Source organism: Microbacterium sp. SS28 (assembly GCF_022761035.1).
In the GTDB taxonomy this organism is placed as follows: Bacteria; Actinomycetota; Actinomycetes; order Actinomycetales; family Microbacteriaceae; genus Microbacterium.
Genome location: NZ_JAKWJP010000003.1, coordinates 227,223 through 340,592, shown reverse-complemented (window position 1 = coordinate 340,592; position 113,370 = coordinate 227,223). Strand labels below are relative to the sequence as shown.

The following is a 113,370-nucleotide window of genomic DNA, read 5'->3' as shown; positions in this document are numbered from 1 at the left end:
CCTCGCCGCGATGACCCCCCGCTGACCCTCAGCGCAGGCGTCAGGCGGCGGTGAAGGCTCCGTGCCGCAGGACCGGCACCGCGGTCGAGGCGTCGACCGCGGCCGCGGCGTGCAGGAGGTCGACGCGGCCTTGGAGCGCCCGGCCCGAGCCGCTCGCCGTGAGCAGGTGGCGGGTCGCGCGGCGGAGGCCGCGGAACGACTCGCCCGTGACGGCGGCCTCGGGCGACGAGTGGTCGATCCCGCGGTCCGAGAGTGCGTCGATGACGGCTCCCGCCCCCAGGAGATCCTCGACCGCGAAGCGGGTTCCGCCCTCGGCAGGCTTGCCCGCCGCGATCACCGCGACGCTGGCTCGCGCGGCGCGGCGCTCCTGCGCGGCGAGCACTTCCGCCGCGACGGCGCCCGCGTTGCGGAGCCCTCCGACCACCACGACGGCACCGGACTGCGCGGCCGCCTCGACCAGCGCGGCGGCCGCGGGAGCGGCATCCGTCGCCGTCTGCTCGCCCTTCTCGACCGCCTCGATCGCCGCCGCCGAGAGCCCCAGCACGTCGACGAGCACGACGACATCGGCATGAGCGAGGCGCGCGAGTCCGTCGACGCCCCAGTCGAAGCGCACCTGGTACGTGGACTGGTCGAAGGGCGAGGACGTCTCGGGCATCCCGACAGCCTAGGCGAGCGCGCTGTCAAGCCCCGCCCCCGCATCCGCCGGGAGGCGGGCGCGGTGCAAGACTGGGGCATGCGCGTTCTGCTGAAGCTCGTGATCGACTGTGACGCGGATGCCGCGTGGCGGGCCGTCCACTCGCCCCGCGCCGTTGCGGAGCTCTACGGACCGCTGCTCGACCTCGATCCGCTCGTGCCCGGTTCCCTTCCGACGTCGTGGCAGCCGGGCGACGACGTCCCCGTGCAATTGAGCGCCCTGGGCATCGTGCCCATGGGGCGGCAGCTCATCCACATGAGCGAGTGGTTCGCCAAGGGGCCGCAGGGTCCTGTGCGGGTGTTCCGCGACAGCGGCATCCCGCTCACGGGCCCGCTCGCGAGTCTCGATGTGTGGGACCACCAGATGGCGATCTCGCCCGCCCCGGGTGATCCCGGCAAGACGCTGTGGCGCGACCGGCTCGTCATCGGAGGCCCGACGGCGCCCGCCCTCTGGCCTCTCCTGTGGGGAGTGTGGCAGTGGCGCGGCGCGCGCATCCGGGCACTCGCCCCGACATGGGCGCACGACGTCGAGCCGGCCGACCCCGCCTGATCCAGGCTGACCCGACCTGATCCCGTCGGGTTGCCGGAAGACACGGCAGCTCGACGATCGCTTGCGCGGACGAGTGGCACGTCGACGCGGAGCGACTGCGAGAGGGAGGGATGCCGCGGCCGAAGCCGGGCCGCGGCATCCCGAATCGCACGCGCACCGCCCCGAGCGGCGCGCGTGCCGTCTACTCGGCGAGCGCCTCGACCGGCGCGACGCGCGTCGCGAGCCGCGTCGGGACGACCGCCGCGACGAGGGTGAGCACGGCGGTCGCGATCACGACGACCACGACAGGCCAGAACGGCACGGCGGGCCACACGAACGTCGGCGAGTGCGTCGTGGCGGTCGGGTCCATCGGGACCGATCCGAGGAGGGACTGCGCACCCGCCCAGCCGTACGCGATGCCGAGCACGAGCCCCGTCGCGAGGGCCGCGATCGTGATGTGCGCGGCCTCGAGCAGCACGACGCGACGCACCTGGGCGTTGGCGAGGCCGAGAGCCCGCAGGAGCCCGAGCTCGCGCCGGCGCTGCACGACGCCGAGGGTCAGCAGGTTGACGAGCCCCACGCCCGCGATGACGGCGGACACCGCGACGAGCCCGATCATGATCGCCGAGAACGAGTCGATGACCGCCGCCATCTCCCCCGGCAGCTCGCCGCCCGCCGCCTTCGCGAGCACGGCTTTGACCGACTCGAGCGCGACGGCGAACATCGTGACGAGCGTCACTCCCATGACGACCCCGATGGCCATGCGGCTCGAGCGCTCGGGATATCGCAGCGCATTCTCGGCGGCGAGACGCGCGGGCGCCGACGTGCCGAAGGCGCGGCCCACGAGCCGGAGGACGGGCGGCATGACGATCGTCGCGCCGAGCGCGAGCCCCGTGAACGACAGGATGCCGCCCATGAACGCGACGAGCACCCCCAGCGGCGTGAAGAGCCCCGCGAAGATGCCGAGCGCGAGCAGTCCGCCGCCGATCGCGAACAGCGCGATCGCGGCGGCGTTGCGCGCGCTGCGGCGGACGAGCGTCTCGCGCGAGGCCTCGACGGACCCGCCGAGCGCCTGCAGCGGCGTCACGCTCAGAACGCGCCGCGAGCCCGCCCACGCGGCGGCCCACGTCGTGAGCGCCACGACGGCGGCCGGGATCAGCAGCGCAGGCTGAACGACGGCGTACGAGACGCCCTGCAGGTCGAGCAGCTCGATCGTGAGCCACACGCCGACCGCGGCGAGGATCGTGCCGGCGATGAGGCCGAGGAACGCGCCGACGACTCCGACGAGAAGTCCCTGACGGGCGACCTCGCCGCGCTGCGCTCGTGCTGACGCACCGATGAGTCGCAGGAGGGCGATCTGCCGCGTGCGCCCCGCGACGACGGTCGCGAAGGTGTTGGCCGTCACGATCGACGCGACGTACACCGCGACGCCGACCAGCAGCACCGTCATGATGCTGAGCACGGCGGCCAGGGTCTCGCTGTCGCCGATGTACGGGTCGGCCGACAGCATCGCCGCGATGAACCCCGTCGCCGAGATGAGCACGACGCCGAAGGCGCTCGACAGCGCAGCGACGAGGACGCTCGCCCCCATGCCCCGTTCGCGGAGCCACGCGAGCGGGACGGCGGCCGCTGCCCGCGGCATCCCGATGTCTGCTGTGGCGGTGCTCACGCCGAAACCTCCGAGGCTTCGATCCCCGCGGCGCCGAGCTCGGCCGCGAGCATGAACGCCGAGATCTCCTCGGCGCTCTGGCGCGGCTTGTCTGCCGTGATGCGGCCATCCCCGAGGAAGATGACCCGGTCGGCGTGGCTCGCTGCGATGGGATCGTGCGTCACCATCGCGATCGACTGGCCGTGCGTGCGGCTCGCGGTCTGCAGCAGGCCGAGCACTTCGCGGCCCGATCGCGAGTCGAGGTTGCCCGTCGGCTCGTCGGCGAAGACCAGGTCGGGCGCCGTCGCGAGGGCGCGGGCGATCGCGACGCGCTGCTGCTGGCCGCCCGACAGTTGGTGCGGGCGGTGCCGCAGGCGCGCCCCGAGCCCCAGGGTCTCGACGAGCCCGTCGACGCGGGCGCGCTCGAGCGCCGTGGGGCGGCGACCGTCGAGGTCGAACGGCAGCAGGATGTTGCCGATCGCGTCGAGCGTCGGCACGAGGTTGAACGCTTGGAAGACGAACCCGACGCGGCGGCGCCGCAGGATCGTCAGCTCGAGGTCGCTGAGGCCCGTGATCTCGGTGTCGCCGATCCAGGCGCGACCGCTCGTCGGCGCGTCGAGGCCCGCCATGATGTGCATGAGCGTCGACTTGCCCGAGCCCGAGGGTCCCATGATCGCGGTGAACTCGCCGCGGCGGACGCCGACGGTCACGGCGTCGAGCGCCGTCACGCCGCCTTCGCCGGTGCCGTAGGTCTTGGTCAGCTGCTGCACCCGGGCGGCCAGGCCCAGGTCGGTGGAGGAGATGTGCATGCCTTCGACGGTACGAACGGCGGCCGGCTCGGCGCGTCGGCCGGGAGAGGCATCCGTGTACATCGGAAGGATGATGTGTGCGTCCATGACGGCACGCGGCCTTCCGCCTGTCGGCGGACGGCGATAGCGTCGGCGCGAACCCGACGAAGGAGCCCCCATGCCCGCGACACCTCTGCCGCCCAGCGGCGACGTCCCGAAGGCGAAGACGTGCGACGCGAGCGGCATGGCCGAGATCCATCGCATGTACAAGGCGGGGTTCGGCGAGGCCCCGCGGCTCGTGCGCGGCGTGGCACCGGGCGACACGGCTCACGCCGCCGTCGTCGCGGAGCAGCTCGACCTGCTGTCGGTCGCGCTGCACGCCCACCACGAGGGCGAGGACGCGCGCCTGTGGGGGCCGCTCGCCGAGCGCGCACCCGCGTGCGCCGTGCACGTCGAGCGCATGAAGGAGCAGCACGCGCAGCTGCTCGTGCACCTCTCGGCGATGGACGGGGCGCTTCCCGCGTGGCGAGGGTCGGCGACGGCGACGGATGCCGCTCCCCTGCTGACCGCCGTCGACGGGGTCAACGCGGCGCTGGCGATGCACCTGCCGGATGAGGAGACGAACATCGTGCCGGTCATGGAGACCGTCATCACGCAGCGCGAGGTCGAGTGGTTCTCGGAGCACGGGCGCAAGTCGACGCCGAAGGGCCAGACGTGGAACTCGCTCGGGCTCATCCTCGCGTCGCAGCCCGACGGCGGCGATGCGTGGATGCGCAAGAGCCTGCCCGGTCCGGTCCGCCTGCTGTGGCGCTGGGTCGGCAAGCCGCGCTACGCGAAGCACCGCGCGGCCCTCGAAGGCCGCTGACCCGCGCCGGACCTGGCCGTGCGCGGCCCGTCAGGCGAGGCCGTGCTCGAAGGCGAAGACGACGAGCTGCACGCGGTCGCGCAGGGCGAGCTTCGTGAGGATGCGGCTGATGTGGGTCTTCACGGTCGCCTCCGAGAGGAACTCCCGCGCCGCGATCTCGGCGTTCGAGAGCCCGCGCGCGGCGAGCGCGAAGATCTCGCGCTCGCGCTCCGTCAGGTCACGGAAGGCGGGCGGGACTGGCCGGGGAGCAGCATCCGTGAATCTCTCGAACAGCTCGCGAGTCGCGGATGCCGCGATGACGGCCGATCCCCCGTGCACCGTGCGGATCGCCGCGAGCAGGAACTCGGGGTCGGCGTCCTTCAGCAGGAATCCGCTCGCGCCCTGCCGGATCGCGCGCGCGGCGGACTCGTCGAGGTCGAACGTGGTGAGCATGACGATGCGCGGCGGATCGGCGTCGCGCAGCAGCTCGGCGGTCGCGGCGAGGCCGTCGAGGACGGGCATGCGGATGTCCATGAGCACGACGTCGGGTGCCGTGGCGCGCACGACCGTGATCGCCTCCCGCCCGTCGGCGGCCTCGCCGACGACCTGGAGGTCGGGCTGCGAGTCGACGAGCATCCGGATGCCGGCGCGGAACAGCGCCTGGTCGTCGACGAGCACGACCCGGATCGTCATGCCGTCGCCCCGATCGGGATCACCGAGCGCACGACGAACACGCCGTCCGCTGCCTCGGCCGTGAGCGAGCCGCCCGCGAGCTGCGCCCGCTCGCGCATGCCGATGACGCCGTGGCCTGCGCCGGGAGCGGCATCCGTCCCCATCGCGTTGCGGACCGAGAGCTCGACGCGATCGGCGAGCCAGGCGAGCCGCACCTCGACGGCTCCCCCGTCGCCGTGGCGGAGGGCGTTCGTGAGGGCTTCCTGCAGGATGCGGTAGACCGCGAGCTGGGCCGCGGCGGGCGGGCCGCCGGGCGGCGCGGGGTCGACGTCGACGCGCAGGTCGACACCGGCCGCGCGCACCTGCGCGTAGAGGCCCTCGAGATCGGCGAGCGTCGGCTGAGGCCCGTCGCCCTGACTATGGCGCAGCTGCGTCAGCAGCAGGCGGACATCGGCGAGCGCCGAGCGCGCCGTCGCCGAGATGGTCTCGAGGGCGGCGGGGACGGCCGCAGGATCGGCGGCCGAGGCGTACCGCGCCCCGTCGGCCTGCGCGATGACGACCGTGAGCGAGTGCGCCACGACGTCGTGCATGTCGCGGGCGATGCGCACGCGCTCCTGCTCCGCGACGGTCACCTGCTCGGCGCGCTGCTGCGCCGCGCGGTTCTCGCGGGCGCGTATGGCGGTGCGCACGAGGGCTCCGACGGTCCAGGCGAGCAGGAGGGCGAACAGTGCCGCGATGAGGACGGCCGCCGCCGTCGTGATCGTCGACCAGTCGAGACCCGTCACGACGACGGGGCCCGCGAACAGGTAGAGCGTGATGACGCCGGCGCCGACGATCGCGGACGAGAACCCGAGCCAGAAGACGAGACGTGAGCCGTAGGCGGCCGTCGCGAAGAGCACCGCGAAGATCGCGAGATCGACGGGGCCGGGGTTTCGCCCGAAGCCCATCTGCACGATCGCGCCGACCCACGCGATGCCCAGCGACAGGCCCGGCGACAGTCGCCGCACCGCCAGCGCGCCCGCGAAGAGCACGGTGATGAGCGCCGTGCCGAGGGCGTTCGTGTCGGCGGTGACCGCGAGGCTCAGCTCGACCGGCGCCACGATGAGCGCGAACAGCCCCGCGAGGACGACGTCGACGACGATCTGGTACGGCTTGAGCGGGCGGAACACCGTTTCACGCTACGGGAGAGCGGATGCCGCGGCATCCGTCCCGCGATGTATCCGCATCCGCCGCAGGGCGTACGCGGGTCCGGGATGCCGTGCCGAGCGGCATCCCGGACCGCGGCCGGCACGTGCGGGGTCGCGGCGGGAGCCGCGGCCGTGCCGGGTCGGGGAGCGGGGCGAGGCCCCGCAGGTCAGGCGACGAGGGACGGGGTGCTGCGCGTCTGCTCCGTGCGCGGCGCGCGCGCCCGAGTGACGACGAGCAGAGCGGTGCCGCCCACGGCGCATGCGAGCGCCAGAGCCATGAAGAACGGCTGCGGGTTCGACATTGCAGGACTCGCGCCGATCGCGGGGGCGACTGCGGCGACCCCGAGCAGCAGTGCACCGAGGACGGCGCCGGCACGCGGCAGGAAGCCCGTCGCACTGAGCCGTACGAGCTGGATGATCGCGCCGACGGCGATCGCGATGCCGAACGCCACGAGCGGCGGGGCCCACCAGGCGACGACGGTGACCAGACCCATCGGCGCGATCAGTGCCGCGCTCGTGCGCGGAGCCTTGTAGCTGCACGCGATGCCCGCGATGAGCACGGACATGTAGGCGAAGCATTGCGCCGCCGAGCCCGGGAGGGGCCCGTAGTCGGCGGTGAGGTTGTCGATGCCTGCGCCGAGGAAGATCGCGGCGAGCACGGCGGCTCCGGCGACCCACCACCAGCGCGACAGGGTGTGATCGAGGGGGTTCACGGGGATGGCCTTTCGTTCGGCCTGCAGACCCCGCATGGTCAGGCGTTGTGTTCGTACCCACAGCAGATCGTGCGGCACACCGCCGACGACCCGCGATGCGATCGAAACGGCCGCGGCCATCGGCCGCGCCCCTCTCTGTCGCGCATCGGCCCGCTGCTCCCACAGATCGGATTCGATCTCGGCACGGCGACGCTCGGACGCCTCCGCACCCACGAATCCGGAGTACCAGCGGACCCAGCCGCGGGCGATCGACGCGGCAGCCTCGGCCGCCCGCTCGTCCCGGACTGTCGTTCCCGGACCCCGCTGCGCGTTCACAGCGCCTCCCAGGCGGCGCGCCCGAGGGGAGCGCCGCGCGAGTTCTCGGCCCGGTGCGCGGCGAGGGCGAGCTGGCCCGTCCCCGTCACGCGGTAGAGGCGCCGGCGTGGACGGCCCTCCGCCTCGCCGGCGGCGGCATCCTCCCAATCGCTCTCGAGCAGGCCCGCTTGCTCGAGCCGGCCGAGCGCCTTGTACAGGGTGCCGTGCGCCGTGAGCGTCGTCCCTTCGCCCGCGAGCACCTTCGCGAGCGCGAAGCCGTGGAAGCTGTCTTCGCCGCTGCGCCGCATCTGGAGCGCGGCGTCGAGGATCTCGGCCTCCAGCGGCACGAGGGTTCCGGCACGACGTCTCATGCGAAAATTATTGGGCAGATATCTTCCTATTGTCAAGAGGGTGCCTCTGACCGGCCCGAAAGCGAGGATCGAGACTCAGTCCGCCGGCGGTGGGGCGTAGACCCGCACGGCATCCGGGACGACGCGGACGCGCAGCGTGTAGCCCTCCGGAGCCTGCTCCTCGAGCTCGCCGTCGTGCACGTACACCGAGACGGCGTCGGCCGCGGGACGCACCCGGACCTCGAAGTCGGTCGCCACGATGCGCTCGACATCCGAGTCGGGGGGCATGATGCGGACGGCCCGCAGCACCGCCGTCGTCTTTCGCCCGAAGGCGAGCGAGGCGAGGGCCCGCAGGCGCGTCCCGCGCGCGTGATGGAGGCGGATGTCGAGCACGTCGTCATCGAACGTCTGACGCTGCATCATCGCGACCTGGCCCGGGACGTTCGAGCCCACACTCACGAAGGCGGACCACACCTTCGCGCGGCGACCGTCGCGGACGATGACCGTCGGCGCCGCTGCCCGCAGCGCGCGCCATGCCGCGACGACACCGCCGATCCACTTGCCGAGATCGTCGCGCCGCTCCTCGCGCTCCGCGACCACCTGCGCATAGGTGCCGAACGAGACCGCGTTGAGGGCGAGGGCAGGCTCGCCGCCGTCGGCGGTGACCTCGGCCACCGTGACCGAGACGCCCGTGCCCGCCGCGAGCGCGTCGATCGCGGCGTCGACGCTGTCGACCCCGATGGCGCGGGCGAAGTGATTGAAGGTGCCGCCGGGAAGCGCGAGCAGCGGAAGCCCGTGGTGCCGGGCGAGCTGCGCCATGCGGGCTACCGAGCCGTCCCCGCCGAGCACGCCCAGCACTGTCGGCGGCTCCGAGCCGGCGAGCGCGGCCTCGACGACCTCGGCGAGCTCCTCCCCCTCGGCCAGCTCGTGCACTGTCGCGTCGGGAAGCCGCTCGGCGATGACGTCGGTCGGATCGCGACGCAGCACGTCCGCGCCCGAGGCGGGGTTGCGGACGATGAGCAGGCCGGCGCCGGTGGGTCGCGGCTGCAGCAGGATCTCCGGCGTCGCCATGGCCCGAGCGTACCCGCGGCACCGCGGGGCGGTCAGCCTCCGTCGGGGGCGGGCGCGATCGGCCGGCTCTCGTAGAAGGTCTGCAGGACGACGGTCGTCCGCGTGTTGACGGATGCCGCAGACCGGATGTCGCGGATCAGCGCCTCGAGATCACGCGGCGATGCGACCCGCACGAAGAGCATGTAGCTCGCGTCGCCGGCGATGGAGTGGCACGCCTCGATCGCGGCGAGGTGCTCGAGCAGCTCGGGCGCGTTGTCGGGCTGACCGGGGTCCAGCGGCGTGATCTCGATGAACGCCGACAGCGGACGGCCGACGGCCTCGGCGTCGAGCACCGCCCGGTAGCCGACGATGATCCCCTGCGTCTCGAGCCGGCGCACGCGCGCCTGCGTCGCCGAGACGGAGAGCCCCGCGACCTCCGAAAGCCGCGCGAGCGTCGCCCTTCCGTCGCGGGCGAGCTCGAGCGTGATGGCCTGGTCGACAGCATCCTCCATACATGGAAGAATATCGGCATCCGGTGCACAATACCGAACATTTTCCTGTCACCTCTCGATCGGAGGCCCGCATGACCCTGACGCAGACCCCCACCAGTTCGGCCACCGTCGAGCACAGCCCCGCCTGGCTGCGGCTCAAGGATGCGGCGACGGCGCTGCACCCCCTGCAGGCCCAGGACGGCTCGGTGCCCGACCCCGACGACCGCGCGGAGGCGCGGTCCCACGTCGAGGCGATCGTCGAGGCGATCCGCGAGCTGACGCCCGCCTTCCCGCACGACGTCGAGTATCTCTCGGCCTCGATGCACGACTTCGAGCGCTGGGCGGACGGAGGATTCGGCATCCCGGACTTCTTCGACTCGCTCGTCGCGTTCCAGCCGCAGCGGCACCGGATCGACGGCATCCGTCATCTCGTCGTGTTCCCGATGTACACGCAGAACGGATCGCGCGACCGGCACGTGGAGGCCCTCATCGTCGAGGGGATCTGGCCCGAGTTCATCGCGCAGCTCGAGGCGGGCGACTACTCGAACAAGCTCTTCGTGTCGCTGCGCCTCATCGACTTCACCCCCGGCTACGACACGAACTCGGCCGTGCTGTTCCCCGAGACCGTCGCGATGCGAGAGATCCCGACCTTCACGTGGGGCGCGATCTTCCAGGACCGCGAAGCGGCGCGCTACCGCCGCGTCGTGCGCGCTGCATGCGAGATCACGAAGCTCGACATGCCCGACGACGCCGCACGCATGCTCGACGATCAGGCGCTCACCGAGCAGACCTTCGTCATGTGGGACATCATCCACGACCGCACCCACATGCGCGGCGATCTGCCCTTCGACCCGTTCATGATCAAGCAGCGGATGCCGTACTTCCTGTATTCGCTCGAGGAGCTGCGGTGCGACCTCACGGCGTTCCGCGAGTGCGTCGCGATCGAGCAGCGGCTCTCGGCCCGCGACGCCCTGGGGCAGGAGGCGCTGAGCGAAGCCGAGCAGGCGATGCTCGAGCACGCGCGGCTCGTGCAGTACGCCGTGATCTTCGACCGGATCTTCCGCTTCGCGATCACGGGCTCGCGCGTCCGCAACTACGACGGGGTCGGGGGGCAGCTGCTCTTCGCGTGGCTGCACCAGCGCGGCGTGCTGCACTGGACCGACACGTCGCTCGCGTTCGACTGGGACGACGTCCCGGCCGCCGTCGTCGCGCTCGGCGATGCCATCGACGAGCTGTACTGGAAGTCCATCGACCGGCCGAAGACGGCGCACTGGCTCGCGGCCTACGAGCTCGTGCGCGGCACGCTGACGCCGAACCCCGCCTCGACGTGGGCGCGCGGCCTCCCGGACGAGGTCCTCGCGGGCACGCCGAAGGGCTACACCGACGCGGTCCTGGACGACGAGTTCCCGCTGTCGATGTTCTACGAGGCGCTCGAGAAGAAGATGCGCGCCGTCATCGACTCGACCGAGGGCATCCGCGGCACCGACTGACGGGTCAGTCGTTCGCCGCGTCGGCGGCGACGGGCACTCCGGTCTCGTACTCGGCAGACAGCGTGCGGTAGGCGCGCGTCGTGAAGGCCAGCAGCCCGAGCGCGATCATCACGAGCCCCGAGAAGAAGAACACGAGCGCGATGCCGCGCGCCTCGCCCTCGCCGAGCAGCCATCCCCATGTCTGCTGACCCTCTTCGGAATCCATGTAGGGGATGATCCAGAACTGCGCGAGCGGAGCGATGAGGAACGCCGTCACGGGCGCGGCGGATGCCTCGAACGCCTGCGCGAAGCCGAACACGCGACCCTGCGTCTCGTAGGGGACGACCTTCTGGATGACCGTCTGCTCGGATGCCTCGACGACCGGGATGATGCACATGTACAGCCAGATCCCGAGGGCGTAGAGCCACCACCAGTCGCGGATCGTGAAGAGGCTGCCGAGCACGCCCATCGCGATGACGAAGAGCAGCATCGTCTTGATCGGGTTGCGACCGAGGCCGAACTTGGCGATGAGCGCGCCGCCGATGATGAACCCCGTCGCCGTGATGCCCAGGACGACGCCCCACCATTCGACGGGGAAGAGCGTGAGGCCGTAGGGGTCCATGAGCGCCATGTAGACGCCGCCGATGAGGTTGTTGAGCGTCGAGAACAGGATCAGGGCGAACAGGCCCGACACCGCCGCGACGGCCTTGACGCTTCCGCGCAGGTCGATGAGCGGCAGCTTCTCGGCGGAGGCGGCGGGCACCGCCTCGGGGATGCGGATGAAGAGCAGGTGGATGAGCGCCGCCGCCGTCAGGAACAGCGCGATCGCGAGCGTCCACCCCATGCCGAGCAGGCCGATCGCGAGGCCGCTGAAGATGCTCGTCACCATGAACGCCGCGCCCTGCACTGTGCCGACGAGACCGTTCGCGTTGGCGTGCCGCTCGACCGGCACGAGCAGCGTGACGGTCGTCGAGAGGGCGATGTTGCGCAGGTTCTCGACGACGGCGCCGAGCAGGATGATGACAGAGAAGACCCAGAACCACGGTCCGCCGAGGTCGATGAGCACGGCCTCGCCGAGCGCGAGCCACAGCACCCCCGCGACGACGAACGCGATGAGCGTCGCGACGCCGGAGAAGATCATGACGCGGTGCTTGCGGTGCTTGTCGACGACCGTGCCGAACAGCATGCCGAACAGGGCGATCAGCAGCATGTACGCGCCGCCGATGAGCCCCGTCGCGAGCACCGACTGCGTCTCGAGGTACGCCCAGAACGTCAGCGCGAACCAGAGGAAGCTCGTCGTGATGTTCGCGACCGCCGTGTTGACGAGCACCTGGACGAAGACGCGCATGCCGCCCGGAGGGGCGAGCGTCACCTCACCGGGCACGCCGGACGGATCGGTGTCGTGGGCCACTCCTCGAGGCTAACCACCCCCACCGACATGCGGAACCCGGATGCCAGGATGAGGGCATGACCGCTTCACTGCAGGGCTGCACGCTCCTCCTCGCGGGAGGGACGAGCCTCGCCGGGACCGTCGCGGCCCGGGCCGCGCTCGAGCGTGGCGCGCACGTCGTCGTCGCGGGGCGCGACCCCGCGAAGCTCGCCGCCCTCGCGGAAGAGCTCCCGGCCGTCGAGACGGCGGCGGTCGATCTGACCGACGAGGCCGCCGTGCGCGCGCTCGCGGGCGGCCTGCGCAGCGTCGGCACGCGGGTCGACGGCATCCTGCACCTCGTGGGCGGATGGCGCGGCGGCGGCGGGCTCGCGGGCCAGAGCGATGAGGACTTCCGCTTCCTCGAGCGATCGCTCACGGCCCTGCGGCACGTCACCCGCGCCTTCGACGATGATCTGCGGGAGTCGGATGCCGCGCGCCTCGCCATCGTGTCCTCGACGGCGCTCGACCGCCCCCTCGCGGGCGGCGCGAACTACGCCGCCGTCAAGGCCGCGAGCGAGGCGTGGACGCGAGCGGTCGCGCAGGGCTTCGCCAAGGCGGCGCGGGATGCCGGGCGGCCGCTGGAAGCGGCATCCGTCATCTTCCGTGTGAAATCGCTCGACGGACTCGAGCAGATCCTCGCGGAGTCCTTCCTCGGCCTGTTCGATGCGGACGCCGCCGATGTCAACGACACGGTCGTCACTCTCGGCGCCGAAGTCGATCGCGCATAACTCCGGCGATCCGGCCGCGAGCGGGGCCGGGAAGCGCTTCCGAGGCCCGCTCGGCGCCGACTCTCCGGAGTTGTGGACGGGCGGCGATGTGAACCGGCGGCCTCACACCCGCGCCGAACTAGGCTGGATGCCCGTGACCCCCCTGCATGACCCGAACATCCGCGGCTTCGCTTCCGACAACTATTCCGGCATCCACCCCGAGGTGCTCGCGGCGATCGCCGCGGCCAACGCGGGCCATCAGGTCGCGTACGGCGAGGACGCCTACACGGAGCGGCTGCAGGAGGTCGCGCGCCGGCACTTCGGCGACGTCGCCCTGGCCTTCCCCGTCTTCAACGGCACGGGCGCGAACGTCACGGGCCTGCAGTCGATGCTCCCCCGCTGGGGCGCCGTCGTCGCGGCGTCGACGGCGCACATCAACGTCGACGAGGGCGGGGCGCCCGAGCGCGTCGCCGGCATCAAGATCCTGAGCGTCCCTACCGACGACGGCAAGCTGACCCCCGAGCTCATCGACCGCGAGGCCTGGGGCTGGGGCGACGAGCACCGCGCGCAGCCGCTCGTCGTGTCGATCACGCAGTCGACCGAGCTCGGCACGCTCTACACGCCCGACGAGATCCGCGCCATCGCCGACCACATCCACCCGCTCGGCATGCGGCTGCACCTCGACGGTGCGCGCATCGCGAACGCCGCAGCCTCGCTCGACCTGCCGCTGCGCGCCTTCACGCGCGACGCGGGCGTCGACGTGCTGAGTCTCGGCGGCACGAAGAACGGCGCGATGCTCGGCGAGGCCGTCGTCGTGCTCGACCCCGCGGCATCCACGGGGCTGACCTACCTGCGCAAGTTCAACATGCAGCTCTCGTCGAAGATGCGCTTCGTCTCGGCACAGCTCATCGCACTGCTCGAGGGCGATCTGTGGCTGCGCAACGCCCACCACTCCAACGCGATGGCGCAGCGACTGCGCGCGGGCGTCGAGGCCGGCCTTGCCGACGGCTCGATCAGGGGCGTCGCGTTCACGCAGCCGACGCAGGCGAACGGCGTCTTCGCGAGGCTGCCCGACGGCGTCGCCGACCGGCTGCGCGAGAGCTTCCGCTTCTATGACTGGGATGCCGCCAAGAACGAGGTCCGCTGGATGTGCAGCTTCGACACGCACGAGGACGACGTCGACGCGTTCATCGCGGCGATCGCCCGCGAGACCTCCGCGGCCTGACGGCCCTCGCCCGTTCCGTGCTCCGGCGCGGATCGCGGCCCTCGCGCGCCGCGCACCCTTGTGACGGCGGAGACGCAGGCGTACCGTGCGGTTCGAGCGGGCACCCACACACAGAAGTGAGGATGCACATGCACACCACAGTTCGCGCGGCGCTCGTCGTCGCGGCCGTCAGCGCGTTCCTGGTCGGGACGAGCGCGGCGGCACAGGCCGCTCCCGCGCTGCCGCTCAATCCGGGCCAAGAGGTCGCGGAGATCGACAGCGACGGTCACGGCTTCTTCACCTACGAGATCGACGGCGACCAGTTCTGCTGGACGCTCGACGTCTGGGGTCTCACGACGCCGGCCGCTGCGGCGCACGTCCATGAGGCGGCGCGGAACGTCAACGGCGGCATCAGGATCCACCTCGAGACGCTCCCCCGGACCTCGTTCGAGACCGCGGGGTGCGAGACCGTGTCGGACACGGCGCTGCTCATGCGGATTCAGGAGAATCCGCGCGGGTTCTACGTCAACGTGCACACGTCGACGTACCCCGGCGGCGAGATCCGCGGGCAGCTGAAGAAGTAGCGCGAACCACCGGGCGGGATCGCTCCCGCCCGGCGGCGTCGTGGTCATGAGGCCGGGCCGCGGCCCGATGCCTCAGCCGTGGTGCTCGTGCGCGGGCTGCTCGCCCTCGTGCGCGTCGCCCTGCGCGTCGTCCTGGGCGTCGGCGGCCTGCTCGACGAGCTCGGCGAGCTCGGCGTCGACGTCGTCGACCGAGACATCGCCGACCGAGATCTCGTCGACCGACGCCTCGTCGGTCGAGCCGGCGACGGGCGCGAGGGCGTCCGCGCCGAGGAACGGCTCAGTCGCCTGCTCGGCGCCCTCGAGGGTCATCTCGGGGCGGATGAGCTCCTTGACCTCGGCCATGAAGCTCATGAGCTGGTGCTGCTGCCAGCGCAGCTGACGCGTGCGGTCCTCGGCGTCGCGCAGCACCGACTGCGAGTGCGTCGTGACGGTGTCGATGATCTTCTGCGCCTTGACCCGCGCGCGGTCGAGCTGCTCGCGGGCGCGAATGTTGGCGTCCGCCTCGATCTGCTGCGCCTGCGCGCGCATCAGTCGGTCGAAGTCGTCGGCCTTGGCGCCGACGCGCTGTGCGTGCTCGAGCGACGCCGCGACCTGGTCGTTGGCGTCCTGAGTGATGCGCTCCGCGTGCGCGACGGCCTGGTTGTGCAGCACGAGGAACTCCTGCTGCGCGTCGTCCTGGCGGCGCGTGAGCGACTCCTCGAACTCGAGGGCGCGCACCCGCAGCTCGCGGACGGCCTCTTCGGCCTCGGAACGGGAGAGCCCCGTCTCGCGCGCGACGAGCGAGCGCAGCGCCGCGGCGCCCCTCTCGGCCTCGCTGCGGATCGCGGCGGCCTCCTGCTCGGCCTGCGAGACCTTCTCGGCCGCGTGCGCGGCCTCGCGCTCGAGACGCGCCTGGTGCGCCATGAGCTCGGTCTCGATCTTCAGGCGCGCCTGCTGCGCATCGTGCCCGGCCTGCGTGCGGATGGCCTCGGCCTCGGCCTGGACCTCCTTGCGGCGGTTCTCGATCTCGCTGCGCGACGCCTCCAGCAGCCGGTCGCCCTGGATGCTCGCGTTGCGGATGACCTGGCTCGCCTGCTCCTCGGCGACGCGGAGGATCTCCTCGAACTGCGGGCGGTTCCCGGTCTCGCCGCCGCCGTCGACGAGCTCGTCGGTCAGCGTCTTGACGCGCGACTCGGCCTTCGTGGCGCGCGCGGTGGCGGCCGTGAGCTCGGCCTCGAGGCGCTCGACGGTCTCGCGGCTCGTCTCGGTCGCCGCGGCCACCTCGGCCTGGATGCTCTGCTCGGCCTTCGCGATGCGCGTGTTGGCGGCCGTGAGCTTGGCCTGGAAGCGCTCGAGGTTCTCGCGGTTGCGGGTCTCGGCCGCCGCGAGCTTCGCGTCGGACTCGGCCTGCAGGCGCTCGAGTGCCTCGCGGCTCTGGTCGCCTGCCGTCTCGTTCACGCGGCGGTAGCGCTCCTCGAGGAACGCGATCTCGGCGCTGTCGGCGCGCATGCGCGAGGTCAGACGGGCGATCGCGGAGTCGACCTCGTCCTTGTCGTACCCCCGGAAGACCGTCGCGAACGACGACTCGGCGGGCGCGGCCGCGGCGCCGCCGAGCAGCTCCTCGAAGGGCGCGACCTCTTCGAGCCCGGGGTTCCGGGCGGGAATCTGCTGATCGGACATCTGTGTCTCCGCTTCTCGTGGGTCAGAGGATCACGGCGGGCAGGCCGGACGGACGGCCCTGCCGACGCACGGGCACCTCTGAGAGGGGGGACAGCGAGGAAGGCGAGGGACGTCGCGATCCGTCGCGACACCGGGGGGGTCGGCGCGTTTGCGCCTCGGGTAGCAGGAATCCTACCTGGCGAAACCGAGACGAATCCCCGCGCGCGGGGACACCGCGGGCACGGGCCGCTCACCCCTCGTCGCGACGACTCAGCGCAGTGCGCCGACGCTCGCGAGGGCGAGGCGCACGAGCGTCGCGCGGCCGCCCTCCATCTCGGCGGCGAGGGCGTCGGATGCCGCTTCCTCCGGCGTCATCCACGTCACCTCGAGCGCGTCCTGGCGCGGCTCGCACGTGCCCGTCACGGGCACGACGAACGCGAGCGACACGGCGTGCTGGCGGTCGTCGTGGAAGGGGCTGAGACCCGGCATCGGGAAGTACTCGGCGACCGTGAACGGCACGGGCTGCGGCGGGAGGAGGGGGAAGGCCATCGGCCCCAGGTCGTTCTCGAGGTGGCGGAAGAGCGCGTCGCGCACCGTCTCGCTGTACCGCACCCGCCCCGAGACGATCGACCGCGTGATCTCGCCGAGCGGGGTCGCGCGCAAGAGGATCCCGACCTGCGTCACGGCGCCCACGCCGTCGGTTCGGACCGGAATCGCCTCGACGTAGAGAATCGGCAGGCGGCGACGCGCCTCAGCGAGCTCGATGTCGGTGAGCCAGCCGGGGTTCGCGGCGTTGCCCGGCGCCGGCGAGCCGAACGACCCGTCGCCCACGGGGCGCCCCGAGACGCCGAAGCTCGCGCCGATGCCGCCGAGCGGATCGCGCGGCGTGCCCTGGTCGTCGCTCTCGTTCGGATCGGGATCAGGCGTGCGCACCGGCATGACTCCTGTATACCCCACACCCCGCGCGCGGGGCCGACTGGGAGGATGGAAGGCATGACGGATGCTTCGCCCACTCCAGACGCCGCCGGCGCGTCGCCCGGAGCCTCCGGGCGCGTGGACCCGGATTCGCCGCAGACCCCGCACCTCGATCACGGCATCGTCCTGTGGTCGGCACCGGAGACAGAGCGGGCGGGGCGCCCCCTCCTGGTCCTGCTGCACGGCTACGGCGCTGACGAGCGCGACCTCTTCGGCCTCGTCCCGTACCTGCCGCCCGAGTTCGTCGTCGCCGCCGTCCGGGCGCCGCTGAGCCCGCCGTGGCCCGCGCCCGGCTACTCCTGGTACCCGATCGAGGGGCTCGACGGGCGTGACGGAGACAAGACGACGGCGGCGGCATCCCGATTCCTGCACTGGCTCGACGTCGTCGCACCCGCGCCCGCGCCCGTCGGCATGCTGGGGTTCTCGCAGGGCGGCGCCGTCGCGCTGCAGGCGATGCGCCTCGAGCCGGAGCGCTTCGCGTTCGCCGTCAATCTGTCGGGCTATGCGACGCCGGGGGACCTGCCGGGCGACGCCTCGCTCGCCGAGCGCAAGCCGCCCGTCTTCTGGGGCCGCGGGACGAACGACGACGTCATCCCGGAGTTCCTCGTCGCGCACAGCGTCGACTGGCTGCCCGCGCACGTCGAGCTGAGCGGCCGCGTGTACGCGGGGCTCACGCACAGCGTGTCGGAGCAGGAGCTCACCGACGTGCGGACGTTCCTCGACAAGCAGCTCGAGGCGCTCGCCGGCTGAGCCGCTGAGCCGCGCGGGGACGTTGCCCGTTTCCTTCCCAGGATCGGTTCGCTATGCTGGCCCGGTCCTTGTCCCGAGTGTGAGGAAAGCCGTTGACGGAGATCGTCGCTTCCGCGCTGTGACCACGCGCTGATCCGTCGACCCTCGACGCGTCTGCGCCCCGATCCGCGCTGACCCGTCGAACTCCGCCGCCTTCCTGCCTCCGGCATTCTCGTCCGAGCGCTCCGCGGCTCCTCGGTGTCAGTGCATACACGACACCTCGGAGACCTGATGCCCGCTCATACCTTCACCCCTTCCGTCGTCCTCGACGACGTCACCTTCACCTGGCCCGACGGGACGACCGCGCTCGCGGGCGTCTCGGGAGCCTTCGGCTCCGGCCGTACGGGCCTCGTCGGCCGCAACGGCTCGGGCAAGTCCACACTGCTGCGCCTCGTCGCGGGCGAGCTCGCGCCGGACAGCGGCCGGGTTTCGCGGTCGACGGATGCCGCGTACCTCCCGCAGCGGCTGACGCTCGACGTCGACCGCCCCGTCGCCGACCTGCTCGGCGTCGGCTCGGCGCTGCGCGCCCTGCGCGCGATCGAGGCGGGCGATCCCGATCCTCGCCACTTCGACGCCGTCGGGGCCGACTGGGACATCGAGGCCCGCGCGCACACCGCGCTCGCCGAGGCGGGCCTGGCACCCGACATGCTCGAGCGACGCGTCGGCGCGCTGTCGGGCGGCGAGGCGATGCTCACGGCGATCGCGGGCATCCGGCTGCGCGGTGCTCCCGTCGTGCTGCTCGACGAGCCGACGAACAACCTCGACCGCGACGCCCGGGCACGGCTCTACTCGATGGTGCAGAACTGGCGCGGAGCGCTCATCGTCGTGAGCCACGACACGGCGCTGCTCGAGCTCGTGGACGACACGGCCGAGCTGTACGCGAACGAGCTGTCGGTGTTCGGCGGGCCGTACTCGGCCTGGCGCGCGTGGCTGGATGCCGAGCAGGGCGCCGCCCGGCAGGCCGAGCGGTCGGCGGCGCAGGCCGTCAAGCGCGAGAAGCGCGAGCGCATCGAGGCCGAGTCCAAGCTCGCAAAGCGCGCCGCGATGGGTCGCAAGGCCCAGTTCCAGAAGCGCGTGCCCCCGATCGTCGCGGGCAACCTCCAGCGCGCCGCGCAGGTATCGGCGGGCAAGATGCGGGGCGAGAAGGCCGATCGCGAGGCCTCCGCGCGGGCGGTGCTCGACGCAGCCGAGCGCCGCGTTCGCGACGACGACGCGCTGCGCATCGACCTGCCCGACCCCGACGTGCCGGCGGGGCGCCGCATCGCGACGGTCGGCGACGGCGTCCAATCGTGGACGGTGCAGGGCCCGGAGAGGGTCGCGCTGATCGGCCCCAACGGGTCGGGCAAGACGACCCTGCTCGAGAGGCTCGTCGGGCCGGTCGTGCACAACTCCGGAGATCCGGCGGAATCGACATGGGATAGCGCGCTGACGGACCGCGGCGCGCCGATCCTCCGGAGTTGTGCACGAGCGACGGCGCTCACCGACCGGATCGGCTACCTGCCGCAGCGTATGGACGGGCTCGACGAGGCGGCGTCCGCGCTCGAGAACATCGCGGCGGGCGCCCCCGAGATCCCGACGGGAGAGCTGCGCAATCGCCTCGCGCGGTTCCTCATCCGCGGCGACGCCGCGATGCGGCCCGTCGCGACGCTCTCGGGCGGCGAGCGGTTCCGCGTCGCGCTCGCGCGGCTGCTGCTGGCCGACCCGCCCCCGCAGCTGCTCGTGCTCGACGAGCCGACGAACAACCTCGACCTCGACACGGTCGACCGGCTCGTCGAGGCGCTCTCGGCCTACCGCGGCGCGGTGCTCGTCGTGAGCCACGACGACGCATTCCTCGAGCGACTCGGCGTGAACCTCGTGCTCGAGCTCTCGCAGGACGGCACGATCGCGGAGCAGTGACGTCTACCGGTGCGGGGAGGATGAGGGCAGGATGGGCGGCATGGCCCAACTCGTCCGACCCCGCGCCGGCCGCGTCATCGGCGGCGTCTGCCTCGCTATCGCGAACCGCTTCGAGATGAGCGTCACCGTCGTGCGCGTGCTCATGGTCGGGTCGGTCGTGTTCTTCGGGCTCTCCCTCTGGCTCTATCTGCTGCTCTGGCTGCTCATCCCCCTCGAGCGCTACTGACGCCCGCTGCTCGCAGCGCGGCCCGCATGTCGGAACCCGGGGCGAGGATAGAGGGATGAGCGACGCTTCGACAAGCTCAGCGCGGGCGACGCTCGAGCGGTTCAGCCCAGCCACGCAGGACTGGTTCCGCGGCGCGTTCGCGGCGCCCACCTCGGCGCAGATCGGCGCGTGGGACGCGATCTCGCACGGCAAGCACGCGCTGGTCGTCGCGCCGACGGGCTCGGGCAAGACGCTGTCGGCGTTCCTCTGGGCGATCGACCGCGTCTTCCGCGACAAGCCCGCGGCCGTGGCAGCCGGCAAGAAGCGAGCCCGGGAGTCCGCGGCATCCCCCACCCGCATCCTCTACATCTCTCCCCTCAAGGCGCTCGGCGTCGACGTCGAGCGCAATCTCCGCTCGCCGCTCGTCGGCATCGGCCAGTCGGCGCGCAGGCTGGGGCTGTCGGTTCCGGATGTCACGGTCGGAGTCCGCTCGGGAGACACGACCTCGAGCGACCGCCGCAAGCTCGTGACGGCTCCGCCCGACATCCTCATCACGACGCCCGAGTCGCTGTACCTCATGCTCACGAGCCAGGCTGGGCAGACGCTCGCGAACGTGCACACCGTGATCGTCGACGAGGTGCACGCCGTCGCGGCGACCAAACGCGGCGCGCACCTCGCCGTGAGCCTCGAGCGGCTCGACGCGCTGCGCGAGTCCCTCGCGCCGGGCTCGCCCCCGGCGCAGCGCATCGGCCTCTCGGCGACGGTGCGACCCATCGACGAGGTCGCGCGGTTCCTCGGCGGCGCGGCCCCCGTCGAGATCGTCGCGCCGAAGGCCTCGAAGACGTTCGACCTGAGCGTCGTCGTGCCGGTCGACGACATGCTCAACCCGCCGCCCCCGGCCGCCGAACCCGAGCCCGTCTCCGAGTCGGCGACCGACGAGGACTGGTTCGCGCCGCCGCGCCCCGAGTCGACCGAGGTGACGGGCTCGCTGTGGCCGCACGTCGAGGAGGCGATCGTCGATCGCATCCTGCAGCATCAGTCGACGATCGTCTTCGTCAACTCGCGCCGCCTCGGCGAGCGCCTGACCGGCCGCCTCAACGAGATCTACTCGGAGCGACTGGGGCTCGAGCTGGCGGAGCAGACGATCCCTGCAGGGATGCGGGCCCACGGAGCAGAGGCTCCGGACGGCGCGTATGCGCCGTCTGGAGGGGCGATCGGGGAGGCGCAGGCGGGAGCGACAGCCGGCGCCGCACCTGTGCTCGCGAAGGCCCACCACGGGTCGGTCTCGAAAGAGCAGCGTGCGCAGGTCGAGGAGGAGCTCAAGTCCGGCATCCTGCGCTGCGTCGTGGCGACGTCGAGTCTCGAACTCGGCATCGACATGGGCGCGGTCGACCTCGTCATCCAGGTCGAGGCTCCGCCGTCGGCCGCGTCGGGGCTGCAGCGCGTGGGCCGCGCGGGGCACCAGGTCGGCGAGATCAGTCGCGCCGCGCTCTTCCCCAAGCACCGCGGCGACGTCCTGCACACCGCGATCGTCACGGAGCGCATGCTCTCGGGGCGCATCGAGGCGATCGCCGTGCCACAGAATCCGCTCGACATCCTCGCGCAGCAGACCGTCGCGGCATGCGCGGTCGGTCCCGTCGACGTCGAGGGCTGGTACGAGACGGTCAAGCGCAGCGCGCCGTTCCGCGCGCTCCCCCGCTCGGCGTACGAGGCGACGCTCGACCTGCTCGCGGGCCGCTACCCCTCCGACGAGTTCGCAGAGCTGCGGCCCCGTCTCGTGTGGGACCGCGACCTCGGGGTGCTCACCGGCCGACCCGGCGCGCAGCGCATCGCAGTCACGAGCGGCGGCACGATCCCCGACCGCGGCCTCTTCGGCGTCTTCGTCGCGGGCGAGACGCGCAACGCCCGCGTCGGCGAGCTCGACGAGGAGATGGTCTACGAGTCGCGCGTCAACGACGTCTTCACTCTCGGCACGACGAGCTGGCGCATCGCCGAGATCACGCACGACCGCGTGAACGTCGTGCCCGCCTTCGGCCAGCCCGGCAAGGTGCCGTTCTGGCACGGCGACGGACTGGGCAGGCCCGCCGAGCTCGGCGAGGCGCTCGGCGCGTTCGCGCGCGAAGTGTCGGCCGCGAAGCCAGAGGCCGCCGAGGAGCGGCTCATCGAGGCAGGGCTCGACGCCAACGCGCGCGGCAACCTGATGGCGTATCTCGCCGAGCAGCGCGAGGCGACCGGCACGCTGCCCACCGACCGCTCGCTCACGGTCGAACGCGGCCGCGACGAGGTCGGCGACTGGCGCATCATCCTGCATTCTCCGTACGGCATGCCGGTGCACGCCCCGTGGGCGCTGGCCGTCGGCGCGCGCATCCGCGAGCGGCTCGGCGTCGACGGGTCGGCGGTCGCGAGCGACGACGGCATCATCGCGCGGATTCCGGATGCCACGGCCGAGCCGCCCGGAGCCGAGCTGTTCGTCTTCGACGCCGACGAGCTCGAGCAGCTCGTGACGGACGAGGTCGGCGGCTCGGCGCTGTTCGCGTCACGCTTCCGGGAGTGCGCCGCACGCGCCCTGCTCCTGCCGCGCCTCAATCCCAACCGCCGCAGTCCGCTGTGGCAGCAGCGGCAGCGCTCGGCGCAGCTGCTCGAGGTCGCGCGGCGGCATCCGACGTTCCCGATCATCCTCGAGACCCTCCGCGAGGTGCTGCAGGATGTGTACGACGTCCCGGCCCTCCTGCGCATCGCGCGCGGCATCGGCGACCGCCGCATCCGGCTCGTCGAGACCGAGCCCTCGCAGCCCTCGCCGTACGCGCGCGATCTGCTCTTCGGCTACGTGGGCGCATTCATGTACGAGGGCGACTCGCCCCTCGCCGAACGCCGAGCCGCCGCACTCTCGGTCGACCCCGCGCTGCTGTCGGAGCTGCTCGGCAAGGTCGAGATGCGCGAGCTGCTCGACCCCGACGTCATCCTGCAGTTCGAGCGCGAGGCCCAGCGGCTCGACCCCGATCGGCGCGCGCGCGGTGCCGAGGGGGTTGCAGACCTGCTCCGGATGCTGGGTCCACTCGACGCCGCAGAGGTCGCTGTGCGGCTCGAGCCGGCCGACGGCGCCGCCCAGCCCGCCGACGGCGCGGGCGCGGCGACCGCGGCCGAGGCGTCGGCGCACCTCGACGCGCTCATCGCGGCGCGGCGCGCGATACCCGTCACGATCGGCGGAGCATCCCGGGTCGCGGCGATCGAAGACGCCGGCCGCCTGCGCGATGCGCTCGGCGCCGCGCTGCCCGTCGGCATCCCGACCGCGTTCCTCGATCCGCTCGCCGATCCACTGGGCGATCTCGTCGCGCGGCACGCCCGTACCCACGGTCCCTTCACGGCCGACGCGGTCGCGCTGCGGTTCGGCGTGGGCGTGGCCGTCGTGCGGCAGACGCTGCAGCGCCTCGAATCGCAGGGGCGCGTCGCCTCCGGCTTCTTCCTCCCCGCAGCGGCCGGCGGCGGGGGCGACGACACCGAATGGTGCGACACCGCCGTGCTGCGACGGCTGCGGATGCGCTCGCTCGCCGCGATCCGCGGCAGCGTCGAGCCAGTCTCGCAAGAGGCGTACGCCCGCTTCCTTCCCACGTGGCAGCACGTGACCCGGCCGCTCGAGGGGATCGACGGCGTCGCGGCCGTGATCGAGCAGCTCGCGGGCGTGCCGATCCCCGCGAGCGCATGGGAGGCGCTCGTGCTTCCCTCGCGCGTCGCGGACTACGCCCCCGCGATGCTCGACGAGCTGACGGCGACGGGCGAGGTCGTCTGGTCGGGCCACGGTGCGCTGCCCGGACGCGACGGCTGGATCGCACTGCATCCCGCTGACACCGCTCCGCTCACGCTCGCTGCCGCCGACGAGGTCGACGGCAGCCTCGAAGCGCAGCTGCTCGCGGCGCTCGGCGGGGGCGGCGCGTACTTCGCGGCGCAGCTGCGGCAGCTGACGGGCGCCGAGAACGAGCAGTCGATCATCGAGGCCCTCTGGAACCTCACGTGGAGCGGGCGCATCACGAACGACACCTTCGCCCCCGTGCGCACGCTCATCGCGGGCGGGTCGCAGGCCCACAAGGTTTCGCGCCGCGCACCACGGACGCGGATGTACAGGGGCGCGGCGGCGCGGACTGTCGCGGCATCCGTCCCTCCGCGTCCCCCCTCGATCGGGGGCCGCTGGTCGCTGCTGCCCGAACCCGAGCCCGACGCGGCGATGCGCGCGACGGCCGCGGCGAGTCTGCTGCTCGACCGGTACGGCGTCGTGACGCGCGGCGCGGTGCAGTCCGAGGGCGTCCCGGGCGGCTTCGCGCAGGTGTACCGCGTGCTGGCGGGCTTCGAAGAGGCGGGCCACTGCCGCCGCGGGTACGTCATCGAGCGGCTGGGCGCGGCGCAGTTCGCGGCCTCGGCGACGGTCGATCGGCTGCGCGAGTTCGCAGCCCTCCCCGATCCGGCGCCGCTGCGCGCGGTGACCCTCGCGGCGACAGACCCCGCGAATCCGTACGGCGCTGCCCTCGGCTGGGCGGCCCTCGAGGGCGTGGGGCATCGGCCGGGGCGCAAGGCGGGAGCGCTCGTCGTGCTCGTCGACGGCACGCTCACCCTGTATCTCGAGCGCGGCGGAAAATCCGCGCTCGCCTTCACCGACGATGCCGAACGCCTCGCGGCGGCCGCGCGAGACCTCGCCGCGACGGCGCGCGCGCGTCGACTCGACACCCTCACGATCGAGCAGGTCAACGGCGTCTTCGTCTACACGACGTCGGTCGGGCAGGCGCTGCGCGATGCCGGATTCGTCGAGTCTCCGCGCGGGCTCACGCTGCGCCGGCTCACGGCGGGCGATGCCGCGCGGGAGGCGACACGTGCCTGAATCGGCCCCCACGCCTGCGGCCGTCGCGCGGAGGTGACGCGTGCCTGAGGGCGACACCGTCTTCCGCACGGCGCGGCGGCTGAACGACGCGCTCGCGGGGCAGGAGGTGACGCGGTTCGAGCTGCGCGTTCCGCAGGCCGCCACGGTCGACCTGCGGGGCGAGACCGTGCACGGCGTCGTCTCGCGCGGCAAGCACCTGCTGCACCGCATCGGGGACTGGAGTCTGCACTCGCATCTCAAGATGGAGGGCGAATGGCACGTCTACCGCCCCGGCGAGAAGTGGCGCGCGCCCGCCTTCAAGGCCCGCGCGATCGTCGGGACGAACGCGAGCGAGACCGTCGGGTTCGACCTCGCGCAGATCGAGGTCGTGCCGACGCGGGACGAAGAGCGCCTCGTCGGGCACCTCGGCCCGGACCCCCTGTCGGACGACTGGGACCCGGCGGAGGCCGCGCGGCGCCTGGGCGCCGATGCGCGGGCCGTCCACGTCGCACTGCAGGATCAGCGCAGCATCGCGGGCTTCGGCAACGAGTACGTCAATGAGATCCTGTTCGTGCGCGGCATCCTGCCCACAACACCGGCGGATCAGACGGATGCCGCGGCGCTCGTCGACCTCGGAGCCCGCATGATCCGGGCGAACCGCGACCGCTCGGGCCGGACCTTCACGGGCGATCCGCGCGCGGGCCGCTCGACGTGGGTCTACGGGCGGGCGGGGAGACCGTGCCGGCGCTGCGGCACGATCATCCGGGGCGGGTCGCTCGGGGCGGACCCGACGCGGGAGCGCAACGTGTTCTGGTGCCCGTCCTGCCAGCGCTGAGGCGACCGCGATTCACACCGCACGGGCGAGCGTCCGTCGCCGTGCGCGCCGTCGGGGATAGCGTGCTGTCGAGGCAGACGCCCTGCCGAGTGGAGGAGCCTCTCATGTCGAAGTCGCACGGGACGCCGCGGCGTCTGCGGGCGTTCGCGTTCGCGATCGCGGCATCCGCCCTGCTGCTCTCGGGATGCTCGCTCATCGAGGGCGGCCTCCCCTCGCCGACCATCACGCTGCCGTCCCCCACGATCACGCTGCCGTCCCCCACGGTCACGCTCCCCGAGCCCAGCCGCACTCCGATCCTGCCGACGCGCACGGCCGAGCCGTCGCCGACGGCGGAGCCCACCGTCGAGCCGACCCGTCAACCCACGATCGAGCCGACCGTCGCACCGCCCGAGCCCACCGTCGCGCCGCCCGAGCCCACCGTCGCACCGACCGAGCCGGCCGCGTCGCCGACCGCGACACCCACCCCGACGCCGACGGCCACTCCCACGCCCACGCCGACTCCGACGCCGACCGAATCGGCGTCGCCGAGCCCCGAAGCGGCACCTGATGACGGCGGCACCGCGAGCTGGGTGCCCTGGGTCGTGGGTCTCGGACTCGCCGCCCTCGTGGCCGCGATCATCTATCTCGTCGCCCGCCGTCCCCGCGCGAAGACGCCGGATTCACCCGAAGTCTGAGCCGCTTCACAGCGCCCTGACAGCCCGCGCGCATGCGCGGGAATGAAACTCCTGCGAACCCCGTTATTTCATTACTCGGTGCTCAGAGGCACCGCAGGAGGGGACCGTGGGCAAGAACTACATCGACATCGAGAACGACCGTGGCGAGACGCTGCGCTATCGCAAGCACACCAACGGGCGCGGCTTGATCGCGCACGGCGCGAAGGTCCACCCGAGCGCGATCGTCGAGGTGGGCGCCTATGTCGAGCCCGGGGTCCAGATCGCCGCGGGGGCTCACGTCGGCCGCGGGGTATGGGTCGAATCGGATGCCGTCATCGGCCCGGACGCCGACATCGCGCCGCACGCCCACATCGGCTCGCGCGCTGCGATCGGGGCGGGCGCGAAGATCGGCGTGCGCACGCAGGTCGGCCGCGATGCACGCGTGGCGGTCGGCTCGCTCATCGGCGACGACGAGACGATCGGCGACGGCGAGAACGTCGCGACGGACCGCCGCGGGCTGCGCCTGGCCGCCTGACCCTGGCCCTGGCCCACTGGGCTGTCGTCGCTGGGCGACGGCGCGGGCTGTTCTCGAGCGCCCACGACGTTCCCGTTGACGACGCGGACGACGCTCGCTGAGAGCCGGAGCGGGATGTCGGGGCCCGCGGCTAGGGTCTGTCTGTGCGAGCAGGAGTCCGCGCGATCCTGACGGTCGCGATCATCGGTGCCGTCGTCGTGGGTCTGTGGTGGTACCTCCACCCCTTCCAGTCCTCGTGCTGCGATGAGCCGGTCGCGGTGCCGGGCGTCGAGGTTCCGGCCCGGCCCGCCGACGCGTTCCCGATGACCGTCGCCTCGGTATGGGACGGCGACACGCTGCGCGCGACGCCGCAGGCTCCGAACGACGCGATGCCGACGGCGGACGAGGTGCGCGTGCGCCTCATCGGGATCGACACCCCCGAACTCGGCGACCCGAGCGAGTGCGGGGCGGAGGACGCACGCACTCATCTCGCAACGCTCGCCCCCGAGGGATCGACGCTCTGGGCCGCGTTCGACGTCGACCCGCAGGACCGCTACGAGCGGTATCTGCTCTACCTCTGGACCGACGACGGCCGCTTCATCAACCACGAACTCGTCGCGGCGGGCGATGCCGAGGCGATGGCGGTCGAGCCGAACCACGCCTACGCGACGCTCTTCACGTCGACGGAGGCGGCCGCCCGTGCTCAGGACGTGGGGCAGTGGGGCGTGTGCGGCTGACAGCCGCCGCCCGTAACGCGCGCGAACCTCAGACGAAGAGGAACAGCACGAACCCGATCAGCGGGAGGGTGCCCTGGATGAGCGCCGGGCGCAGATACTTCGAGCCCGTCGTGATCAGCACGAGCGCCGCCGCGACCATCGACGCGAGGCTGAACAGCACGAGGGTGCGCCCCGCGACGTCGGCGACAGTTCCCGGGCCGCCCGCCCAGAACAGCGCGAGCCCGATGATCGCGCCCACCGCGAGGAACAGGTTGTAGAAGCCCTGGTTGTACGCCATCGGCTTCGTCGCATCGGCCGTCGCCTGGTCGGGGACTCCGAACCGCTTCCAGATGCGTGGCTGGGTCCACTGCACGCTCTCCATGACGAAGATGTAGACGTGCAGCAGGGCGGCGAGCCCGGCGAAGACCGTCGCAAGGATGGGGATCATGAGCGAACGATAGCGCCCCGGTACGCTGACGGGATGGCGAAGGGCGGTGGTTCACGAGGCGCGCCCCGGAAGGGGCGGAAGGATGCCGCCCCCCGCCGCCTCGGCGGAGCGTCGGCCAAGCCCGCGAAGCCGAAGTCCGCGAAGCCGCCGCAGCGCCGCGCGCCCCAGCCGAGTCCGCAGGCGCCCGACGCGCCGGCCCTCGAGCTGCCGACGTCGTTCGTCCTCGGCGCGGTCCCCGGCGCGACGCCCGGCAAGTGGATCGACACGTGGCGCGAGCGGATGCCGCACGTCGAGCTCGACCTCCGGCCCCTCGCCGCCGCCGACCAGCGGGCGGAACTCGCGGGCGGGGCGCTCGATGCCGCGATCGTCCGTCTCCCGATCGAGCGCGACGGCCTGCACGTCATCCCGCTGTACGACGAGGTCGCGGTCGTCGTCGTGTCGAAGGATTCGCACCTGACGGCGGCGGACGAGCTCGAGCTCTCCGACCTCGCGGGCGAGATCGTCATCACGCCCGCCGACGATGTGCTGGGGCTCGAGATCCCGGATGCCGTCGCTCCGGCCTTCGCGCCCCCCGCGACGACGGAGGAGGCCATCGCGACGGTCGCGGCCGGCGTCGGCGCGGTCATCGTGCCGATGTCGCTCGCGCGCCTGCACCGGCGGCGGGACGCGGCATCCATCCCCCTTCGCGACGGTCCGATCTCGTCCGTCGCGCTCGCGTGGCCCGCCGACCGCACCACGCCGCTCGTCGAGGCGTTCGTCGGGATCGTCCGGGGCCGCACGGCGAATTCGTCGCGCGCGTAAGCGGCCGGGACGCCGCGTGACGGTGGACAGGCGGGAGAGGGCCGTCGCGTCCTAGAATCGCGCCATGACGCGTCCGCCGCTGCTGTACGTCTGCGTGCGCCCGCAGCAGGGCGCCGCGGTGGCCGAGTACGAGTCGTTCCGGCAGGCGACGAGGCTCGACGAGTCGGGCCTCGCCCAGCACGACCTCGTCCGCGAGCCGCTGCCCGACGACGTCTTCGACCGCTACAGCGGCTTCCTCGTCGGCGGGAGCCCCTTCAACACGACGGATCCCGAGTCGACGAAGACCGACGTGCAGCGCCGCCTCGAAGCGGACCTCGAGCGGATCGCGGCGCGGGCCGCCTCCGCCGAGACGACCGCGCTCTTCACGTGCTACGGCATCGGCGTCGTGACGCGGCTGCTCGGCGGCGAAGTGAGTCGCGCCTACCCCGAGGACACGGGCGCGACCGTCGTGAGCCTCGTGCCCGAGGCGCAGTCCGATCCGATCTTCGGCGAGCTCGCGACGCGATTCTCGGCGCTCACGGCGCACAAGGAGGGCTCGGCCGAGCCGCCTCCGGGCGGCATCCTGCTCGCGACCAATCCGCAGTGTCCCGTGCAGGCGTACCGCGTCGGCGACCGCCTCTATGCGACGCAGTTCCACCCCGAGCCCACCACGAAGGCGTTCACGCGGCGCATGGCCGTGTACCGCGATGACGGGTACTTCGATGCGCGCGACTACGACCGCATCGCGGGACAGGTGCTCGCGGCATCCGTCACCGAACCCGTGCGCCTCCTGCGCGCCTTCGCCCGCAGATTCGGGCCGGCTGAGCTCGCCGCGTCACGGCCGGAACCACCGACTGCCCCGTGACGCGCGCCGCACGCCCATCGCGACCGGCACGACGAGGACGATGACGGCGACGGCGATCGCGGCGATGCCGATGGGCGTGCTCGCGGGCTCGCCCGTGAGCCGGCCGACCCCGAGCCAGCCGAGGCCCCACGCGATGGCGAGGCCCGGTGCGAAGCGCCCGCGGCCGGCCACGGCGATCGCGACGCCGATGGCCGCGACGACCGCGAGGACGACGACACCCCACACGTCGGGCAGCGCGACGTCGAGGTCCGAGGCCGTGAGCCACGCCGCTGTGTTCGCGACGCTCGCGAGCGTGACCCAGCCGAGGTGCAGGCCCGTCGTGCCGTCGATGAAGATCCGGTCGGCGATGCCCTCGGCGGGCACGGCGACGGTCCGCTGGAATGTGACCCCGAGCGCGGCGGCGAGCAGCAGGATCACGACGACGGTCACGGGGAGCGTCGCGAACTGCGCCGCGAGGAGCCACAGGCCGTTGAGCAGCGCCGTGAGGGCGACCCACCAGCCGATCGCGCGCTGACGGCGGTCGCCGCGCTGCCCCGGCAGCGCCTGCCACACGGTGTAGGCGATGAGGAGCAGGTAGATCGCGCTCCAGATCGAGAACGCAGGGCCCGCGGGCGCGAGATACGAGCCGTCGGTGTCGAGCGCACCGCCCTGGAGGTCCTGCACGGGCGTGCCGCCGAGGGCCCCCGTGCCGACGGCGGCCGCGACGATCATGAAGCACGTCGCGCAGATGATGGCGATCTGGCGGGCGAGGTCGGCGGGACGGGATGCCGCGTCGAGGTGCGGCGAGGTTGCTGCGGCGGTCATGCGACCGACGATACGGACGAGACGGGTCGCGCCGCGCGGGCTTGACAGACGCCCCGCGCCGGCTCAGCTCGCGCCCGGCGGTGGCTCGGTCAGCAGCGAGACGCGCTCCGCAAGGTAGCCCTCGAGGGGTGCGAATCCGCCGCGCGGGCTCCAGCGGACGCTCGGCACGCCGTCCACGAGAGCGAGGGGACCGGATGCCGCGCCCGCGGCCACCGCCGCGAGATCGAGCACCGTCCAGCCGAGGTGGACTGTCGCACCCTCGGCGAACCCGCCGCGCCGCGCCGCGGCCATGAGCGCCGCGCGCTGCCGCTGCGACTCGGCGGTGTACCCGCGGCGCGCCTCCTCGCGTGCGCGGATGATGTCGCCCGTCGCGAGGACGGCGTCGTCCGCGAGGAGGAGGACGCCGAGGTGCCACGCCGCTCCGCGCGGCACGATCCGCGGCGCGCGCTGCACGCCGAGCACGCGGCGCGGCTGGACGAGCTCGCCGAGCCCTTCGCGCTCCACCCCCTCGAGGCGAGCGCGAGCGGACGCGAACAGCTCCTCGAGGCTCACGCGAGGTCGTCCTCGAGGGGCGCGGTCGCCGTGACGGGCTCACGACGGATGAGCGTGCCGATGAGCGGATACAGCAGCACCGACAGCATCCCGGCCCCGACGAGTGCCGAAGCGACGCCGCTCGTGATGATCTTCTCGTCGACGCCGATCGCCGTGACGGCGACGATGATCGGCAGCCCCGTGGCTCCGAAGAACGCGACGGCGATGCGGTCGCGCCTGTCTGCGTCGAGGGGCGCGGCGAGCATGGAGGGGACTCCGCGGATCAGCAGGAGGAGCACGAGGATCAGCGGCAGCGCGAGCAGCAGCGCCGGGTCGGCGAGGAGCGCCGCGAGGTCGAACGTGACGCCCGTGTAGATGAAGAAGATCGGCACGAGGAAGCCGAAGGCGACGGCCTCGATCTTGCTCTCGACGGCCTCTCGCGCGGCGGGCTCGGCGTCGCGCATGAGGAGCCGCCATACGATGCCGGCCGTGAACGCGCCGAGCAGCATGTCCAGGTCGAGCAGGACGCTGACGGCGACGAGCACCGCGAGGATCAGGAACACGACGCGGATCGCGAACTGCCCCGACGTGTGCAGACTCGCGTCGACGAAGCGGTGCAGGGCCCCCTGCGGCATCCGGAACGCCCACCAGATCGCGAGGCCCGCGACCGCCATGAAGACGAGCAGCACGATCGTCGCGATCCCCGGGCTGCGCCCGCCGAGGAAGAGCGAGATCGCGATGAGCGGTCCGAACTCGCCGATCGCCCCGACTGCTGAGATCGTCTGACCGAAGGGCGTGCGCAGCTCGCCCTCGTCGCGAAGGATCGGCATGAGCGTGCCGAGCGCCGTCGAGCACAGCGCGATGCCGATCACGACGGCCGCCTCGCCGGGCGCGAGGAGCCAGGCCGCGCCGATGCCCGCTGCGAGGCTCACGAACCATCCGCCGATCGCCCGGCGGCCCGTGCGGCCGCGGAAGGCGCCGAACTCGATCTCGGAGCCCGCGACGAAGAACAGCATCGCGAGTCCGTAGTTCGAGAGCATCTCGGCGAACTCCGCCGGCTGCGCCCAGCCCAGCACGGACGGCCCGACGACGATGCCGAGCACGAGCTCGAACACGACGATCGGCACCCGCACCCAGCGGCCGAGCACGCGCGCGACGAGTGGCGCGAGGACCGCGAGGACCGGGATGAGGAAGATCGTCGCATCCAGTCCGGTCACGCGTTCAGGGTAGCGATCCCGGCGCGCGAGCGGGACCGGGGGCGTGCACGCTCACCCCGTCGGGGTCACCGCGCCGTCAGTCCGCCGTGACGCCGCCGTCAGTCCGGGAACGACCAGGTGTCCAGGACGTCGTCGAGCCACAGCATCATGCCGGGCAGTGCGAGGTACGCGACGGTCGCGTGCGTCGCGAAGGGGATGCGCTCGTAGGTGACGCGGATGCCGAGGGATGCCTCGTGCTTCACGAAGTCGGTCGTGTCGGACGGCACGACGAGAGTGTCGTCGAGGCCCTGCGCTACGAACAGGGGGGCGTCGAACGCGACCGAGCCCGCGGAGTTCTCGGCGAGGAGCTGCGCCCACGGCGGGGTCTTCGTGGGGTCGCTCTTGGTGAACGCCCCCCCACGACGGGCTCGCCGATCGCGTGGAGCTCGGGAATGTTGGTGAGCAGACACAGCTCGTTCATCTGCGGCAGGATCGCGATCGCCTCGGGGGTGAGGATCGTGTCGAGCTCGGCGCCGGGGACGCTGTCGCCGTAGGTGTCGGCGAAGGCCTGGAAGGCGTAGGAGCCGATCGTGACGCCCGAGATGTCGTCGAGGTGCACCGACATGAGGTCCGACAGATCGGCCGCGGGCGCGGCGACCGCGACGGCCCGGATGTCGAGCTCCGGCGCGTACTTCGACGCCTCCTCGGCGGCGAAGAGTGCGGCCTGACCGCCCTGCGAGTGACCCCACAGCACGACGTCGTCGCTCGCGGCCTCGCCGAGCACCTCCTGCGCGGCGCGCACGGCGTCGAGCACGTTCCGGCCCGCCGTGCCGCCGACGAGGTACGAATCGGGACCCTCGGTGCCCATACCGGCGTAGTCGGTCGCGACGACCGCGAAGCCGCGCTGCAGGAGGAGGCGCAGACCCTCGATGCCGAGGAAGGGATCGAATCCGTAGGAGGGGGCGCAGTCGCGCGCCGAGCCTGTCGTCGGATGCCCCCACGAGACGAGCGTCCGCCCACCCTCGGGCGCGGGCCCCCACGGCTCGATGAGGACGCCCGTCACGACGACGGGGTCTCCTGCGGCCGTCGTCGAGCGGTACATGATGCGCCACGCGCGGCTCGCGAGCGGCGTGCCCAGCAACGCGTCGGTCTTGACGATCGTCCCCGGGTCGCCGACTGCCGCGTCGGCCGGCTGGGCGTAGAAGTCGTCGATCCCGGGCCGCTCGAGCGCGTCGCCGACGAGGCGCACCCCGATCGCGACGACGAGCGCGCCGGCGATCGCGAGGAAGCCGGCCATGATCGCGAACGCGAGGGACGCGCGCCGGCGCGCAGACCACACGCCCGAGCCGGAGCCGCCGCGCTTCGGACGCCGGGTCATCCGGCGCTCAGGTCGTCGACCGCGGCGCGCGCCGAGTCGGCTGTCTTCTGCGCGGAGCGGGCAGTGGATGCCACCACGGCGCGCTCCGCGTCGATCCGCGCCACCTCGGCATCGGCCGCCTGCGCATCCGTCTCGAACCGCAGCACTTCGGCGCGCAGCTCTTCGAGCCGCTCATTCAGATGATCGGCGCGCTCGCGGGCCTTGCCGAGCCGCGCCTCGACGCGTGCGAGCGCGCGCTCGGCCTCGGACGCCGCATGCTGGGCCTCGCGCAGCGCCTTCTCAGCGGCCCTGCGCGCGCGGCGCTCGGCGAGATCGTCGCGCGAGGGAGGCGGCGCGAGCGTCGTGCCGTCGACGGGCGTGCCGCCGACGGCGCCCGCGAGGTCGACGGCGTCGAACCCCGTCGCCTCGAGCGCCCGGACGAGACGGCCCGACATGACGGCGGCGGCGGCTCCGGCATCCATCACGGCCGCATTGATCGTCTTCTCGAGGTCTTCGCGCGCGCCCGCGCCGACGGCGACGCCGCGTTCCTGTGCGAGGGCGACGGCCTGCTTGGAGAGCGCCGCGACGAGCGCGCGGCGCTGCCCTCCGAGCCGCGAGAGCTCAGCCGCGTCGAGGTCGTCCTGCGCCTCGCGGAGCGCGGCCGACAGCTCGAGCGCGTCGCCCAGCTGCCCCTCCCGAGCCAGCAGGCTCACGGCCCAGGCGGCGACGGCGGGCTTGGCGAGCCGCTTGACGGCGACGCCGACCGGCCGGGGCGCGGCCCCCGCCCGCGCGTTGCGCGCCGCCGTGAACTCCGCGGGCGGCAGGGCGTACAGCTCGACGGCGATCGCATCGATCGCGTCGAGCTCGTCGGACCCTGCGGGCGACGGCGGCTGCGGCATCCCGTCCATTGTGCCCGCAAGGGCGGGCTCAGACGGCGACGACCTTCGCGGCGCGCGGGCCGTGCAGCTCGCGGTGCAGGCGCTCCATGCGGTGGTCGAGCTCGGCGGCCGAATCCGCGGCGTCTTTGAGCTCGGCGAGCAGCCGCTCGGGAACCTGACTGTCGTACTTGTAGTAGATCTTGTGCTCGAGGCTCGCCCAGAAGTCCATGGCGATCGTGCGGAACTGCACCTCGACGGGCACGTCGACGCGTCCCGTCGAGAGGAAGACGGGCACCTCGATGATCGCGTGCAGGCTCTGATAGCCGTTGGGCTTCGGCTCGGCGATGTAGTCCTTGACCTCGCGCACCGTGATGTCGTCCTGCCGCGCGAGCAGGTCGAAGAGTCGGTAGACGTCCGACACGAAGCTGCACGTGACGCGCACGCCCGCGATGTCGGTGATCCGCTCGCGGATCGCGTCGAAGTTCGGCTCGATGCCCTTGCGCTCGACCTTCTCGACGAGGCTGTCCGGCGACTTGACCCGGCTCGAGACGTGCTCGATGGGGTTGTAGGAGTGCGTGTGCTCGAACTCCTCGCGGAGGATCGAGAGCTTCGTCTCGATCTCCTGCATGCCGAAGCGGTACTCCCGCAGGAATCGCTCGGTCTGATCGCGCAGAGCCCTCAGCTGCGCCGCCCAGACGTTCAGAGACGCATCATCCGCGGGGGTCGCCATGATCTCAACCTATGGACCCCGCCTATACAGCGCCTGTGAACCCGGGCGGCGAGCGTGATACTCGGGATGCCGCGGACTAGGCAGCGGCGACCCGGGCTGCCTGCCCAGCGGCGCCGAGGGCGACGTACTCGCCCGGCTCCGGCACCTCGACGGGGATGCCGAGCACGAGCGGCGCGATGACCCGCACCGCCTCGGACTGCGCTCCGCCGCCGACGAGCAGGGCGCGCTCGAGCGGCACGCCGAGGCCGCGGAGCGCTTCGAGCCCCGCGCCGAGGCCCGAGAGCATGCCCTCGACGGCGGCGCGAGCGAGGTTCTCGCGCGTCGTCGAGGCGAGCGTCAGGCCCGTGAGCGAGGCCGTCGCGTCGGGGAGGTTGGGGGTGCGCTCGCCCTCGAAGTACGGGACGAGGCTCAGTCCCCCGGCACCCGGCTCCGCCGCCAGGGCGAGGCGCGAGAGCTCGGCATGGTCGACGCCGAGCAGGCGCGCGATCGCATCGAGCACGCGCGCCGCGTTGAGGGTCGCGACGAGCGGCAGGAAGTGCCCGTCGGCGTCGGCGAAGCCCGCGACGGTGCCGGTCGGGTCGATCGTGCGCTCCTCGCTCACTGCGAAGACCGTGCCCGAGGTGCCGATCGAGACCACGACGTCGCCGAGGCCCGCGCCGAGGCCGAGGCCCGCGCCGGCGTTGTCGCCGGCGCCGGGGCCGACGCGGCGACCCGCTTCGTCCTCGACCCACTCGAGCGGACCGAGGACGCGCGGCAGGATCGCGTCCTGGCCGAGCGCGGCGACGAGCAGGTCACGGTCGTAGCGGTCGTTCGCGGGGTTCCAGTAGCCCGTGCCCGAGGCATCCGATCGGTCCGTCACGAGCTCTTCGAGCACGGGGCCGCGCGGCGACTCGCCCACGGGGCCGAACCCGCGCAGGCGCCAGGTGAGCCAGTCGTGCGGAAGTGCGACGGCAGCGACCTTCGCAGCGTTCGCCGGCTCGTTGTCGCGCAGCCAGCGCAGCTTCGTGATCGTGAACGACGCGACCGGCACGAGGCCCGTGCGCCGCGCGAGCGCATCGGCCCCGAACTCGGCGATCAGGTCGGCCGCGGCGCCCGCCGAGCGGGTGTCGTTCCAGAGCAGGGCAGGACGGATGACGCGTCCCTCCGCGTCCAGGACGACCATGCCGTGCTGCTGGCCGCCGACGGCCCAGGCGTCGACGTCCTCGAGTCCCCCGGCGTCGGAGATCGCGCCCTGCAGGGCGTCCCACCACGCGGCGGGATCGACCTCGGTCCCGTCGGGGTGCGAAGCGCGACCCTGCCGGACCACGGCGCCGGTTGCGGCATCCGTCACGACGACCTTGCACGACTGCGTCGACGAATCGACTCCCACGACGAGCGTCATGGCTCCCCGCCTTTCTCCATGTCCCGGCTGCTTCTCTTCATGTCCCGATTCCCACCGCTCGCGGCCCCTTGGCCGATCGAGAGTGGGACACGATCGCCCGGGCGCGCGAGGCTGCGCCGGGACGGATGCGGCGGCGGAGCCATGAGCCCCGCCGCCGCATCCGGTGACCGTCGTCAGCGAGCGCCGAGCAGGTGCTCGGTCGCGAGCTGCTGCAGGCGGACGAAGCCGCCGCCCTTGCCGCCGAGGTACACCGACGCGTCGAAGTCCTCGTAGGCCGAACGGTCCGCGAGGAAGTCCTCGTACGTCTCGCCCGGGTTGAGCGTCGGCGTCGTCAGCTCGAAGACCTTGGCAGCCTCGAGCGCCTCCTGCACCTCGGGGTCGGCGCGGAAGGCCGCGGCGCGCTCCTTGAGCAGCAGGTACGTCTGCATGTTGGCCGAGGCCGAGTCCCACACGCCCTTCTCGTCTTCGGTGCGCGAGGGCTTGTAGTCGAAGTGGCGCGGGCCGTCGTAGGCCGGGACCCCGCCCGGGCCGCCGTTCTCGAGGAGGTCGACGAGCGCGAACGCGTTGTGCAGGTCGCCGTGCCCGAACACGAGGTCCTGGTCGTACTTGATGCCGCGCTGGCCGTTGAGGTCGATGTGGAAGAGCTTGCCGTGGTACAGCGCCTGCGCGATGCCGGCGGCGAAGTTGAGGCCCGCCATCTGCTCGTGGCCGACCTCGGGGTTGAGACCGACGAGCTCGGGGCGCTCGAGGGAGTCGATGAACGCGATCGCGTGGCCGAGCGTCGGCAGCAGGATGTCGCCGCGGGGCTCGTTGGGCTTCGGCTCGATCGCGAAGCGGATGTCGTAGCCCTTGTCGGTGACGTAGTCGCCGAGCAGGTTGACGGCCTCGCGGTAGCGCTCGAGGGCCTGGCGGATGTCCTTGGCCGAGTCGTACTCGGCTCCTTCGCGGCCGCCCCACATGACGAACGTCTTGGCGCCGAGCTCGGCACCGAGGTCGAGCTGGCGGAAGACCTTGCGCAGCGCGAAGCGGCGCACGTCGCGGTCGTTCGCGGTGAAGCCGCCGTCCTTGAAGACGGGGGCCGAGAACAGGTTCGTCGTGACCATCGGGATGATGAGGCCCGTGTCGGCCAGGGCGCCCTTGAGGCGGTCGATCTGCGTCTGACGCTCAGCGTCGGTCGAGCCGAAGGCGAAGAGGTCGTCGTCGTGGAACGTGAGGCCGTAGGCGCCGAGCTCGGAGAGCTTCTCGACGGCGTGCACGACATCGAGCGGGGGCCGCGTCGGGCCGCCGAAGGGGTCGGTGCCGTTGTAGCCGACGGTCCAGAGACCGAACGAGAACTTGTCGGCGCGGGTGGGGGTGGGCATGGCGCTCCTTTGCGAACGACCGTGGGTGGAATTGTTGTCGAGGACAACGTATCTCATCTCCCTCCGCATCGCCACTCCCCGCGCGTTGCTCGCATCGCGTCGCGGCGGCTCGGCAGCCCATAGAGCCGCCCCGGCAATGGAGGAGGGGTCGGACGAAGCCCGTCCGACCCCCGCCGGTCACGGTGCGCGGAGGAGCAGCGCCGACCCGCTCTTGGACGGGGCCGCGAACGGGGATCCCAGGAACTCGGCCCGGATGACGTAGACGCCGGGAGGGAGCGACGGGAGAGTCACTCTCACTCCGCCCCACGACTCGACCGCGAGCAGCCCACCGAGCGGTTTGCCGTTGGCCGTCAGCTGGACCGTGCCGCCCGCAGAGCTCCCGACGCCCTTGATCTGCACCCGCGCGATGACGGGCTGGGCCGTCGTCGAGGAGCGGCGGGAGAGGAGCAGCGATGTCGTCGACGGCCAGAGGCCGTAGAGCAGGTTCGACTGCGCCACGGTGGCCGGGAAGCCCGCGGCGGTCGCGGTCACCGCCACGGTGAGCACCTTTCCGCGATCGGCTTCGACGACGCGGTATGTCGTGCCCGTAGCGCCGGGGATGGCGTCGCCGTTGCGCCTCCACTGGTAGGCGAACGTCACGTCGCTCCTGTCCCACGTGCCGGAGTCGACCGTGAGGGTGTTGCCGACCTGGCCCGTGCCCGTGACCTTGGGCCGCACGAGATTGACGGGAGACTTCGGCGGCTCGGGTGCGACGAGCTGCGCGGTTCCCCACCGGGCCGTGGACTGCGCACCGGTCCCGGTCGGGTCCGCCCACGTGCGGATCGCCGTGCGCTGACCGCCCGAGGCGTCGTTCACCTGGACGTCGAGGCCGTGGACCGTTCCAGGTCCTCCCGCCGCGGCGAGGTCGATCGAAGCCTCGACGCGATAGCCGCCGCCGACCAGCGCCGTGGCCGCCTGAGTGCGCGCCTGCTGGAAGCTCGCGTCCCCCGTGCCGAACGAGACCTCACCCGCGGCGCTCACGCGGATCTGCGAGTCCTCCGGACGGTAGGGGCCGTTCTTCGCGTTGCCCGGGTCGAGGAAGATCTCGACGGAATCCTGCGACGACGGGTCGGCGGCGCTCACATCGATGACGGGATCGGCGACCTCGGCCAGCACGAAGAGCTTCGAGCCGGCCCAGAGTGTGCGGACCGTCGCGGCCGCCGCCCCCGCATCTCCGAGCACCACCTTCGACGTCGTGACACTGGGGGCGCTCGACCACGCTGCATCGACCGCGCCGTCCACGACGGGCGCGGCGTCCGCCTGCGGGACCTTCGCCAACGACAGCGCCTCGACGAGTCGGAGCTTGCCGTTCTCACCGCGCGGCATCCAGCTGACGTCTTCCCCGCTCTGATCCATGACGATCAGGTTGAAGTCGATCTCGTCGCCGAGCGCGGGCACGGGCCGGTCGGCGTCTTCGAACCAGGCCTCGATGACCATCGTGTACCCTCCCGGTCGACCGAACACGCCTCCCTTCAGGTCACCGATACCGTCCCTCCAGAGGTTGCCCCACCCCCAGATCGACACGCCGTCGCTGTCGTCCTCGTTCGCCGGGTCGTCGACGTCCACGTAGATCGTCAGGTGGGTGGGTGCCCAGAGCACCTGGAACCGCGCCTTGCCGTCGATGTCGATGAGCGGCATAGCGCGCCACTCGAGCGCCGTGGCGGCGTTGCGGTCGATGGGCACCTGACCGGCATAGGCATCAGCCCTCTTGACGGTGTCCGCGGCCTGCTCCTCTGCGAAGGCCGGCGAGACCAGGCCCGCGACCATGACGACGGCCGCGAGAGCGGCGATCGCGCCGCGTCGATTCCATGCACGCATGCAACTGCTCCTTGGATCCGGTGGTGATGCGGGGTGGAGCTGAACACGGCGCGCGATCGCGGACGGAGGATGGATCTCCCCAGACATCCGCACCCGCGCCGGGGCCGACGCTAGCGGAGCCCGCCTGGTCGCGACAAGGACGATCATCACGGTGACGACTTCTTCGCCGAAGGAGTCCGCCCGGAGGGGCTGCGGATGGACATCTCGCGCGCCCCGTTGTGCGCGACGGCACGGGCGCCCCGCCCGACGCGCCTCCCGAATTGTTGTCGAACGCAACGTACGCTGGGCGCGTGCCCTTCTCCTTCGGCGGCCCCGCGCAGGGACACCCTTAGGGTGAAGGCATGAACGAGCAGGTGGGCAGTCGACAGGCGAACCTGTCGCGACTGCTGCGCCTCGCGCACCTCGACGGACCGGTCTCGCGTGCGACACTCACGCTCGCGACGGGGCTGAACCGGTCGACGATCGCCGACCTCGTCGGCGATCTCGTCGCGCTCGGCCTCGTCGAGGAGCACGTTCCCGACCCCAGTCGGCGCGTCGGCCGCCCCTCGCCGCTCGTGAGTGCACACCCCGCAGTCGTCGCGATCGCGGTCAACCCCGAGGTCGACGCCCTCACGATCGGCGCCGTGGGTCTCGACCGCACCGTGCGACGGCGAGAGCGCATCGAGATGTCGGGACTGCTCACCCCCGAGCGCACCGCCGAGCTGATCGCCGAGCGGATGGAAGCGTGGCGCGGCGAGGACCTCGCCGACGCCGCCATCACGGGAGTCGGCATCGCGGTGCCGGGTCTCGTCCGCGCATCCGACGGACTGGTGCGCGACGCTCCGCATCTGAGATGGAGCGACATCGCTCTGCGCGAACTCGTCGTCGAAGCGACGGGCCTGCCGACGGTCATCGGCAACGACGCCGCGATGGGAGTCGTCGCCGAGCACCTCTTCGGCGCGGCGAAGGGCATCGATCACGTCGTCTACCTCAACGGCGGCGCGAGCGGCATCGGCGGTGGCCTCATCGTGCACGGGATGCCGGTGGCGGGCGCCTCCGGCTACTCCGGCGAATTCGGCCAGAACCGGCCGGGAATCGCATCCGGCGCCGATCGTCGAGCAGGCGAAGGCGTGCTCGAGGACGAAGTGAGCCGTGCGCGGCTCCTCGCCGCCCTGGGCCGGAGCAATGCCGACGAGCCGACGCTCGCCGAACTGCTGCGCACGACGGGCGCGACAGACGTGCTCGAAGAGATCGCCCGCCAGCGACGCATCCTCTCGACCGCGCTCGCCAATGCCGTCAACGTGCTCAATCCGGCCGTCGTCGTGCTCGGCGGTTTCCTCGGGATGCTCGCCGCCCACGACCTGGAGGGCTTCCGGGCTGCGGTCGCGGCACAGACGATGGCCGCCAACGGCGAAGACCTCGAGATCAGGCCCGCCGCTCTCGGCGAGGACCGCCTGCTCATCGGCGCTGCGGAAGCAGCGCTCGCCGACCTCCTGGGCGATCCCGCCGGCTTCACCGCGCGCTGAGCCGGTCGTCGACCTTCCTCAGAGAGGCGGAGCCGTCGTCGCCCGCGCAACGAGACGGGTCGGCAGCTTGAGGTGCGTGACCTTCGGAGTCTCACCCCTCATGAGCGCGAGGAGCATCCCCGCCGCTTCGGCGCCGAGTGTGTGCATCGGCTGACGCACCGTCGACAGGGCGGGGGCCGCTTTGGATGCCTCCGGCACGTCATCGAACCCGATGACCGAGAGGTCGCGCGGAACGTCGAGTCCGAGCTCGGCCGCCACCTTGACGATCTCCAGCGCCGTGGTGTCGTTGGCTCCGAAGATCGCGGTGGGCCGATCGGGGCGTCTGAGCATTTCAAGTGCCGCGACGCGCACGGCGTCCTGGCGGTAGCTCCCCGTCGCCACGAGCCGGGGATCGACGGCGATTCCCGCGTCTGCCAGCGCTCTGCGGTGCCCCGCATCGCGGGCGATCGATGAGCGCAGATCCGGCCTGCCCGCGATGAACCCGATGCGGGTGTGGCCCAACTCGGTGAGGTACCTCGTCGCCTGGATCGCACCGCCGAAGCTGTCGCACTCCACGGTCGGCAGATCGGCGGGACCGGTGTGCGGGTCGATCGCGACGACCGGGACTTCGGTGCCGACGTTGACGACCGTCGGCGTGACGATGATCGCGCCGTCGATGAGCGTGCCGCTCAACCGGGAGAGAGAGCGGCGCTCCCAGCCCTCGGCGGCGCCACGTGAACCCGAGTAGGCGAGAAGGTCGTACGCGGAGTCGCGGAGCGCCTCGCCCACGCCCTTCAGGATCTCGGCGCTGAACGGCTCGAAATCCGCGACGAGCACCCCGATGACGCCTGTGCGGCGGGAGCGCATGCTGCTCGCGATCAGGCTCGACTCATAGCCGAGCTCGGCGACGACGGCGAGCACATGATCGACGGTGTGGCTGGCCACCCCGTAGCGGCCGTTGACCGCTTTCGAGACCGTCGCGACCGAGACTCCCGCCGCGGCGGCGACATCCATGATGGTGGGTCGACGGTCCATGATCTCGAAAGCATAACGGGTTGGAAACCGTTTTCGAAAACGTTTGACAGGCATTTGTTGCGAACTGAGACTTATCCCGCTCGGTTGGCACGCCGAGCAGGCGCGGTCCCGACCGCGCTGCCACCACGCCCCGGAGCAGGGGTGTCCTCAAGGAAGAGAACGGGAATCACATGATGCGCAACAGGATCCTGGCAGGGTCCGCCGCACTTGTCGTCGGCGCACTCGCGCTCGCCGGCTGCAGCGCCGGCGGCTCCAGCGACAGCGGCGACGGCAACGTCGAGATGTCGCTCTGGCAGAACTCCACGACCGGGCCGGGTCAGCAGTTCTGGAAGGACGCGATCGCGGCCTTCGAGGACGAGAACCCCAACGTCACGATCAAGATGCAGTCCATCCAGAACGAAGACATGGACGGAAAGCTGCAGACGTCCCTCAACGCGGGCGACCCGCCGGACATCTTCCTGCAGCGAGGCGGCGGCAAGATGGCCGCGATGGTGCAGGCCGGCCAGCTCATGGACCTCACCGGGAAGATCGAGGGAGAGGCCAAGGACAACATCTCGGAGGGCTCGTTCAAGGCTGAGACCTACCAGGACAAGGTCTGGGCCATGCCGCTGTCGGTTCTCCCCGGAGGCATCTTCTACAGCCAGGACCTCTACACCGCGGCCGGCGTCACCGAGACCCCCACGACGATCGACGAGCTCGTCGCGGCGAACGACAAGCTGAAGGCGACCGGTGTCGCCCCCCTCGCGCTCGGCGCGAAGGACGCCTGGCCCGCGGCGCACTGGTTCTACTGGTTCGCCCTGCGCGAGTGCGCTCCCAAGACGATGGAGGAGACGGGCGACTCGAAGGACTTCAGCGACCCCTGCTGGCTCAAGGCGGCCGAAGACCTCGAAGAGTTCGCGGCCACCGATCCGTTCAACGAAGGCTTCCTGACCACCTCGGCCCAGCAGGGCGCGGGCAGCTCGGCCGGCCTCGTCGCCAACCACCAGGCGGGCGGCGAGCTCATGGGCGCGTGGGACCCGGGTGTGATCGCATCGCTGACGCCCGACCAGAAGCCTCTTGCCGACCTGGCCTGGTACCCCTTCCCCGAGGTCTCGGGCGGCAAGGGCGAGCCCGGCTCCATCATGGGCGGCGTGGACGGCTACTCGTGCTCCGCGAAGGCGCCCAAGGAGTGCGTCGACTTCCTCAACTTCATCGGGTCGGACGCTCAGCAGACCGCCTATTACAAGGCGTTCAACTCCCCGCCGGTCAACTCCCAGGCTCAGTCAGCCGTGGAGGAGCCCTACCTCAAGCAGATCCTCGAGGCCTACAACCAGGCTCCGTTCGTCTCGCAGTGGCTCGACACCGTCCTCGGGCAGAACGTCGGCAACGCGCTCAACGTCGCCGTCGTCTCGATGCTCGCCGGGCAGAGCACGCCGCAGCAGATGATCGACGAGGCCAACAAGGCCGGGGCGAAGGGCTAGGAAGACCTCTCATGCAGACAAGCGAGACACCGAAGACGGACGATCGCCCGGAAACGGATCTCGCGCAGCGTTCCGGGGGCGGCGGCGTCACACCGCCGCCCTCGGCATCGCGGCGCCGCCGTCCCCGAGGAACCAGCTGGAAGGGCCGTCTGGAGATAGCGATCCTGGCCGGCCCGGCGATGCTCGTCTTCATCGGGTTCGTCATCTTCCCCGTGATCTTGGCGGCGTACTACGGCTTCTTCAACTGGCACGGCTACGGGCCGGCGACCGACTTCATCGGCCTGAAGAACTACGTCACGATCCTCACCGACCCGGACTTCCAGGAAGCGCTCGGTCACAACGCGTTCATCGTCGTGACCTCGCTCCTCATCCAGGGCCCCATCGCGCTGCTCCTGGCGCTCCTGCTCAACCGCAAGATGCGCGGCCAGTCCGTCATCCGCGTGCTCATCTTCGTCCCCTACGTCATCGCCGAGGTCGTCGTGGGCACCGGATTCAGCCTGCTCCTGGCGACCAACGGGGGTCTGAACGGCGTGCTGGAGAAGTGGGGCATGACCGGGCTCGCCCACGACTGGCTCGCCGACCCGAACATCGCCATCTGGACGCTCGTCGCGATCCTCACCTGGAAGTACGTCGGGTTCGCCGTCATCCTCTTCCTCGCAGGGCTTCAGAGCATCCCCGATGAGCTCTACGAGGCGGCCGCCATCGACGGCGCCACCTACTGGCAGATCCAGCGCCGCATCACGATTCCGCTGCTCGGGCCGACTCTGCGCATCTGGGCATTCCTGTCGATCATCGGCGCCCTGCAGCTCTTCGACCTCGTGTACATCATCTGGGGGCAGTACGTCGCTCCCGTGGCGGGCACCTCCACGATGGCGACCTACATGGTGGCCAACGGCCGCAACGCCGGCAACTTCGGCTACGGCAACGCGGTCGCCGTCGTCATCTTCGTCATCTCGCTCGTCGTCGCCCTCATCTACCAGCGCTTCGTGCTGCGGCGCGACACCGCCGGCGCGCTCACCGAAAGGAACGCAGAATGACCACCGCCGCACTGGCGACGATCGAGTTGCCGCCGCCCCGACGCCAGCGCATGCGGCGCGCCACGCCGGCCGTGTGGTTCGTCGCGCTCGTCGTGATCGCACTGATGATCGGGCCCGTCCTGTACATCGTCCTCGGCGGGTTCCGCACGAACTCCCAGATCACCACAGACCCCGGCGGCCTGCCGGACCCGTGGATCTGGACGAACTACCTCGACGTCCTGACCGGCGGCGTCTTCTGGCAGCTCGTGCTCAACTCCACCATCGTCGGAGTCGCCACGACCGCGGGCGTCATCGCGCTGGGCCTCATGGCGAGCTACGTGCTCGCGCGATACCGGTTCCGCGGCCGGGGCGCGATGTACGCGCTCTTCGCGGCCGGGCTCATGTTCCCGATCACGGTCGCCATCACGCCCCTCTACATCGTCGTGCGGGACCTCGGGCTCATCAACTCCCTCGGGGGCGTCATCCTGCCGCAGATCGCTTTCGCGCTGCCGACGACGATCATCATCCTGGTGCCGTTCCTCCGCGCGATCCCCGACGAGATCGAAGAGGCCGCGTTCATCGACGGCTGCAGCCGTCTGGGCTTCTTCTGGCGGATGGTGCTTCCCCTGGCCGTTCCGGGAGTCATCACGGTCGGCATCCTCGCCTTCATCGGCAGCTGGAACAGCTACCTCCTGCCGCTGTTCCTCCTGAACGACAATGCGAACTTCACCCTGCCGCTGGGCGTGCAGGCCTTCTCGTCGCAGTACTCCGTCGACACGGCGAAGGTCCTCGCGTTCACCTCGCTCTCGATGATCCCGGCGCTCGCCTTCTTCAGCCTGTTCGAACGACGGATCGTCGGCGGCCTCACGGGAGCGGTCAAGGGATGAGCGACGTTCGACTTCCGCCCGTATCCGGGCGGGTGCAGTCCCTGCACGCCAGGATGACCCTCGAGGAGAAGCTCGGTCAGCTGGTCGGATACTGGGTCGACCAGGGCGACGAGCTCGTCGCGCCGATGGCGGGCGAGATGGCGACCTCGACGAAGTACGAGGAAGCCGCCGCCCACGGCATCGGCCACCTGACCCGCGTCTACGGCACCCGACCGGTCGATCCCGTCGAGCGCGCGGCGTGGCTGTGGGCCGAGCAGCGGCGGCTGCGCGAGCAGACGAGACTCGGCATCCCCGCCATCGTGCACGAGGAATGCCTCACGGGCCTCGCGGCGTGGAAGGCCGCGACCTTCCCGACCCCGCTCGCCTGGGGCGCGTCGTTCGACCCCGCGCTCGTCGAGGAGATGGGTCGTCTCATCGGCGGCTCGATGCGGCAGCTCGGCATCCATCAGGGACTCGCACCCGTGCTCGACGTCATCCGGGATCCCCGCTGGGGACGCGTGGACGAGTGCATCGCCGAGGATCCGTACGTCGTCGGCACGATCGGCACCGCGTATGTGCGGGGGCTGCAGGATGCCGGCATCCACGCGACCCTCAAGCACTTCGTGGGGTACTCGGCGTCGCAGGCCGGCCGCAACCACGCCCCCGTGCACGCCGGACCTCGTGAACTCGCCGACGTGCTGCTCCCGCCGTTCGAGATGGCCGTGCGCGACGGCGGCGTCCGCTCCGTGATGAACTCCTACGCGGACGTCGACGGCATCCCGGTCGCGGCATCGGCCGACCTGCTCACCGACCTCCTGCGGGAGAAGTGGGGCTTCGACGGCGTCGTCGTGTCGGACTACTTCTCGGTCGCCTTCCTGCACACGATGCACCGCGTCGCCGAGGATCTGGGAGAAGCGGCCGCGCTCGCGCTGGCCGCCGGCATCGACGTCGAGCTTCCGACGGGCGACGCGTTCGCCGCGCCGCTCGCCGCCGCCGTCCGCGACGGGCGCGTCGATGAAGCGCTGATCGACCGTGCCGTGCTGCGCGTGCTCACCGAGAAGGAGGAGCTCGGTCTCTTCGACGAGACGTTCGCCGAGCCGCCCACCGAGATCGATCTGGACACGCCCGCGCACCGCGATCTCGCCCGCCGGCTCGCGAGCGAGTCGATCATGCTGCTCTCGAACGACGGCATCCTCCCGCTGGATCCCGAGCGGCTCCGGCGGGTCGCGGTGATCGGCCCCAACGCCGACTCCGCCGAGGCGCTCATGGGCTGCTATTCGTTCGTGAACCACGTCCTCGCTCACCACCCGGATGTGCCGTTGGGACTCGAGCTGCCCAGCCTGGTCGATGCGCTGCGGCTCGAGCTGCCGGAAGCCGCGCTCGTCGTCGTGCCCGGCTGCGATGTGAGCGGAGACGACGTGAGCGGCATCCCGGATGCCGTCGCGGCGGCGCGCGACGCCGACGTCGCCCTCGTCGTCGTGGGCGATCGGGCCGGGCTGTTCGGCCGTGGGACGGTCGGCGAGGGCAACGACGTGGAAGACCTCGAGCTGCCGGGGGTCCAGCGTCGGCTGGTCGAGGAGGTCGTCGCGTCCGGCGTGCCGACCATCGTGGTCGTGCTCTCGGGTCGGCCCTACGCCATCGGCTGGGCACTGGACGGGCCGAGCGCACTGGTTCAGGCGTTCTTCCCCGGCGAAGAGGGCGGCGACGCGATCGCCGGCATCCTGACGGGGCGCACGTCTCCGTCAGGACGACTCCCCGTCTCTCTGCCCCGCTCCGCGGGGGCGCAGCCCTATTCGTACCTGCATCCCGTCCTCGGCGGCCCCTCCGAGATCACGAGCGCCGACAGCACCCCTGCTCTTCCGTTCGGATTCGGCCTGACCTACACGACCTTCCGGCACTCCGGCGTGACGGCCCCCGCCGAATCGAGCACAGACGCCGACCTCACGATCGTCGTGGATGTCGCGAACACGGGCACGCGCGCGGGAGTCGATGTCGTGCAGCTGTACGCGCGTGATGTCTATGCGAGTGTGACGCGCCCCGTCGCGCAGCTCGTCGGCTACGCGAGGGTCGCGCTCGAGCCGGGTGAGCGCACCGTGGTCGGGTTCGTCGTGCCGTCCGCTCGTCTCGCCTTCGCGGATCGCCGCGGCGTCCGCGTCGTCGAGCCCGGAGACATCGAGTTCTGGGTCGGCGGGTCCTGCGAGGATCGCGAGACGACGACGACGACGCGATTGACGGGTCCGGTGCACGAGGTGACAGCGGCCGACGGAAGGACCGTCGCCGTCGCGGTCGCCACGGCCGCACGGAGCTGAGCTCGCGACGGGCGGCGGGCGCTTCCTGTGGCGCCCGCCGGCCGTCCGTGCGCGCGGCCCCGAGCGGCGGTACCGTGGGCCCACCGATACGAGGGGGTTCCATGTCGACGATCGACCGCACGGTCCGCACCGACGAGCAGGCGCTGCAGCAGAAGGCCCGCGACCACCTCTGGATGCACTTCGCGCGGCAGTCGACCATGACCGAGGGCGACGGCGTGCCGATCATCGTGCGCGGCGAGGGACATCACATCTGGGATGCCGCGGGCAAGCGCTACATCGACGGGCTCTCGGGCCTGTTCGTGGTGAACGCGGGCCACGGCCGCCGGCGCCTCGCGGAGGCGGCGGCGCGCCAGGCCGAGCAGCTCGCGTTCTTCCCGATCTGGTCGTACGCGCACCCCTCCGCGATCGAGCTCGCCGAGCGCCTCGCGTCATACGCGCCGGGCGATCTCAACCGGGTGTTCTACTCGACGGGCGGCGGCGAAGCCGTCGAGACGGCGTTCAAGCTCGCGAAGCAGTACTGGAAGCTCATGGGCAAGCCCACGAAGCACAAGGTCATCTCGCGCGCGATCGCCTACCACGGCACGCCGCAGGGCGCCCTCGCGATCACGGGGCTGCCGGGCATGAAGTCGATGTTCGAGCCCGTCACCCCGGGCGGCTTCCGCGTGCCGAACACCAACTTCTACCGAGCTGACGAGATGGGCTTCCGCGGGACGCCCGAGGAGTTCGGCCGCTGGGCTGCCGACCGCATCGAGGAGATGATCCTCTTCGAAGGGGCCGACACCGTCGCGGCGGTCTTCCTCGAGCCGGTGCAGAACTCGGGCGGATGCTTCCCCCCGCCGCCCGGCTACTTCCAGCGCGTGCGCGAGATCTGCGATCGGCACGACGTCCTGCTCGTGAGCGACGAGGTCATCTGCGCCTTCGGACGGATCGGCGAGTGGTTCGCGTGCGACGCCTACGGCTACATCCCCGACATGATCACGTGCGCCAAGGCCATGACGAGCGGCTACTCCCCCTTGGGCGCGACGATCGTGAGCGACCGCGTCCACGAGCCGTTCGCACACGGGCAGACGAGCTTCCCGCACGGCTACACGTTCGCGGGGCATCCCGTCTCCGCCGCCGTCGCCCTCGAGAACCTCGACATCTTCGAGGAGGAGGGGCTCAACGAGCGCGTGCGCGAGAACTCGCCGATCTTCCGCTCGACGCTCGAGCGGCTGAACGACCTCCCGATCGTCGGCGACGTGCGCGGCGACGGGTACTTCTTCGGCATCGAGCTCGTCAAGGACAAGGCGACGCGCGAGACCTTCGACGACGATGAGTCGGAGCGGCTCCTGCGGGGCTTCCTCTCCAAGGCGCTCTACGACGCGGGCCTGTACTGCCGCGCCGACGACCGCGGCGATCCCGTCATCCAGCTCGCACCGCCCCTCACGACCGGGCCCGCCGAGTTCGACGAGATCGAGCAGATCCTGCGGGGCGTTCTGACAGAGGCCTGGTCACGGCTCTGACCGACTCGCGCCGACATCGAGGAATACGGATGCCGGGGGCGCGTTCCACCCCGACATGCCCACAGTGGGAATCATCGGCGCAGGACACATCGGATCAGCTGTCGCACGCGGGCTCGTCGCCCGCGGCTACGACGTCGTCATCGCCAACTCGCGGGGGCCCGAGACGCTCTCGGGTCTCGTGAGCGAGCTCGGCGAGAACGCCAGAGCCGCGACGACCCGCGACGCCGCGAACGCCGGAGAGTGGGTCGTCGTGACCGTGCCCCTCAAGGCGTATCGCGACATCCCCGCCGAACCGCTCGCGGGGAAGATCGTGCTCGACACGAACAACTACTACTGGGAGCGCGACGGCCGCATCGCCGAGCTCGACGAGAAGCGCGCGACGACGAGCGGGCTCCTGCAGGAGCACCTGCCCGGCTCCAAGGTCGCGAAGGCCTTCAACCACATCATGGCCGCGCAGATCAACACGGACGGCGCAACCCCGGGCACCCCCGGTCGTCGCGCACTCGCCACCGCGAGCGATTTCCCCGAGGCATCCGCCCTCGTGACCGAGCTGTACGACTCCTTCGGCTTCGACACCGTCGACATCGGACCGCTCGGCGAGAGCTGGCGCGTGGAGCGCGATCAGCCGGCTTATGTCGTGCGTCAGGATCGCGACGAACTCGTCGCCAATCTTGAGCGCGCGGCGCGATGAGCGGGCTTAAGGTGATCACATGGGGACGATCTACTACGGGGGCTCGGCCACTCCCATCCACATCGAGGACCGAGCGCTCGCGCACCTGAAGGTCGTGATCGCGACGAAGCTCCGCCGCGGCGAGAGCTTCACAGTCTCCTGGCAGCATCCCGACGACCAGCCTCGCGGACGCAGCACCCTGTGGCTCAATCCCTCGATCCCGCTGCGGTTCGTCTTCGACGATCCCGACCCGACCGAGCTCAACAGGATCTGGATCGAAGAGCTCGCGAACTCGGCGAACTCGTCAGGCGGCATCACGCTCGTCGCCGAGCACTTCGACACCGGGCCCATCGACGTCTCCGACAACGCGCCGCAGGTCGTCGAAGTCCACGAGGACTGAGCTCGTCCTCGTCTGTCGCTGTCGCAGTCGCGGTCAGTCGGTCTCGGGCGCCTGCTCCTCGGGCGGCTCAGGCACGAGCGTGAGCCCGCTGGGGCCGCTCGCGACCTGCATGAGGTCCTCGACCCAGGCGCGGTTGATGCGGGGCTGACGACTCCCGAAGAAGTGGAACTGCAGCGCGACGGACGGATTGATCCAGAAGCTGCGCCGGCCGCTGCCGTCGCCGATCTCGACGTCGAACATGAAGGCCTCCGAGCGGCGCAGCTTGTTCATGACGACGATGCGCAGATGCGCGAGCGTGCGGTCCTCGATATCGACCGAGTCGCCGCCGCTGTAAATGAATCGCCCCATCGTGATCCTTCCCCGAGACAGACAACGGTAACCCGTCGCGCGACCATCGGGATGCAGCGCGCGGTTCTCAGCTGCGTGAAGTGGCCTCGAAGGCGGCGCGCAGGAGGCGGCGCGCGCGGGACGCGGCATCCGCTCTCCCCTCCCTCGGTGTGCGCGCGATCACGAACGCGAGCATCTCGGTCGCGAGCAGGACGTCTTCGATTTCGACGGATGCCGCACGCCCGGCCGCGTGCTGCCGGTCGACGAGTCGCGCCACGACCTCGCGGAAGCGCAGCCCGAGCGGCACGACGCGCGGCTCACCGGGGCCGGACGTGAGCAGTTCGATGAAGGCGGTCGAGACGACCGCCTGGTCGGCGACGAGGTCGAGGAGGTCTTCGATCGTGCGGTCGGGCTCGGCGGCGAAGGCCTCGAGCTCGAGGATGTTGTCGTCGAAGACCGCGAGGGCGAGCGCCGTACGGTCGGGGAAATGCCGGTAGAGGCTGCCCTGTCCGACGCCGGCGCGCTTGGCGACCTGGCTGAAGGGCGCACTGAGCCCCGCTTCGGCGTACACCTCGCGCGCGGCGGCGATGAGGGCTCGGCGATTGGAGGGACCAGCTGCAGGACCGCGGTTGGCGCGGGACGCGGTCTCCGAAGGAGTCGGCACGGGAATACACTATTACCGGACAAAGCTGTCCGGTAACGACGGAAGGACCCGGAATGACCATTGACGCTTCACGCTCCCTCACGGGAGACACCTCGATCGCCGACTGGCTCGCCGACCCGGCCGGCAACGCGATCCTCACCGAGATGCTCGCGCAGGGCGGTCAGACGCCCGACGTGTTCAAGCCCGTCCGCCGCCTCGCCCTCAAGCGCCTCGTCAAGCTGAGCCGCGGCGCCTTCACGCAGGAGATGCTCGACGACCTCGTGCGCAACGCCGCTTCAGGCGCCGTGCCCGCAGGGGCCCCGGCAGCGACTGCCGCACCTGCGCCTGCCGCGGAGGCCGCGCGCCCCGCGCCCCGCGAGTGGACCGAGCGCATCGACGGCGGCCGCTTCACGGGCAAGACCGTCGTCGTGACGGGAGCCGGTTCGGGCATCGGCCGCGCCACGGCTTCGCGCGTCGCCCGCGAGGGCGGACGCGTCGTCGCCGTCGACGTGAGCCAGGAGCGCCTCGACGAGTTCGTCGCCGAGCACGCGGGCGCCGAGATCGTCGCGCTCACCGCCGACATCACCGACGACGCCGGCGTCGCGCGCATCGTCGAGGCGGCCGGCGGCACGATCGACTGCCTCGCGAACATCGCCGGAATCATGGACGACATGACGCCCGTCGGCGAGCTGTCGGACGCCGTCTGGGAGCGCGTCATGCGCGTCAACGTGACCGGCACGATGAAGATGATGCGCGCCGTCATCCCCGGCATGCTCGAGCAGGGCTTCGGCTCGATCGTCAACACGGCGTCCGAAGCGGCCCTCCGCGGCTCGGCCGCCGGTGCCGCCTACACGGCCTCGAAGCACGCCGTCGTGGGTCTGACGAAGTCGAGCGGCTTCATGTACGGACCGAGCGGCATCCGCGTCAACGCCGTCGCCCCGGGACCGACCATCACCAACATCGAGGCCTCGTTCGCCTCGCCGCTCGGCGCCGAGCGCGTGCAGCTCGCGATGACGATCCTGCCCGACGCCGCCGAGGCGGAGGCGCTCGCGGCATCCATCACCTTCCTCCTGAGCGATGACGGCGTGAACGTCAACGGCGTCGTGCTCGCGAGCGACGGCGGGTGGTCGGCGGCGTAAGCCCCTCCACCCTGGGCGGCCCCGCAGCGACCCGAACGCTGCGGGGCCGCTGTCGGATGCGGTCAGAACGGCCAGACGAGCGGTACGTAGAAGACCGCGACGAGCAGGAACAGGATCGCGAGCGGGAGGCCGAGCTTCCAGTAGTCGCCGAACTGGTAGCCCGCGGGATCCATGACCATGAGGTTCGCGGGCGTCGCGACGGGCGTGAGGAAGGCCGCGGCGGCGACGACGGCGAGCGCCATGAGGAACGGCTGCGCCGAGACGCCCAGGGTCGCTGCTATCGACAGCGCGATGGGCGCGACGATCAGGACTGTTGCGGTGTTGCTGATGAGCTGGCTCAGGACGAGGGTCAGCAGGAGCAGCACGGCGAGGGCGACGTAGGGTCCTTGGTCGCCGATGAGCGAGAGCAGTCCGTCCGCGATGAGGTCGGCGGCGCCCGTCTTGGTGAAGGCCGTCGACAGCGGGATCATGCCCGCGATGAGCACGATGGTCGTCCACGAGATCGAGCCGTACGCCTGCGGCACCTTGACGACCCCACTGAGGACGAGGGCGCAGGCCGCGAGCAGCGCCGCGACTGCGGGCGGGACGAGCCCCGTCGCGAGCAGCACGACCATGGCTCCGACGATGACGAGCGTGCGCTTGGCCCCGCGTCCGAGCGGCACGAAGCGGCGCAGCTCCTGCGGCGAGTGCACGGGCAGGACGCCTTCTTCGTCGGCGTGCCGGACGAGGTCGTCCCACCGCCCCTGCATGAGCAGCGCGTCCCCCGCCTGGACGACGATCTCGCCCTTGAGCACGGCGTCGCCCCGGCGCGCGGCGAGCACGACGAGGTCGCCCGTCGGCGTCGTCATGCCGGGGAACACCTTCGACCCGATGAGCGGCGAGCGCGGCGCCACGACGACCTCGGTGACACCATTCGCGGGGCCCACGAGCAGCGAGGTCTCGAGGCTCAGCGAATACTGCCGGCGCAGCATCCGTGCATGCCTCATCAGGTCGATCGGCATCTGCGCGCTCTCGCGCTGAGGCAGGAGGAAGCGCGAGAAGAACGTCAGGATGAGCACCGTGCCGATGACGAGAGGGATGCCGACGAGGGCGAACTCGAAGTAGCCGAATGCTCTCTCCCCCGCGCCGACCGCGAACTCGGACACGATGATGTTGACGGGTGTGCCCGTGAGCAGCAGCATCGATCCCGCGCTCGCGGCGAACGCGAGCGGCATGAGCAGCTGCGACGGCGGGAGGCTCGCTCGAGTCGCCACGACGACGACGAGCGGCAGCAGGGCGGCGACGGCGCCGTTGACGCTGATGAGCGCCGAGACGACCGCGACGAGCAGGCCGATCACGAGCAGGAGCGTGCGACGCTTCGTGCCCGCGCGCGCGATGACCTTCTGCCCCGCCCACGTCGTGACACCCGTCGCGTCGAGCGCTTCGCTCACGACGAAGAGCGCCGCGATGAAGAGGACTGTCGGGTCACCGAACCCCGCGAGCGCCTCGGTGAGCGTCAGGACGCCCGTGAAGTAGAGCGCGAGCGCGACACCGATCGCGACGATGCCGAGCGGCAGGCGATTGCTCACGAAGGCGACGATCGCGAGGACGAGGATCACGAGTGTTGCGACGACGGGGTCCACGCGGCTCAGCGTAGCCATCCGCCTGCGCGGCGCGCCCGAGCCCGCTCGCGGTGCGGCTGTTTCGGCCGGCGGTTCGGGGGTTTCGGCTCGGGGTTCGGTGGCTTCGGCTGGCCGTTCGGCGGTTTCGGCTCGCGGTGCAGCAGTTCGGCTGGCGGTGCAGCGGTTTCGGCTCGCGGTGTGGTGGTTTCGGCCGGCCGTGCGGCGGTTTCGGCTCGCGTTGTGGTGGTTTCGGCTGGCCGTGCGGGGGTTTCGGCTGGCCGTGCGGGGGTTTCGGCTCGGGGTTCGGTGGCTTCGGCTCGGGGTTCGGTGGCTTCGGCTGGCCGTGCGGCGGTTTCGGCTCGCGTGCAACGTTTCGGCTCGTGCCGGCCACGTACTTGGTGAGAGCCCATCTGAGCACGGAGGATGACAACACCATGAGCGAGCCGATGATCGACGACCTGCTTGCCCGCAGCGCTCCGCCCAGCCGGGCCTGGGAGCCCGGCGTGCAGGCCCGCCTCGACGCCCTCGTCGTCGAGGCGCGCGGCCGGGCGCGCGCGACGCGCCGTCGGAAGACGCTCGCGTGGGCGATGACGCCGCTCGCGCTGGCCCCGGCGCTCGCGCTCGCCACCACGGGCGGCACCGACCCGCGGATGGTCCCGGACTTGGTCATCCCCGTGACGTACACGACCGACACCGGGCGGACGGTCAGCTGCTCGCTCGAGTTCTTCAACGGCGAACTCGACTACGTCGAGGTGAGCACGGCGGCCGTCGACCACCTGCGCACACTGGACTGGACGGGCATCGGCCAGCGCCTCTACGACACGGCTCTGCGCTACGAGGCCGCAGGCGACTCCTTCCCCTGGTCGAGTGCCGAGAACGATCTGATCACAGCGACGATCCCCGGTGAGCTGCTGACCGCCGACACGGGCGGCATGGGCGGAGACAGCGACTGCACGGGAGAGCTGCATTGAGTGCCGGTGGGTTCTCGCTGCCGCGTCCCGTTCCGGGGACCCGGCGCGACGGCGCCACCGCGCGCGTCGAAGCGGTCACCGAGCTCGTCGAGCGCGAGGCGGGAAGCCTGCTCGACTACTTCCTGCGCCGCACGACGACCCCTGCCGATGCCGCCGATCTGCTCGGCGAGACCCTCCTCGTCGTGTGGCGGCGTGAGCGGTCGATCCCCGACGATCCCACGAAGGCGCGCATGTGGCTGTTCGGCGTCGCCCGGAAGGTCTTCGCAGGACAGCGGCGCACGCACGCGAGGCGCACAGCGCTGACCCAGCGGCTCGGCGAAGAGCTGAGCGTCCAGGGCTCCGCTCCCGACGACGGGGATCTCACAGCCCGGGTGCGCAGCGTGCTCGAGCTGCTCGACGAGATCGACCAGGAGATCATCCGGCTCGCCTACTGGGATGGGTTCAGCCTCGCCGAAGTTGCCGAGATCCTCTCGATGCGACCCGCCACCGTCCGCAGCCGGCACGCCCGCGCCCGCGCGAAGCTCCGGTCGTGGCTCGACGCGGAAGGTGCGGGGCTAGGGATCCGGACCGCGGACGCCGAGAATGGTTGATTTCATCTCTTCGACGCTCTTTTCTGATTGCGTTTGCATTCTTCGTAGATATGTTCTAGCATGTGAGGAGAAGTCGCGCAACGTACCCACTTAGCGCGCAGCACCGTGAGTCGCCCGCATGAGCCGTGGCGCACCAGAAGAGACGGGCGTTGCCGTGGGGTACGAGTTCGAAGCGAGCGGTCCAGCGCCGGGGGTGTGGCGCGAGCTCGACACTCTCGTCGACGAGGTGCAGCACGCGCGGGCAGCCGTCGCCGCTGCGCAGGCGCACGAGGCGGCGCTCCTCGCACGGGCGGTCGACCTCGTCGAGGCGCGCACGGTGGAACGGCGCACGCAGGGCGTGCGGTTCGGCAACGATCTGCCACTGCGCGAGGTGTCGGCCGAGCTCGGCACCGCGATGCGCGTCGGCGACCGCACGGTGCAGCGGCGGATCGACGACGCGCACACGCTCGTCACGCGCTTCTCGGCGACGTTCGACGCGTGGCGCGCGGGCCGGATCGATCGACAGCACGTCACGACGATCGTCGACGAGGGCGTCGTGCTGACGGAAGACGCCGCTCGGCGCGAGTACGAGACGCTCACCCTCGCGGTGGCCGAGGTCGAGTCCGCGGGGCGCATGAGAGAGATCGCTCGGGTGATCGCGGCGCGGATCGATCCCGAGGCATCGGCTCGCCGCCGGACGGCCGCGCTGCGCAGCCGCGACGTGCGCGTGCTCGACCTCGACGACGGCATGGCCCGGCTGCTCGCCGACCTGCCCGCTCCCCTGGCGTACGCGATCATGGACCGTCTCACCGAGTTCGCGCGCAGTGTCGCCGATGCGGAGGGCGCTGGGTTGGATCGGGGACCGGATGCCGCGCGGCCGGTCGCAGCGGAGCACGACACTGACGCAGCCGTGAACGCCGACGACGAGGCCTCTGCTTCAAGGACGCTCGGCGAGATCCGCGCCGATGTGCTCTCCGATCTGCTGCTGACTTCCGTCCCCACGGGCCACGGCGGCACGGACGGCAGCGCGCTGACGGGCATCCGCGGCGCGATTCAGGTGACGATCCCGATCGAGACGGCGGCGGGCGTCAGCGAGGAGCCGGCGCTGCTGAGCGGCTACGGGCCGGTCGACGCAGACCTCGTCCGCCGCCTCATGGCGGCGACGCCCGCGTGGACCCGTGTGCTGGTCGACGGGCAGACCGGCGCGCCGGTCGCCGTCCACTGCTATCGACCGTCTGCCGAACTGCGGCGGTTCTTGAACGTTCGCGACGAGCGCTGCCGCTTCCCGGGCTGCACGATGAAGCCGTGGCGCTGCGACGCCGATCACACGATCGACGCGGCCTTGGGCGGGGTCACCGCGGAATGCAACCTCGCGCATCTCTGCCGTCGACATCACGTGCTCAAGCACGTGTCGTTCTGGCGGGTCGAACAAGTCGGCGGTCGCCTCATCTGGACGAGCCCGACAGGTCGCGTCTACACCGACCATATGCCGGCGACGCTGAGGTTCATTCCGAGCGCGGAGGCGCCTCGGCGGGGTGCCGTGCGCGGGCACGGTCGCACCTCGGAGCGTGCACCGGCACTCGCCAGTTCTCACGTGCCGGACGATGATCCGCCTCCGTTCTGAGGCACCGGGCCGTCGCAAGGCGGGGTGGGGCCGGCGCGGACGGGGCGTCCGAGGCTCCGACCGTTGGCAGGGGGCTCGGTCGCGGACTCGCTGACGATCAGTCGTGGTGGTTGTGCTCGTGGTGCCGCTCGGGGCCGCGGGCGCGACCGTGGTCGGCCTCGTGGTCGTGGTCGCGCTCGTGCTCGTGGTCGGCCTCGTGGTCGTGGTCGTGGTCGTGGTCGTCCTCGAGGATCATCGCGACGGAGGTGGCGCAGGCGTCGCCGCGCCAGGCCTCGATGCCCTCGCGGATCGCGAATCCGGCGATGACGAGGCCGGCGATCGCGTCGGCCCACCACCATCCCAAGATGCTGTTCAGCAGGAGCCCGATCAGGACCGCGGCGGACAGGTAGGTGCAGATCAACGTCTGCTTCGAGTCGGCGACCGCCGTGGCAGAGCCGAGCGCTCGCCCCGCGCGGCGCTCAGCGAGGGACAGGAAAGGCATGACCACGACGCTCAGGGCCGTGATGACGATGCCGAGCGTGCTGTGCTCCGCCTCGACGCGCCCGAGCAGCGCGAGCAGCGACGACGAGATGACGTATGCGGCGAGGGCGAAGAACGCGACAGCGATCACGCGGAGCGTCGGTTTCTCCCAGCGCTCCGGTTCCCGACGGGTGAATTGCCATGCGACAGCCGCGGCCGAGAGCACCTCGATCGTCGAGTCGAGCCCGAACGCGATCAGTGCCCCGGAGGATGCAACGCTGCCGGCGGTGATCGCGACGATCGCTTCGATGACGTTGTAGGCGATGGTCGCGGAGACGATCCAGCGCACCCGTCGCTGCAGCACGTGCCGACGATCGGAGGTCAGCGCCGTCGCGCTCATGCGCAGGTGCAGCCTTCCCCGTCGCAGCAGTCGGGGTCGACGACCAGGACCACTTGGAGCAGCTCGCTCAGCGCCGGCGCGAGGTGTGGATCAGCCAGCCGGTATTCGCTGCGCCGGCCGTTCGGCGAAGCCGTCACGAGTCCGCAGCCCCGAAGGCAGGCGAGCTGATTGGACATCACCTGCCGCGACACTCCCAGCGCGTCGGCCAGATCCGACGGGTACCCGGGGGCGTCTCGAAGCGCGAGCAGGATGCCCACGCGGGTCGGATCCGAGAGCGCGTGCCCGAGCCGGGCCAGTGCTGCGGTGTGGGTGGCCGTGGCGGTGGCAGGGGCAGGGGCAGCTGGCATGTCGCAACAATACAGCGAATCGTGAATCGACAGCAGGATGAGCAGTCCTGACCGCAGCGTCGACGGGTCCAGCGAACAGGGTGTACCTTGTACCTCTAGGTACGTAGAACTGCAAGGCATACACCGCAAGGTATAGGGGCGATCATGCGCATCGGCAAGGACCTCGTCGCGGCCACCGCGACCCCGCTCGTCCTCGGCATCCTCGCCGACGGCGAGTCGTACGGCTACGCGATCCTGCGGCGCATCAACGAGCTCTCCGACGGCGAGCTGGAATGGAGCGACGGGATGCTGTATCCCCTGCTCCACCGCCTCGAGCGCCTCGGCCACATCGAGTCGACGTGGGGTGCGGCGCCCAACGGACGCCCGCGCAAGCACTACCGCCTCAGCCACAGCGGGGAGGCGGCCTTCGCCGAGCAGCGCCGCCAATGGCAGGTCGTCAGCCGCACACTGCAGCAGGTCTGGAAGGACCGCGGCGACTCGCGATCCGCGCTCGCGCTGGGAGGGATCTGACATGGCCTCGACTGCAGCGGTCGAGGCACAGATCGACGAGTGGCGGCGCTTCGTCTCGCGCCGCGAAGCCATCGCGGGAGCCGACGTCACCGAGCTCGAGGCCCACCTGCGCGACCAGATCGACGGGCTCGAGGCATCCGGTCTCTCTTCGGACGAGGCGTTCCTCGTCGCCGTGACGCGCATGGGCAAGCTCGACGACCTCTCGCGTGAGTTCGCACGCGAACACTCCGACCGCCTCTGGAAGCAGCTCGTCGTGGGCGACGAGACCGCGCCCCCTCTGACGGGCCTCGCCCTCGCCTTCGGCCTCGCGTGCGCCGCCGCGGTCGCGGTCAAGGTGCCGGCGCTCTTCGGCATCACCTTCGGCGGCGACCCGACGTTCTACGGCCTCAACATCGCCGTCCTGATCCTCCCGTTCCTCGCCGCGTTCTTCCTCATTCGCCGGCGGGCGCGCCCGGGCACGATCCTCGCCGTCGCGGCGCCGTTCGCGACGGCGGCCGTCATCCTCAACGTCTACCCCTTCACGATCGGGGGCTCGACGATCGGCCTCGCGGCCCTGCACGCGGCCGTCGCGCTATGGCTCGTGACGGGCATCGCCTACGTCGCGGGGGCGTGGCGCTCCGAGCGCGCGCGCATGGACTTCATCCGCTTCACGGGCGAATGGTTCATCTACCTCGTGCTCATCGCGCTCGGCGGCGGCGTGCTCGCGATGCTCACGGTCGGCGTCTTCGGCTCGATCGGCCTCGACGCGGCGTGGTTCGTCCAGGAGTGGCTCATCCCGTGCGGCCTCGCGGGCGCCGTCGTCCTCTCCGGCTGGCTCGTCGAAGCCAAGCAGAGCGTCATCGAGAACATCGCACCCGTCCTCACCAAGCTCTTCACGCCGCTGTTCACGCTGCTCCTGCTCGCGCTCATCGTCGCGGGGCTCATCCAGCGCGCCAGCGTCGACGGCACGGGCATCGTCGTGTTCGGTCAGCGCGACCTGCTCATCATCTTCGACCTCGTGCTCGTGGTCGTGCTCGGACTTCTCCTCTACTCGCTCTCCGCGCGCGATCCGCAGCAGGCGCCCGGGTGGTTCGACCGGCTGCAGCTCGTGCTGCTCGTCGCGGCGCTCATCATCGACATCCTCGTTCTCATCGGCATGATCACGCGCACCGCCGAATACGGCGCGAGCCCCAACAAGCTCGCGTCCCTCGGCCTGAACGTCATCCTGCTCGTCAACCTCGCGGGGGCCGCCTGGCTGCAGCTGAGATTCGTGATGCACAAGACCTCGTTCGACCGTGTCGAGCGCTGGCAGACGGCGTACGTGCCTGTCTACCTCGTGTGGGCCACGATCGTCGCCGCCGTCTTCCCGCCGGCGTTCGGGTTCGTCTAAGCCGCACCCGGTGAGCGTCCCGGGATGGGCAGACGGACGTCGAGCGGGATGACGGGCGGATCGACCCCGAGCCGCACTTCGCCCTCGACGATGCGGTCCACGCACTCCCACGGCACAAGCCGCGATCCGCGGTGCAGGTAGCGGATGATGGCGGCGAGGACGACCGGATGCCGCACCTGGCCGCGCTCGTACCCGTAGAACGAGCTGCGCGAGCGCGGGCTCACGATGAGCGCGATGAGTTCGAGCTCGCCCTCCCGGCGTCTCCCGCCCGGACCGCGGCGGAAGCGCGCGTCCACGACAGTGCCGAGCGTTTCGCCCGAGGGGGTGCGGACGCGGCATCCCAACAGCTCACTCAGGATCATGACGACCTCCCGGACGGCGACTGAGCATCACCGACCGAGGGCCGTCGGCCCGACATCCGATCTGCTCACTCAGGATCATGACGACCTCCCGGAATGCGACCCACGATCCTGTCCCTCACGAACCTCTCGACCCACGTCGCATCGAGGTCGTCCGCGAGCGCGTCGATCGTGATGACGATGCCGAGCCGTGACACGAGCGCCCACGGCAGCCGTTCCCACGACGACCGCGGCAGCCGGCCGCCGAAGACGCGCGGGAGCACGGCGACCCCGACGAGCATCGCCGAGACGGTGCACTGCTGGGAGTGATCGACCCGCTCGCCCACCTCGACGCCCGCGAGCTCGATGTCGTCCACCGTCGAGATCGGCGTCGCCTCGCGATCGAGGATCTGCCGGTCGAGCAGGTGGAGCCGCGCATCGACGGCGCGACCGTCGGGATCGCGGTACCACTCGAGCGGCCTGCGGGGTCCCATGGCGCGGATCATGAGCCCATCCCCGATGCGATCAGGAGCGGGATCGCCGCGAGGGCGGCGATCAGGATGACGCCGAGGAACACGACGCCGAGTGCATTTCCGAGCCGCCCGTTGACGTTCTCGCCCATGTAGTCGGGATCGTTCGCGACGACGAGGATCGGGAAGTAGGTCAACGGAAGCGCGACGGCCGAGAAGACGACCGACAGCTCGGTCACGGCGATCGGATCGACGCCGGTCAGCAGGATGCCTCCCCCGATCAGGAGGCACACGATCATCGCGAGGTGGAACCGCGCCGCCCGCACGGGGCGGCGGAACTTGCCCCAGCTCCACCCGAAGAACTGCGCGAGCGTGTAGCCGCTCGAGAGGGTCGTCTCGAGCGCCGCGCCGAAGGTCGCCGCGAGGATCCCGACGATCGCGAACGCGAGCGCGAGCTGTCCGCCCGCCTGCGAGACGGGCAGCACGATCTGCGAGAGCGTCTCGACCTCTATCGCCTGGGGCAGCAGCACGACGGCGGCGCACGCCGCGATCGCGAGCGAAAGGATCCCGCCGAGGGGGAATCCGACGAACACGTTCGCACGCTCGACGCCGAGGTCCTCGGGCGTCCAATGCTCCTCTACGGCGCCGGACGAGAAGAAGAACACTTCGTACGGCGTCATCGCGGCACCGAACAGGGCGACGGCGAAGTACCAGTACGAGAGGGGATTCCCGGATGCCGCGGTCCACGGCTGCACGGCGCTCGCGCCGAGCGCTCCCCAGTCCGGCTTCAGCAGGAACAGCGCGACGATGAAGACGATGAGCGCGAGTCCGAGGAGTCCCGCGACGTTCTCCATGACCTGGAACTTCACGCGCCACAGCACGATCCAGACCCCGAACAGCGCGACAGGGATCCACAGCCCCGGACCCACGCCCGCCGCGAGCTGCAACGCGAGCGCGATGCCGCCGATCTCGGCGGTCAAGGTCAGCAGATTGATGAGGAAGGATGCCGCGAGGTTCGCGAGCCCCGCGCGCGGGCCGAGCCGCTCGCGGATGATCTCGAAGGTCGCCCGCCCGCTCACCGCAGCCACCCGGCCGGACATGTCCGCGTAGACGCAGATGCCCGCGACGCCGACGACGACGACCCACGCGAGCCCGAGTCCGTACCGCGCGCCGACGACGGCGTTCGTCACGAGATCGCCGATGTCGACGAACCCGCCGATGGCGGTGAGGATGCCGAGCGCGACGGCGAACAGGCGGCTCACGGCTGCTCGTCCAATCGTGCGAGCTGCTCGGCCGCGGCATCCAGCTCATCGCCCGCCTCGGGCAGACCGGCCGCCGCGGCCTGGACGGCGTCGATCGCGTCCTGGCTCGCCGCCAGGAGATCGCCGCGGTAGGCGGCATCCCGCGCATCGATCGGGCGGTGCAGGTCAGCCTTGTGCACGACGTCGGCGAGCTTGCGCTCCATGTCGCCCAGGAGCGCCCGCGTCGTCGTGCCGAACATGCGCCCGTCGGCACGCTGGTCCTCGCCGAGCTGCGCGGAGCGGGTCGCGCTCAGCGCCTCGCCCGCGAGCGCGACGAGCGCCGGATCGGGCGAGGGCGCGGGGGCACACGAGGTGAGGAGGGCGATCAGCAGCACGCCGGCGATCCCGCAGCGCCGGCGCGGCTCGGCAGTCGCGTGTGCGGGACGCGGCCGGACGGGCGAGCGCCGGCGCGGCATGTCAGAGGCCTTTGCCGCCCGTCACCGGGAGCACGGCGCTCGACACGTACGAGGCGGCTTCCGAGGCGAGGTAGACGTAGGCTCCCGCGAGCTCGGCGGGCTGACCCGCCCGCCCGAGCGGGGTGTCCTGGCCGAAGGACGTGACCTTGTCGGCGTCCCATCCCGTGGCGGGGATGAGCGGCGTCCAGATCGGCCCCGGAGCCACCGCGTTGACGCGGATTCCCTCGGGTCCGAGCTGCTCGGCGAGCGCCTTGACGAAGGCGACCTGCGCGGCCTTCGTCATGGCGTAGTCGATGAGCCCCGGCGAAGGGTTGAAGGCCTGGATCGACGACGTCACGATGATCGACGAGCCGGGCTTCAGGTGCGGGACCGCCTCGCGCGCCGACCACAGCATCGCGTACAGGTTCGTGCGGAAGACGCGGTCGAACTCGTCGGTCTCGAGCGCCGCGAGACTCTCGCGGTCCTTCTGGTACGCCGCGTTGAGCACGAGGATGTCGAGGCCCCCGAGCTGCGAGACGGTGTCGGTGACGATGGATGTCGCGAACCGCTCATCGCGCAGATCGCCCGCGAAGCTCACCCCGAGGCGGCCTGCGTCCGCGATGAGGCGGACTGTGTCGTCGGCGTCGTCGAGCTCTTCGGGCATGTGGGCGATCGCGACGTCGGCGCCCTCGCGCGCGAATGCGATCGCGACGGCGCGGCCGATTCCCGAGTCGCCGCCCGTGATGAGCGCCCTGCGCCCCTGGAGGCGGCCGGAGCCGCGGTACGACTCCTCACCGTGGTCTGGCGTGGGACGTGACTCGCCCGTCTTGCCCGGCTGATCCTGGGACTGCGACGGGAAGGTGTCGGGGTGCTTCACCCGGGGGTCCATCGTCTCGGAAGTCATGTCTTCACTTTCTCCTTGTCGGGCATGTCGGACAGGTCTGCGACGGCGGGGCCTTCGAGCAGCCGACCGTCCGCCGCGAAGCGCGAGCCGTGCAGGGGGCAGTCCCAGGTCTTCTCCGCGTCGTTCCACGAGACGATCCCGCCCAGGTGCGTGCAGACCGCCGAGAGGCGGCACGTCACGCCCTCGACCGTCGACTCGGCCACCGGCGAGAGGCCGGAGCGCACCACGCGTCCCGCGCCCTCAGCGGGAGGCTCGGCCGGCGCCGCGCTGAACTCGGCGCGGGCCCACCCTCCCACGAGGTGTCCGGCGACCTGCAGATTCGCCCCGGCCGCCTCCCCCGCATCGCTGAGGGTCGCGTGATGCGTCGCAAGGCGCTCGGCCCACTTCGGCTTCTCGCCGGCGATGGCGCCCGCGATCGCGAGCGCCGCGGCGACGCCGTTGGTGAGTCCCCACTTGTTGAATCCCGTCGCGACGTGGATGCGGCCCCCGCCGCGCGGCAGCAATCCTGCGAACGGGACGTGCGTCACCATGCGGTAGTCCTGCGCCGCCCACCAGGTGAGCCGCACGGCACCTGGGAAGTGCTCCGATACCCACAGGTCGAGGCGCTCGCGCAGCGCCTCGACGCTTTCTTCACGGCCGGGGTGAACCCCGCGCCGCCGGCGACGAGCAGACTGCGGCCCGCGCCGTCCTGCGCGCCGCGGATCGTCCGCGACTCGGGATCCACCGAGAGGTACATGCCGTCGGGGACGGGCCTCCCGTCCGTGAGGCGGTAGGCGCCGACGAGCGAACGCGACGGCACGAGCTTCGCGAAGAACAGGCCGCGATCGAGGATGGGGGTGCCCGTCGCGATCACGGCGAAGCGGGCGTCGACGTCGCCGCCCGCCGTGCGCACGCGGACCCCGTTCTCGACGAGATCGATCCCCGTCACCCGGGCGTGCTGAACGATGCGCCCGCCGAGCCGGCGCACCTCTGCGGCCAGTCGCGCGAGGAGCCGCATCGAGTGCACTTGGCTCTGATCCGCCAGGGCGAGGGCGCCCGTGACGGCGAAGGGCAGGCCGATGTCGGCACCGGCGCCCAGCGTCTCGAACTCCAGCCCCGCCTCCGCGAGCACCTCGGCTTCGCGGCGCAGCACGTCGTCGCCTTCGGGGCTCGTCGCGTACGTGTACGCGGTGCGGGTCTGTATGACGGAGTCGTCGCCGTCCGCCACCGTGCGCACCCAGTCCTGCGCCGCGCGGTTGCCCTCGAGGTACGCGCGCAGCACGTCAGCACCGGCGTGCGCGCGAATGCCGCTCGCGACACTCCCCTGCAGGAGGCTCAGCTTGCCGGTCGTGCCGCCCGTCGTGCCCGCGCCGACCTCGCGCGCCTCGAGCACCATGACCGTGCGGCCCTGGCGCGCGAGCAGGACAGCCGTTGCGAGGCCCGTGATCCCGCCGCCGACGACCACGACCTCGACGCGCTCGACGCGCGGGTCATCCGCGATGGGCTCCGTCGTCCGCCGCCACAGGGATGCGGGAGGACCCGCGGCGACATCCATGCGGAAGGTCCCCCTACCCCCACGCGGGCCGAGGCGGCAGGTGCGGGATCTCGAAGGGGCGGCGCCCAGAAACGATCGGCATCATCTCGTCGATCGCGGCGAGCAGGACGTCGTTGAGCCCGCCGTAGATCGACCGCCCGCCGACGCGCTGCAGCCAGACGACTTCGAAGCCCTCCGCTGTGGCTTCGACGTACGCGACGACGCTGCTCGGGTCGTCGTCTTCGACGCTGCGGTCGCACAGGCGCCATGCACCGTCACCCAGGGGCACCAGCTCGAGTTGATGCACCGTTCCGTGGTCCAAGGATGTCGTCATCGTCGCCTCTTCTCTGACCGCACCGTCACGTCACTCGTGCCGGTCTGCCGGGACCTGATACGACCACACGGGCACGTAGCCCTTATGAGAGGGCTTGTGCGCGGGCCGACCCTCTTCGTCTGCCTGCCGCAACTGCCGGGCAGCGGGATGCTTCGCATCCTGCTGCTCGTCGAAGTGGCGCCGCTGCGCTGAGGCGGAGGTGTGGGTCATCTCGTTCCCCCCATCGACGTGTCGTGGTTCGAGGGTGCGTCGCGCGCGCGTGGGGGGCGAGGGGGTTGACATCCGGGCGACTGATGTCCCACCATTTCGCCCCTCCAACGAGGCGCGCAGAGCTCGCGTTATCCCACACAGGCGCCGTGCGGCGCAACCCCCGCGGCAGGCGTCCCGAAACCGACGTATCACTGAATCAGACCGGCCCAAGAGGCCGCACGATCGGAAGGGAGTCACGATGTCGGACATTCGTGACACGCTGCCAACAGGCGGGGACTCCACCCCCGCCGGAACCTCGCCGACCACCTACCCGACGACGCCGTCGACCTACCCGTCGTCGACGTCCGGCACGTCATCGGGCGATGCCGGAAGCGGCCTGGACGCCGCGAAGCACGAGGCCGCGCACGTCGCCGGCACCGCGAAGGACGAAGCCAAGCACGTCGCCGCGACGGCGAAGGAAGAGGCCAAGGAGGTCGGGCGCGAAGCGCGCACGCAGATCTCCCGCCTCTACGACGAGGCGCGCGGCGAGCTCTCGATGCAGGCCGCCGACCGCCAGGACCGCCTCGCCGAGGGCCTGCGCACCGCCGGTGGCGAGCTGCGCAGCATGGCCGACTCGAGCACGGACGGCGGCATCGCGACGGATGTCGTGCGCCAGGTCTCGCACCGCCTCGACGGCATGGCCTCGTGGCTCGGTTCCCGCGACCCCGGCGCCGTCCTCGACGAGGTGAAGCGCTATGCGCGTCGACGCCCAGGCATGTTCCTGGCGTTCGCTGCGCTCGCCGGCGTCGCTGTCGGACGCCTCACCCGCTCGCTCGCCGCGGGATCGCCCGACGGCAACGGGCACGGGAACGGACAGGGGACGTACCAGCGTCAGCTGCCGGCCGCGCAGGCCGCGGGCATGCCGCCCACGCGTACGCCGGCGTACGCTTCGCCGACGGTGCGGACGACGGCGGAGCGCGGCACCGATACGTCGGTCGCGAACGACCCGATGTATCGCTCCGGGGAGCTCGGATGAGCGATTCGACACCCTCTGAGCGTCAGGCGGCCAACACGTCGCTGGGCGACCTCGTGGGCCAGGTCACCGGCGACATGTCGGTCCTGATGCGACAGGAGCTCGCTCTCGCGAAGGCCGAGCTGCGCGAATCCGCGACCGAGGCGGTCAAGGGAGGCGTCACGATGGGCGCCGGCGTCTACGCCGGCCTCATGGCTGTCTTCTTCCTCTCGGTCGCCTTCTGGTGGGCCGTCGGACAGCTCATCGGACTCGGATGGTCGGCCGTCGTGACGGCCGTCGTCTGGGGCATCGTCGCGGCGATCTGCATCACCGTGGGTCGCAACAACATGAAGAAGGTCAAGGGCGCGCCCCAGACCGTGGACACCCTCAAGGAGATCCCGGACGCGCTGAAGAGGAACGAGGAGAACCGATGAGCACGACCAGCGAATCCCCGGAAGTCATCCGGGCGAACATCGAGGCGACGCGGCGCGAGCTCGGCCAGGACGTCGACGCGCTCGCCGACAAGGTGACCCCGTCGAAGATCGTCGACCGGCAGGCGCAGAAGGTGCGGGGCGCGTTCGGCGCCGTCCGCGACAGGATCATGGGCGCGGCGGAGGACGCCGCGGCGTCGGTCGGCGACGCGGGCCACTCGGTCGCTCACGGCGTCGAGGACGCCGGCCGGTCGGTCGCGCACAAGGCGCAGGGCAATCCGCTCGCGGCGGGACTCGTCGCTTTCGGCGCGGGGCTGCTGCTGGCGTCCCTCTTCCCTGCTTCGGACAAGGAGCGCGAGCTCGCCGCCAAGGTCGAGGAGAAGGCCCAGCCGCTCATGGACGAGGTGAAGGATGCCGCCCGCGAGGTCGGCGAGAACCTCAAGGAGCCCGCGCAGGACGCCGTCACCTCCGTCAAGGACACGGCGCAGTCGGCCGCGCAGCATGTCGCGGACGAAGCCGCGTCGAGCGGCGAAGCCGTCGCCGACGAGACGCGCCGTTCGGCGGCCCGTGCGCAGTCCGAGATGGGAACGACAGGCTCGCCTACGCTGTGAACCGCAGCACGACAGTCTCCCAGGGACGCAGCCTGATCGACCCCTCACCCGGCTGCCAGTCGGGGTAGTTGCCGATCACCCACTGAGCCTCGCCGAGCGCGAAACGCTCCAGCAGGGCGACCTGGTCGTCCTCGGTGAAGTTGCCGAGGACGATCAGCGTCGTCTTGCCCAGCGTCCGCGTGAAGGCGTAGACGTTCGGGTCGTCCGCCAGCAGCAGGGCGAAGTCGCCGAATCGCACGACGGGATCGTCATGGCGCAGGGCGATGAGGCGCCGGTGGTGATGGAAGACAGATGCCGCATCCGCCCGCTCGCTCTCGGCGTTGACGCTCACGTGATTCGGGTTCACGGCGATCCACGGCTCGCCGGTCGTGAAGCCCGCCTGCGGTGACGCATCCCACTGGACGGGCGTCCGCGCGTTGTCGCGGCTGCCCTCCGCGAGCCCCGCGAGCAGCCGGTCGTCGCTCGCGCGGCCATACTCGCGCTGCTCCGCGACCCAGCGCAGCGACTCGATGTCGCGGTACGAGTCGAACGAGGCGAAGTGCGCGTTCGTCATGCCGAGCTCTTCGCCCTGGTAGACGTACGGCGTGCCGCGGTGCAGGTGAAGGATCGTCGCGAGCATCGTCGCGGACTCGCGCCGGTAGGCGCCGTCATCGCCGAAGCGCGACACGATGCGCGGCTGATCGTGGTTCTCCCAGTAGAGCGCGTTCCATCCCGCGACGTCGAGCCCCGTCTGCCAGCGCGCCATCGTCGCCTTGAGCGCCCGCAGGTCGAGGGGGATGACGTCGAAGCGCCCGCCGGGGCCGTGGTCGAGGCCGACGTGCTCGAACGTGAAGATCATGTCGAGCTCGCCGCGCGACGGATCGGTCAGCAGGCCCGCGTCCTCGACGGTCGCCCCCGGCGTCTCGCCGACGAGCAGCAGGCCGTCGCGGCGCCCTTCGAACACCTCGTGGTGCATCTCCTGCAGGAACTCGTGCAGACGCGGGCCGTTGACCGAGCCCGCCCAGCCGTCGCCGTGCGGGCCGTTCGTCACGATCCCGTCCGCGAGCTCTCCCGCGGGGCCCACGTGCTTCGAGATGAGGTTGATGACGTCCATCCGGAAGCCGTCGATGCCGCGGTCGAGCCACCAGCGCATCATGGCGTAGACGGCCTGGCGCACCTCGGGGTTCTCCCAGTTGAGGTCGGGCTGCTTCGCGCTGAACAGGTGCAGGTAGTACTCGCCCGTCGCCTCGTCGTAGCCCCACGCGGGTCCCGAGAACACCGACCCCCAGTTGGTCGGCTCGGCACCGGGCGTGCCGGGCTCGAGCCCCGCACGCGCAGGGCGCCACCAGTACCAATCGCGCTTGGGGCTGTCCTTCGACGAGCGCGACTCGGCGAACCACGCGTGCTCGTCGCTCGTGTGGTTGACGACGAGGTCCATGACGACCTTGATGCCGCGGTCGTGCAGCGCGGCGACGACCTCGTCGAGGTCCTCGAGCGTTCCGAAGAGGGGATCGACGTCCTGGTAGTCGCTGATGTCGTACCCGTTGTCGTCCTGCGGACTGCGGTAGAGCGGCGAGAACCACACGACGTCGACGCCGAGCTCTGCGAGATGGTCGACGCGCTGCAGGACGCCTCGGAGGTCGCCCACGCCGTCCCCGTCGGAGTCCTGGAAGGAGCGCGGATAGATCTGGTAGACGACGGCGCCGGTCCACCAGGGGGCCGTGGCGGGGTCGAGCAGCGGGTTGGTCATGGGGTCCTTTCAGTCGAAACGGATGCGCTCGACGGCCGCCTGGATCGCGATCGCGGCGGCGCCGCGCGCCCAGGCCGTGAATCCGGAGTCGTCGACGTAGAGCTCGATCGGGTCCGCGCGGGGGTCGCGGTCGGCGGCGATGGCGGCGCGGACCTGGTCCTCGGCCACGGCGAACAGCCCGATGCCCTCGCCCGCCAGGACGGTGGCGGGCTGGAGCGTCATGTTGGCCGCGAGCGCGACGAAGCGGCCGAGCGCGACCGCGGCGGCGTCGACGACGGCCCGGGCCGCGGGGTGGCCGCCTTCGGCGAGCGCGAGCGCCTCGTCGTAGTCGACGGGGCGCTGCAGGGATGCCGACACCTGTCCCGCTATCGACCCGGAGCTGAGCATCGCCTCGGCGCAGCCGCGGTGGCCCATGTGGCAGACGGGACCGTTGGCGCTGAGAGGCAGGTGGCCGCCGAGGCCGAGACCGGCCTCGCGGGAGCGCACGACCTCACCGTGCACGACGAGGCCGTAGCCGACACCCGCGCCCATCGTGATGACCGTGAATCCCGGGATGCCGCGGCCGAGCCCGAACCACCGCTCGGCCTCGGCGAGCGCCACGAGGTCGTTCTCGAGCGAGACGGGAGCGCCGAGGGTCCCTTCCAGAAGCGCTGCGAAGGGGACCTCCTCCCAGCCCAGGAAGGGCGCGAACTCGACCATGCCGTCGCGGACCGAGCCGCCGAGCGACACCCCGACGCCGCTCGGCTCGGCGACCCCGAGATCGTCGAGTGCCGCCGCGATGGCGGCCGCGACATCCGCCGGCTTGTGCGAGTCCAGGTCGCGACTCACGGTGTCGAGCAGGCCCGCCCGGACGTCCGTCGAGACGGCGTGCAGCGCCTCGCCCGTGAGCTTGACGCCGACGAACGTGCCGATCCCGGGGGCCACGTCGAGGGGCCGGACGGGGCGCCCGACCGAGCCGTCGCCCGAGTCGTCGAGCTCGATGAGCAGGCCGCGATCGAGGAAAGGCTTCGCGAGGCGGGTGAGGCTCGCCGGCGACAGGCCGAGCCTCGTCGTCAGGGCGCTCCGGGCGATGGGCCCGTGGATGAGCACAGCGCGAGCGAGAGCCTTCTCACTGTCGGTCAGCATCCGCGACGACCTCCCCCATTGATTCCATCCTGACATGAATTACGTACCGATGCACCGTCGAATTCGTCCAGAACACCCCCTTGCCTTGTTTATTATTTTCGTGCTAGAACTAACTCCATGAACTTCAGCGAGTCCTCGCTCGACGCCGAGCGCACCGCCTGGACCCCGCCGAGCCCGCGACCGGAGGTCCTCCACCTCCGCCGCGGCGGCACGAGCGTCGTCCTCGACCTCGGCGCGTCGGGCGGTCCCGCGATCGTGCACTGGGGCGAAGAGCTCGCCGACTCGACCGACGAATCGCTGCGGGGTCTCGCGGTCGCCGCCCGCCCGCAGCGCGTCTCGGGAGGCCTCGATGTCACCCCGCGCCTGAGCGTCGTCGCGACGCCCGCCGCCGGCTGGCTCGGATCGCCCGCCCTCGAGGGCCACCGCTCGGGCGCCGGCTTCAGCGCCCTCTTCGATGTCGCGGGCGTCCAGGCGAACGACAACCGCGCCGTCGTCGCGCTCGTCGACTCCGAAGCGCGGCTCGCCGCACAGGTCGAGCTGCGCGTCGGCTCGGCGGGCCTCTTCCACCAGCGCATCACGCTGCGCAACACGGGCGACACCCCCTATACGGTGCAGTCGCTGCAGCTCGCCTTCCCCGTGCCATGGGATGCGACCGAGCTGCTCGACACGACCGGCCGCCACCTGCGCGAGCGCACCCCCCAGCGCCACGCCTTCACGTTCGGCACGCACCTGCGCGAGAGCCGCCGCGGCCGTCCGGGCGCCGACGCGACGCTCCTGCTCGCCGCCGGCCGCCCCGGCTTCGGCTTCGAGACGGGTCGCGTGCACGGCGTGCACGTCGCGTGGAGCGGCAACCACCGTGTGCTCGCGGAGCGCACGACGACGGGCGAGGCCTTCCTCGCGGGCGGCGAGCTGCTCGCACCCGGCGAGGTCGTGCTCGCGCCGGGCGCCTCGCTCGCCTCGCCGTGGGTCATCGGCTCGTGGGGCGACGGCCTCAGCGAACTGTCGCACCGGTTCCACGACGAGTGGCGGCAGCGTCCGCAGCACCCTGCGCGCCCCCGGCCCGTCACCCTCAACACGTGGGAGGCCGTGTACTTCGACCACTCGCTCGACAAGCTCACGGCGCTCGCGGATGCCGCGGCATCCGTCGGCGTCGAACGGTTCGTCCTCGACGACGGGTGGTTCGCGGGCCGCCGCGACGACACGAAGGGCCTCGGGGACTGGTACGTCGATGCGACGGTATGGCCCGCGGGCCTGCACCCCCTCATCCGGCACGTGCGCGGCCTCGGCATGGAGTTCGGCCTGTGGGTCGAGCCCGAGATGGTCAACCCCGACAGCGACCTCGCGCGGGCGCACCCGGACTGGATCCTCCGCGGGCGCATGGCGCTGCCGCGCTCGGCACGGCAGCAGCAGGTGCTCGACCTCGCGCACCCCGAGGCCTACGCGTACCTCGCCGAACGTCTGCACGCGATCCTCGACGAGCACGACATCGCCTACCTCAAGTGGGACCACAACCGCGACCTCGTCGACGCAGGCTCGGGCCCCGAGGGCGTCGCGCGCGTCCACGAGCACACCCTCGCGGTGTACCGCCTCATCGACGAACTCAAGGCCGCCCACCCCGGCCTCGAGATCGAGAGCTGCGCCTCCGGCGGCGCGCGCGTCGACCTCGGCATCCTCGACCGCACCGACCGCGTCTGGACGAGCGACTGCCTCGACCCCATCGAGCGCCTCGCCAATCAGCGGTACACGGCGCTCGTCGTGCCGCCCGAGATGCTCGGCATGCACCTCACGAGCCCCGTCGTGCACTCGACGGGCCGCAGCGTCGGGCTCGACCTCAGCGCGGCAGTGGCCCTCTTCGGCCACTTCGGCGTCGAGTGGGACCTCACGAGCGCCGACGACGACACGCGCCGCCGCGTCGCGGCGTGGGTCGCCCTCGCGCAGCGCATCCGCGGACTCGTCGCGACGGGCCGCACGATCGACGTCGACGGCACCGACCCCGGTGTCGATGTGCGCGGCATCGTCGCGGCGGACGCGACATCCGCTCTCTTCACGATCACGCAGACCGAGACGACAGTCGCCTACCCGGCGGGTCGGATCAGGATGCCGGGGCTCGACCCCGCCCGCAGGTACCGCGTCGCGGTGCTCACGCCCGGCCGCGACGCGCACGAGGACGCGGGTCAGTCCGCGCTCGAGTGGGCGTCGCAGACCGTCGTCCTCACGGGACGCGAGCTCGCCGTCACAGGCCTGCGTCCCCCCGTCCAGCTCCCCCAGCGCTCGACACTCGTCGAGCTCACCGCCCTCGCCTGAGACACCCCCAACGCGCAAGGAGGCGCACGATGAAACCGACTGCCCGCCGCTTCGGCAGGCCCGCCGCGGTCTTGGCCCTCGTAGGCCTGGCCGCCGTCATGGGCGGCTGTGCCGCCAATCCCTCGAACGGCGTCACGACCCTGAACTTCTTCCAGTTCAAGGGCGAGGCCCTCGAGGACTTCAACAAGATCATCGCCGACTTCGAGGCCGAGAACCCCGACATCAAGGTGGTCCAGAACCAGGTCGCGGACGCCGACACGCTCATCCGCGCGCTCCTGGTGAAGGACAGGGCCCCCGACGTCATCACGCTCAACGCCAACGGCGGGTTCGGCAAGCTCGCGCAGGCGGGCGTCTTCTACGACTTCTCCGATGAGCCCGTGCTGCAGACGATCAACCCCGCCGTGCAGGAGATCCTGGCGGACCTCGGCAACAAGGAGGGCGAGGTGAACAGCCTCGGCTACGTCAACAACGCCAACGGTGTGATCTACAACCAGGACATCTTCGAGGAGCAGGGCCTCGAGGTGCCCGAGACGTGGGACGAGTTCATCGCGGTATGCGATGCGCTGCAGGACGCCGGCATCACCCCGTTCTACGGCACGCTCGCCGATTCGTGGACGGGCCTGCCGTCGTTCAACGCCCTGGGCGCGTATCCGTCGCAGGGCGACTTCTTCGACAAGATGCGCGAAGAGGGCGAGAACGTCGGCCCGGACTCCGAGGTGTCGTTCCAGAAGGACTTCGCCGACGCAATGGACCAGCAGTACCAGCTGTTCTCTTACATGCAGGACGGGTACCGCGGCAAGACCTATGACGACGGGAACGCGGCGTTCGCGAACGGCGAGGTCGCAATGCTCCTCCAGGGCATCTGGGCGATCAATCCTGTCAAGGCTGTCAACCCCGACATCAAGGCCGCGATCTTCCCCTACCCGGCGGTCGATGATCCCGATGACCGACTGCTCGTGTCGGGTGTGGACGTGACGGTCACGATGGGCAAGAACGGGCCGCACCAGGAGGAGGCGCTGCGGTTCATCAACTACCTGTTCGAGCCCGACGTCATCGAGGAGTTCGCCGCCTCTCAGAACATGGTGCCCTCGGTCAAGGGAACCGAGATCAGCGACGATCCTTCGCTCCAGTCGGTCAAGCCCTTCTTCGATGAAGGCAAGATCACGGGCTTCATCGATCACCAGATCCCGCCGAGCATCCCGCTCGCCGCGATCGACCAGCAGTTCCTCTTCAGCGGCGACGCTGAGGCGGCGCTCGCGACCCTCGACAGCGAGTGGGCCAAGGTGGCCGCTCGCACGATCCCCGTGACGGGAGAATGACATGACAACCCTCACCGAGGCCGTGCGAGCCTCATCGACGGGCGGAACGACGAAGAAGCGTGCCAGCCGCATGCGCTCCGAGGCGAAGCGCGCGCCCAGCGCCTTCTACTGGATGGTGTGGCCCGCGGTCATCGCGTTCGCGTTCTTCCACACCCTGCCCGTACTGGTCGGCATCTTCTTCAGCTTCACGAACTATCCGGGCTACGGCGACTGGAACTTCGTGGGTCTCTCGAACTACGCGAACCTGTTCAAAGACAGCCGGATCCTCAACGCCTACGGCTTCTCGTTCCTCTTCGCGATCGTCGCGACGATCCTCACGAACGCGCTCTCGCTGGCGATCGCCCTGGGGCTCAATGCCAAGATCAGGGCGAGCAGCTTCTGGCGCGGCGTCTACTTCGTGCCCTACATCCTGTCGATCCTCGTGATCGGGTACGTCTTCCAGTTCTTCTTCTCGAACTCGCTGCCGAAGATCCTGTCGGGCATCCCGCTGTTCGCCGACAACATCCTGACGAACGAGACGTGGGCATGGACGGCGATCGTCGTGCTCGCCGTCTGGCAGGCGTGCGCCTTCTCGATCATCATCTACCTGTCGGGACTCCAGACGATCCCGGCAGAGCTCTACGAGGCGGCATCGCTGGACGGCGCCTCGAAGAGGCGGCAGTTCACGTCGATCACCTTCCCGCTCATCGGCGCGTTCTTCACGATCAACATCGTGCTGAGCCTCAAGGGGTTCCTCCAGGTGTTCGACCCGATCGTCGCCCTCACCAACGGCGGCCCAGGCACTGCCACGGAGTCCGTGACGCTCCTGATCTTCCGCGGTGGATTCAGCGGCGGGGAGTTCGCCTATCAATCCGCGAACGCCGTGATCTTCTTCATCGTGATCACGATCGTGTCGCTCTTCCAATTCCGGGTCCTTCAGCGCAGAGAGGCCGATTTCTGATGACTACCGCAACCAACGTCCCGTCGCAGGCGCAGCAAGAGCTCGACGCGGTCACGGCGAACGACAGAAGGCGCCGCCGCGGCGACACCGACGACGACACCCGCAAGGTCAACTGGTGGGCGACCGCCCTGATCGCGGTGTGCTCGCTCACGATCCTCATCCCGCTCTACCTCGCGGTCGTCGTGGCGCTCAAGACACCGGATCAGCTCACGACGGGCACGGGCTTCGAATGGCCGAACCCGGTCAACTGGGGCAACTTCGCCGAGGCGTGGGAGCGGACCAACTTCCCGCAAGCGCTCGCCAATACGGCGATCATCACGGTCGGCGCGGTCGTGTTCACGCTGCTCACGAGCTCGGTCGTCGCGTATGCGCTCGCCCGCAACATCCACCGACCGTTCTTCAAGGGAGTGTTCTTCTACCTGCTGGCGGCGCTGTTCATCCCGTTCCCGATCATCATGCTGCCACTCGTGAAGCAGACGGCGCTTCTGGGCCTGGACAACCAGGCCGGACTCATCATCCTGTACACGGTGTACGGGCTGTCGCTGAACATCTTCATCTACACGGCCTACATCCGCTCGATCCCGATCGAGCTCGAGGAGGCGGCGCGCATCGACGGCGCGTCGACGTGGCGGGTGTTCCGGTCGGTCATCTTCCCGCTGCTCATGCCCATGAACGCGACGGTCGGCATCCTCACGTGCGTGTGGGCGTGGAACGACTTCATCATGCCCCTCGTCGTGCTGACCGATCCCTCCGCACGCACCCTGCCGCTCGCGCAGTACGTGTTCCAGGGTCAGTTCAACACCGACTACACGGTGGCGTTCGCGTCCTACCTCATGGCGATGGCGCCCCTGCTGATCGTCTACATCTTCAGCCAGCGCTGGGTCATCTCCGGCGTCACGCGGGGGTCGATCAAGTAACGCAGGAGACACAGGAAGACGGATGCCGCGCCCCCGCTCACGGGGGCGCGGCATCCGTCGCTTCTCGGGTCGGTCAGCTTCCGTCGGTGGTGTCGCCCTCCGCGGCGGCGAAGTCGGCGAGGTTGTCGGCGCCGCTCCCGCCCCGGAAGGCGTCGGCTCCCGCGCCGCCGGTCAGGGAGTCCGCGCCGGCGCCGCCATCCAGCACGTCGTCGCCGCCACCGCCGGTGAGCACGTCGTCACCTGCCGCGCCGATGACGACATCGGAGCCGGCGCCGCCGTCGACCCGGTCCTTGCCCGTCGAGCCGGTGACGACATCGTCGCCGTCGCCGCCGTCGACCAGCACATCGTCGCCCTGGCCGCCGACGAGCAGGTCGTTGCCGCCCAAGCCGCGCACGGTGTCTCTGCCGTCACCGGCGAAGACGATGTCGGCACCCTCGGTGCCGTCGATCGTCTCGCTCGCGCCGCTGCCCGCGACGACCGTGACAGTCACGGTGGACGTGCGCTCGCCGTCCGAGACGGTCACCGTGAGCACCGCCGTGCCGGTGCGGCCCGAGACGGTGGTCGCCCGAAGCGTCCGCTGCTCGCCCGATCCGCCCAGCACCGCGTTGGCGGAGGGCACGAGCGCGGGGTTGCTCGACTCGACGCTCAGCACGAGGTCGGCCGCCGCGGTGTCGAAGTCCGACACCGCGAGGTTGATCGTGCCGCTGAAGTCGGTGTGCACCGTTCCGCCCGCGGCGACCGAGACCTTCGGCGTCGCAGGGACGACAGTGAAGGTCCGGGTCACGGGTTCGGCGGCCTTGTAGGTTCCGTCACCCGCCTGCGAGGCCGTGACCGCGCACTCGCCCGCGCCGACGAGGTGAACCGCCGTGCCCGAGAGGGTGCATGCGCCGCTCGCCGCGAACGACACCGGCAGGCCCGACTGCGACGTCGCCTCGAGGTCGAAGTCGGCATCGCCGAACGCACGCTGCGGCAGCTCGTCGAACGTGATCGCGTTCTCGGCCTTCGACCACACCTTGACGTCGTAGATGCCGGTCGCCCCGTTGGCGGAGTTGACGAAGTTCACATGTCCCGTGATCACGAGCCGCAGGTACCGCCACGGATCGGCCGATTCGATGTTGTCGGACGTGAAGCCCAGGTCGATGCTCGTCGATCGGTCGGCGAGCAGCGCCTGGAACGTCGTGCCGTCGTTCGAGCCGTAGAGCTTGTAGCGCGTGTACGCCTCCGATCCGCCGACCGACCGCGTGCTGAGATCGAGCCGGCCGATCTGCTTCGACTCCCCGAGGTCGAGCGTGAAGCTGACCGGGTTCGCCGTGGTCGGCGCGGCGGAGGACTGCCAGTACGTCGAGTAGCTCGAATCGATCGCGTTGCGGGCGATGAGACCCGGGTTCGACGTGCTCGTACTCGTCGCCGTCGCCGAGGCGATCGGGTACTGGGTGATCTCCGGTGCGACGATCCTGCCCGTTGCGACGTCAAACGAGAACTTCGCGTTGTAGGTCGGCACGGGGACGCCGTCCGCATTGTGCACGATCGGCATCCAGATGGTCTCGGACGTCCCGAGCGCGAGGGGCCGCCACCGATCGCCGACCAGGATGCTGGTCGTGGTCTCGGTGCCCTGCACCTGCAGGATGAACGCCGGCTGGGTCGCCCACGTCCAGTTGTTGCCGTAGTCGTTGAGGGTCGGGCTGGGGTTGCTCGTGTCCTCGAGCGAGCTCATGACCGACCACTTGCCCTGGTTGGGCGCCCAGCCGGACTGACCCGACGTGTAGATGTAGTACTTGCCGTCGTCCTTGAGGATGGCGGGCGCCTCGCGGCGCTGCCCGGGCCAGAGGACGTTGACGCGCTCTTCGACGTTCGTGTAGTCGTCGGTGAGCCGGTAGACGTTGATGTCGAGGTTGCTGCGCGCGACCGACACGAGGTAGGCGGTGCCGTCCTCGTCCTGGAAGAGCGTGAAGTCGCGCGACTGGTCGCCCGTGTTCGGGTCGGAGTCGCCGGTCCCGCCGATCACGGGGTCGGGGTTGAACGATCCGAGGTAGCTGTAGTCGCCGTCGACGGTGTCGCTCACGGCGACCGCGACCTTGCCCTCGTTGTAGTTCGCGGCGAGCTCCTTGTGCCCCCACATGACGTACTTGCCCGTGGCCTCGTTGTAGAGCACCTTCGGACGCTCGATCTTCGAGTAGGAGCGGCCCGTCGCGGGGTCGATCCCGAGCTCGGGAGCGGCGTCCTTCGTCAGGACGCTGTTCGCGAAGGTCCAGTTCACGAGGTCGTTCGACTTGTACGCCGCGACGTTCCAGAACGTCGACGAGTTGTGCGTCTTGTCCTCGCCGAACCAGTAGTACGTGTCGCCGACCTTGATGGCGCCGCCGCCGTGCGCCTGGATGGGATTGTCGTCGCTGTCGAACCACAGCCCTCCGTTGACGATGAGGTCGGACTGCCCGACGGGGATCGTCACGGCCAGCTCTCCCGACTTCGCGGACTCGCCGCCCGAACTCGTCGCCGAGATCGCGTAGTAGTACGTCTGGCCGGGCTCGACGGTGCTGTCGCGGCCGGTCGTCTGCAGCGCCGTGAGCGCGGACCCGGGAACGGGAGCCAGCGACTTCAGCGCCGTGTACGGACCTCCGGGCGTCGTCGCGCGATAGACCGTGTAGCTCGACGCCCGGTTGTCGGCGCCCGCCCAGCGGAACTCGGCGAACGAGGAGCTGGACTTGATGAGCGTCGGAGTGGTCGGCGCCGACGGAGCCGCGACGATCGTCGTCGCCGACGCGCTCGCCGACTGCGCCGACTCGAGGCCGCCCTGGTCGGCGGAGACCTTGTAGTGGTAGGTCGTGCCCGGGGTGAGCCCGGCATCCGTGAACGACGTGCCTGCGCCCGCCGAGACGTTGATGTAGCTCCCGCCTGCCGTCGTCGAGCGGTACACGCGGTACTTCTCCGCCCCCGGCACGGGGTTCCAGGACACGTTCATCGTCGTCTCGGAGGTCGTGGCGCTGACGGCGGGGCCCTCGGGCGCCGCGATCGTCGTGGCGGGCAGCGGAGCGACGGTGAAGTCGTCGAAGGCGTCCGCGTCCCAGTTGGTGCGATAGCCGGCCTTGCCCGATGCCAGTGCCGAGTCGGTCATCTCGCCGATGCGGAGGTCATTGACGTAGCAGCGGATCGTGCTCCCCTGCAGAGTCATGCGGATCGTGTACCAGGTGTTGATGACGGGTGTCATCGAGAACGACTGCACGACCACGGTGCTCGTGCCGGCGATCTTCTTGCTCAGCTCGACGCGGTTCTCACCGAGCTTGTTGATCCGGCACATGTAGTAGTTGTTCGCATCGCTGTGGCGAGCGATCAGCCCGGGATATGCACCCAGCTGGCTCGTCGTGAACATCATGCGGGTGCTCACCGAGAAGTCGTCGTAGGAGCCCGCGGCGCTGATCGCGTAGGCCTCGGCGTTGGCGGTGAGGGACTGCTTGAGCATCTTGTTCGAGGCGTCCGTCGGGTCGGCGACGACGGACCACTGCGAGCTGGGCGTCAGCGTCCACCCGTCGGCGACGCCGTCGTTGAAGTCGTCCGACAGGGGCGCTGTCGCCGCGGCCGCGGGCGCGGCGACGAGCACGGGAGTGAGGGCCGACGCCAGCAGCACGCCGATGACGGCGGCCGCGAGGCGCCGACGGCGCGCATTCGCTTGAGTGTGATTTCTCACTTGATCTCCTTCGATCTACTTCGAGACTGTCACCTTGAGGGGTGCGCTCACGGTGGTGCCCGCGGGGTTCGTGAACTCGACCGTGTAGGTGTACGAGCCCTTCGCCTTGCCCGTCACGGGGAGCGTCGCGCGCTGCGCAGCGGGGCTCGCGGCGACGAGGGTTCCGGATGCGACCTCCGCGCCGTTCTCGAGGAACCGGTACGACGTCGCATTCGTGCCCCACCACAGGTCGGCGGTCACGGTGTAGACGCCGTCGCCGTCCTTGTTGTCGGCCGAGAGGACCGGCTTGCCGGGCGACGCGTCGGTCACCTTGACCGTCAGCGGTGCGGTCGCGGTCGTGCCCTTCGAGTTCACGAGCTCGGCCGTGAAGACGTAGGTGCCGTTCGGCAGCCCTGCGATGTCGACGACCGCGTTCTGGGCGTTGGGCGTCGCCATCGTGAGCCAGACCGACGAGACGAGAGCGCCGTCGCGGTAGAGCTTGAGCTTCGACGCGTTCTCACCCCACCACAGGTCCATCGTGACCTGGAACGTGCCGTCCTTGAGGCCCGTGTCCCACCCGTCGTTCGACGAGAGCACGCCCTTGCCGGGCGCCTTCGTCGCGCCGTCGTTCGAGGGGACCTCCGGGAGGGTGACGGATGCCGTCGCCGCCGACCGCGCGCCCTCACCGAGCTCGTTGACGCCGGCGACCTCGTAGGCGTGCGCCGAGCCGAGCTCGAGACCCGTGACGGTGCAGGTCAGCTCCGCCGTCTCGCACACGGGCTCGGTGCCGCCCTTCTCGTACACGCGGTAGCCCGAGAATCCGCTGCCGGCGGGGGCCGAGGCATCCCACCCGATCGCGATCGAGGTGTCGGACGCCTTGCGCGCCGTCGCGTTCCGCGGAGTGCCGGCAACCGTGAGGTCGGCGACGGCGATCCAGCTGAGGACGGGGTCGGACGATCCCGTGCCCCGCGCGGCCCGGAAGAGCACCGTCGTCTCGGCCTCGAGCGCGAAGGCGATCGTCGAGACGCCCTGCGGCGTCGACGCCGAGAGGTTCACGGGCGAGCCCTCGACGACCTCGTCGCCGATCGTGACGCTCGGCGCGACCTGGCGCGTGACGCCCCACCACTCCTGGTAGCCCGACGTCAGCTCGTACGAGCCGGCCGGAAGCGTGAGCCGGTAGTCGACCGACCCGCCGGCACTCGCCCACCAGCCCGTCGTGCGGGACTTGTCGTAGTCGCCCGTGACGCGCGCCTTGGCGCCGACGAAGCCGGCACCCGAGTCGATCGGGTTCACGAGGCCCCATCCGGCAGCCTCGTCGAACGCGCCGTCCGGAGCATCGTTGCGCAGCAGGTCGCCGCGCAGCGCCGAGACCGCGTCGTACGAGGGCGATGAGCCGCCTCCGTACAGTGACGCCGCGTCGACGAAGTAGGCGAGCCCCGCCGGGACCACCTCGACGTCGAGCGTCACGGCCGTGCCCGCGGCGCTGCCCGCGACGGCCGAGACCGTGTAGGGCGTCGTCAGGGCGGGCTCGCCGCTCCACGTGACCGGCACGTCGTGCTCGACGCCGCTGATGGTCGCGAGCCGGACGGACTCGGGGAGCACGAGCTCCTTCCCTGCTTCGGCCGCGATGCGGTAGTCGGACAGTGCGAGGTAGGGCACCTCGACGAGCGCGCCGACGGCGGCGGCGAGCGCCGCAGCCGCGGCATCCACCTGCTCCTGCGTCGCGAGCGGGTCGTCGTAGACGGCCTTCGCGCCGATGCCGACGGTGCGCAGGCTCTGCCACGACGCCTCGGTGTAGGCGCGGCGCGGAGCCGTCGACGCTGCGGTGAGCTGCGTGCCGAGCGCGGCCTTGTCGACCGTGACTGCCTTGTCGGCGATGCCGATCCAGCTGACGGCGGGCGCCTCGGTGCCGCCCGTCCCCGCGACCGCAAACGTCACTGTCGTCTCCTGGGTCAGCGTGAAGGTGCCGCGCAGCACGGCGGCCGAGCCGAGCGACCCGTTCGCGAAGGTGTGCGAGCCGATCGTCTGCGTGACGGGCGCGCCCGCGGCATCCGTGTATCCGATCGTCGTCGTGACCTTTCGGCTGCGCCCCGAACCGGGGTTCCACCACTCGGTGTGACCCGACGCGATGTCGTACTCGCCCGCGGGGAGCGTGAAGCGGTACGCGATGGGCGTGCCCGGTGCGGCGGTGTACCAGCCGGTCTCGCGCGTCTTGTCATAGGGCGTCTGGTTGAGGCGTCCCTTCGCGGTGTACGTGCCGGCGCGGCCCCAGCCGCTCGCCGTCGTGTAAGCGGCGTCGGCCGTCGCGTTGCGCAGCTGGTCGCCCGCCGCCGACTTGTAGGCGGGGTAGGCGAGGCCGTCGGCGGGCGCGTTGGCGTCGACGAAGTAGCGGATGCCGCGCGGCACGACCTCGACGTACGCGCTCACGGTGAGCGACGGGTTGTTCGCGAACGTGCCGTCGATCTTCACCATGTCGTACGCCGTCGCGAACTGCCCGGGCGTCGCCTGCCACGTGACGGGCGCGTCGATCGTGCCGCCGGCCTGGCTCGTCGCACGGAGCGTCGCGGGCAGCGCCGGGACGACGCCGGGCGCCGTCGTCGAGCGCGGCAGCGTGTCGAGCACCGCGACGGGCTTGATCGCGGGGTCGACGGGACCCGCGACGGTTCCGCCGATGAGCGCGTCGATGCCGTCGAGCGTGAAGGTGCCCGAGGTGACGCGCACCGTCACGGTGTGCGGGCCGTCGGCGAGACCGCGCAGCCAGTACGACGTCTGCCGATTGCCGGTGGCGCCGACCGTCGCGGTGCGTGCCGGCTCGCCGTCGACCGTGACCGAGAGGTTCGCGGCCGCCGTCGCACCGAGCAGGTTGAAGCCCGTGCCGTTCATCTCGAACGTGAACGAGCGGCCCGTGCTCAGGACGTGCTGCGTGCGGTTGAGGTGCGCGTAGCCGGCCTGCGTGAAGGCGAAGCCGCCGGGGTACGAGACGCGCGCGTCGGCGTCGTCGATCTTGACGGCGTGCCACGACAGCCCGTCGACGGGCGTGATCGCGAGGTCGTCGAACCACGTGTTGTAGTAGCCGCTCACGATCGAGATGCGGCCCGACATGATCGGGGTCGCGCTCGTGTCGGCGTACGTCGCGAGCACCTGCCCGTCGAGCGTGGCCGTGATGACGTTCTCGCGCGCCTCGACGTTCAGCGTGTGCCACGCGGACGCGTCGAAGAGGAACGTCGTGCCCTGCTGCACGACGGTGTCGCGCTTGCGCAGCTCCCACCGGCCCGTGTCGAAGACGCGCACGCTGTAGCCGGCGAGGTCGGCGCCCTCCGCCACGACCTGGCGCACGCCGAGCCCCGCGAAGTTGCCGAGCGAGGCGTCGCGCACGACGTCGTCGAGCCGGAAGTCGATGCTCGAGGTGTAGTTCGTCCACGAGTGGTCGCCGAGGACCGTCGCGGGGTTTGCGGTCGAGGGGTTGCGCTGCGAGCCGTCGCCCCACACGTTCCACGTGTAGCCGCGGTTGCCCGCGTGGATGCGCTGCTCCATGACGCTGCCGCGCTCGGTGCCCGAGTCGACGGCCTCGAAGGCGCCGTTCTGGTCGGCCGTGTAGCGCACCTTGCCGCCGCGCCGCTCGAGGTAGTCCATCGAGACGCCGTTGATCTGGGTCTCGCCGTAGCCGGCGTACTCGTAGTCGTCGGTGTAGGGCAGCTCGAGCACCGTGTCGGCCGCAGGCGACGCGTACTGGCCCGAGGCGTACTCGGTCGTCGTGCCGTGGATGCCGTCGGCGAGGGTCGACAGGGTCAGGATCGAGTACGGCCGGACCTGCACGCGGTAGACGTCGTGCGGGGCGCCGCCGATCGTCTCGGTGCGGACGGGAACGACCTTGCCGATCCGCTGGAAGTAGTTGGCGTCGTACGCCTCGCCCGCGTCGGGTCCGCGCGTCTCCCACACCGCGAGCGGCGTGTCGTCGTCGGTGCCGAGGTTCGCGACCTTGACCTCGAAGCTGCGGGTCTTGGACGTGTTGTTGGCGTGCACCTGCGTGAACTCGGCCGGGGCTCCGGCATCCGTCTCCGCCTTCGGCGTGCGCAGCGTCAGGATCGTGCGGGTCGACGAGTCGACGTTCGTGCCGCCGTCGCCCTTCGTGCCGTCGCCGCCCGAGGCGCCCTCGACGTACTCCCAGCCCTCTTCGATGAACTGCATGAAGTGGCGCACCATCGTGATGCCGACGCCGCCCTCGTAGTAGCCCGACCACGGGTCGGACGCGCGGATGAGGTGCTTGGGCGAGTACTGCGAACCCTCGTACATCGCGCTCACTGCGGGCTGGAAGAGGAACGTCGTCATGTGGCCGGGGTTCGGCTCGGTGCCGCTCCAGCGGTACGCCGTGATAAAGCGGTCGGCGATGTCGACGGCGCCCACCGTGCCGCCGATGCCGCCGCGCGCGGGGTCGGCGTTGATGCGGTACTCGGGGTCGATCATGGGCGCGACGCCCTCGGAGTACAGCACCTCCATGCCGAACTCCTTGTTGAGCCGCGTGAGGGCGGGGTCGCCCGCGATGTCGTAGTGGTAGCCGACGGCGTCGACCTGCTCGAGCGCCGCGGGGCTCGCGAGGATCGCCCGCGAGACGGCGCCGACGTTGCGGTACGAGTCGAGCGCGACGATCTTGATCTTCGAGTAGTCGTAGCGGGCGCCGGCCTTCTCGGCGTCCTGCTCGAGGCGCTGCGCGAAGTCCACGGTCCAGGCGAGCTCGCTGTTGATGTAGCTCGCGTGCACTTCGTTCTGCGACGGGCTGATGTAGTCGAACTCGACGCCGTACGTGTCGTACGCGGCGTCGATCGTCTCCTTGTACCACTGGTAGCGCTTGTTCAGATCGCCGCCGGTCCACGACGGCTCGCCCCACCGGAGCGCCTCGACCTCGATGTGCGGGTTGATCGACTTGGCGTCGGCGATGAAGTGGAAGCCCGCGCCGCGCAGCACGTTCGCGGGCTCGTCGGCCGAGCGCTTCGTGGCGGGCTCGGCACCCGAGGACGTGTTGTTGTCGGCGCCGAGCTCGACCTTGATGTGCTTGAGCCCCGCACCCGTCTCGGGGTCGAAGATGAGGTGCATGATGCGCCAGTAGACCTCGGGCTGCTCCTCCTTGTAGTCCAGGAGCAGGTTCGACGTGTTGTTGCACGACACCGAACCGAAGCCGCCGAATGTGTTGAACGGCGCGCCCTCCGCGTCGCGCTCGACATCGTCGCCGTTGACGAGCACCTCCGCCCATGCGGCCATGTCGTCGTACGTCAGGGTCGGCAGGTCGTCGATGCCGGCGGCCTGCACGGCGGCCGGTACGGCGGGGACGGATGCCGCAGCCGCTGCGGGCGGCGCGACGAGGGCTCCGGAGAGCACGAGCGCGCCGATCGCGAGCGGCGCGACCAGAAGGGATGACATCTTCGGCATGGGGTTCCTCGACGATGAGAGCGGCCGGGTCGTCCCGGCTCCAGCATCGAAGCACCGAGCCGCGGGCGAGCGATACGGAAACGGTCTGATTCGAACACACTCGTTCGAATACGCACCCACCTGTACGCTGAGCGATCATGGACGACGCCGCCCCTGCCCCCTTCGGACTCTCGCGCCGCGAGCGCATCCTGGACGAACTCGCCCGCACAGGAGCGGTCCGGGTCGCCGACCTCGCGCGTGAGCTGGGAGTCGCCGAGCTCACGATCCGGCGCGACATCGGCCACCTCGCCGACCGCGGGCTGCTGACGCGAGTGCACGGCGGGGCGACGCTCCGCAGCCGCCTCGACACGACGGTCGCGGTCGGCGCGGCGACGCCCCCGCCCACGCGCTTCCGCGTCGGCATGGTCGTGCCCTCGCTCAGCTACTACTGGCCGCAGATCATCATCGGAGCGCGCGCCGCCGCGACCGAGCTCGGGGTGCAGCTCATCCTCCGCGGCGCGAGCTACTCGGTCGACGACCAGCGGCGGCAGATCGCGACGCTCGTCGAATCGGGCAGCCTGCACGGCCTCATCGCGGCACCCGAGACGCTCGGCCCCGACGGGCAGGCTCTCCTGCACTGGCTCGAGTCGCTGCCGATCCCCGTCGTCCTCGCGGAGCGGCGCGCCCCGTCGGCGCTCGCCCTCACGAGCCTCGAGTGGGTCACGACCGACCACGTCTTCGGCGGCTCGCTCGCCGCGGCGCACCTCGCCTCGCTCGGACACCGCCGCGTCGGCATCCTGACGTCGGCGGGCTCGCCCACGTCATGGCAGCTGCGACGCGGGTGGGACAGGGCTCTGCTCGAGCTGGGGCTCGAGTGCCCCGTCGACCTCGACGCGTCGCTCGACGCGATGGACGCGCCCGCGCGCGAGGCGCTCATCGCCGAGCTGCTCGAGCGGTGCCGCGACACCGGGACCACGGCGCTGCTCATCCACTCCGATCCGCAGGCCGTGCTGCTGCAGCAGCACGCGCGCGACCGCGGGTGGTCGATCCCGGGCGATCTCGCGATCGTCGCCTACGACGACGAGGTCGCCGAGAGCGCCGAGCCCGCCATCACTGCCCTGCGCCCGCCCAAGCAGCACGTCGGGCGCCTCGCCGTGCAGGCGATGGCCGACCGCCTCTCGGACAGCGCGCACCGCCCCGTGCAGCGCACGTACGTGCTGCCGGTCCTGCACGCCCGCGAGTCGACGGCGCCCGTCGGTCGCTGACGCGAGACCGCCGGTTCAGCGCGCGAGCAGGGCAGCCAGCCGCTCGAGCTGGCTCGCATCCTCGAGCGCCGAGCCGACCGCGACGACCCGCACGCCGGCGTCGAGGAACTGCGCCGCGTTCGACGCGTCGAGTCCGCCCGTCGCGACGAAGCGCACCTGCGGGAAGGGCCCGCGGATGTGGCGGAACCAGTCGGCGCCGAGCCACGTCGCGGGGAAGGCCTTGAGCCACGTGAGCCCGAGCGCGACGCCGCGCTGCACGTCGCTCGGCGTCGCGACGCCGGGCAGGGGAGGGATGCCGGCGGCCTGCGCCGCGCGGACGATCTCCGGATCGAGACCCGGTGAGACGAGGTACTTCGCGCCCGCCGCCTGCGCGACCGCGATCTGATCGACCGACACGATCGTGCCGGCGCCGACGACCTTGCCGCGCTCCTCGCCGAGACGCACGACCTCGCGCAGCGCCTGTTCGTCCTCCGCGGTCTGCAGCGGCACCTCGACGGAGTCGATGCCGAGATCCCACGCCGTCGTCGCGAGCGCGACGGAGCGCTCGACGCCCATTCCGCGCAGGATCGCCATGATGGGGGCGCTGCCGAACAGCTGCTCGAAGTCCTCGTCGGTGGTCATTTCTCGTCCTTCCCGTCGACCTGTTCGTCGACGGAGTCGCTCGTGGTCTGGAGGGTGAGGGCGGCGCGGGCGTGGCCCCGCCCCAGGCGCTCGGGGACAGGGGCGCCGTCGAGGAGGGCCCCGAGATACCCGCCCGCGAAGGCGTCGCCTGCCCCGACCGCTTCGACGACGTCGACCTTAAGGGCCGGGACGAACACGTCGCCGTCCCCCGTGAAGGCGGTGGCCCCGACGTCCCCGTCCTTGACGACGAGCTCGGCGACCTCGGGGAAGAGCGCGCGGACGGATGCGGCATCCGTCGTCCCCCACAGCGTCTCGGCCTCGTCGCGCCCCACGAAGACGAGGTCGGCGCGACGCGCGAGAGAGGCGAGCGGGGCGGCGGCGGACGCGGCATCCCACAGCGCAGCGCGGTGGTTGACGTCGAAGCTCACGCGGACGCCGTCCGCGTGAGCGCGATCGATGACGCGGTCGAGGAAGGCCGCAGCCGACTCCGAGAGCGCCGCCGTGATGCCTGAGACGTGCACGACCGCGACGTCGCCGAGCACGACCCCGTCGGCGTCCGAAGGCGCGAGATGCGACGCGGCGGAGCCCGCCCGGTAGTAGCGCACGCCGTGCCCGGGATCCTTGAAGTAGACGCCGGTGGGATGCCGCGGGTCGAACACGACGGCCGAGACGTCGACGCGGCGCTCGGTCAGCTGCCGTGCGATGCGGTGACCGAGGGCGTCATCGCCGAGGCGACTGAACCAGCGCGCGACGTGCCCCGCCGACGCGACGTGCGCAGCGACGTTGGACTCGGCGCCGCCCGCGTCGACGCGGAACTCGTCCGCCTCGGCGAGCCGCTCGGCCGCGACGGGCGCGACCATCGCCATGGTCTCGCCGACGGCGAGCAGGGCGCCGTGGGATGAGGTCATCGGCCGATCATCGCAGATCGGTGACGGGCGCCGCGTCCATGTCGTCGAAGGCCTGGTTCTCGCCCGCCATCGCCCAGATGAACGAGTACGCCGACGTGCCGACGCCCGAGTGCAGCGACCAGCTCGGCGAGATGATCGCCTGTCGGTCGGCGACGACGAGGTGGCGCGTCTCTTCGCGCTCGCCCATGAGGTGGATGACGCGGGCGTCCTCGGGCACGTCGAAGTAGAGGTAGCACTCGGTGCGGCGGTCGTGCGTGTGGGCCGGCATCGTGTTCCACATCGAGCCCGGGTGCAGCTCGGTGACGCCCATGACGATCTGGCAGCTCTTGACGCCGTTCTCGTGGATGTACTGGTTGAGCGTGCGGCGGTTCGACGTGAGCTGGTCGCCGAGCTCGCGCACCGTGCCCTCCCCGGGCGAGACGAGCGCCGACGGGTACGACGTGTGGGCGGGTGCCGAGAAGAGGTAGAACTGCGCGCCGGCGTCGCCCTCGTCGGCGAAGACGACGTCCCGGATGCCGCGGCCGAGGTAGAGGCACGCGCCCTTGACGAGCGTGAAGACCTCGCCGTCGGCCGTCACGGTGCCCGTGCCGCCGACGTTGATGATGCCGACCTCGCGGTGCTCGAGGAAGTGGTCGCTGCGGATCTCGGGGTAGCCCGTGAGCGCGAGCGAGGCGCCTGCCGGCACGGCGCCGCCGAGGACGACGCGGTCGTGGTGCGTGTAGACGAGACGGATCTCGCCCGGCACGAAGACGTCCGGCACGAGATAGCGCTCGCGCAGGTCGGCCGTCGTGAAGGCGGGGATCTGGTCGGGGTTGGTCGCGTAGCGCTGTTCCATGGCTGCTCCTGGTTGAGGTTTTTAGCGGACGAGCCAGCCGCCGTCGACGGGCACGATGGCGCCCGTGACGTAGGCTGCGGCGTCGGACGCGAGGAAGACGAAGGCTCCCTGCAGGTCGCCGGCCGTGCCCCAGCGGCCCGCCGGGATGCGGGCGACGATCGAGGCCTCGCGCGCCGCGTCGGCGCGGATCGGTGCGGTGTTGTCGGTCGCCATGTAGCCGGGCGCGATCGCGTTGACCGTCACGCCGGAGGCGGCCCACTCGTTCGCGAGCGCCTTCGTGAGGCCCGCGACGGCGTGCTTGGACGCCGTGTAGGCGGGGACGAGGATGCCGCCCTGGAACGACAGCATCGAGGCGACGTTGATGATGCGCCCGTGGCCCTGCGCGAGCATCTGTCGACCGGCGGCCTGCGAGAGGTGGAAGACGGCGTCGAGGTTGACCGAGAGGACGTCGCGCCAGTCCTCGGCCGCGTACTCCGCCGCCGGCGCGCGGCGGATCGTGCCGGCGTTGTTGACGAGGATGTCGAGCCGGCCGAACTCGGCGACGACCTCGTCGACGACCGACGAGAGGTCGTCGGGGCCGGCGCTCACGAGGTCGCGGCGCACGCTGTGCACGCGGCGGCCGAGCGCCTCGATCTGCGCGACCGTCTCTGCGGGGTCGCCCCGGTCGAGGAGCGCGACGTCGGCGCCCGCCTCCGCGAGGGCGACGGCGGCGGCCTGTCCGAGGCCGCGGCTCGAGCCCGTGACGAGGGCGACGCGACCGTCGAGGCGGAAGGAATCGAGGATCATGCGAGGTTCTCCGATGCGGATGCGAAGCGGGTCGTGAGCTCGCCGAGCCGCGAGATGCGGACCGTGACGGCGTCGCCGTCGGCGAGGGGGCGGTGCGCGTCCTGCGCCTCGGGCAGCTTCTGCGGCGTGCCGGTCGAGACGACGTCGCCGGGCTCGAGGGTCAGCACCTGGCTCAGGTGGTGGACGACGAACGCGACGCTGAAGATCGTCGTCGACGTGGACTGCGACACCGTCACGACGCCGTCGCGCACGACCTCGACGAGCAGATCCTGCGGATCGCCGGCCTCGTCGGGCGTCACGACCCACGGCCCGAGCGGTGCGAAGCCGTCGGAGCACTTGCCGAGCGCCCACTGGCTCTGCCGTCGCTGCCACGCGCGGTCCGAGACGTCGTTGAGGATCGTGTAGCCGCCGACATGGTCGAGGGCGTCCTCGAGGGCGACGCGCTGCGCGCGGCGGCCGATGACGATCGCGACCTCGCCCTCGTAGTCGACGTCCGTCGCCCCGGGCGGGATCACGACGGCGTCGCGGGGACCGGCGAGCGTGTTCGGGGTCTTGACGAAGACGTCGGGCCACTCCGGGTCGTTCGCGGTCGGGTCCACCCCGTCCGGCACGTGCCCGCGGTAGTTGTAGCCGAGGCACAGGATCTTGCCGGGCGTGACGGGCGGATCGAGCTCGAGCCCCGCGAGCGCGGGGTTCGCCGCCGTGGCGGCGGCCGCGGCATCCGTCGCCTGATCGCGCAGCGCGGGATCGGCCAGCACCTCGACGACAGTCGTGGCGAACGGCAGCTCGACGGCCCGGTCGACGCCGTCGACCGTCGCGACGACGGCCGGTCGCGCGCCTGCGGGAGTCCGCAGCGTGACGAGCCTCACCAGTACGTCACCCACTCGGGGTCGGCGATCCGCGTGAGCGCTTCGAGGGAGAAGTACACAGTGCTCACCAGTACGTCACCCACTCGGGGTCGGCGATCCGCGTCAGGGCCTCGAGGTAGAAGTAGTCGCCCCAGAGGGTGCCCTCGTCGACGCCGACATCCTTCGGCAGGTCGTAGACGCTGTGCAGCAGGAGGGCGTCGGCATCCTCGGGCTGCGCCGGCGCGTACCCCGCGATGAGGTCCGCGACGAGCTTCTCGCCGACCGCCTGCGCGCGGTGCGCGCGCTCGGGGTCGTCGTCGAGGCGCGCGAGCTCGAGGAAGCCGCACGCCGCGATCGCGGCGGCCGAGCTGTCGCGCGGGGCGTCGCTGCCGTCGGTGTAGACGAGGTCCCAGTACGGCACGCCGTCGGAGGGCAGGTGCGCGAGGAAGTACTCGGCGCAGCGCCAGGCCGCCTCGAGCAGCGACGCGTCGTCGGTGGCGCGGTAGTTGAGCGCGAAGCCGTAGACGCCCCACGCCTGACCGCGCGCCCAGCACGAGTCGTCGAACGCGCCCTGCTCGGTCGCGCCGCGGACGGGATCACCCGTCGCGGGATCCCAGTAGAACGTGTGGAAGGTCGAGTCATCCGCGCGCAGGATGTTCTCGCGCAGCTGCGTCGTGTGGCGGCGGACCGCGTCGGCGAACCGCTCCTCGCCGGTCTGCTCGTGCGCCCACGTCAGGAGCGGCATGTTCATGAGGCTGTCGATGATCGTGCGGCCGCGCTGAGCGGGGTCGGACAGGTCGCCCCACGCCTGGATGACCCCGGCGGGCTCGAGCAGGCGCTTCATGAGGTGGTCGGCTGCGAGCAGCGCGGCCGAGCGTGCGTGCTCGTCGCCGAGGAGACGCCACGGCGCGACGGCCGCCAGCGTGTAGAGGAAGCCCAGGTCGTGCGTCTCGAGGTCTTCGCCCTGGCGGACGCGGCGCGCGAAGTCGGCGGCGTGCCGCAGCCCCGCGTCGCGGAAGGCGGGATCGCCCGTGCGCTCCCACGCTAGCCACTGCATGCCGGGCCAGAAGCTCGTCGTCCAGCCGCGGTTGCCGCCTTCGGGGAACGCGCCCGCGGCAGGGCGCAGCGGGTAGCGGTCGTCCCGCGTCGTGTCGTCGGGGTAGAGGTCGCCGAACGCCGCGATGTTGCGGCGGACGGTCGACAGGGCGCCTGCGAGGGCTGAGTCGACCGCGAGGGCGGAGCTCTGCCGGGCCGGGGGCGTGGTCGTCATCGGTCGTCGTCGTCTTTCGTCGGTGTTCAGGCGGTCCGCGCGTCGGCGATGCCGAGCACGGGCCGGAGCGTGTAGCGGGAGTTCGCCCACGCGAGGTAGAGGGCGGCGGAGGCGGTGATGCCGAGCGCGATCGCGGGCAGGGTCGCGAACAGCGCGACCTGCAGGCCGAGGATGAGCAGCGACACGGCGGAGAGGTGCCAGCGGCGGACCGCGAGGTACGCGCTCGCCTTGAGCACGTCGCGGATGCGCGCGGTGGGCTCTTCCGCGATCGCGACGAGGGCCAGCAGCCCGCACGCGGCGGCGAGCACCGTGAGCACCCCGAGCAGCGGGATCGCGACGACCCCGAAGCTCGTGCCCGAGAACGCGCGGACGTCGACGAGCAGCACGACGACCAGCGCGGTCAGCATCGCGCCGATCGCCAGCGCCCGCCGCCAGGTCGCGCGCAGGCCCCGGACGAAGTCGCGGGCGGGCGTCGTGCTCCCGTCGCCGTGCGCGCGGAACACCGTGAACGCGGCGGTCACGCCGGGCGCGGCGAGCGGCGCGGCGACCGCGAGCAGCGGCCACGAGCGCGCGGGGTCGGTCGTGATCAGCAGCACCGCCAGCGGGAGGCTCGCGGCGAGCAGCAGGGCGTTGGTGATGAGGGCGAGGTAGGCGACGCCGAAGACGTTCGCGTACGCGTCCTGGCTGAGGCCGAGGCGGCGGACCATGGTCACCCCTTCATCCCGCTCGTGGCGATGCCTTCGATGAAGTACTTCTGGCCGAGCATGAAGATGATCGCGATCGGGATGACCGAGATCGTCAGGCCCGCGAAGAGCAGCGCGTAGTTGGTGTCGTAGAGGTTGGAGACGAAGCTCTTCAGACCCAGCTGGATGGTCCACAGGTCGGGGTTGCGCAGGTAGATGAGGGGTCCGAGGTAGTCGTTCCAGGTGTTCACGAACGTCAGCAGCGTGAGGCTCGCGAGCGCCGGGATCGACAGTGGCAGCATGATCCGTCGCCAGATCCCGTACTCGCTGAGCCCGTCCAGCCGGGCCGCTTCGGAGAGCTCCTCGGGGATGGTCTCGTAGTACTGCTTCATGAGGAACACGCCGAACGCGCCGAACGCCTGGATCAGCACGATCGCCCACAGGGTGTTGGACACCTTGAAGTTGGACAGCAGGATGAACTGCGGGATCATGTACGACTGCCACGGCACCGCGATCGTGCCGATGTAGACGATGAACAGCACGTCCCGGCCGGGGAAGCGCATCTTCGCGAAGCCGTAGGCGGCGAACGAGCCGGTCAGCACCTGCAGGAACGTCACGACGACGGCCAGCACGAGCGTGTTGCGGATCCACGTCAGCATGCCGGACTCGGTCCAGATGTCGAGGTAGTTCTGCCACACGAACGTCTCGGGGAACCACGTGATCGGCACCGAGAAGACCTCGTTCGCAGACTTCAGCGAGCTCATGACCATCCAGAAGAACGGCATGAGCAGGCCGATCGCGGCGAGCGTGAGGACCGTGTAGCCGAGGATCCGCAGCCCGCGCTGCTTCGGGGTCAGGCTGGCCTTGTCGACCGGGGGCGGGGACTCCTCCTCGGCGACCTTGCGCAGCTGACGGCGGTCGATGGGGCTTTCCAGAGCGGTCATCAGATGCTCCTCCGCTTGTTCCAGAAGAACTGGATGATCGTCACGACGATGCACATCAGGAACAGGGCCACGGCCGCCGCGGATGCGTAGCCGAACTGGGACTCCTCGAAGCCCTTCCGATAGATGAACTGCGAGAGCACGAGGGTGGACTGGCCCGGCCCGCCGTCGGTCATCACGAGGATCAGGTCGAAGATCTTGAACGAGTTGATGGTCAGCATCACGGTGACGAAGAACATCGTCGGGCGCAGGCAGGGCAGTGTCACATTCACGAACCGCTGGAACACGTTCGCGCCGTCCACGCGGGCTGCCTCGTGCAGCTCGCGCGGCACGGTCTGCAGGCCCGCGAGGAAGAGGATCATGTAGTAGCCCATATCGCGCCACGTCGAGACGATCACGACGGCGGGCATCGCCCACTCCGCCGAGGTCAGCCATCCGGGCGGGTTCTCGAAGCCGATGAACCGCAGGATCTGGTTGATCGGGCCGTAGTCGGGGCTGAACAGCAGGTTCCACACGACCGCGATGGCGACGATCGACGTGATGTAGGGGAAGAACGCGGCGGTTCGGAAGAACGCGATGCCGCGGAGCTTGTTGTTCAGCAGCAGCGCGAGGCCCAGCGAGACGATGATCGTCAGCGGGATGTGCAGCGCCGAGTAGTACAGCGTGTTCACGACGGCGATCCGGAAGCTGCCGTCGCCGAGCAGACGCTGGAAGTTCGCCAGCCCCACCCAGTCCGCCTTGCCGAACACGTTCCAATTCGTGAACGACATGTAGAACAGCGTGATCACCGGGACCAGCGTCAGCACCGCGAACCCGATGAAGTTCGGCAGGATGAAGCTCCAGCCGACCAGCGTGTTGCGCAGCGCGAGCTTCGAACGCCGGCGACGGTCGGACGGCGGGGGCGCGGCCGGGGATGCGGCGACGTCGTCAGCGACGATGCTCGTCATGGTGTCCTCCTGGGAGATGCGGTGCGGGGATGGGCGGCCGGGACGGATGCTTCGGCCCGGCCGCCCGGGGTGTGTCAGTCGAGGCCGACTTCGTTCTTGACGCGCTCCTCAGCGGTCTTGATCGCGTTGTCGATGCTCTCGGAGCCCGACATGACGGCCGTGTGCAGGTCACCGAGGATGCCCTGGATCGCGGCGGTCTTGCTCGACGTCGGGTTCTCGGGGTGCGTCTCGTGCGTGCCGAAGGCGAACTTCGACAGGTCGTCGCCGGGCGCGCCCTTGACGCCGAAGTACGTCTCGAGCACCGAGTCGTTCAGGAGCGCCGGCGTGATGCCGATCGCGGCGAGCGCCTGCGCGCCCTCTTCGCTCGCGGCGAAGGCGAGGAAGTCCTTCGCGGCCTGCACCTTGGCGTCGTCGATGTTCGCGTTGATCGCGAAGCCGGTCGGGTCGCCGAACGTGACGGGCGTGTTGTCGAGGCCGGCCGTGTCCGACTCGAGCTGCGGGATGGGCGCGATGCCCCACTCGAACGTGTCGGCGTCGCCCGAGGCCTGCTGCGCGATGAGGGTCGCGACGTACCACGTGCCCATGGGGAGCATCGCGGCGTTCTGCTTGCCGAACTCGCCCTGGTACGTCAGCTGGTTGGCGCTGCTCGTGTTGAAGTCGACCTGGAAGCCGTCGTTCTGCAGGGCGAGCACGCGGTCGTAGTAGTCCTTGAGGTAGCCGTAGTCGCCCTCGAGGATGTCGGCGTCGGTCTGGCCGTTCGCGAAGCCCTGGACCGTCGACTGCCAGCGGTGCTGGTACGCGCCCTTGGCTGCGCTGCCCGCGGCCGTGAGACCCTCGGTCAGCTCGGCGGCGGCCGCGTCGTAGTCCTCCCACGTCCACGAGCCGTCGGGGTAGTCGATGCCCGCCTGGTCGAAGAGGGCCTTGTTGTAGAAGAGGACCCACGAGTCCTGGCGGTAGGGCACGCCGTAGGCGGTGCCGTCGACCTCGTACGAAGAGGCGCCGCCGATGCCGTCGGGCAGCTCGACGTCCGACACGTCGAGGAGCTGGCCGCCCTCCTGGAAGGTCGTGACGTACTTGACCTCCTTCTGCGTGATGATGTCGGGGCCGACGCCCGCGGCGAGGTCGGCCGTCACGAGCGTGTTGTACTCGGCGGCGTCGTAGCCCTTGAGCTCGACTGTCACGTCGGGGTTCGCCGCGTGGAAGGCGTCGGCGAGCGTCTGGAACTCGGGCGTCGTGTCGAGGCTCCAGCCGGACAGGGTGATCGTGACCGGGCCCGAGGTCTCGTCGGGCTCGGAGGACGCCGTGTTGCCGCTGCAGGCGGCGAGCGACAGCGAGGCCACGACGACCACGCCGGCGGCTGCTGCGTACTTGCGCTTCATGTGATGCTGCTCCTTTGCGAGTGCAGTGTCAGGGGCCCTTCGTCGGGCCCTGTATTGCTACCGGCTCGACGCGTCGTCGATCCGGGGGTCTGTGAGGGTGCTCGTCGTGGTGAGGCCGTCGGGCCACGTGACGCTCGCCGCGCCTTCCGCGAGCTCGAGGCGCGCGTCGCCGTCGGCGGGGCTGCCGGCGAGCTCGACGAGCACGGCGACCGTCTCACCGGCCGCTGCCGGGAAGGTCACGACGGGCACGACGGCATCGGTGCCGAGCGGGGTCGAGTCGGGGCGCGCCTCGACGCTCGCGACGCCCTGCCCGAGGAGGGGGCGGATGCTGCTCCCGAGCCGCGCCGTCGACACGCGGGCCGCGGCCGGCGTGCCCTGCGACTCGCCGTCCGCGACGGCCCAGCCGCCGATCCGCAGCGCGAGCCGCGCGGCGTCGACGCCGGGCTCGAGGTGGTCGACGCGGGCGATGCGGACCTCCCACGGACCGCGGACGAGCGAGTGCACCGTGAGGCGACCCGCGACCGTGGTCTCGCCCTGGATGCCGGAGCCGTGGCGCACCTGCGTCTCGGCGGGCGCGATCCAGTGCGCGGGCCACGTCGAGGCCGCGACCCCCACGCCGGCGTCGTCGATGCGGACGTCGAGCAGGTCCATCGCGGCGCGGTGGGTCGCGGAACCGTGCTCGTCGACGAGCGCGACCGACTGCTCGAGCGGCTCGCGCCACCCGCGCCCGTTGAGGAGCGGTGCCGTCGCGGTCGAGTAGCCGAGGCGCGCGTAGAGGGGCGAGTCGCCCACGAGCGCGCCGGCCTCGGCGTGGTCGGTGCCGTGGTTGACGATGCGGACGATGCCGTCGGCACGCGTGCCCGAGAGGATCCAGCCGGGCGCCGTGATGGCGCGCAGCGTGTCCTTCTGCTCGACGGGGAGCGGCTCGGCGGGTGCGCTCCAGACGGCGTGGTCGGCGGGGAGCGAGACGCCCAGGAGGCCCTTCGCAGCCCAGTACGGCGAGGCGGGGCCCGAGTAGGCCTGCGCGAGCCGGCGCCACTCGCGGTGCCAGCCCATGCTGAGCAGGTCGCGCGCGTCGGGCACGCCGTTGTCGGCGAAGTGGCCCACGACGCGGTTCGCGGCGTGGCGCAGCGCCCCGGCGGAGAGCGAGGGCACCTCGGCGATCGCGCCGACCCAGAAGGGCGCGGCGGCGGCGAAGCGGTAGATGAGGCTGCGGCCCTGGATGAGGGGCGAGCCGTCCGCGCCGACGAGCGCGTGCGCGTCGACGAGGAACCTGTCGAGGTGGGCGACATCGCGCGCCGTGCGGCCCTCGGCGAGCTCGGCGGCGCCCTGCATGCGCGCCCAGAGGACGGGGTACAGGTGCAGCGCCCAGCCGACGTAGTGGTCGTACGAGCGCTCATCGCCGTCCGACATCCAGCCGTCGGAACGGCCGAACGAGTCGTGCAGCGCGAGGTCGTCGGCGACGTCCTGCGGCGACCAGGGTCCGCCGACCGAGCGCAGGAAGGTCTGCACGACGAGGCGGAACCACAGCCAGTTGGTGCGCGGGTAGGTCTGGTCGCCGACGGCGGGCGCGAAGTACGCGACGACGCGCTCCTGCGTCACGGCGTCGAGGCGATCCCAGATCCAGGGGCGCGTCAGGTCGAGGATGAGGGCGAGGGATGCCGCTTCGACCTTCGCCTGCGCGTGTTCGTCGAGGCGCACCCAGCGGTCGGCGGCGGCGGGGTCGACGCCCGTCGCGATGCCGCGGAGGCAGAACTCGATGAGGTCGTCGACGCCTTCGCCGCGTTCGCCCGCGATGCGGAAGCCCGCGAGGAGGAACGTGCGCGCGAAGCCCTCGAGCCCGTCGACGTCGCGGCCGTAGCCGCCCTCGGTGCCGGGAGGGGTGATGCGGCCGTTGCCCGGCGACGCCCACGCTCGTGCACCGGCGAGCAGCCGATCGGCGTACTGCACCCATTGCGCGCGGCTCCAGTCCGCGGCTGCGCCGTGGGCTGCGTCGTCGTTGCTCGTCACCGGGTGATTCCTCTTCGAATTCGGGGCCCGAGAACCGGACCGCATTCGGAGATTACCAATCATAATCGTTCATTGCAATACGTTGTTTTTCGTTCTTGATCGTTTATGATCGATTCATGCCCCTCGTGTTCCGTGGTCCGCTCGCCGAGCTGTTCGCTCGCGACCGGACCGCCGACGTTCTCCTGCCACCCGACGAGGCGCTCCCGGTTCCCCCCGCGGCCGAGCGCGGCGCGTGGTCGCGCGAGGCCCTCGACACCGCGACCGTCGACGATCTGCTGCGGCGCGCCCGAGAGGATCTCGGCACTCCCTGGCCCGTTCCGCTCGCGAGCGCCGCGGCACGCGTGCACCGCGACGGCGACCGCGAGGGCTGGGAGAGCCTCGCCTTCGAGCGCCAGCGCCGGCTGAGCCGCGCCGCGATCGCGGCCGCCGTGACCCTCGACGACGCCTGGATCGACGAGGTCGCCGACGGCGTCGTACTGCTGTGCGAGCAGAGCTCATGGTGCTGGCCCGCGCACGACGACACCTTCGCGCGCCACGGCGCCGTGCTCGCGACGACCGACGACCCCTTCCTCGACCTCGGAGCGGGCGAGGCCGTCGGCCAGCTCGCGTGGATCGACCAGCTGCTCGGGGAGCAGCTCGACGAGCGCTACCCCGGCCTGCGCGCTCGGATCCGGCGCGAGGCGCGCACGCGCGTCATCGAGCCCTTCACGCGCCGCCGCGACTGGCACTGGCTCGGCCTCGACGGCGATGTCCACAACTGGAATCCGTGGATCCACGGCAACGTCCTCGTCGCGGCGCTGCGCCTCCTCGACGGCCCCGACGAGCAGGGCCTGCGCACCGGGGTCGTCGCGCTCGCGGTCGAGGGGCTCGACCGGTACGCGGCATCCCTCCCCGCCGACGGAGCGATCGACGAGGGCTACGCGTACTGGTGGAACGGCGCCTGCCGGGCGCTCGAGGCGCTCGACGTGCTCGCCTTCGCGACGGGAGGGCGATGGGATGCCGCATCCGCCGTTCCGAGCCTGCGCGAGACCGTCGCGTTCCCGCATCGCATGCATCTCGGTGGCGACTGGTACCTCAACCTGGCGGACGGGCCCGCGCGGCCCCCGCAGGATCAGGCGTGGCATGCGCTGCACCGCGCCGCGGCACGCGTCGGCGACGACGCGGCGCGCGCGCACGCGGCAGCGCATCGCCTGCCCGGCGAGCCCATCGCGACCGAGCGCGAAGGACTCGGGCGACTGCTGCGGGCCCTCACCGACGAGACGTGGCGCGGTGCGGGCGGCGCGACGTCGCCGCTCCCCCGCGAGACCTGGCTGCCCTCGACCGAAGTGCTGCTCGCGCGGGCCGAAGGCGGCACCCCCGCGGGGCTCGCGCTCGCCGTCAAAGGCGGCCACAACGCCGAGCACCACAACCACAACGACGTCGGCTCGTTCGTCGTCGCGGTCGACGGCGTCCCCGTCGTCGTCGACGCGGGGCGACCGACCTACACGCTCGCGACGTTCGGCGCGGGCCGCTACGACATCTGGACGATGCAGAGCACGTGGCACAACGCGCCCGAGGTGCGCGGCGTCGCACAGCCGCCGGGTCGGCAGTACGCGGCGCGGGCCGTCGAGCCGCGGCTCGGCGACGACGTCTCGGCGCTGTCGCTCGACCTCGCCGACGCCTACCCCGCGCCCGGGCTCACATCGTGGCGTCGCACGGCGGCGCTCGAGCGCTCGGACGGCTCGGCCCGCGTCGTCGTCGACGACGCGTGGAACCTCGACGCGTGGGCCGGCCCGGGAGACGAGCCGCCGACCGTCGTACGGCTGCTCGTGGCGGGCGACGTCGAGACCGTCCCCGACGGACTGCGCGTCGTGCCCCTCGAGGGTGCGCGGCCCGTCGCGGTGCGCTGGTCGGCGGACGTCGAGGCGACCCTCATCGAGCGCCCGCTCGATGACCCGATGCTCACGACGGTGTGGGGCGCGAGGCTGACACGCGTCGATCTGCTCGTCAGCGACCGCCGAAACCTCCGCGTCACGGTAGAACTGGACGCAGTCCCCGACAAGGAAGACCGATGACAGAGCAGTCACCGCATGCGCCGCTCGCCCCGACGCGCCGGGCCCACGTCCTCGCGGCGCTCTCGCGCGACGGCATCGTGCGGGTCTCGCAGCTCATCGACGAGCTCGGCGTGACGCCCGTCACGGTGCGCCGCGATCTCGCGCAGATGGAGGCCGAGGGCCTGCTCGTGCGCGTGCACGGCGGCGCCGTCGCACCGCAGAACGGCCACGCTGCCGAGCACGCGGTCGACGCCGAGCCCGCGACCGACGACTCGATCGCCGTGCTCGTACCGTCGCTCAACTACTACTGGCCGCACGTCGTGCGCGGGATGGAGCACGAGGCCCGCCGCCGCGGCTACAGGCTGCTGCTGCGCGGCGCGTCGTACGAGCTGCAGGACGAGCGCCCCGTGCTCGAGCGCCTCGTGCAGGACCCCGCCGTCAAGGGCCTCATCCTCGCGCCCAACACCGATACGCCGCACGCGCAGGACGTCGTGCAGTGGCTCGCCGACTGCGGCGTGCCGAGCGTCCTGACCGAGCGCGACGCCGTCGTGCTGCCGGGGCGCACGCCGGTCGAATCCGTCACGACCGACCACGCGCTCGGCGCCCTGCTCGCGGCGCGCCACCTGGCCGAGCTCGGGCACCGCAGGGTCGGACTCGTCCTGTCGCGTGACTCGCCCACGTCGCGCAAGATCGGCGCGGGCTGGGCCGCCGCGTGCGAAGAGCTCGGACTCACCCCGACGCAGCACTTCGAGGACTTCCTCCCGCACCGCACGAGCGCCGAGTTCTCGGACGCCGTCAACGCGTCGCTCGACCGCACACTCGCGGGCGGCACGACGGCGCTCCTCGTGCACGCCGACGCCGAGGCCATGGCCTTCGTCGACCTCGCCCTCGCGCGCGGCATCTCGGTGCCGCGCGACCTGTCGATCGTCGCGTACGACGACGAGGTCGCCGAGCTCTTCACGCCCGCGCTCACCGCCGTCGGACCGCCGCGCGCCGCGGTCGGCGCGGCCGCCGTCGACCTCCTCGTCCGCCGCATCGCCGAGCCCGATCGTGCCGTGCACCGCGTGACCCTCAGCCCGACGCTCAATGTGCGCGCTTCGACGGCGCCCGTCCGCGAGGATTGAGCGAGCCCGAATCCGCTGCCTGCGGCCTGCGCCGCGGCATCCGTCCTCCGACGAACAGAGAGACCTCTTTGCCCACGTTCACGATCGGCGAGACCGACTTCCTGCTCGACGGCCGCCCGCACCGCGTGATCGCCGGCGCGCTGCACTACTTCCGGGTGCACCCCGATCAGTGGGCCGACCGCATCCGCAAGGCGCGGCTCATGGGCATCAACACGATCGAGACGTACGTCGCGTGGAACGCGCACGAGCCGCGCCGCGGCGAATGGGATGCGACGGGCTGGAACGACCTCGGCCGCTTCCTCGATCTCGTCGCCGCCGAGGGGCTGCACGCGATCGTGCGCCCCGGCCCGTACATCTGCGCCGAGTGGCACAACGGCGGGCTCCCGGTGTGGCTCACGGCGATGCCGGGCATCGGACTGCGGCGGGCCGAGCCGCGCTACGTCGCCGAGGTCACGCGGTACCTCGAGCGCGTGTACGAGATCGTCGTGCCGCGGCAGATCGACCGCGGCGGCAACGTCGTGCTCGTCCAGATCGAGAACGAGTACGGCGCGTACGGGTCCGACAAGGAGTACCTCGCGGAACTCGTGCGCGTGACGCGGGAGGCCGGCATCACGGTGCCGCTCACGACCGTCGATCAGCCCGAGCCCGACATGCTGCGCGACGGCAGCCTGCCCGAGCTGCACAAGACGGGCTCGTTCGGCTCGCGCGCGACCGAGCGGCTCGCGACGCTCCGCGCGCACCAGGGCACGGGCCCGCTCATGTGCTCGGAGTTCTGGGACGGCTGGTTCGACTGGTGGGGCGGCGTGCACCACACGACCGACACAGCGGCGGCGGCCGCCGAGCTCGACGCCCTGCTCGCGGCCGGGGCATCCGTCAACATCTACATGTTCCACGGCGGCACGAACTTCGGCCTGACCAACGGCGCGAACCACAAGGGCCGCTATCTGCCCATCACGACGTCGTACGACTACGACGCCCCGCTCGACGAGGCGGGCAATCCGACGGCGAAGTACGACGCGTTCCGCGAGGTCATCGCGCGGTACGCCGCGGTGCCCGACGAGGTGCCGTCGCGAGCCGAGCCGGCGCCCGCGTTCGAGGTGCCCCTCGAGCGCGTCGAGCTCGCGCCCGCCGTGCGCGGCGAGGAGCGGCATCCCTCTCCCCCGACGTTCGAAGCCCTCGACCACCTCGGAGCCCTCGTCGTCTACGAGACCCAACTGCCGGAGGGCGGCGACGGGCGCATCCTCGAACTCGGCGCCGTCCGCGACCACGCGTGGGTCTTCGTCGACGGATGCCGCATCGGCGCCCTCTCGCGGACGCGGCACGAGCACACGATCGCCCTGCCCGCCGGGGAGCGGCTGACGCTCGTCGTCGAGGAGCAGGGCCGCATCAACTACGACGGGCGTCTCGGGGAGGCGAAGGGTCTCATGGGCCCCGTCCTGCTCGACGGCGAGCCGCTCGGCGCGTGGACGGCGACGCCCGTCGACCTCTCCGCCCCGACCGCGTCTCCCGGCCTGCAGTCCTTCAGGGGGTCGTTCGAGCTCGACGCCGCGCACGACCTCTTCCTCGACACGGGCGACTGGGGCAAGGGCTTCGCGTTCGTCAACGGGACGCTGCTCGGCAGGTACTGGCGCAACGGCCCGCAGCGGACGCTCTTCGTCCCGGCGCCCCTCACACGGCCGGGCGAGAACACGCTCGCAGTGCTCGAGCTCGAGACGCTCGCGGCGCGCGTCGCGCGGTTCGTCGCGGAGCACGAGCTCGGCCCCGAGGGCGAATGATGCCATAGGCGCTTCATAGACGGCGGCGGCGTCCCGCCTAAGTCGGGTCCGTAGTCATGAAGCATGGACTCGAGACGCAGACACCGCCGCAGGATCCGCAACAGCCTCATCGCGGGGGGCCTCGCCGTCGTGCTCGTCGGCGGCGGAGGCGCCGCATGGGCCGTCGACCGCTTCCTGGTCGAGCACGTCGAGATCTCGGACGTCTCGGCGTACGAGGCCGAGAATCAGGCGACGACGGCGGAAGCCGAGCCCGACACAGGCGCCGCGACCGACACGACGACGCAGTCGGACACCTCCGTCACGGTGTCTCAGGTCGTGACCGGCACGGGCGCCGACACCGTCACGTACTACGTCGCCGACGTCGTCCTGGGCGACGCGACCGACCTGCGCTCGGCATTCGCGAAGGACCAGTTCGGCGAGAACATCACCGAGACCACGAGCGCGATCGCCGCCGACAACGACGCGCTCTTCGCGATCAACGGCGACTACTACGGCTTCCGCGACACGGGCATCGTGATCCGCAACGGCGTCGTCTATCGCGACGAGGGCGCGCGCGAAGGCCTCGTCTTCTACACGGACGGCACGGTCGCGGTCTACGACGAGACGACCACGACGGCCGCCGAGCTGCTCGCGGCGGGCGCGTGGAACACGCTGAGCTTCGGCCCCGCGATCGTCGAGGACGGCGCGATCGTCGACGGCATCGACCAGGTCGAGATCGACACGAACTTCGGCAATCACTCGATCCAGGGCGAGCAGCCCCGCACCCTCGTCGGCGTCATCGACGAGAACCACCTCGTCTTCGTCGTCGTCGACGGGCGCAGCGAGGGGTACAGCCGCGGCGTCACGATGACCGAGGCCGCGCAGATCATGCTCGACCTGGGTGCGACGACGGCGTACAACCTCGACGGCGGAGGCTCGTCGACGATGTACTTCGAGGGCGAGGTCGTCAACCAGCCCTCGAACGGCGGCGAGCGCGGCACGAGCGACATCCTCTACGTCGCGGAGTGACCCGTGATCGTCCTGATCCCCGCCTACGAGCCCGGCGACGCGCTGCCCCTCCTCGTGAGCGAGCTGCTGGACGCCGACCCCGACGTCGAGATCGTCGTCGTCGATGACGGCAGCGGTGCGCGCTTCGCGGGCGTCTTCGACGGCGTGCGCGCGCTCGGCGCGACGGTGCTCGCGCACGAGACCAACCTCGGCAAGGGCGCTGCGCTCAAGACGGGCTTCGCGCACGCGATGCGCTCCCACCCGGCCGACGACATCGTGACGGCGGATGCCGACGGGCAGCACACGGTCGCCGACATCGTCGCGGTCGCCGACGAGATGAGACGGGATGCCGCCGCCGGCTCCCCCGCGATGGTGCTGGGGTGCCGCGCCTTCGCGGGCCGCGTCCCGCTGCGCAGTCGCGTCGGCAACGCCGCGGCGCGCGGCGTCTTCCGGCTCGCGGCAGGCTGGCGCCTCTCGGACACGCAGACGGGGCTGCGCGGCATCCCGTCGCTCATGCTGCCGTGGCTGCTCGAGCAGCCCGGGGAGCGCTTCGAGTACGAGCAGAACGTGCTGCTGCGCGCGCGCCGCGACGGCTGGAGCACGCGCGAGGTGCCCATCGAGACGGTCTATCTCGGGCAGAACGCATCGAGCCACTTCCGGCCCGTCGCCGACTCGGCGCGGGTCATGCTGCCGCTGCTCGCCTTCGCGGGATCGTCCATGATCGCGTTCGTCGTCGACACGGTGGCACTGCTGCTCTTCACGGCGCTCACGGGCTGGCTCGTGCCCTCGATCGTCGCGGCGCGCGTCCTCAGCGCGAGCGTCAACTTCGCCGTCAATCGGCGGTTCGTCTTCCGGCAGCGCGTGCGCCGCGACCTCGTGCGGCAGGCGCTGAGGTACGCGATCCTCGCGGCCGCCCTGCTCGCGTCGAACGTCGTGTGGATGACGGCGCTCACCGACTTCGGCGTGCCGCTGCTGCTCGCGAAGGTCGCGACGGAGGCCGTGCTGTTCGTCACGAGCTACGGAGTGCAGAAGAGCTTCGTGTTCGCATCGCAAGACGTAACGGCGCCACAGACGACGCAAAGGAGCCGCATAGCGGCGGACGGTCGAGTGGAGTCATGACCTTCACCTCCCTCATCCTCATCGCCGTCGACCTGGCCGCCGCGCTGCTGCTGAGCCTCGGGCTCTACTACCGCCGGCACCACCGCCGCGACCTCGTCGTCGCGTTCCTCGGCGTCAACGTCGGTGTGCTCTCGGTCGCGACGGTCCTCGGCACCGCCGAGGTCGCGCTGGGCCTCGGACTCGGACTGTTCGGCGTGCTCTCGATCATCCGGCTGCGCTCGTCCGAGATCTCGCAGCGCGAGGTCGCGTACTACTTCGCGGCGCTCGCGATGGGGCTCATGGCGGGCCTGCCGCAGAGCGACCCGTGGCCCGTCGCGGGGCTCATCGCGCTCATCCTCGTCGTGCTGTGGGCGGCCGACCACCCGCGCGTGCTCGCCCGCAGCCGGCACCAGGCCGTGCGCCTGGACCGCGCCGTCGCCGACGAGACCGAGCTGCGCGACGAGCTCGCCGAGCGCCTCGGCGGCCAGGTGCTGTCGGTCACGGTGCAGGAGCTCGACCTCGTCAACGACACGACGCTCGTCGACGTCCGCTACCGCGTCGCGGCGTCGTCCCTCGTCGGAGCGACGCGATGACCGCCCTCCCCCTCGAAGGCTTCGGGCCCGTGACGCTCGACGAACTCGTGACGGATGCCGCACTGCTCACGCGCGTCGACCGCAAGTACATCGTCCCGGCGCGCGACGCCGCGCGGCTGCTCGCGGCGCTCGACCCCGCGACCCGCGTGCTCGAGATCGACGGGTCACGCGACTTCGCGTACGAGTCGGTCTACTTCGACACCCCCGACCTGCTGAGCTTCCGGATGGCGGCCCAGCCGCGCCGCCGACGGTTCAAGCTGCGCACCCGCAGTTATCTCGACACCGACGCGGCGTACCTCGAGATCAAGACCCGCGGCGCCCGCGGCACGACGGTCAAGGAGCGCACGGAGTACGACCCGCGGTCGCGGCGCGTGCTCACGGACGGCGCGCGGGACGACATCGCGGACGCCTTCGACGCGATCGGCGTCGACGGCGACCGCGCGGGTGAGCTCGCCGCGACGCTCACGACGCGCTACCGCCGCACGACGCTGCTCGCGTCCGACGGCCTCGGCCGCGCGACGATCGACACCCACCTGCGCTGGGACGAACCCGGCGGCGCGGGCTTCGCTCTGCCCGAGGTCGTCATCGTCGAGACCAAGTCGCCGGCCGCGGCATCCCGGATCGACCGCCTCCTGTGGCGCGCAGGTCACCGCCCCGCGACCGTCAGCAAGTACGCGACGGGCCTCGCTGCCCTGCACGCCGACCTCCCCCACAACCGCTGGAACCGCGTCCTGCGCGGACCGTTCTCGACTCGCACGACCCTTCCCGCCCGAACCGACGCCCGAACAGAGCCCGCCCGAACAGAGGAGCTGCCATGCGCCGCCGCCTGATCCTGCCCATCCTTCCGCTCGCGATCGCGGGGCTCGTCCTCGCGGGGTGCGCGACGCAGCCCGCCGCCACGACGCCGGCAGCGGGAACCACGACGACCGAGGCCACCGTGACGGCCGAGATCGACTCCGACCTCGACGCCGACGCGGTGCTCGCCGCGAACGAGGACGCGACCGTCGTGAACGACGACGAGTGGTCCGCCGCCGACGCGGTCGACATCGCGCTCACGGGTTCGAGCGTGTCGATCACCGAGGCCGGCGTGTACCGCCTGTCAGGCTCGCTCGAGGGATCGGTCGTCGTCACGGCGCCCGACGACGCGCTCGTCGTGCTCATCCTCGACGACGCCGACATCACGAACACGGACGGCGCAGCGATCGAGGTCGTGAGCGCCGACGACGTCGTGATCGCGCTCGCCGACGGGAGCGAGAACAGCGTGTCGGATGCCTCGTCGTACGCCGACGACGCGGCGGCGAACGCGGCGATCCACGTCGACGCCGACCTCACGGTCACCGGCTCGGGATCGCTCGAGGTGAGCGGCAACGGCAACGACGGCATCGTCAGCACCGACGACCTCGCGATCCTCTCGGGCGCGATCACGGTCGACGCCGCCGACGACGCGCTGCGCGGCAAGGACGCGCTCGTCATCGAGGGCGGCACGCTCGCGCTGACGGCGGGCGGCGACGCCCTCAAGAGCGACGCCGCCGACGACGCGACCCGCGGGTACATCTGGATCTCGGGCGGCGACGTCACAGCGAGCAGCGGCGACGACGGCCTCGCCGCCGCGACGGACGCCGTCGTGACGGGCGGAACGCTCGAGCTCACGACGATCGGCGCCGACGGGGCGAAGGGCATCAGCGCGGGCGTGGTCGCCGCGATCGACGACGGCGAGGTCGCGATCGACGCGACCGACGACGGCGTGCACGCCGACGGCTCGGTCGGCATCGGCGGCGCCACGGTGACGGTGTCATCGCGCGACGACGGAATCCACGCCGAAGCCGCCCTCGAGATCCGCGCGGGCAGCGTGACTGTCGCGCAGTCCGAGGAGGGCCTCGAGGCGACCGACATCACGATCGCGGGCGGCGACGTCGACATCACGGCCGACGACGACGGCGTCAACGCGAGCGGCGGCTCGTCGTCGGGCCAGGGCGGGGGCGGCGGGATGGCCGACTCCGGAGAGACGCTCACCATCTCGGGCGGCACGCTCCGCGTCGAGGCCTCGGGCGACGGCCTCGACTCGAACGGCTCGATGAGCATCACGGGCGGCGACACGATCGTGTTCGGCCCCACGAACGACGGCAACGGCGCGCTCGACTCGAACGGCGGCATCACGGTCTCGGGCGGCACGCTGCTCGCGGTCGGCAGCGCCGGCATGGCGGAATCTCCCGACGCCGCGTCACCGCAGCAGTGGATCGCGGCGAGCGTGAGCGGATCGGCGGGCGACGAGATCGAGATCACGGATGCCGCGGGCACCGTGCTGGCCTCGGTCACGGCCGAGAAGGCCTACGCGTCGGTCGTCTTCACCTCGCCGGACGTCGTGGACGGCGCGGCCTACACGGTGCTGGTCGACGGGTCCGCTGCCGCGACTGCGACCGAAGGCACGGCCATCGCCGGCGGGATGGGCGGCGGGCCGGGAGCCGGGCGGCGCTGACGGGTCGCGGGCGCCCTGCCGTCACCAGGCGTGCAGGGCGTCCGCGGGCGTGCGGCCGACGGCGACGGGGCGCCGCGGCGAGCGCGCCCACTGGCTCCACGAGCCGGGGTAGATCTGGGTCTCGATGCCCGCCTGCGCGTACGCGAGAGCCGAATGGGCCGACGAGATTCCTGCCCCGCAGTAGAGGGTGATGGGCCGCTCGGGGTCGACGCCGAAGGCATCGAGCACGGCGCGGATCTCCTCCGGCGGGCGGAACGTCCCGTCGCGGGCGATGTGCGCGATGACCGGGATGTTGAGCGCTCCCGGGATGTGGCCCGCGACGGGGTCGAGGCCCGCCGTCAGCCCGCGGTAGTGCTCGGGTGCGCGCACGTCGATGAGGTAACCCTCGACAGGAGCGCGGGCGGCCTCGTCCATCGTGACGGCGCCGGGATCGACATCCGTCAGCGTCGCGTTCCCCGGCGCGGGTGCGTGGTCGCCGCGCTCGAGCGGGAAGCCCTGCGCGACCCACGCCCGCAGGCCGCCGTCGAGCACCCGGATCTGCACGCCGCGCCGGCGCAGCAGCCACCACGCACGCGCCGCCGCGACAGCGTCGTTGTCGTCGTACGCGACGACGAAGTCGCCGTCGCGCACACCCCAGCGGCGGACGGATGCTTCGAGCTCGGCGAGCTCGGGGAGCGGGTAGCGGCCGTCTTCGGGGTACCCGCGGCGGGACAGCTCGCGCTCGAGGTCGACGTAGACGGCGCCGGGCAGATGGCCCGCGACATAGTCGGGCCGGCCTTCCGGCACGTCGAGGCGCCAGCGGACATCGAGCAGGCGAACGGGACGACCGGATTCCCACTCACCCTGCAGCTCTCGTGGAGATATCAGGTGAGACATGCCACGAGTCTCGCGAGCGCGCGAACACGGCGCGCTCTGTGACGAAACATCCCGCAACCTGGAGAAAGAATGCGTCACGCTGTCGCCGTCGCAGGAGTGCCCCGTAGCCTCGCGCTATGTCGTCCCGCTTCGTTCCGCAGCTCGACCATGCCCTCGCGACGCTCGAAGAGGAGGCGATCGAGCTCACGCGCGACCTCATCCGCATCGACAGCGTCAACACGGGCGTCGCCGCGACGATCGGCGACGGAGAGACGCGCGCCGCACTGTTCGTCCAGGCCAGGCTCGCCGAGGTCGGCATCGCGTCGGAGCTCCTGGAGCCGCGCGCCGGCCGCGCATCGGTCATCGCGCGCATCCCCGGCCGGAACCCGGATCGCGGGGCGCTCGTCGTGCACGCGCACCTCGACGTCGTCCCCGTCGAGGGCCAGGAGTGGACGCATCCGCCGTTCGGCGCCGAAGTGCACGACGGCTGGCTCTACGGCAGAGGCGCCGTCGACATGAAGAACTTCGCGGGCACGATCCTCGCCACCGCCCGGCACTTCGCCCGCGAGGGCATCGTGCCCGATCGCGATCTCGTGCTCGCGTTCCTCGCCGACGAGGAGGCGGGCGGCGTGTGGGGGGCTGGATGGCTCGTCGAGAACCGCCCCGACCTGTTCGCGGGCGCGACCGAGGCGCTCAGCGAGGTGGGCGGCTTCTCGATCCCCCTCGTCGACGGGCGCCGCGCGTATCCCGCCGCAACGAGCGAGAAGGGCGTCGCGTGGGCGACGCTCACGGCGCGCGGGCGCGCGGGCCACGGCTCGCGACCGACCGCCGACAACCCCGTCGTGCGCCTCGCGCGGGCCGTCGCGGCGATCGGCGAACACCGGTTCCCCGTCGTGCGGACGGCGGCCGTCGACGCCTTCCTGCGCGCCTACGGCGAGGCGCGCGGCCTGTCGTTCGGCGACGAGACGCTCGAGGCCGACATCGACTCGCTCGGGCTCGCGGCTCCCCTCATCGGGGCGAGCCTGCGCAACACCGCGACCCCGACAGTGCTCGAGGCCGGCGGCAAGACGAACATCATCCCCGCCGAGGCGAGCGCGCGTCTCGACATCCGCGTGCTTCCGGGTCAGGACGACGCCCTCCGAGACGAGCTGCGGGCCGTCGTCGGCGACGACGTCGACATCCGCTGGGGGCGCTGGTGGTCGGCGACCGAGGCGGACGTCGCGGCTCCCCTGCTGGACGTCCTGCAGGCCGCGATCGACGCGGAGGACCCGGGGAGCCTCGTGGTGCCCTACCTGCTGCCGGCGAGCACCGACAACAAGCACTTCGCGCGCCTCGGCATCGCGGGCTATGGCTTCGTGCCGCTGCGCGTGCCGGACGGCTTCGACGTGTTCGGACAGTTCCATACGGCGGACGAGCGCATCCCGGTCGCAAGCCTCGCCTTCTCGGCGCGCACGACGGAGCGCATTCTGCGCGACGCGTGAGCTGTGTTACCTCGCGTATCGCATCTTTACGGGATGTGATGCACGGGCCAGCGGGGGGTGACGGCGCACATCTAACGTGAGCGGACCCGGCCACGGAGCCGGATCTCGAGCCGAGGAACCGCCATGACCACAACCGCCGACGAGCGCACCCGCATCGTCTCGGAGCCCGCCGCCGCACGCGGCGGCGACGACCGCGTCGATCTCGGATCGTTCCGCGTCGTCCACACGCGGCACTGGTTCCGCTGGGCGCTCGCGGCCCTCGTGATCTTCTTCGTCGCGCAGTTCGCGTGGTCGCTCGTCACGAACGCCAACTACGAGTGGGACGTCTTCGCGAAGTACTTCTTCTCGGAGCCCGTCCTCATCGGTGTCGGCTACACGCTCGCCCTCACGGCGATCTCGGCGACGATCGGCTTCGTCCTCGGCACGCTCCTCGCGCTGGCCCGCCTCTCGAAGTCGTCACTGCTCAACGCCGCCGCCTGGTCGTACATCTGGTTCTTCCGCTCCGTGCCCCTCGTCGTGCAGATCATCGTCTGGTACAACCTCGGCTACCTGTACCCGACGCTCGGACTCGGCACGCCCTTCACGACGGACTTCTGGATCGTGGAGTTCCCGACGGTGCAGCTGATCAGCGCGTTCGCGGCGGCGATCCTCGGCCTGAGCCTCCACCAGGCGGCGTATTCGGCCGAGATCATCCGCGGCGGCCTCCTGTCGGTCGACCAGGGTCAGACCGAGGCGGCCGCAGCCCTCGGCATCCCGGCGAGCAAGCGCCTGCTGCGGATCATCCTTCCGCAGGCGATGCGCTCCATCATCCCGAACGCGACCAATGAGGTGATCGGCCTCGTCAAGGGTGCGTCGGTCGTCTTCGTCATCGCGATCCCCGAGGTCTTCTACGCCGTCCAGGTGATCTACAACCGCAACAGCCGCGTCATCCCGCTGCTTCTCGTCGCGGTCGTCTGGTACACGATCATCACCACGATCCTGAGCATCGCCCAGTTCTACATCGAGCGGCACTACGCCCGCGGCGCCGTCCGCGTGCTGCCGCCCACCCCGATCCAGCGCTTCCGCCACTGGTCGTCCGTGCAGTGGGCGCGACTCGGCGACGACAAGGCCGCACCGCCGCCGTTGGCGGGAGCGGATGCCGCACCCCTCGTCGTCGCGGCGCAGCAGGGCACCCGCAACGACGCCACGTTCTCGGGAGGAACAGGAGCATGAGCACGGTGACCATCCCCACGCCCCCCGCGACCCGCGGGCTCGTCGAGATCCACAACGTCCACAAGAGCTACAGCGGCGTCGAGGTGCTCGCGGGCATCGACCTCACGGTGCAGCCCGGTCAGGTCGTCGCGATCCTCGGGCCGAGCGGCTCGGGCAAGTCGACGCTGCTGCGCACGATCAACCACCTCGAGTCGGTCGACCAGGGCTCGGTGACGGTCGACGGCCAGCTCATCGGCTACGAGCGCCGCGGCGACCGGCTGTACGAACTGCGCGAGAAGGAGATCCTCAAGCGCCGCACGCAGGTCGGGATCGTCTTCCAGAACTTCAACCTCTTCCCGCATCTGACCGCCGTCGAGAACATCGTCGAGGCACCGATCGCGACGGGTGCATTGGAGAAGGATGCCGCGCGCGAGCTCGCTCTGAGCCTCCTCGAGCGCGTGGGGCTGCGCGACAAGGCCGACCACTACCCGCGCCAGCTCTCGGGCGGCCAGCAGCAGCGCGTCGCGATCGCTCGCGCTCTCGCGCTGAGCCCCAAGGTGCTGCTGTTCGACGAGCCGACGAGCGCGCTCGACCCCGAGCTCGTGGGCGAGGTGCTCGACGTCATCCGCGACCTCGCGCGCAGCGGCACGACGCTCATCATCGTCACGCACGAGATCGGCTTCGCCCGCGAGGTGGCCGATCGCATCGTGTTCGTCGACGGCGGCCGAATCCTCGAGGAGGGCCCGCCCGAGCGGGTGCTCGTCGACCCGGAGCACCCGCGCACGCGGGAGTTCCTCGCAAAAGTCCTGGCCTGAGCCCTTCAGGTCCGACAAATCCCGGATCCCAGCATCCCGAATCAAGAGAGAGACACACAGCAATGGCCATCAGCAAGAAGCAGGGCATCGCGATCGGCGTGGGCGTCGTCGCGGTTGCCGCCGTCGTCGGAGGCGTCTTCGTCGCGCTCAACAACAACTCGTCGGCCGCGGCCGACGAGGCCGCCGCGGCCCCCGCGCCCGCCGAGACGAACACGGCGACCGACGAGATCCAGTGGTTCCACACCGACCCGATCCCCGAGGCCGTCGCGGCGCTCGAGGCGAGCGGCTTCGAGCCGATCGAGGCGGGCAAGCTCACGATCGCGCACTCGGCGTATCTCCCCCCGCTCGGCTACATCCCCGAGGGCGAGACCGAGGCGGCCGGCACCGAGCCGAACATCGGCTCGCTCATCGCCGAGGGCCTCGGCCTCGAGTACAACCCGCAGGTCGTCGCCTGGGCGGACTGGCCGCTGGGCATCCAGTCCGGCAAGTACGACCTCATCACCTCCAACGTCACGGTGACCGAGGAGCGCAAGGAGCTGTACGACTTCGCGAGCTACCGCGAGGACCTCCTCGGCTTCTACGTCAAGTCCGACAGCGACATCGAGTCGATCACGGAGGCCGCCGACATCTCGGGCCTCACGATCGTCGTCGGCTCGGGCACCAACCAGGAGCAGGTGCTCCTCGCGTGGAACAAGGAGCTCACGGACGCCGGCGAGGAGCCGGCCGAGCTCGCCTATTACGACGACGCCGCGGCGGGCAACCTCGCGCTGCAGTCCGGCCGTGCCGACGCGACGTTCGGCCCCAACGCGACGGCGGCCTGGTCGGCGCGCGAGACGGGCGACACGAAGCTCGTCGGCGTCGTCCCCGGCGGCTGGCCGCTGACGGCGAACATCGCCGCAGCGACCGCCAAGGGCAACGGGCTCATCGAGGCCGTCAACATCGTGC

General features: G+C 71.2%; 105 protein-coding genes (2 of these 105 running past the window's edge). 51 read left to right on the top strand and 54 right to left on the bottom strand.

Annotated features, from left to right (window positions below; translation table 11 throughout):
* Positions 1-25 carry the end of a SprT-like domain-containing protein gene (locus MJ607_RS10730; RefSeq protein ID WP_243075585.1) on the top strand. The gene continues 464 nt to the left of window position 1, outside the view, so only the last 25 of its 489 coding nucleotides appear in the window; its start codon lies beyond the left edge, outside the window; its stop codon occupies positions 23-25.
* Between the two features lie 15 nt (positions 26-40).
* On the opposite strand, the gene MJ607_RS10725 is transcribed toward MJ607_RS10730, so the two are convergent.
* A complete protein-coding gene (locus MJ607_RS10725; RefSeq protein ID WP_243075584.1) occupies positions 41-655 on the bottom strand; it encodes a 2-phosphosulfolactate phosphatase in 615 nt (204 codons plus the stop codon).
* A 78-nt stretch (positions 656-733) separates the two neighbouring features.
* Between MJ607_RS10725 and MJ607_RS10720 the strand changes: the two genes are divergently transcribed.
* Complete coding sequence (locus MJ607_RS10720) at positions 734-1,243, top strand: hypothetical protein (RefSeq protein WP_243075583.1); 510 nt, start codon at positions 734-736, stop codon at positions 1,241-1,243.
* 181 nt (positions 1,244-1,424) lie between these two features.
* Here MJ607_RS10720 and MJ607_RS10715 read toward each other — a convergent pair whose 3' ends face one another.
* Positions 1,425-2,864: an ABC transporter permease gene (locus tag MJ607_RS10715; protein WP_243075773.1), complete on the bottom strand. Its 1,440-nt coding sequence runs from the start codon at positions 2,862-2,864 to the stop codon at positions 1,425-1,427.
* A gap of 23 nt (positions 2,865-2,887) precedes the next feature.
* Positions 2,888-3,679 carry an ABC transporter ATP-binding protein gene (locus MJ607_RS10710; RefSeq protein WP_243075772.1) on the bottom strand — a complete coding sequence of 264 codons (792 nt, stop codon included), beginning with the start codon at positions 3,677-3,679 and terminating at the stop codon, positions 2,888-2,890.
* Between the two features lie 157 nt (positions 3,680-3,836).
* Here MJ607_RS10710 and MJ607_RS10705 point away from each other — a divergent pair, with 157 nt between their 5' ends.
* A complete protein-coding gene (locus tag MJ607_RS10705) occupies positions 3,837-4,523 on the top strand; it encodes a hemerythrin domain-containing protein (RefSeq protein WP_243075582.1) in 687 nt (228 codons plus the stop codon).
* 30 nt (positions 4,524-4,553) lie between these two features.
* Here the strand turns inward: MJ607_RS10705 and MJ607_RS10700 are convergent, their stop codons facing one another.
* The 6 genes from MJ607_RS10700 to MJ607_RS10675 form a co-directional block, all read right to left on the bottom strand.
* Positions 4,554-5,195 carry a response regulator transcription factor gene (locus tag MJ607_RS10700; protein WP_243075581.1) on the bottom strand — a complete coding sequence of 214 codons (642 nt, stop codon included), beginning with the start codon at positions 5,193-5,195 and terminating at the stop codon, positions 4,554-4,556.
* Complete coding sequence (locus MJ607_RS10695) at positions 5,192-6,343, bottom strand: sensor histidine kinase (protein WP_243075580.1); 1,152 nt, start codon at positions 6,341-6,343, stop codon at positions 5,192-5,194. Before MJ607_RS10695 ends, MJ607_RS10700 begins: the two co-directional genes overlap by 4 nt.
* Positions 6,344-6,528: 185 nt before the next feature.
* Positions 6,529-7,389, bottom strand: a complete 861-nt coding sequence (locus tag MJ607_RS10690; RefSeq protein WP_243075579.1) for a hypothetical protein — start codon at positions 7,387-7,389, stop codon at positions 6,529-6,531.
* Positions 7,386-7,739: a PadR family transcriptional regulator gene (locus MJ607_RS10685; RefSeq protein ID WP_243075578.1), complete on the bottom strand. Its 354-nt coding sequence runs from the start codon at positions 7,737-7,739 to the stop codon at positions 7,386-7,388. Before MJ607_RS10685 ends, MJ607_RS10690 begins: the two co-directional genes overlap by 4 nt.
* A gap of 75 nt (positions 7,740-7,814) precedes the next feature.
* Positions 7,815-8,789, bottom strand: a complete 975-nt coding sequence (locus MJ607_RS10680) for a diacylglycerol kinase family protein (protein WP_243075577.1) — start codon at positions 8,787-8,789, stop codon at positions 7,815-7,817.
* Between the two features lie 32 nt (positions 8,790-8,821).
* Positions 8,822-9,280, bottom strand: coding sequence for an Lrp/AsnC family transcriptional regulator (locus tag MJ607_RS10675; protein ID WP_243075576.1), 459 nt, complete (start codon positions 9,278-9,280; stop codon positions 8,822-8,824).
* A gap of 71 nt (positions 9,281-9,351) precedes the next feature.
* Between MJ607_RS10675 and MJ607_RS10670 the strand changes: the two genes are divergently transcribed.
* Entirely contained in the window at positions 9,352-10,749 is a 1,398-nt protein-coding gene (locus MJ607_RS10670; protein WP_243075575.1) for a DUF6421 family protein, read from the top strand.
* Between the two features lie 4 nt (positions 10,750-10,753).
* On the opposite strand, the gene MJ607_RS10665 is transcribed toward MJ607_RS10670, so the two are convergent.
* Positions 10,754-12,076, bottom strand: a complete 1,323-nt coding sequence (locus MJ607_RS10665) for an MFS transporter (RefSeq protein WP_243075771.1) — start codon at positions 12,074-12,076, stop codon at positions 10,754-10,756.
* A gap of 119 nt (positions 12,077-12,195) precedes the next feature.
* Between MJ607_RS10665 and MJ607_RS10660 the strand changes: the two genes are divergently transcribed.
* From MJ607_RS10660 to MJ607_RS10650, 3 genes are all read left to right on the top strand, one after another.
* Positions 12,196-12,885 (top strand): SDR family oxidoreductase, encoded by a 690-nt coding sequence (locus tag MJ607_RS10660; protein ID WP_243075574.1) that lies wholly within the window; start codon positions 12,196-12,198, stop codon positions 12,883-12,885.
* Between the two features lie 133 nt (positions 12,886-13,018).
* Positions 13,019-14,089 carry a low specificity L-threonine aldolase gene (locus MJ607_RS10655; RefSeq protein WP_243075573.1) on the top strand — a complete coding sequence of 357 codons (1,071 nt, stop codon included), beginning with the start codon at positions 13,019-13,021 and terminating at the stop codon, positions 14,087-14,089.
* Positions 14,090-14,217: 128 nt separating this feature from the next.
* Positions 14,218-14,652 (top strand): CHRD domain-containing protein, encoded by a 435-nt coding sequence (locus MJ607_RS10650; RefSeq protein ID WP_243075572.1) that lies wholly within the window; start codon positions 14,218-14,220, stop codon positions 14,650-14,652.
* Positions 14,653-14,724: 72 nt separating this feature from the next.
* On the opposite strand, the gene MJ607_RS10645 is transcribed toward MJ607_RS10650, so the two are convergent.
* Positions 14,725-16,311: a hypothetical protein gene (locus tag MJ607_RS10645; RefSeq protein ID WP_243075571.1), complete on the bottom strand. Its 1,587-nt coding sequence runs from the start codon at positions 16,309-16,311 to the stop codon at positions 14,725-14,727.
* A 249-nt stretch (positions 16,312-16,560) separates the two neighbouring features.
* Entirely contained in the window at positions 16,561-17,229 is a 669-nt protein-coding gene (locus MJ607_RS10640; RefSeq protein ID WP_243075570.1) for an NUDIX hydrolase family protein, read from the bottom strand.
* Between the two features lie 54 nt (positions 17,230-17,283).
* Here MJ607_RS10640 and MJ607_RS10635 point away from each other — a divergent pair, with 54 nt between their 5' ends.
* From MJ607_RS10635 to MJ607_RS20200, 8 genes are all read left to right on the top strand, one after another.
* Positions 17,284-18,015, top strand: coding sequence for an alpha/beta hydrolase (locus MJ607_RS10635; RefSeq protein WP_243075569.1), 732 nt, complete (start codon positions 17,284-17,286; stop codon positions 18,013-18,015).
* A 270-nt stretch (positions 18,016-18,285) separates the two neighbouring features.
* Complete coding sequence (locus MJ607_RS10630; RefSeq protein WP_243075568.1) at positions 18,286-19,950, top strand: ABC-F family ATP-binding cassette domain-containing protein; 1,665 nt, start codon at positions 18,286-18,288, stop codon at positions 19,948-19,950.
* A gap of 40 nt (positions 19,951-19,990) precedes the next feature.
* On the top strand, positions 19,991-20,176 hold the full coding sequence (locus tag MJ607_RS10625; protein WP_243075567.1) for a PspC domain-containing protein: 186 nt from the start codon (positions 19,991-19,993) through the stop codon (positions 20,174-20,176).
* 55 nt (positions 20,177-20,231) lie between these two features.
* Entirely contained in the window at positions 20,232-25,022 is a 4,791-nt protein-coding gene (locus MJ607_RS10620; RefSeq protein WP_243075566.1) for an ATP-dependent helicase, read from the top strand.
* 40 nt (positions 25,023-25,062) lie between these two features.
* Positions 25,063-25,836 carry a DNA-formamidopyrimidine glycosylase family protein gene (locus MJ607_RS10615; RefSeq protein ID WP_243075565.1) on the top strand — a complete coding sequence of 258 codons (774 nt, stop codon included), beginning with the start codon at positions 25,063-25,065 and terminating at the stop codon, positions 25,834-25,836.
* A gap of 104 nt (positions 25,837-25,940) precedes the next feature.
* Positions 25,941-26,510 carry a hypothetical protein gene (locus MJ607_RS10610; protein WP_243075564.1) on the top strand — a complete coding sequence of 190 codons (570 nt, stop codon included), beginning with the start codon at positions 25,941-25,943 and terminating at the stop codon, positions 26,508-26,510.
* 106 nt (positions 26,511-26,616) lie between these two features.
* Positions 26,617-27,024 (top strand): transferase, encoded by a 408-nt coding sequence (locus MJ607_RS10605; RefSeq protein WP_243075563.1) that lies wholly within the window; start codon positions 26,617-26,619, stop codon positions 27,022-27,024.
* Positions 27,025-27,167: 143 nt separating this feature from the next.
* Positions 27,168-27,740, top strand: coding sequence for a thermonuclease family protein (locus MJ607_RS20200; protein ID WP_243075562.1), 573 nt, complete (start codon positions 27,168-27,170; stop codon positions 27,738-27,740).
* A gap of 28 nt (positions 27,741-27,768) precedes the next feature.
* Here the strand turns inward: MJ607_RS20200 and MJ607_RS10595 are convergent, their stop codons facing one another.
* Entirely contained in the window at positions 27,769-28,167 is a 399-nt protein-coding gene (locus tag MJ607_RS10595; protein WP_243075561.1) for a DUF1304 domain-containing protein, read from the bottom strand.
* Positions 28,168-28,200: 33 nt separating this feature from the next.
* Here MJ607_RS10595 and MJ607_RS10590 point away from each other — a divergent pair, with 33 nt between their 5' ends.
* Positions 28,201-28,968 (top strand): LysR family substrate-binding domain-containing protein, encoded by a 768-nt coding sequence (locus MJ607_RS10590; protein ID WP_243075560.1) that lies wholly within the window; start codon positions 28,201-28,203, stop codon positions 28,966-28,968.
* Positions 28,969-29,032: 64 nt separating this feature from the next.
* Entirely contained in the window at positions 29,033-29,812 is a 780-nt protein-coding gene (locus MJ607_RS10585) for a GMP synthase (RefSeq protein ID WP_243075559.1), read from the top strand.
* Here MJ607_RS10585 and MJ607_RS10580 read toward each other — a convergent pair.
* The 10 genes from MJ607_RS10580 to MJ607_RS10535 form a co-directional block, all read right to left on the bottom strand.
* Positions 29,783-30,616 carry a tryptophan-rich sensory protein gene (locus MJ607_RS10580; protein WP_243075558.1) on the bottom strand — a complete coding sequence of 278 codons (834 nt, stop codon included), beginning with the start codon at positions 30,614-30,616 and terminating at the stop codon, positions 29,783-29,785. The two genes, MJ607_RS10585 and MJ607_RS10580, sit on opposite strands and share 30 nt — an antisense overlap.
* A 63-nt stretch (positions 30,617-30,679) precedes the next feature.
* On the bottom strand, positions 30,680-31,168 hold the full coding sequence (locus MJ607_RS10575; protein WP_243075557.1) for a glutaminase: 489 nt from the start codon (positions 31,166-31,168) through the stop codon (positions 30,680-30,682).
* Positions 31,165-32,364, bottom strand: a complete 1,200-nt coding sequence (locus tag MJ607_RS10570; protein WP_243075556.1) for a cation:proton antiporter — start codon at positions 32,362-32,364, stop codon at positions 31,165-31,167. The genes MJ607_RS10575 and MJ607_RS10570 overlap by 4 nt, the downstream gene beginning before the upstream one ends.
* A 98-nt stretch (positions 32,365-32,462) precedes the next feature.
* Positions 32,463-32,630, bottom strand: a complete 168-nt coding sequence (locus MJ607_RS10565; RefSeq protein ID WP_243075555.1) for a hypothetical protein — start codon at positions 32,628-32,630, stop codon at positions 32,463-32,465.
* 26 nt (positions 32,631-32,656) lie between these two features.
* Positions 32,657-33,721, bottom strand: a complete 1,065-nt coding sequence (locus MJ607_RS10560; RefSeq protein ID WP_243075554.1) for an alpha/beta fold hydrolase — start codon at positions 33,719-33,721, stop codon at positions 32,657-32,659.
* On the bottom strand, positions 33,718-34,599 hold the full coding sequence (locus MJ607_RS10555) for a transposase (RefSeq protein ID WP_243075553.1): 882 nt from the start codon (positions 34,597-34,599) through the stop codon (positions 33,718-33,720). Before MJ607_RS10555 ends, MJ607_RS10560 begins: the two co-directional genes overlap by 4 nt.
* 28 nt (positions 34,600-34,627) lie before the next feature.
* Positions 34,628-35,308 (bottom strand): GTP pyrophosphokinase family protein, encoded by a 681-nt coding sequence (locus MJ607_RS10550; protein WP_243075552.1) that lies wholly within the window; start codon positions 35,306-35,308, stop codon positions 34,628-34,630.
* A gap of 76 nt (positions 35,309-35,384) precedes the next feature.
* Positions 35,385-36,689, bottom strand: coding sequence for a xylulokinase (locus MJ607_RS10545; RefSeq protein ID WP_243075551.1), 1,305 nt, complete (start codon positions 36,687-36,689; stop codon positions 35,385-35,387).
* Positions 36,690-36,862: 173 nt separating this feature from the next.
* Entirely contained in the window at positions 36,863-38,050 is a 1,188-nt protein-coding gene (gene xylA / locus MJ607_RS10540) for a xylose isomerase (RefSeq protein WP_243075550.1), read from the bottom strand.
* A gap of 177 nt (positions 38,051-38,227) precedes the next feature.
* Positions 38,228-39,907, bottom strand: coding sequence for a sugar-binding protein (locus MJ607_RS10535; protein ID WP_243075549.1), 1,680 nt, complete (start codon positions 39,905-39,907; stop codon positions 38,228-38,230).
* A gap of 341 nt (positions 39,908-40,248) precedes the next feature.
* On the opposite strand from MJ607_RS10535, the gene MJ607_RS10530 reads away from it, so the two are divergent.
* A complete protein-coding gene (locus tag MJ607_RS10530; RefSeq protein ID WP_243075548.1) occupies positions 40,249-41,412 on the top strand; it encodes an ROK family protein in 1,164 nt (387 codons plus the stop codon).
* Positions 41,413-41,430: 18 nt separating this feature from the next.
* On the opposite strand, the gene MJ607_RS10525 is transcribed toward MJ607_RS10530, so the two are convergent.
* Positions 41,431-42,426 carry a LacI family DNA-binding transcriptional regulator gene (locus MJ607_RS10525; RefSeq protein ID WP_243075547.1) on the bottom strand — a complete coding sequence of 332 codons (996 nt, stop codon included), beginning with the start codon at positions 42,424-42,426 and terminating at the stop codon, positions 41,431-41,433.
* 170 nt (positions 42,427-42,596) lie between these two features.
* Here MJ607_RS10525 and MJ607_RS10520 point away from each other — a divergent pair, with 170 nt between their 5' ends.
* From MJ607_RS10520 to MJ607_RS10490, 7 genes are all read left to right on the top strand, one after another.
* Positions 42,597-43,886, top strand: coding sequence for an ABC transporter substrate-binding protein (locus MJ607_RS10520; RefSeq protein ID WP_243075546.1), 1,290 nt, complete (start codon positions 42,597-42,599; stop codon positions 43,884-43,886).
* An 11-nt stretch (positions 43,887-43,897) separates the two neighbouring features.
* Positions 43,898-44,923 (top strand): carbohydrate ABC transporter permease, encoded by a 1,026-nt coding sequence (locus MJ607_RS10515; protein ID WP_243075545.1) that lies wholly within the window; start codon positions 43,898-43,900, stop codon positions 44,921-44,923.
* 50 nt (positions 44,924-44,973) lie between these two features.
* Positions 44,974-45,789: a carbohydrate ABC transporter permease gene (locus MJ607_RS10510; protein ID WP_243075770.1), complete on the top strand. Its 816-nt coding sequence runs from the start codon at positions 44,974-44,976 to the stop codon at positions 45,787-45,789.
* On the top strand, positions 45,786-48,077 hold the full coding sequence (locus tag MJ607_RS10505) for a glycoside hydrolase family 3 N-terminal domain-containing protein (RefSeq protein WP_243075544.1): 2,292 nt from the start codon (positions 45,786-45,788) through the stop codon (positions 48,075-48,077). Before MJ607_RS10510 ends, MJ607_RS10505 begins: the two co-directional genes overlap by 4 nt.
* A gap of 101 nt (positions 48,078-48,178) precedes the next feature.
* Positions 48,179-49,579 carry an aspartate aminotransferase family protein gene (locus MJ607_RS10500; RefSeq protein ID WP_243075543.1) on the top strand — a complete coding sequence of 467 codons (1,401 nt, stop codon included), beginning with the start codon at positions 48,179-48,181 and terminating at the stop codon, positions 49,577-49,579.
* Between the two features lie 55 nt (positions 49,580-49,634).
* Positions 49,635-50,270 carry an NADPH-dependent F420 reductase gene (locus MJ607_RS10495; RefSeq protein ID WP_243075542.1) on the top strand — a complete coding sequence of 212 codons (636 nt, stop codon included), beginning with the start codon at positions 49,635-49,637 and terminating at the stop codon, positions 50,268-50,270.
* Positions 50,271-50,289: 19 nt separating this feature from the next.
* Positions 50,290-50,649 carry a hypothetical protein gene (locus tag MJ607_RS10490; protein ID WP_243075541.1) on the top strand — a complete coding sequence of 120 codons (360 nt, stop codon included), beginning with the start codon at positions 50,290-50,292 and terminating at the stop codon, positions 50,647-50,649.
* 33 nt (positions 50,650-50,682) lie between these two features.
* Here the strand turns inward: MJ607_RS10490 and MJ607_RS10485 are convergent, their stop codons facing one another.
* Both MJ607_RS10485 and MJ607_RS10480 read right to left on the bottom strand, forming a co-directional pair.
* Positions 50,683-50,997 carry an ATP-dependent DNA ligase gene (locus MJ607_RS10485; protein WP_243075540.1) on the bottom strand — a complete coding sequence of 105 codons (315 nt, stop codon included), beginning with the start codon at positions 50,995-50,997 and terminating at the stop codon, positions 50,683-50,685.
* Positions 50,998-51,064: 67 nt separating this feature from the next.
* Positions 51,065-51,640 carry a TetR/AcrR family transcriptional regulator gene (locus tag MJ607_RS10480; protein WP_243075539.1) on the bottom strand — a complete coding sequence of 192 codons (576 nt, stop codon included), beginning with the start codon at positions 51,638-51,640 and terminating at the stop codon, positions 51,065-51,067.
* Positions 51,641-51,693: 53 nt separating this feature from the next.
* On the opposite strand from MJ607_RS10480, the gene MJ607_RS10475 reads away from it, so the two are divergent.
* Positions 51,694-52,758, top strand: a complete 1,065-nt coding sequence (locus tag MJ607_RS10475; protein ID WP_243075538.1) for an SDR family NAD(P)-dependent oxidoreductase — start codon at positions 51,694-51,696, stop codon at positions 52,756-52,758.
* A 62-nt stretch (positions 52,759-52,820) separates the two neighbouring features.
* Here MJ607_RS10475 and MJ607_RS10470 read toward each other — a convergent pair whose 3' ends face one another.
* Entirely contained in the window at positions 52,821-54,380 is a 1,560-nt protein-coding gene (locus tag MJ607_RS10470; protein WP_243075537.1) for an SLC13 family permease, read from the bottom strand.
* A 413-nt stretch (positions 54,381-54,793) separates the two neighbouring features.
* On the opposite strand from MJ607_RS10470, the gene MJ607_RS10465 reads away from it, so the two are divergent.
* From MJ607_RS10465 to MJ607_RS10455, 3 genes are all read left to right on the top strand, one after another.
* Positions 54,794-55,330, top strand: a complete 537-nt coding sequence (locus MJ607_RS10465) for a hypothetical protein (protein ID WP_243075536.1) — start codon at positions 54,794-54,796, stop codon at positions 55,328-55,330.
* Complete coding sequence (locus MJ607_RS10460) at positions 55,327-55,920, top strand: RNA polymerase sigma factor (RefSeq protein WP_243075535.1); 594 nt, start codon at positions 55,327-55,329, stop codon at positions 55,918-55,920. The genes MJ607_RS10465 and MJ607_RS10460 overlap by 4 nt, the downstream gene beginning before the upstream one ends.
* A gap of 118 nt (positions 55,921-56,038) precedes the next feature.
* A complete protein-coding gene (locus tag MJ607_RS10455) occupies positions 56,039-57,523 on the top strand; it encodes an HNH endonuclease signature motif containing protein (protein WP_243075534.1) in 1,485 nt (494 codons plus the stop codon).
* 97 nt (positions 57,524-57,620) lie between these two features.
* Here the strand turns inward: MJ607_RS10455 and MJ607_RS10450 are convergent, their stop codons facing one another.
* Complete coding sequence (locus tag MJ607_RS10450; protein WP_243075533.1) at positions 57,621-58,382, bottom strand: cation diffusion facilitator family transporter; 762 nt, start codon at positions 58,380-58,382, stop codon at positions 57,621-57,623.
* Positions 58,379-58,729 carry a helix-turn-helix transcriptional regulator gene (locus MJ607_RS10445; RefSeq protein WP_243075532.1) on the bottom strand — a complete coding sequence of 117 codons (351 nt, stop codon included), beginning with the start codon at positions 58,727-58,729 and terminating at the stop codon, positions 58,379-58,381. Before MJ607_RS10445 ends, MJ607_RS10450 begins: the two co-directional genes overlap by 4 nt.
* A gap of 144 nt (positions 58,730-58,873) precedes the next feature.
* Between MJ607_RS10445 and MJ607_RS10440 the strand changes: the two genes are divergently transcribed.
* A complete protein-coding gene (locus MJ607_RS10440) occupies positions 58,874-59,239 on the top strand; it encodes a PadR family transcriptional regulator (protein ID WP_243075531.1) in 366 nt (121 codons plus the stop codon).
* Between the two features lies 1 nt (position 59,240).
* The gene (locus MJ607_RS10435; RefSeq protein WP_243075530.1) at positions 59,241-60,608 is read left to right on the top strand and encodes a permease prefix domain 1-containing protein; all 1,368 of its coding nucleotides are present in this window, start codon (positions 59,241-59,243) and stop codon (positions 60,606-60,608) included.
* Here MJ607_RS10435 and MJ607_RS10430 read toward each other — a convergent pair.
* From MJ607_RS10430 to MJ607_RS10390, 9 genes are all read right to left on the bottom strand, one after another.
* A complete protein-coding gene (locus MJ607_RS10430; RefSeq protein ID WP_243075529.1) occupies positions 60,605-60,970 on the bottom strand; it encodes a PRC-barrel domain containing protein in 366 nt (121 codons plus the stop codon). The genes MJ607_RS10435 and MJ607_RS10430 overlap by 4 nt on opposite strands.
* 65 nt (positions 60,971-61,035) lie before the next feature.
* Positions 61,036-61,452, bottom strand: a complete 417-nt coding sequence (locus MJ607_RS10425; protein WP_243075528.1) for a hypothetical protein — start codon at positions 61,450-61,452, stop codon at positions 61,036-61,038.
* Positions 61,449-62,678, bottom strand: a complete 1,230-nt coding sequence (locus MJ607_RS10420; protein ID WP_243075527.1) for an NRAMP family divalent metal transporter — start codon at positions 62,676-62,678, stop codon at positions 61,449-61,451. The genes MJ607_RS10425 and MJ607_RS10420 overlap by 4 nt, the downstream gene beginning before the upstream one ends.
* Entirely contained in the window at positions 62,675-63,133 is a 459-nt protein-coding gene (locus tag MJ607_RS10415; RefSeq protein WP_243075526.1) for a hypothetical protein, read from the bottom strand. The genes MJ607_RS10420 and MJ607_RS10415 overlap by 4 nt, the downstream gene beginning before the upstream one ends.
* Position 63,134: 1 nt before the next feature.
* The gene (locus tag MJ607_RS10410; protein WP_243075525.1) at positions 63,135-64,016 is read right to left on the bottom strand and encodes an SDR family oxidoreductase; all 882 of its coding nucleotides are present in this window, start codon (positions 64,014-64,016) and stop codon (positions 63,135-63,137) included.
* A complete protein-coding gene (locus MJ607_RS10405) occupies positions 64,013-64,546 on the bottom strand; it encodes a Rieske 2Fe-2S domain-containing protein (RefSeq protein WP_243075524.1) in 534 nt (177 codons plus the stop codon). The genes MJ607_RS10410 and MJ607_RS10405 overlap by 4 nt, the downstream gene beginning before the upstream one ends.
* On the bottom strand, positions 64,540-65,550 hold the full coding sequence (locus tag MJ607_RS10400) for an FAD-binding oxidoreductase (protein WP_243075523.1): 1,011 nt from the start codon (positions 65,548-65,550) through the stop codon (positions 64,540-64,542). Before MJ607_RS10400 ends, MJ607_RS10405 begins: the two co-directional genes overlap by 7 nt.
* A 13-nt stretch (positions 65,551-65,563) precedes the next feature.
* Entirely contained in the window at positions 65,564-65,863 is a 300-nt protein-coding gene (locus tag MJ607_RS10395; RefSeq protein ID WP_243075522.1) for a hypothetical protein, read from the bottom strand.
* Between the two features lie 30 nt (positions 65,864-65,893).
* Positions 65,894-66,073 (bottom strand): hypothetical protein, encoded by a 180-nt coding sequence (locus MJ607_RS10390; protein ID WP_243075521.1) that lies wholly within the window; start codon positions 66,071-66,073, stop codon positions 65,894-65,896.
* A 238-nt stretch (positions 66,074-66,311) separates the two neighbouring features.
* Between MJ607_RS10390 and MJ607_RS10385 the strand changes: the two genes are divergently transcribed.
* The 3 genes from MJ607_RS10385 to MJ607_RS10375 are packed head-to-tail and all read left to right on the top strand — an operon-like array spanning position 66,312 to position 68,106.
* Complete coding sequence (locus tag MJ607_RS10385) at positions 66,312-67,088, top strand: hypothetical protein (RefSeq protein ID WP_243075520.1); 777 nt, start codon at positions 66,312-66,314, stop codon at positions 67,086-67,088.
* Positions 67,085-67,498, top strand: coding sequence for a phage holin family protein (locus MJ607_RS10380; protein ID WP_243075519.1), 414 nt, complete (start codon positions 67,085-67,087; stop codon positions 67,496-67,498). Before MJ607_RS10385 ends, MJ607_RS10380 begins: the two co-directional genes overlap by 4 nt.
* The gene (locus MJ607_RS10375) at positions 67,495-68,106 is read left to right on the top strand and encodes a DUF3618 domain-containing protein (protein ID WP_243075518.1); all 612 of its coding nucleotides are present in this window, start codon (positions 67,495-67,497) and stop codon (positions 68,104-68,106) included. Before MJ607_RS10380 ends, MJ607_RS10375 begins: the two co-directional genes overlap by 4 nt.
* Here the strand turns inward: MJ607_RS10375 and MJ607_RS10370 are convergent.
* Both MJ607_RS10370 and MJ607_RS10365 read right to left on the bottom strand, forming a co-directional pair.
* Positions 68,096-69,835, bottom strand: a complete 1,740-nt coding sequence (locus MJ607_RS10370) for an alpha-glucosidase (protein ID WP_243075517.1) — start codon at positions 69,833-69,835, stop codon at positions 68,096-68,098. The two genes, MJ607_RS10375 and MJ607_RS10370, sit on opposite strands and share 11 nt — an antisense overlap.
* Before the next feature lie 9 nt (positions 69,836-69,844).
* Positions 69,845-70,960, bottom strand: a complete 1,116-nt coding sequence (locus MJ607_RS10365) for an ROK family transcriptional regulator (RefSeq protein ID WP_243075516.1) — start codon at positions 70,958-70,960, stop codon at positions 69,845-69,847.
* Between the two features lie 117 nt (positions 70,961-71,077).
* On the opposite strand from MJ607_RS10365, the gene MJ607_RS10360 reads away from it, so the two are divergent.
* The 4 genes from MJ607_RS10360 to MJ607_RS10345 are packed head-to-tail and all read left to right on the top strand — an operon-like array spanning position 71,078 to position 76,440.
* A complete protein-coding gene (locus MJ607_RS10360) occupies positions 71,078-73,264 on the top strand; it encodes an alpha-galactosidase (RefSeq protein WP_243075515.1) in 2,187 nt (728 codons plus the stop codon).
* A gap of 29 nt (positions 73,265-73,293) precedes the next feature.
* Positions 73,294-74,583, top strand: coding sequence for an ABC transporter substrate-binding protein (locus MJ607_RS10355; protein WP_243075514.1), 1,290 nt, complete (start codon positions 73,294-73,296; stop codon positions 74,581-74,583).
* 1 nt (position 74,584) lies between these two features.
* Positions 74,585-75,523, top strand: coding sequence for a carbohydrate ABC transporter permease (locus MJ607_RS10350; RefSeq protein ID WP_243075513.1), 939 nt, complete (start codon positions 74,585-74,587; stop codon positions 75,521-75,523).
* A complete protein-coding gene (locus tag MJ607_RS10345) occupies positions 75,523-76,440 on the top strand; it encodes a carbohydrate ABC transporter permease (protein WP_243075512.1) in 918 nt (305 codons plus the stop codon). The genes MJ607_RS10350 and MJ607_RS10345 overlap by 1 nt, the downstream gene beginning before the upstream one ends.
* Before the next feature lie 73 nt (positions 76,441-76,513).
* Here the strand turns inward: MJ607_RS10345 and MJ607_RS10340 are convergent, their stop codons facing one another.
* Positions 76,514-80,122 (bottom strand): family 43 glycosylhydrolase, encoded by a 3,609-nt coding sequence (locus MJ607_RS10340; protein ID WP_243075511.1) that lies wholly within the window; start codon positions 80,120-80,122, stop codon positions 76,514-76,516.
* Between the two features lie 15 nt (positions 80,123-80,137).
* Entirely contained in the window at positions 80,138-85,525 is a 5,388-nt protein-coding gene (locus MJ607_RS10335; RefSeq protein WP_243075510.1) for a fibronectin type III domain-containing protein, read from the bottom strand.
* 137 nt (positions 85,526-85,662) lie between these two features.
* Between MJ607_RS10335 and MJ607_RS10330 the strand changes: the two genes are divergently transcribed.
* Positions 85,663-86,769: a substrate-binding domain-containing protein gene (locus tag MJ607_RS10330; protein WP_243075509.1), complete on the top strand. Its 1,107-nt coding sequence runs from the start codon at positions 85,663-85,665 to the stop codon at positions 86,767-86,769.
* A 15-nt stretch (positions 86,770-86,784) separates the two neighbouring features.
* Here the strand turns inward: MJ607_RS10330 and MJ607_RS10325 are convergent, their stop codons facing one another.
* From MJ607_RS10325 to MJ607_RS10275, 11 genes are all read right to left on the bottom strand, one after another.
* Entirely contained in the window at positions 86,785-87,390 is a 606-nt protein-coding gene (locus MJ607_RS10325; RefSeq protein ID WP_243075508.1) for a bifunctional 4-hydroxy-2-oxoglutarate aldolase/2-dehydro-3-deoxy-phosphogluconate aldolase, read from the bottom strand.
* The gene (locus MJ607_RS10320) at positions 87,387-88,298 is read right to left on the bottom strand and encodes a sugar kinase (protein WP_243075507.1); all 912 of its coding nucleotides are present in this window, start codon (positions 88,296-88,298) and stop codon (positions 87,387-87,389) included. Before MJ607_RS10320 ends, MJ607_RS10325 begins: the two co-directional genes overlap by 4 nt.
* Positions 88,299-88,305: 7 nt before the next feature.
* A complete protein-coding gene (gene kduI / locus MJ607_RS10315; RefSeq protein WP_243075506.1) occupies positions 88,306-89,133 on the bottom strand; it encodes a 5-dehydro-4-deoxy-D-glucuronate isomerase in 828 nt (275 codons plus the stop codon).
* Between the two features lie 21 nt (positions 89,134-89,154).
* Positions 89,155-89,919, bottom strand: a complete 765-nt coding sequence (kduD, locus tag MJ607_RS10310) for a 2-dehydro-3-deoxy-D-gluconate 5-dehydrogenase KduD (RefSeq protein ID WP_243075505.1) — start codon at positions 89,917-89,919, stop codon at positions 89,155-89,157.
* A complete protein-coding gene (locus tag MJ607_RS10305; protein ID WP_243075504.1) occupies positions 89,916-90,788 on the bottom strand; it encodes a fumarylacetoacetate hydrolase family protein in 873 nt (290 codons plus the stop codon). Before MJ607_RS10305 ends, kduD begins: the two co-directional genes overlap by 4 nt.
* A gap of 64 nt (positions 90,789-90,852) precedes the next feature.
* Positions 90,853-92,037 (bottom strand): glycoside hydrolase family 88 protein, encoded by a 1,185-nt coding sequence (locus tag MJ607_RS10300; protein WP_243075503.1) that lies wholly within the window; start codon positions 92,035-92,037, stop codon positions 90,853-90,855.
* A gap of 26 nt (positions 92,038-92,063) precedes the next feature.
* Positions 92,064-92,744: a DUF624 domain-containing protein gene (locus MJ607_RS10295; protein ID WP_243075502.1), complete on the bottom strand. Its 681-nt coding sequence runs from the start codon at positions 92,742-92,744 to the stop codon at positions 92,064-92,066.
* 2 nt (positions 92,745-92,746) lie between these two features.
* Positions 92,747-93,664, bottom strand: a complete 918-nt coding sequence (locus MJ607_RS10290) for a carbohydrate ABC transporter permease (protein ID WP_243075501.1) — start codon at positions 93,662-93,664, stop codon at positions 92,747-92,749.
* Positions 93,664-94,608 (bottom strand): carbohydrate ABC transporter permease, encoded by a 945-nt coding sequence (locus MJ607_RS10285; RefSeq protein WP_243075500.1) that lies wholly within the window; start codon positions 94,606-94,608, stop codon positions 93,664-93,666. Before MJ607_RS10285 ends, MJ607_RS10290 begins: the two co-directional genes overlap by 1 nt.
* 74 nt (positions 94,609-94,682) lie before the next feature.
* The gene (locus tag MJ607_RS10280; RefSeq protein WP_243075499.1) at positions 94,683-95,987 is read right to left on the bottom strand and encodes an ABC transporter substrate-binding protein; all 1,305 of its coding nucleotides are present in this window, start codon (positions 95,985-95,987) and stop codon (positions 94,683-94,685) included.
* Between the two features lie 57 nt (positions 95,988-96,044).
* Entirely contained in the window at positions 96,045-97,997 is a 1,953-nt protein-coding gene (locus MJ607_RS10275) for a DUF2264 domain-containing protein (protein ID WP_243075498.1), read from the bottom strand.
* A 116-nt stretch (positions 97,998-98,113) separates the two neighbouring features.
* Between MJ607_RS10275 and MJ607_RS10270 the strand changes: the two genes are divergently transcribed.
* The 8 genes from MJ607_RS10270 to MJ607_RS10235 all read left to right on the top strand — a co-directional run bounded on the left by MJ607_RS10270 (position 98,114) and on the right by MJ607_RS10235 (position 108,083).
* Positions 98,114-100,051: a heparinase II/III family protein gene (locus MJ607_RS10270; protein ID WP_243075497.1), complete on the top strand. Its 1,938-nt coding sequence runs from the start codon at positions 98,114-98,116 to the stop codon at positions 100,049-100,051.
* On the top strand, positions 100,048-101,154 hold the full coding sequence (locus MJ607_RS10265; RefSeq protein ID WP_243075496.1) for a substrate-binding domain-containing protein: 1,107 nt from the start codon (positions 100,048-100,050) through the stop codon (positions 101,152-101,154). Before MJ607_RS10270 ends, MJ607_RS10265 begins: the two co-directional genes overlap by 4 nt.
* A gap of 68 nt (positions 101,155-101,222) precedes the next feature.
* The gene (locus MJ607_RS10260) at positions 101,223-102,929 is read left to right on the top strand and encodes a beta-galactosidase (RefSeq protein ID WP_243075495.1); all 1,707 of its coding nucleotides are present in this window, start codon (positions 101,223-101,225) and stop codon (positions 102,927-102,929) included.
* Between the two features lie 63 nt (positions 102,930-102,992).
* Positions 102,993-103,937: a phosphodiester glycosidase family protein gene (locus tag MJ607_RS10255; protein WP_243075494.1), complete on the top strand. Its 945-nt coding sequence runs from the start codon at positions 102,993-102,995 to the stop codon at positions 103,935-103,937.
* 3 nt (positions 103,938-103,940) lie between these two features.
* A complete protein-coding gene (locus tag MJ607_RS10250; RefSeq protein ID WP_243075493.1) occupies positions 103,941-105,035 on the top strand; it encodes a glycosyltransferase family 2 protein in 1,095 nt (364 codons plus the stop codon).
* Positions 105,032-105,607 carry a DUF4956 domain-containing protein gene (locus MJ607_RS10245; protein ID WP_243075492.1) on the top strand — a complete coding sequence of 192 codons (576 nt, stop codon included), beginning with the start codon at positions 105,032-105,034 and terminating at the stop codon, positions 105,605-105,607. The genes MJ607_RS10250 and MJ607_RS10245 overlap by 4 nt, the downstream gene beginning before the upstream one ends.
* Complete coding sequence (locus tag MJ607_RS10240) at positions 105,604-106,437, top strand: VTC domain-containing protein (protein ID WP_243075491.1); 834 nt, start codon at positions 105,604-105,606, stop codon at positions 106,435-106,437. The genes MJ607_RS10245 and MJ607_RS10240 overlap by 4 nt, the downstream gene beginning before the upstream one ends.
* Complete coding sequence (locus tag MJ607_RS10235) at positions 106,422-108,083, top strand: carbohydrate-binding domain-containing protein (RefSeq protein WP_243075490.1); 1,662 nt, start codon at positions 106,422-106,424, stop codon at positions 108,081-108,083. Before MJ607_RS10240 ends, MJ607_RS10235 begins: the two co-directional genes overlap by 16 nt.
* Before the next feature lie 21 nt (positions 108,084-108,104).
* Here the strand turns inward: MJ607_RS10235 and MJ607_RS10230 are convergent, their stop codons facing one another.
* Positions 108,105-108,959: a sulfurtransferase gene (locus MJ607_RS10230; RefSeq protein ID WP_243075489.1), complete on the bottom strand. Its 855-nt coding sequence runs from the start codon at positions 108,957-108,959 to the stop codon at positions 108,105-108,107.
* Positions 108,960-109,075: 116 nt separating this feature from the next.
* Between MJ607_RS10230 and MJ607_RS10225 the strand changes: the two genes are divergently transcribed.
* From MJ607_RS10225 to MJ607_RS10210, 4 genes are all read left to right on the top strand, one after another.
* Positions 109,076-110,419, top strand: a complete 1,344-nt coding sequence (locus MJ607_RS10225) for a M20/M25/M40 family metallo-hydrolase (RefSeq protein WP_243075488.1) — start codon at positions 109,076-109,078, stop codon at positions 110,417-110,419.
* Positions 110,420-110,542: 123 nt separating this feature from the next.
* The gene (locus tag MJ607_RS10220; protein WP_243075487.1) at positions 110,543-111,631 is read left to right on the top strand and encodes an amino acid ABC transporter permease; all 1,089 of its coding nucleotides are present in this window, start codon (positions 110,543-110,545) and stop codon (positions 111,629-111,631) included.
* Entirely contained in the window at positions 111,628-112,425 is a 798-nt protein-coding gene (locus MJ607_RS10215) for an amino acid ABC transporter ATP-binding protein (protein WP_243075486.1), read from the top strand. The genes MJ607_RS10220 and MJ607_RS10215 overlap by 4 nt, the downstream gene beginning before the upstream one ends.
* A gap of 62 nt (positions 112,426-112,487) precedes the next feature.
* A protein-coding gene (locus MJ607_RS10210; protein WP_243075485.1) for an ABC transporter substrate-binding protein crosses the window boundary here: on the top strand, positions 112,488-113,370 show its 5' portion. 113 nt of this gene lie beyond the right edge of the window; the window shows 883 of its 996 coding nt (coding positions 1-883); it begins with the start codon at positions 112,488-112,490; its stop codon lies beyond the right edge, outside the window.

Coding starts and splice junctions, on each gene's coding strand:
- MJ607_RS10725 (WP_243075584.1), bottom strand. CDS start 655: ATGCCCGAGACGTCCTCGCCCTTCGACCAGTCCACGTACCAGGTGCGC.
- MJ607_RS10720 (WP_243075583.1), top strand. CDS start 734: ATGCGCGTTCTGCTGAAGCTCGTGATCGACTGTGACGCGGATGCCGCG.
- MJ607_RS10715 (WP_243075773.1), bottom strand. CDS start 2,864: ATGCCGCGGGCAGCGGCCGCCGTCCCGCTCGCGTGGCTCCGCGAACGG.
- MJ607_RS10710 (WP_243075772.1), bottom strand. CDS start 3,679: ATGCACATCTCCTCCACCGACCTGGGCCTGGCCGCCCGGGTGCAGCAG.
- MJ607_RS10705 (WP_243075582.1), top strand. CDS start 3,837: ATGCCCGCGACACCTCTGCCGCCCAGCGGCGACGTCCCGAAGGCGAAG.
- MJ607_RS10700 (WP_243075581.1), bottom strand. CDS start 5,195: ATGACGATCCGGGTCGTGCTCGTCGACGACCAGGCGCTGTTCCGCGCC.
- MJ607_RS10685 (WP_243075578.1), bottom strand. CDS start 7,739: ATGAGACGTCGTGCCGGAACCCTCGTGCCGCTGGAGGCCGAGATCCTC.
- MJ607_RS10680 (WP_243075577.1), bottom strand. CDS start 8,789: ATGGCGACGCCGGAGATCCTGCTGCAGCCGCGACCCACCGGCGCCGGC.
- MJ607_RS10675 (WP_243075576.1), bottom strand. CDS start 9,280: ATGGAGGATGCTGTCGACCAGGCCATCACGCTCGAGCTCGCCCGCGAC.
- MJ607_RS10670 (WP_243075575.1), top strand. CDS start 9,352: ATGACCCTGACGCAGACCCCCACCAGTTCGGCCACCGTCGAGCACAGC.
- MJ607_RS10665 (WP_243075771.1), bottom strand. CDS start 12,076: ATGCGCGTCTTCGTCCAGGTGCTCGTCAACACGGCGGTCGCGAACATC.
- MJ607_RS10660 (WP_243075574.1), top strand. CDS start 12,196: ATGACCGCTTCACTGCAGGGCTGCACGCTCCTCCTCGCGGGAGGGACG.
- MJ607_RS10650 (WP_243075572.1), top strand. CDS start 14,218: ATGCACACCACAGTTCGCGCGGCGCTCGTCGTCGCGGCCGTCAGCGCG.
- MJ607_RS10645 (WP_243075571.1), bottom strand. CDS start 16,311: ATGTCCGATCAGCAGATTCCCGCCCGGAACCCCGGGCTCGAAGAGGTC.
- MJ607_RS10640 (WP_243075570.1), bottom strand. CDS start 17,229: ATGCCGGTGCGCACGCCTGATCCCGATCCGAACGAGAGCGACGACCAG.
- MJ607_RS10635 (WP_243075569.1), top strand. CDS start 17,284: ATGACGGATGCTTCGCCCACTCCAGACGCCGCCGGCGCGTCGCCCGGA.
- MJ607_RS10630 (WP_243075568.1), top strand. CDS start 18,286: ATGCCCGCTCATACCTTCACCCCTTCCGTCGTCCTCGACGACGTCACC.
- MJ607_RS10625 (WP_243075567.1), top strand. CDS start 19,991: ATGGCCCAACTCGTCCGACCCCGCGCCGGCCGCGTCATCGGCGGCGTC.
- MJ607_RS10620 (WP_243075566.1), top strand. CDS start 20,232: ATGAGCGACGCTTCGACAAGCTCAGCGCGGGCGACGCTCGAGCGGTTC.
- MJ607_RS10610 (WP_243075564.1), top strand. CDS start 25,941: ATGTCGAAGTCGCACGGGACGCCGCGGCGTCTGCGGGCGTTCGCGTTC.
- MJ607_RS10595 (WP_243075561.1), bottom strand. CDS start 28,167: ATGATCCCCATCCTTGCGACGGTCTTCGCCGGGCTCGCCGCCCTGCTG.
- MJ607_RS10590 (WP_243075560.1), top strand. CDS start 28,201: ATGGCGAAGGGCGGTGGTTCACGAGGCGCGCCCCGGAAGGGGCGGAAG.
- MJ607_RS10585 (WP_243075559.1), top strand. CDS start 29,033: ATGACGCGTCCGCCGCTGCTGTACGTCTGCGTGCGCCCGCAGCAGGGC.
- MJ607_RS10580 (WP_243075558.1), bottom strand. CDS start 30,616: ATGACCGCCGCAGCAACCTCGCCGCACCTCGACGCGGCATCCCGTCCC.
- MJ607_RS10560 (WP_243075554.1), bottom strand. CDS start 33,721: ATGACCCGGCGTCCGAAGCGCGGCGGCTCCGGCTCGGGCGTGTGGTCT.
- MJ607_RS10555 (WP_243075553.1), bottom strand. CDS start 34,599: ATGCCGCAGCCGCCGTCGCCCGCAGGGTCCGACGAGCTCGACGCGATC.
- MJ607_RS10550 (WP_243075552.1), bottom strand. CDS start 35,308: ATGGCGACCCCCGCGGATGATGCGTCTCTGAACGTCTGGGCGGCGCAG.
- MJ607_RS10545 (WP_243075551.1), bottom strand. CDS start 36,689: ATGACGCTCGTCGTGGGAGTCGATTCGTCGACGCAGTCGTGCAAGGTC.
- xylA (WP_243075550.1), bottom strand. CDS start 38,050: ATGCCCACCCCCACCCGCGCCGACAAGTTCTCGTTCGGTCTCTGGACC.
- MJ607_RS10535 (WP_243075549.1), bottom strand. CDS start 39,907: ATGCGTGCATGGAATCGACGCGGCGCGATCGCCGCTCTCGCGGCCGTC.
- MJ607_RS10530 (WP_243075548.1), top strand. CDS start 40,249: ATGAACGAGCAGGTGGGCAGTCGACAGGCGAACCTGTCGCGACTGCTG.
- MJ607_RS10525 (WP_243075547.1), bottom strand. CDS start 42,426: ATGGACCGTCGACCCACCATCATGGATGTCGCCGCCGCGGCGGGAGTC.
- MJ607_RS10520 (WP_243075546.1), top strand. CDS start 42,597: ATGATGCGCAACAGGATCCTGGCAGGGTCCGCCGCACTTGTCGTCGGC.
- MJ607_RS10515 (WP_243075545.1), top strand. CDS start 43,898: ATGCAGACAAGCGAGACACCGAAGACGGACGATCGCCCGGAAACGGAT.
- MJ607_RS10510 (WP_243075770.1), top strand. CDS start 44,974: ATGCGGCGCGCCACGCCGGCCGTGTGGTTCGTCGCGCTCGTCGTGATC.
- MJ607_RS10505 (WP_243075544.1), top strand. CDS start 45,786: ATGAGCGACGTTCGACTTCCGCCCGTATCCGGGCGGGTGCAGTCCCTG.
- MJ607_RS10500 (WP_243075543.1), top strand. CDS start 48,179: ATGTCGACGATCGACCGCACGGTCCGCACCGACGAGCAGGCGCTGCAG.
- MJ607_RS10495 (WP_243075542.1), top strand. CDS start 49,635: ATGCCCACAGTGGGAATCATCGGCGCAGGACACATCGGATCAGCTGTC.
- MJ607_RS10490 (WP_243075541.1), top strand. CDS start 50,290: ATGGGGACGATCTACTACGGGGGCTCGGCCACTCCCATCCACATCGAG.
- MJ607_RS10485 (WP_243075540.1), bottom strand. CDS start 50,997: ATGGGGCGATTCATTTACAGCGGCGGCGACTCGGTCGATATCGAGGAC.
- MJ607_RS10475 (WP_243075538.1), top strand. CDS start 51,694: ATGACCATTGACGCTTCACGCTCCCTCACGGGAGACACCTCGATCGCC.
- MJ607_RS10465 (WP_243075536.1), top strand. CDS start 54,794: ATGAGCGAGCCGATGATCGACGACCTGCTTGCCCGCAGCGCTCCGCCC.
- MJ607_RS10455 (WP_243075534.1), top strand. CDS start 56,039: ATGAGCCGTGGCGCACCAGAAGAGACGGGCGTTGCCGTGGGGTACGAG.
- MJ607_RS10450 (WP_243075533.1), bottom strand. CDS start 58,382: ATGAGCGCGACGGCGCTGACCTCCGATCGTCGGCACGTGCTGCAGCGA.
- MJ607_RS10445 (WP_243075532.1), bottom strand. CDS start 58,729: ATGCCAGCTGCCCCTGCCCCTGCCACCGCCACGGCCACCCACACCGCA.
- MJ607_RS10440 (WP_243075531.1), top strand. CDS start 58,874: ATGCGCATCGGCAAGGACCTCGTCGCGGCCACCGCGACCCCGCTCGTC.
- MJ607_RS10435 (WP_243075530.1), top strand. CDS start 59,241: ATGGCCTCGACTGCAGCGGTCGAGGCACAGATCGACGAGTGGCGGCGC.
- MJ607_RS10430 (WP_243075529.1), bottom strand. CDS start 60,970: ATGATCCTGAGTGAGCTGTTGGGATGCCGCGTCCGCACCCCCTCGGGC.
- MJ607_RS10425 (WP_243075528.1), bottom strand. CDS start 61,452: ATGATCCGCGCCATGGGACCCCGCAGGCCGCTCGAGTGGTACCGCGAT.
- MJ607_RS10415 (WP_243075526.1), bottom strand. CDS start 63,133: ATGCCGCGCCGGCGCTCGCCCGTCCGGCCGCGTCCCGCACACGCGACT.
- MJ607_RS10410 (WP_243075525.1), bottom strand. CDS start 64,016: ATGACTTCCGAGACGATGGACCCCCGGGTGAAGCACCCCGACACCTTC.
- MJ607_RS10405 (WP_243075524.1), bottom strand. CDS start 64,546: ATGGTGACGCACGTCCCGTTCGCAGGATTGCTGCCGCGCGGCGGGGGC.
- MJ607_RS10400 (WP_243075523.1), bottom strand. CDS start 65,550: ATGGATGTCGCCGCGGGTCCTCCCGCATCCCTGTGGCGGCGGACGACG.
- MJ607_RS10395 (WP_243075522.1), bottom strand. CDS start 65,863: ATGACGACATCCTTGGACCACGGAACGGTGCATCAACTCGAGCTGGTG.
- MJ607_RS10390 (WP_243075521.1), bottom strand. CDS start 66,073: ATGACCCACACCTCCGCCTCAGCGCAGCGGCGCCACTTCGACGAGCAG.
- MJ607_RS10385 (WP_243075520.1), top strand. CDS start 66,312: ATGTCGGACATTCGTGACACGCTGCCAACAGGCGGGGACTCCACCCCC.
- MJ607_RS10380 (WP_243075519.1), top strand. CDS start 67,085: ATGAGCGATTCGACACCCTCTGAGCGTCAGGCGGCCAACACGTCGCTG.
- MJ607_RS10375 (WP_243075518.1), top strand. CDS start 67,495: ATGAGCACGACCAGCGAATCCCCGGAAGTCATCCGGGCGAACATCGAG.
- MJ607_RS10370 (WP_243075517.1), bottom strand. CDS start 69,835: ATGACCAACCCGCTGCTCGACCCCGCCACGGCCCCCTGGTGGACCGGC.
- MJ607_RS10365 (WP_243075516.1), bottom strand. CDS start 70,960: ATGCTGACCGACAGTGAGAAGGCTCTCGCTCGCGCTGTGCTCATCCAC.
- MJ607_RS10360 (WP_243075515.1), top strand. CDS start 71,078: ATGAACTTCAGCGAGTCCTCGCTCGACGCCGAGCGCACCGCCTGGACC.
- MJ607_RS10355 (WP_243075514.1), top strand. CDS start 73,294: ATGAAACCGACTGCCCGCCGCTTCGGCAGGCCCGCCGCGGTCTTGGCC.
- MJ607_RS10350 (WP_243075513.1), top strand. CDS start 74,585: ATGACAACCCTCACCGAGGCCGTGCGAGCCTCATCGACGGGCGGAACG.
- MJ607_RS10345 (WP_243075512.1), top strand. CDS start 75,523: ATGACTACCGCAACCAACGTCCCGTCGCAGGCGCAGCAAGAGCTCGAC.
- MJ607_RS10335 (WP_243075510.1), bottom strand. CDS start 85,525: ATGCCGAAGATGTCATCCCTTCTGGTCGCGCCGCTCGCGATCGGCGCG.
- MJ607_RS10330 (WP_243075509.1), top strand. CDS start 85,663: ATGGACGACGCCGCCCCTGCCCCCTTCGGACTCTCGCGCCGCGAGCGC.
- MJ607_RS10325 (WP_243075508.1), bottom strand. CDS start 87,390: ATGACCACCGACGAGGACTTCGAGCAGCTGTTCGGCAGCGCCCCCATC.
- MJ607_RS10320 (WP_243075507.1), bottom strand. CDS start 88,298: ATGACCTCATCCCACGGCGCCCTGCTCGCCGTCGGCGAGACCATGGCG.
- kduI (WP_243075506.1), bottom strand. CDS start 89,133: ATGGAACAGCGCTACGCGACCAACCCCGACCAGATCCCCGCCTTCACG.
- kduD (WP_243075505.1), bottom strand. CDS start 89,919: ATGATCCTCGATTCCTTCCGCCTCGACGGTCGCGTCGCCCTCGTCACG.
- MJ607_RS10300 (WP_243075503.1), bottom strand. CDS start 92,037: ATGACGACCACGCCCCCGGCCCGGCAGAGCTCCGCCCTCGCGGTCGAC.
- MJ607_RS10295 (WP_243075502.1), bottom strand. CDS start 92,744: ATGGTCCGCCGCCTCGGCCTCAGCCAGGACGCGTACGCGAACGTCTTC.
- MJ607_RS10290 (WP_243075501.1), bottom strand. CDS start 93,664: ATGACCGCTCTGGAAAGCCCCATCGACCGCCGTCAGCTGCGCAAGGTC.
- MJ607_RS10285 (WP_243075500.1), bottom strand. CDS start 94,608: ATGACGAGCATCGTCGCTGACGACGTCGCCGCATCCCCGGCCGCGCCC.
- MJ607_RS10280 (WP_243075499.1), bottom strand. CDS start 95,987: ATGAAGCGCAAGTACGCAGCAGCCGCCGGCGTGGTCGTCGTGGCCTCG.
- MJ607_RS10270 (WP_243075497.1), top strand. CDS start 98,114: ATGCCCCTCGTGTTCCGTGGTCCGCTCGCCGAGCTGTTCGCTCGCGAC.
- MJ607_RS10265 (WP_243075496.1), top strand. CDS start 100,048: ATGACAGAGCAGTCACCGCATGCGCCGCTCGCCCCGACGCGCCGGGCC.
- MJ607_RS10255 (WP_243075494.1), top strand. CDS start 102,993: ATGGACTCGAGACGCAGACACCGCCGCAGGATCCGCAACAGCCTCATC.
- MJ607_RS10245 (WP_243075492.1), top strand. CDS start 105,032: ATGACCTTCACCTCCCTCATCCTCATCGCCGTCGACCTGGCCGCCGCG.
- MJ607_RS10240 (WP_243075491.1), top strand. CDS start 105,604: ATGACCGCCCTCCCCCTCGAAGGCTTCGGGCCCGTGACGCTCGACGAA.
- MJ607_RS10235 (WP_243075490.1), top strand. CDS start 106,422: ATGCGCCGCCGCCTGATCCTGCCCATCCTTCCGCTCGCGATCGCGGGG.
- MJ607_RS10230 (WP_243075489.1), bottom strand. CDS start 108,959: ATGTCTCACCTGATATCTCCACGAGAGCTGCAGGGTGAGTGGGAATCC.
- MJ607_RS10225 (WP_243075488.1), top strand. CDS start 109,076: ATGTCGTCCCGCTTCGTTCCGCAGCTCGACCATGCCCTCGCGACGCTC.
- MJ607_RS10220 (WP_243075487.1), top strand. CDS start 110,543: ATGACCACAACCGCCGACGAGCGCACCCGCATCGTCTCGGAGCCCGCC.
- MJ607_RS10215 (WP_243075486.1), top strand. CDS start 111,628: ATGAGCACGGTGACCATCCCCACGCCCCCCGCGACCCGCGGGCTCGTC.